Below are 115343 nucleotides of genomic sequence, written 5' to 3' on the forward strand. Positions count from 1 at the left end.
GCTCTTTTTGCAGCCTTTGTAAAACAATTAGGTGTCACCCTTTCCAAAGTTTATCTTCCTATCTGGGAACAGTACTTGTATCAATTGACTGGCTCTAATGAATACCTCAAGCCTTTTCAATCAGAACTGGAGTCAACCATACTATTCTTCCATCAAATTACAGATGAGAAAGATTTTTGTTTTCACCAACCTTGGCTTGGGGAAAGTATCCAATTAAGATCAACATTGATTCATCCCTTGAATCTTATTCAGATTGAAGCCATGAAAAGGAATGATTTACCTCTTTTAAGAAAAACAGTCACAGGCATTTCTTGTGGCATGTTGACGACAGGATGATGGGGTGAATAGAGTTATTAGTAACTACTCAGTAAACCATGTCATTTTTATTTATATTCGCTCATACTCTTATGGCAATGGGTATTATAGAACGCTACCGCTATAGTGCTGAAAGCTGGGCATCGAGGAATACTCTATTTGTATTACCGCCATTCATTAATTATATTTAGTATTTTAGGACGATGTAAATTTAATAATACGATAAATATTGCTCACTGAAAAAAGAATATTGATCGTGATAGCTCTAACCCTATTCACTTCTATCTACCCAAAAAAATTGATCTTACTTTGTAATTGTTGTATGAATTGATATTAGTCTTTAGGAGTTTATAGTGAAATTTTAAGGAGAAATAATGCATAATGGAATTAAATCAAATACATTTGGGTTTTTGGCCGCATCAGTAATACTGACTTGTACCTCTACACCGATTTTTGCAGAATGCCCGACTAATAGCCAAACTATTGGCGTGACAAAAATGAATGAACAACAATGGGAAGAAATTAATGATCATCACTCTCATCCCAAGCAAGCTATATTTTTTCATGATCATAAAAGTGGGTTAGTTAAGTTTAAAGCAGGCTATAAAAACCCCCCACATTATTATGAGAATGATCTTGCAGGCATAATAATTTCCGGGGAAATCGACTTCAAAGTAAATGGTAAAACAATAAACCTTGGTAAAGGAGACTATTTTACAATACCCGCTCGCACTTGTATTAGTTCCTTTTCAAAAAATGGCGCTACAATAGCCATGTTCGGACATAAACCTGGGTCTTATAAAAAAAATTAAATCACAATAATTTTAGATTATGCCTTGATTACACAGCAGCTGAATCAAGGCTTTCGATTGCATCATGAAGATAAATAATATCCCTTATTATGTCGTTACCCGTGTCGTGAATAGATTTTTTAAATATTAATATTATCTAATTTTTTAAATCTTCAAAATCTATTGCCAATGGTAGTTCTGCAGCAAAATCCAGATTTGATCTTTCACTCTACTCTCATGATGTTTATTTAAAAAGCCTTTTCAATCAGAACTGGAGTCAACCATCCTGTTCTTCTATCAAATAACAGGTGAGAAGATTTTTGTTTTCATCAATCCTGATTCATCCTTTAAATCTTATTCAGATTGAAGCCATGAAAAGGAATGATTTACCTCTTTTAAGAAAAACAGTCACAGGCATTTCTTGTGGCATGTTGATAACAGGATGATGGGGGGTAAACAGGGCGATTAATAAATCTAAAAATCAAAGCCAACCCCAACCCCATGTATAACAGACTAAATACAACTCTATATGATTTACAATGAATCATTTGCTGATATAATATGACCCTATTATTAACACAACACGTAGTTGTATCATGAAAACTCTTTGGCAAACAAATGCCTTTGGTGCTTTTTATACTCAGGCTCGCTTCCCGAGTCACAAGCTCATTCCTGACGCTTACCTTCCCTAAACCTTTGGTTGTACATCAACAACCCATTATTTTTTAACCCCAAATGCAAACGCTTTTCTGCATGACTTGCCACATAAGGCAATCTCTTTTTGTGCATCAGTCGTTGAGCCAAGTCCTGCAGATCATGAGTGTCAAGGCATAGTAATAAGGTAAACATCATGATTACAACAGAAATTCTATATATAAAAAATGAGTTGATTAAACGAATTAACGCTTGTTCTACTCAAGGCGACACTAGACTTGATTTATCATCGTTGGATCTCCATCGACTAAGTATTTATGGTCTGATAGAGGCGATGCAGAAAATCCCCAAAAGCATCACTACGCTTAATTTGAACGACAATGGCTTTTATCAACTAAGCGCTGAACAACTGACAGCAGTGCTGATCAGTATTCCAGAAAGCATCACCACGCTTAACTTGAGTGATAATGGCTTTTATCAACTAAGCGCTGAACATCTGGCAGCAGCGCTGACCAGCATTCCTAAAAACATCACCACACTTAATTTGAGTGATAATTACCTTTATTATCTGGGCGCTGGTGACATGGCAACGGCACTGAATGGTATTCCAGAGAGCGTCACCACGCTTAATTTAAGCTGGAATCACCTCAATAAACTAAGCATTGATGGCCTAGTAACCGTACTAACTGGACTTCCAAAGAGTATCGCCATACTTGATTTGAGATGTAATGATCTTTGTGAGCTGGGTATTGATGGCCTGGCAACCATGCTAACTGGACTCCCAAAGAGCATCGTCATACTTGATTTGAGATGTAATGACCTTTATGAGCTAGGTGCTGACGGCCTGGGTAAGGTTCTAAAAAATATTCCAAACAATGTCACTGAGCTTGATTTAAGCAGTAATGGGCTTTTTATTCTCAATGCTGTTGACCTGGCGAAAACTCTGGCGCAAATCCCTAGTCATGTAAAAACGATTCGTCTTGGCAATAATGGTCTTTTTATCAATAAAACCTCCAAACAAATAGATGTGTTTCTTGAGAATTTGGGTGAACAGAGACATCGCTTTATTTTGTCTGGCCATGGAGAGTCTCAGCTGGCAAGAGCCTTGGGATCAGTTGCCCAATTGACGCAAGGCAATTACCCAACAGACAATCCTGCATTACCCGCACTACCCGTATTACAAAGGGATGTGTCTGCTCATATTCTTTCCTTCTTGGAAACCAATCAGAAGCCTAAAAATCCAATTGGGTTTTTCGGGTCTCAACTGAAAACCACAATTGAAACGATTGAACGCATCCAGAGCAATAAAAGGACTCAAGCTGAGCCTGATGTGTCTAAAATTCCGTCTCTAAAATAAAAGGAGGCCGTGCAACACCTTAAATCATAGGCATGCACGGCTTTTGTCGAAACTAATTCAGATTATTGTTGTTATCATTATTGGGGGCGGCGTTGAAAAAAATGGTTGTACCTAATTTCTAATTTGTCCTGTCCCTCTTATAACCCATTTGTAGCTTGTTAAAGCGTCTAATCCCATGGGCCCTCGCGCATGAACTTTTTGCGTACTAATTCCAATTTCAGCCCCTAATCCGAACTCCCCACCATCTGTAAATGCAGTAGAAGCATTGGCATAGACAGCTGCAGCATCCACTTCAGTTAGAAATTTATTAATTGCAGACTCCTCTTCTGCAATAATAGCCTCACTATGATGGGAACTGAATTGTTGTATATGATCAATAGCTGCTTGTATATTGGGCACTGCTTTTATTGCTAATTTATAGTCTAGAAATTCATGACCAAAATCTTGTGGTTTTGCCTTCATTAAAAGTTGTTCAGGATAACTCTTATCTAAAGCCTGATAGGCTTCCTGGTCGGCATATATAATCACATTATTTTTAGATAATGCCTCCACAAGTTCTGGCAAGTGCTTTAAACGATCGGTATGAATAATCAAAGTATCCAATGCATTGCAAACACTTACTCTTCTGGTTTTAGCGTTGTTAATAATTTTTTTACCTTTTTCCAAATCTCCACTTTTATCAAAATAGGTATGGACAATGCCTGCCCCCGTTTCAATGACAGGTATTTTGGCATTGTCTCTGACAAAATTTATTAGATTCTGACTCCCTCTTGGAATGCATAAATCAACAAAACCTTTGGCATTTAGTAATTGAGTCATCAATGCTCTTTCTGGTGGTAATAAACAAACAAGATCTGTGTTTATATTAAAATTCTTTAATGTGTTTTTAATTAACAACACCAGATAACTATTAGTAAAATATGCTTCTTTTCCACCTTTCAAGATAGAAACGTTCCCAGATTTAAAACATAGGCTGAAGATATCGATGGTTACATTAGGTCTTGACTCATAAATGACTGCAATGACGCCTAAAGGTACTGTGATTTTCTTAATACTCAAACCACTTGGCATAGACTTTTCAAGGAGACTAACTCCTAATGGGTTAGGTAAATCAGCTACTTTTCTCACATCATTAGCCAATGACAAAATTCTCTCTTTACTTAATAATAAACGATCATATCTAGGATCTTGCTCAAGCATTAAACTTAAATCTTTTTGATTTTCTTGTATTATGTTTTCAAGGTGCTTCTCTAAATTAGCCGCTAATGTCTTCAAAACTTCTGTTCGGGTATCACTTTGTATTAAGCTAAGATCAGTAGTGGCTTTTTTAGAGGCCATTAATTGGTTAACAACATGAGTATTCATTTTGATACCTTATAGAATATGCAAATGATCGTAATGTATAAATGCTGGCTTATTTTTAAGTCTAAGATAGTCCTTTAATCTTAAAAAATCGTACCTTGCGATTCCAACTCCTATCTTTTCATTGTTAGAATTAAGGATATCAATTAAATCCCCTTTTTTGCATTCTCCACGAAAATCTTCTATCCCTATTGGTAAAATGCTCATCACACGATTACCATTTCGTAATAAAGCAATTAAATTATCATTAATTACTATAGATGGTAAGGAAGTTCTATGGCTAAAAGCAATCCACCTTTTTATGCTGGATTTTCTTTTACTCGCAAGAATTATGGTACCAACCGCTTCCCTATCCAGAATTTTTAGAACAATGGATTCTATATTTACGTTTGCGATTGCTGTATTGATACCTAAACCGGCCATTTTTCTAGCAGTATCCAGTTTGGATACCATACCACCTCGTCCTAATTTTGATTTTACAGCAGAGACAGTGGGCCAGCCTAAATTGGGGTCAATTGTATTAATTAGTTTTGCCTCAGGATCATTGGGATGGGATGTAAAAACACCATCCACATTGGTTAAGAGTATTAAATAATCAGCATTAATTTGAGCTGCAATAAGTCCTGCCAGTTCATCATTATCAGTAAACATTAATTCTTCAATGGCTACTGAATCATTTTCATTAACAATAGGGATAATATTTTGATGCTTTAGTAATTCCGTTAATAACCGGGCAATATTTAAATAATGCTGTCTAGTATGAAAGTCTTGCTTGGTAAGTAATAGCTGAGATACTAAAATATTTTCATTTTTAAACAAGCTAGAATAGAGATTCATCAGTTCGGGTTGGCCTATGGAAGCCAAGAGTTGCTTTTCTCCTACTGTATCGCCATATGTTTTTTCCAAAGAATTTTTAGCTATTTTTCGACCAGAACCAACAGCGCCAGAGCTTACTAAAATGACCTGATGCCCTTGGTTCTTTAAATAGATAATTTGATTTACAAGATTATTTAGTACGGCATATATTGGACTACCATCGGCAGATAAAATACTTTGTGTACCGACTTTTATAATAATTTTCATTTCATATTGATAAACAAGTTTTTCTTAATATTAAGAATATCAGTATGCTTGAAATTTGTCTTTCAAGTCATCACAAAGTTCTCCTAATGCTTATCCTGGTCAAAAACCATCTCTATGGATATTTACCATTTTAACTCACCTTCAAACATGACTGCGCCAGATTAAACTACAACCAAGCAGTACAATTACTTCAATTTTTTGCGTAAATAAATGCGATCGTGCCCTTCTAAATAGTTTTTAATAGTTCCCAAATGCTTATAGCCTTGTTTTAAATAAAAGCCTTCAGCCTGGAAAGAAAAAGTATCTAATGTTGACTCAGGAATCCCTCTTTTAACTGCCTCGGTTTCAACACCTCGTAAAAGTTCAGCACCGATACCCTGCCCACGATATTTTTCGCTAACCCAGAGGACATCAACATAGATTGAACTCTTATGAGCATACACAATTGCCCCACCAACAATATTATTCTCGTTATCTTTCACATAGATTGAATAACGCTCTGGCTTGGATCCTGTAAAAGGGGCATTAAAACTCACTATTCCATCACGAATCATTTTATCTTGTTGTTCTAAAAGCTTTGTATCTATAACAAGCTCTAATTGATAATTCATTTATAACTATTCCTTAAGATATTAACAGTAAATATAAGTTTGAAAATTCATATTATTGTGTCAAAAAACAATAAAAATATTCATTCAATTATGCTCAAAGGAGAGATGCTTTATATAGTCTGAAAATGTGAGATAGCTATTCCTGATGCAGTAGAGTAATCCTTGAGGTTTCTGCAAATTTGCAGAAACCTCATAATAAAATGACTTCATTGGGGATGCCTGAAGCTATAGATAGATCCACCTAAATTTTATAAAAGGTAACCATGCAGAGGGTTAAGAAACAAAGACGATTTTTATGGTGAATTAGTATTCCCTACAAGACACGCTGAAGCGTCTAAAATTTCATTGTCTATTGTTCGCTCATTTTTGTATATACCATTAGCAAATAACCCAACGCCTCCAAAAATAGAAGCTACTCCCAAACCTGTTACAACTAGTCCTACAGTACCAAAAGATGCATTATTTAGAAGAAACGCAAGGGCTACCGCAGCGTAACCAACTACTGCCAAAAAACCACCTAATACCTGCATGTTAATATTCATTGGCTCAACATTAGTTTGATTTAAAAAAGTTAAAGACTGCTTTGATACTAACGCTTCTGCTAAAGAGGGATATTTAGCTTCTAAGGTACGATAAAAATTTGCAAACTCTCCCTGTTTAATAGTTTTTCCAAATAATTTAAATGAATTTTCATAATCAACTTCAATATCCATGGGTAAATTAAGGGTTTTCTTGTAGACTTCATCCATTAAAATTATAGTTTTTGTTACGGTTAGAACCTCAACTACTGATTTAAATCGAGCATATTGACCTTTTAAAATTCCCGGGGTCATTTCTTCTACATGCATTAACTCGTGTAAAGCACAGATATATGCCGGCCGATACATTTGTCCTTCTATATGAGATTTGTCATTTGGTGTTGCTACAAGAGGATCTACGGACCATGTATTCCATTCGTTCTCCAAGTCAGATAGATAAGTTCTTGTAAAGCCAACATTATTCCAATCTACTGAATTTTCGATGGTTAACCCATGATCAGAATACTTTTTAATATATGCTGCATATATTTCTTTTGAAATTTCATCCGCTTTTTCTTTAAACGCAAGAGGTATAACGTTTAATTTCTGCTGGTCGTATACAACTTTTTGGTAATTAGCAAATATTTCCTTATGGGTATAAATCAGCTCAAGTTCTTTTACTCTAGCACCTACTACGGGTGACGATTTAGAGTATTTTCCATGAAAAGTACTCTTTGTTTCTGACTTTAATTGCATTCTACGTGCATTACATAAAACAATAGATTACGCAATTATAAATTTTGAATATTAAGGTTTTATTAAGGCAGCTTGTCCTGTGCAAAGGCCCCTAAATTCACAATCAATAAAGGTCTCTGTGAGTTCTATCGATTACATCGATTTTTTGAAGATTGTCGTTATTCTCTTGAACAGATGCTATTAGGGAAAAATACAATGGCAATGCAGTCTGAAGAAGATAAAAATTCATTTTTAACACATTGGGGATGGTCAGTCTGCCTAACAAGATAAATAAATTTGCAAGACCATAATAATTAGATGTTTTTAATTAAGTAGACTGGATCGGTATTACCTTACCAATCCAGTAATATTGTTGATATTTTCAGGAATTTAAAATATTTCTAAGCCATGCTTTTGCCTCAGGGCTAACCTTATCGTCATTTAAAGCGATTTCATATATGGCATTTTTACGTGACGTTTCCTCGCCATACATATCAACCAGCATTTCATTCCAAAGATTTAATACAATTGAGGAGGAAGTTTTCCCGACTTGCTCAAGAATCCCATAGATTCGGTCTCTCCAGTAAGCATCCATCGCTTTATCCATCCATGATACGATTTCTGGTGTTAATCCAACCTCATCAAGACCTTTCCCTTCCCCAAAGCCCTGTTCAAATTTTTTGGTTCTTAAATGAGCGTATTTTTTACCGTATACCCCATTAACCCAATCCATTATCTTCTTCCCTAGATAAACCCCTGTTTTTGAGTCAGGATCTTGCTTAAGATTATTTTTTACCTCATCCACCAACTGAGACCAATTGTTTTCCATAGCCGCTTTTTGCTCAGGCGTTGCATTGGCTTTCATTTCTTTTTCAAACTCAACGTATTGTTTTAATTCATCCGGAGTGAATATTTCTTTCACCCAGCCATGCTCAAGATGTTCTGTCATTTTATATACCTCTATCAGTTGAATAATGGTTTCCCAAGGGATAGATTGATTTTTGTCAACAGTGTCAATAATGCGCCTCAAAGTTTTAGCCCCCTCGAGTAAAGTGGATGCCTTTTGCTCTAACAGCCGGGCCTGGCTATTAAAATGGCTGAGCGCATTACTTTCTTCAGCAAGCAAGGTTTTGATTTGCGACAATTCAAAACCAAAAAACTTCAAAGCAATAATCTGTTGCAATTTCAATAAATCCTTCTCAGAGTAAACACGGTACCCATTAGCAAGTCGTAATGAAGGTTTAAGCAATCCTATGCGGTCATAGTGGTGTAACGTTTGCACCGATACACCTGTTAATTGGCTTAAATCTTTTACGTACCATTGAGTCATTGTGTTTCCCCCTTCAATACAAAGGTAAGGTATATAGCAACAATAGGGTCAAGCAGTTTTTCAAAATTTCTTGAGTAATTATTTTCCCAACTTACTAAGAGATGAATTATTAAGCAAGAAAACCTCACAAAAGCTCCTGTTTTGGAACACCATGATAACCTGATCTGTATAAATCAGTATTGTTTTTGCTAACACGCATAATACTCTCAATCTAATGTCATTTAGGGCTGATAAGGCCAGCCCTTCTATCATCTCAATCAAAGGTTTTTATTTGCATAAAATAGCATTCCTTCAATAATAAACTCGAGTAGAGCAGGATGCTGCTGCTCATAAAATTTCCTAAACTCTGGAGTCAAATATCTTTGACTTAGCCCAATATATCCTTCCTTGGTTGGATTCCACCCTACCCAGGCATGGTGTCTGTGGATAATGGCTTGCACCTCTGGAGAAGAGGGCTTCAGTTGATTATTAATAGCCGAAATCAGCAATTGATTAATCTCTTTACCTTCCTGAATAAATCGGTCTTTGTCAGCCTGAGTCCATTGATTTATTTTTTTCTTGTACTTATCCATCCAATCCTGGCTGACCACCCCTTCTTTGACTAGTTCCCTTTCGTATTGTTTCTGTCGTTGTGAATCAAAGCCATAATATAATTCTTCATTAGACATCTTATGCTTACCTCTTAAATGTTGAATGGTTTTATCAATCGTTGCAATCAGTTGATTTTTTCGATTGATATCTCTTTCCAAAATCTGTTTATGCGCCTCTAATGCTTTGATATGGTCAAAATCATCTTGCATAAGCAGTTTTTGGATATCATTCAAGGGAAATCCCAGCTCTCTGAAGAATAAAATTTGCTGTAATTTCAAGCACTGTTTTTCTTCATAATAACGATAGCTATTAGCACCTTGATAGGCTGGTTTTAATAAGCCTATTTCATCATACCAATGTAAAGTGCGTACACTCACATTCGATATTTTTGCTAATTGTTTTACCGTATAAGCCATTAAACTATCCTCTCAAATGATTCCATTTAAAGATAAGTGCTCACGTAACGTAATGGTCAAGCATTTCATCTTAATTTTTTTGTAAACCATAAAATGAAATCATCATCTAAAGGATAAACCTGACCTGGAACAGCTGGCTTATAACCATAAGTGACACCTAAACCATCCGGGATATAACCTCGGTTAATATAAAGTCGTTGAGCTTGTCCATATCCTCCATCATGGCCGCCATATAACCCCACGCCAATACCCACAACATCACTTTCGCTTGCTGCTTTTTCTTCCGCGGCCTGCAGCAAAGCAGTCCCTACTCCCTGTTTACGAAAAGAAGGCAACACATTTAAATCCATAATTTCCGGAATTTTTCGATGAGCGAACGGCCGGTATTGCGATATCCATTTTAGAGTAACATAGCCAGCAATTTCTTCTCGAAAATAAGCCAACCATACTACCCGAAGAGACTTTCGCTGTTCCTGGTAATAGGCTTCAAACAATGAAGCGGGTTTTTGCCAATTTGCTTTCTGAAATGCATCAACCAGAACAGGGATGTCGGATAACTCCTGTGTTTTAATGACAATTTCTATTTGAGTCATAATATTTTTCCTACTGCAGTATCCCGTGGATCACCTTCATAGCCATCGGGATCATCAAAAGGCATATCGATATAACCATTATTTCGATAAAATTTCAGAGCATCTGGTGACGACTCGACATGCAAACTTTGATAGCCCTGACTTTTGAGCCATTTTTCACATAATGCCAAAAAACGGGTACCATATTGATTGTTTCTTTTAAGCTCATCGATAACGATAATCCGTAATGCTGCTCTGTTATGAGACCATAATTGCAGATGAGCATAACCTGTGATTTCACTTCCTTGAAATAAAACAAAATGAACATGCGCATTATGCTCAAAAGTCCAGGTATAAGGATCAGAAAGCCCTGCTTTGTCAAAAAAATAAAATTGTCTGAAATGACGCACCTTATCCCATTCACGTGTTGTTAGTGCCTTAACCATTCTTAATCCATTAAACCCGGCTTTTTTATCAATTGTTGCAATAAAATCTTCTTTACCCAGGCAATAGGAGGTAATGTCATCCGAATATCGGCGCGCCAACTCTTGTTTTAAACGTGCATAAGCTTCTCTATCTTTCGGGTGCATTCTCATCCAATCCCTAAACTTTAAATGCCGATCTATTTCAGAGTTTCCAAGTTCAAAAATATGAGCATGATGCGTTCGTCGATTATCTCCCTTTTGGAAATAACGGCGAAAGGGAATACCGTATTCTCCTTTTGCTTCATAGCCAAGTACTCGCATGGCAGCATTAGCTCCATCTACTTTGCTAATATCTAAAACAACTGGAATCATATCGATGACTGGTTTTGCAACCAAATCAGGTACTGAAGTGGAACCAATATGATGAATTTCAATGCAGTTACTGCCTAACGCTTTTTTAATCCGCTCTGCTTCCTGTTCAAATTGCACAGGCCAATTCGAATCATAAGAAACCACTTTAATGAGACACCGCTCTTGCTTGACTGACATTACTTATTCTCCTTTTCATTCTGTTGATCTGGCAAAAAACCACCAACTTGAGCATCCCACAAGGTTTTGTACAAACCGCCACGATTCAATAGTTCGGTGTGCGTACCGTCTTCGATAATATGGCCTTTATCGAATACTAAAATTCGGTCCATATTCAGGAGGGTAGACAAGCGATGAGCAACTACCAGGGTTGTTTTTCCCTGCATTAAATCCCAGAGGCTCTCTTGAATATTGGATTCAGTAATGGAATCAAGCTGAGACGTGGCTTCATCCAGCATTAAAATCGGAGCATTTTTTAAGATGGCTCGGGCAATCGCAATGCGCTGGCGCTGACCACCTGATAGTTTAACCCCACGCTCCCCTACCAGGGTTTTATAGCCTTCTGGCAAAAGACTTATGAATTCATGAGCATGTGCTTTCCTGGAGGCTAATATAACTTCTTCATCCGTTGCATCCGTCCTGCCATAGCGTATATTGTCCATTAAGCTTCGATGAAAAAGTGTTGGATCTTGAGGAATCATGGCAATAGTTTGCCTTAAACTCTCTTGAGTAACTTCAGATAGGTTTTGACCATCAATAAGAATCTGCCCCTCCACAACCTCATAAAGTCGTAAAATCAGATTCACAAAAGTCGATTTACCACTGCCTGAATAACCTACTAAACCCACTTTTTGACCTGCTCTAATTGTTACGGATTTATTCTGGAACAGAGAATAACCTCCCTGGTAATGAAATTTCACCATGGAAAATTCAATTTGTCCTTGAGTAACGACTAATTGAGATGCATTGCTTTTATCCTTAATCTCGTGGGGTATCACCAACGCATTTAAACTTTGTTTTGCTTTGCCTAAGGCTTGGTTAAATTGATCCACTTGGTACATGGTGTACCACATCATATGTCCCAACTCCATGGAAAGTCCAAGAATTAAGGCAAAATCACCTATGCTTACAAGACCCTTGCCATATAAATGGATTAAAGTAATCGATGCAAAACCCATCATCACTGCAATCATTCCACCTTGTGCGCAACATAATAAAACAATAAACATCTCTTTTCTTTGAAAAGCCCGTTGTACCATACGAAAGAAAGCGTTCATACGTTCCACTTCGTAGATTTTTCGTGAAAAGATACGAATGTTGGATTGATTCGCCAGACTATCTACCAATTGCCCGGAAAGCTGTGATTCAGAGCTTGCATGATCATCAGACAATTGGACTAATCGTGCTGACATCCAAATACTAAATGAGGCAAAGGCAATGAACCAGAGAAATAAAATATAGAAAAATAAAACATTAACAAAATAGGCTGTAATAAATGAAACCACTAATAATGAAGCACCACGAAGAAAATCTACAGACACGCGATGTAAAATAATCTCAAGATTATCGGCAAGTGTTGTAATTTGATCAGCAATCCGTCCGGAGAGATTATCCTGAAAAAATTGCGTGCTACCCCCCAACACATACTCAAACGTTTGGCTAATAATCTGGTTTTTAATCGTGGCTTCATATTTATAGTTCAAGTACCCAAGGGTGCGCCAGGTAATATTGTCAAAAACAATAAAGTTCAACACCAATAATCCAGCAATCCAATACAAAGAAGACAGGTCCTTACTTGCTTTTGCAGCTAAAGTATTAATGAAAGATTTAACCAATAAACTATTAAACGGTCCCCAAAACCCAGCCAATAGAGCAAACAGGATAAATAACATCACTATGCTTCGATATGGTTTTAAAAAATGCCACACAAAAGAACCTAAGTGATTGGGCAAACGATTAGTCATGATGGATTACCTCTAAATAGCCATCATTGAAACCATATAATTTTCCTTGATGAATCTGATATTTGGTTTCAATGTGAATGGATTCTAAAAAGTCATGGTCATGAGAAATAACCAGCATTGCGCCTGGAAATTCACTTAGTACCTCAATGATATGAGTGCGTGTTTCCAAATCCACATTGTTAGTGATCTCATCTAAAATAAGCAGTTTAGGTGGTTGAGCCGCAATCAATGCTAAAGCAAGCCTTGCTTTTTCACCACCAGAAAGATTTTTGACCTTGATTTCAACTTCTTCGTTTTTGCGAAATAAAAAATCATTTAAATGAGCACGAATTTCTGCATAAGTTGCATGAGGCATCTTAGAGCTCATTAAATCCAGGACTGTTTCATTAAGGTTCAAATGTTGATAATGCTGATCAAGATAACCTATTGTATTGAAATTAGGTACAGCCCACTCTCCCGTCCTCTTAATTTGACTATCCCCCAAGATCGCTTTGACAAAGGTCGACTTACCTGAAGCATTGTTTCCGTGTAATGCCACTCGTTCGCAACCGCTAAGGTGAAAATGAATATCTTTAAGAATCATGCCAGACTCGTAGGCAATCGAAGCGTCTTGAATTCTGATTAAGGGTTTATAATGCTCAAGTCCCTTTAATTTAAATTTGGGCTGAATCACCTCCGTAAGGTTTAGAGAAGAAAGCTCTTCGAGCAATTGTTGTTTTTTGTGGCAAATATCACTTAATCGTTTATTGCCCGTTGTAATTGCTGAGCCGAGCTTGGTATGAGACCGAATCGTTGGCCATTTGCGTTGAGCTATCTTCTTTTCGCCCTGAACACGCGAGCGTTTATTACGCTCTTGTTCTCTCATTAAGGCAAGATGTGATTCTTTTTTCTGTTGTGCAATCCTTGATAACTCCTGCTTAATCGATGCTTTTTTGTCCTCAAGCATTTGTTGATAATCAAAATAAGCTCCTTTAAATACAATCACTTGACCTAAATCAATATGCCATAGAGTATCTGTGACTGTATTAATAAGTTCTGTATCATGAGAGGCGATGATCAACGTTCCAGGATAATACTTAAGCATGCGCATTAAAGAACGACGATTACGACTGTCCAGATGATTCGTAGGTTCATCCAACAATAAAACATTAGGCTTATCGGACAGTATCTTGCTCAATACCTGGTTTAATCGTTGACCCCCACTTAAATCAGGATAATCCTCAATCACTTGAGGTAAATAACCAAAACGAACATCACGGGGTACTTTAATTTCGCCTGCAGGAGCCAAAAAAACTCCATAAAGCATTTTGAGCAGCATCGATTTTCCTGAACCATTGCGACCAATTAGTGCAATGCGATCGCCAAAATGGATTTCACCACTAAAGTTTTGAAAACAGGATTTATGCGAAAAGTTAAGACTGATGTCTTTAAATTGAATCGGTTTATGGTTCATAATTTACTCTTAAGCATGTCTGTTAGGACAGTAAAAAACAAAAAGTCACAAATGACTTTGTTCACTTTGCCCTATAGTTGGGCGTACTTAAGATGTAATTTTCATGACGCTTTAAACCTACCTTTTAAATGATAAAATAAAAATTCTTTCCACTTTAAATTAAAATAGTTGAATATGTCAATATTATATTCGAAATTATTTTCCCTGAATTATCTTTTCCTTTTATACTCTGTATATAAATGACTTTACCTACTGGGAAATATCACTTGGAAGCGCTTCCATTATAAACCATAATAACTAGTGACAGGATAGAAAAAATCTGAATTGTTTTCAAAAAACAAGAAGGACTTATGGATAAGAACCTAAAATTAATGTTTCTGCTGTTTTATGCAATTAACCTTGTATTACTTTCAGCATGTTGTTTTGGGGAACCTAATTCAACAGAAAAACAACTTAAAATAATTATTGCAGATAAGGCATATACGCTGTCAGATCTTAAAAAACAGTTTAAAACCATACGTGTTAGCATCCCCTTTAATCCTGCTTATAATAATGTGAAAAAAGTATACTATGCTTTTGATATGAATCAGATTTTGACAAAACTGTTGGCAGTAGATTTACAAAAGAACAATGTAGACCAGGTATTATTAGCTCAAACAGCAGATAACTATATGTCTCAAACCCCCCTGTTGTATTTTACGACAAAAGGTCAGGCCTATCTTGCTTATCAAGAAGCACCTGAAACAATTTCTGACAAGAACATCACCAAGGATGGTCGTTGGAGTTATATTAATCAACACGGTAAAAAAGATAATCCTGGCCCTTTCTATATTGTCTGGGATAATACAAGCACCTACCCTGCCAGTTGGCCATACCAGGTTATTTCGATACAAATAGTGAACAAAAAGGACCTGGCTTTTTCTCGTTTCTTAAATCCTTTCCATGAATCAGAGTCTATAAAAAATGGTCATCATATTTTTAATAATATATGCTCCACATGCCACTCTCTTTTTTACAAGGGGGCTCAAGGACGCGCACCAGACTTAGGTATGGTGACGAGTTATTTAACGCCTTCAGATATCAGTAAACTTGTAAAGAATGGACGAGGATACATGCCGCCGATAGGCAAAAACCTTTTCCCGGAAGAAATTAATGATCTCATTGAATTTTTAAACTGGGTTAGCGGACAATCATCCAAACTAAAATGCGAAATTAATGACTAAGAATATAGTTCAGGACTTTGTAGCTACCATTGACAAGCAGCAACAATTCCTGAAATGTGTGTACATACAGTTCGCAGATTTAGGTAAACGGATCAGAAGAGCCCTTATCCGATAATTTTTTAGATTATTTCTCCAACTCATTAATGAGGTTAAACAATTGAATCAGAGCATCATTTTTCGCTCTAAAACTGGCAAAAGTGTTATTCTCCTTACTATCTGCAATATGCTTTGCAAAAGTAATTACACGATCATCCTTTTCAATCCAACCTACGAACCATCCATGTTGCAAAGGCAATTTTTGGCTTTTATCTTTTGTTAACTGCCGACCCGTTCCCGTTTTTCCATAAAGCTTCCACCCACCAGGCAACTCCTGGATGTACATGATGTTTTTAGTCATGGTATAAGCCTTTTGACTCACGGGTAGTTTTTTATGGATTATTTTTTGTAGAAATTGAATTTGCTCTATTGGAGAGATAGCAAGTGAACTTGAAAGCCAGGCATGGGTTAAGCCGTTATTTTGACCTCTGTCTCCCGAAACATCCTGATTACCGTAGTGAAATGCGTCGACATACCCTTTAAACCGTTTCATGCCCAATTGCCGAGTTAATGCCTGTGAATACCAAACACAGGAGTCTCTGATCCAGGTATGCGGGTTTTGAGGGTACTTCCATACATTCAGATAAAGTTCATATTCTTTTTTGTATGGCCATTCAGGATGCAACTCATCCTTTAATATTCCAGAATCAAAGCCCATGAGGCTAAGGACAATTTTAAAAGTTGATGCTGGCGAATAGCGTTGATCGCAATCATTGCCCTCACGTTTTAAAACAGTTTGATTTTCTTTTGCTAAAAAACAGGTGCCTTGAGCCCAAGTAGAAACGCAAAATAATAATCCTGTGCACAAAAATATAATTATTTTCTTCATAACAACCTCAACATTTTTGAATATATGGATATGCAAACCCATAAGCTAGTTATCGATTTGCACTGCTCAGAGCATCCATTGCGACATTTCGGAATACCGGTGCGGCCAATTCTCCTCCCGAAACTAATGTCTTTCCATTTTTACTGAAATAACCCTCTTCAATCACGACTAATACAACATAACGCGGATTATCAACTGGCACATACCCGGCAAACAAAGCAAGATATTTATCATTATTTTCAATTACAGTTCCTGTCTTACCTGCTACAGAAACACCAGGAATAACTGCGAGTTTTCCAGTGCCATTTGTAACAGCATTTTCAAGCATATGATTTATTGAGTAAGCGGTTGTTTCTGAAATAATGGCACTATTTCCTCTGTCAAATGAATGTCCTTTGTTAGCAAGAATGGCATAAGATTTTATTAGCGATTCGATTGTGACAGGGATATTCTCTCCAAGTGACGCCATTGCCAGTTGTAAATCGTCACTTTGATCCGCTTGCCACCAACTGTTCATGTCAAAACCAAATTCAGAGAGTTTTTTACGGATTACTGGTGCTCCAGCCTCTTGAGAAACCTTGATTAGGCACACATTGATAGATTTTGCGATAGCCTCTGCTAAAGAAGCCGATCCAACATTGGAGTTATAGTTAGTAAATGTTTTGTCTTCTATGTAATAAGGTGAATGACAATCATAGCTCTTTGTTTCATTGCTATTCCCTGAATTGATTGCAGCAGCTGCAATAAAAGGTTTAATGGTAGACCCAGGTGAAAAAACACGTGACTTCCAACTGTTTTGTTCTTTATTCTGGCTTGATTCAGCAAATGCAATAATATTGCCAGTATTAGGATTAGCTATCGCAATAACCCCTGATTTTGCGTGATAGCGCTTGACCGCAGCCGCAATTTCTCTCTCGGCAATGTTTTGCATTCCAGGATCCAAGTGAGAAGTATCGACAACTCTTGCCTTGGTACCGCTCAAGGTTCCAGCTGCTGAATAGGCAACACATATTGGCATTAAAATAGAAAACCCTGTAAATGCTATCCTTAATAACAAGGATTTAGGGGAGTTGGGTGGATAAGTTGATAACATTGAAATTCTCCTGATGATAAAAGTACAGTCTTCGTTTTGTTTGCCCAAAGCCATACCTACCGTGCATGCAAATTTTCGGTTAGATGACAGAGAACATTGAGATACTGTCTTTACAACATTAAACAGACAGCGGCCATAGTCATGTGCCGAAATTTTTTGGTGGCCAACCAATACTTCATCACATGAAAGTTCTTGTAAGTCTCTTAAAACACGACACCATTGAGTAACACCCCGGTTCCAGAAGAAGATAATGCGTATGATTTCGATAAAATAAGCCCATAAACAATCTCCATTACGATGATGTTGTCCTTCATGAGCAATCGCAATCCTCACATTCCTGGAAGAAGAAAGCAAAGAGACTGGTAATACAATGTAAGCTTTATTAAACAGCAATACTGAGAAAGGGATTTGGCATCGGTGAGAAACCTTAATAATTAATTTACCGGAAGTTCGGTACACAATTGCTTCAGTCAACATCAGTTTCAAGTGGCTTAAACCTGATAACAGGTGATAACCACGAAACAAGACCAACAAACAAAACACTACACAAAAAAGCTGACAATAACTTACATTGATCAATGTAAAGCTAGAAAGCGACTCATGATTGAGTTTTGAAGGTTTTTCTTTAAAGATAGGTTGTTTTACATACTCTTGCAGAGCATCAAATGATGCATAGTTTAGTCGTTCAGGTTTTTGATCAGGATCTATGCAGTGCACTGCTAATGGAGATATGATACAGCTAACTAATAAAAAACGTACTAATTTCAGTTTAAAAGACGGTCTATCCGCTAACCAATGACGCCCTATAAATAGTGAACTGATGAGAAGCAAACAATGAATACTTAATAAAATTTCTATCAATAACATTACAAAACCTCAGCCTGCTTTTCACCATCTGTTAATTTCTTAAGTGCCTCTTCAATCGCTTGAATGTCATCATGTTGTAACTTTCTGGCCATCAAAAGTCTTTGGACAAGTGCTCGGGGTTCTCCATCAAAAACATTGGCAACCATATGTTCAATACAAGTGCTTTCATACTCGGATTTTGAAACTATGGGCGTAAAAACGTGAGCATAGGAATTCTTTTGACACTCAAGAAATCCCTTTTGTTCCAGCACTTTTATTACTGTTGCTACTGTTGTATAGGCTAAAGGTCTTTCTTTAGGCAGATGTGCAACAACCTCCTTAATAGTTACCTTATTAAGGCTCCAGATAATATTCATTAACTCAAGCTCTACCTCTGTAAGAAGGCGCTCATGGATTGATGAGTTTTTTTTTGCCGACATGTTTATCTCCACTAACTTCACAAGATCTACTATTTTTATAGTAGAATCCTACTATAAAAATAGTAGAGATGGAATAGTTCTGGAAAAATACTTGGCTACTGGTGGCAATAGTTCACTAGAATCGAGCAATCGGGTTGATATTTAATATCAACCCGATTGACTTATAGAAAATATTCGCTAACTCCTGGAGAGTTAGTTCAATTTAAGCTTTTGTGACAATCCATTGACAGAGTCAGGATTTGAGACCTTAGGACTTGAACTAAAAAAACTATAAAGACCATAACCTAAACCTACAATACTGGAAGCAACAGTAGTAGCTAATGCTTCTTCAGCCAAGCTGTTTCCAGGATCATATTGACCAGATAATATGGCTATCCCCATTAAAGTTATTATCGCAGAAGAGGTACCAATGACCGATGCACCTATCTTCAAAAGAAAATTACAATTAGGAGAATCCGTATTCTTGTTTGTCAAATTGGTATCAACTTGACTAAGACCCCTTATTTCGGAAAGACTTTCAATTAATGCAACAAAGGGATCTTCATCCAAATGGCCTTTGGGGCAAGTGGCTCTAACCAATGGGGAAGAAACAAGCTTATTGGAGTGTGAAAGAATTTCACTTCTATCTCTTTTATATTGAGCATAACTTCTTTCATATTCCTCTAACTCTTTTTCTGTCTCCTCAGTTTTTAAAAGAAAATAATGCCCTTGAAGCGCATCAATGGCCACTTCAAAATCAGGCAAATCAACCTTTGGATTGACATACGCAGCTACAACTGAAGAAATGGAACGATCATATATAGTAAGTGGCTGATTAATAACCTTCATCATGGTCATAATTTCAATATAAGATAATTTAACTTGAGGTTTCGCCAAATGTTGGCAATATAATTTATACCCTTCTGCATCCCAATAATTTTTAATTGCCTCTTCATCGGAGGACGAGTCAACAAAATATTTTTCAAACGGTGAATCCCTATTGATAGAAATGCTTTCGGCGCGATTATAAAAATACTCTAGAAAAGGCTCATTCGCTTCATATAACACACCAAATTCTGTAGTTTTTAATTCTTCTTTTGGCATAAATGAGCGATACTCTTTATAATTTTTAAAGGCATTGAATACCCCTTTTTCTCCTTCCAGCATTTCTTCTTTAGCTGCTAAATTTTTAAGGAGTTGAGTTGGAAGCCATTCTCTAAACAGAAATCCTAAGATTAAGCTCTTTTCAAAAAGATAGCCTGATGATTCGTGTACGTCATTTTCCTTATCTAATAAAGAAAATAGATTCAATGACTCCGGATTATGAAAAAATTGGAATAATCGTTCTGCTTTACTATCCTTATCTAGGATTGATTTGAAGTGAAATAAATCATCAGGGAGAGGTAAATTATTAGTTAACAGGTACAGTGCAAAATTATGAAAAAAACAGTTATCAAAAGCCCCTGAAACATCAACTGCATTTTCTACTCTTTCTTGAAGTGATATTACTTTTTTATCTTTCTTTGTGTGCATAATTTAATCTATCTCTTTGTTGTTTGAAACAATTACACTGATTTTTGATTATAAAGAATCATTATTAAGCAAATATTAAGAGACAGAACTTGATAAAAGACTCAGAAAAATTCAAATTTGACACTGGATTTAACTTTTATACTAAGGTGAGTATTGGATGCATCTTGTTATCTGGAATAGATTCTTTTATATCCAACAATGATCAATAAAAATACCAGGATAAATGGTGTAACAAATAGCATCATCAAAGGCCATAGGTTAGAACCTGCATACAAAGCATAGAGCGTATATAACAGTAAAGGCAGGCTAAAAAATAAAGGGAAACACGCCAATTTTTTCCATCTCCCCGTCCAATTAAAAAGAATAAAAATTTGCAAAAGCCAATACAAAGGGATTAATAAAAAAAGGAATTGAACAAAATGGGCATCCCCCGAAGAGAGAGAAGTCTGAGAGTTAGTAAATACACTGGACTGCTGTTGTTGATTCAGTCTTTGAACCCAGGGTGCTAGTGGTTGATTGTTTTTGCTGTTTTCATTTTGCCAGACTGCTGACACAGGAGTTGATTTGGTTTGTAAAGCCCTCCAATTAGCATCATAGATTGTGACAGTAATCGAATCAATTTCTGTTGCATTATCATACGCTACCCAGGCAATAGCTTCTCCTTCACCAGGTGAGTATGCTTGTGATGGATTAAATCTTGCGTTGTCCATGATTTTTTGCCGCAGATTTTCCCCTATTGCCTGAAAACGCAAAGGTAGGTCACTCCTATATCGAATAAGCACATACAGAGCCTCATTCTGATTTAATACAACAGGAGATTTGGGACTGGTTTCTATTAACTCAACGCTCAATGCAATAGATGGAGCAGAATAGACAGCCAGCATCACTAACAAAAAAAATAGTCTCATCCTTTGAGCCAGTCTCATGAACGCATCCTTCAATTCAATAACTATCTATCAATATTATGACAGAAAATTAAGCAAAAATGATTGATCACTACAAAGACATCTTTTTATGTCTAAAAGTTATTCTAATGCTGATCTATCATAAACACCTATTTATATTGAGGCTTAATATTGAACCAATTCACGTAATACCACTGTCGCATAAGAACCAGCGGGCAAGACAAATGAAATTTCTAATGTATCCTGCTTTATTGTATATTCCATCTGTTCTACATAAAGGATATTTGCACGCCAGGCCTCTTCCAAACCATTTTTTTCCAATCCATCCAACCAGGCAGACCATTCCGCATAAACTTCATTTATTATTTGCAAGGCTTTGCCATTTACCAGATTCTTACTCTTACCGGGTAGAGGGCTCGCAGGAGAAACATCTCTTTCACTGATTCGTTCTATTAATTGCTCATCCATGCTTTTATCAGTAACAAAGATACTGTTTGATCCACCAAGCTGTATAACATCCCCCAATAAAGGCAAATTCCATGAAGATTCTTTTACACGCCGCGACAGAATCAAATTATATAACCATGCTCGAGCTGCGGAAAAGTACATCCCTTTTAAAAATTTATCTTTTATTTTGCGTCCTTGTACTAGCATTTCCTCTGCTTTTATTAAATTTCCACCATCTCGACCAAAACGCTGCTCACCGAAATAATTTGGAACCCCCTTTAATTTAACTTGTTCAATACGATGTATTAAATCCTCCTCATTAGATATATTTCTTAAAGTGATTGTAAAATGATTTCCTGATAAAAAACCTGGCTTTAGTTTTTTATTATGACGCGTGAATTCAAGTATTTTCCATCCTGGTGCTTCTAGTGTTTCTATACCCTCAATTACCTCTCCAGGTGCATGGATACTGAGCCATTGCGTTGTTAATGCCTGTTTGTCTTTTAATCCAGCGTAACTTATAAGTTTTATAGGTTTGTTAATTAGCCTGGCTAATGATTTGACAACTTCTTCAGTGGTTAATCCTCTTTTTTCAATTTTAAGAACTATGTGTTCTCCTTCGCCGCTAAACTGTCCTGCAAACAATTCATTGACTTGAAAATCTTCCGGAAACAACTTAAAGGCAGCTGTAGAATTTGGAATACCATAGGCACGTGGCCAATCTAAAGAGTACATCAAGATCTCCTTCAATAAAAAGCGCTCTAAACTAAATCGAAAAATTCACTATAATATCAAGAGATTCAGAGCATATTGGTTTAGCTGAAACATTATTTATCTTAACATCGTTTGATATGGCGACTATAAAACATTATGATGCAAGATTGCCAACAATGATTGGTTTCAATTATTGATTGACTATAATTTAAGTAAGTATTTTTTTGCTACTTCTAATCTTGGTGGTTAGAGTTTGATTTTTTATTTTCAGGCTATCAATATGATTGTAAACAGTTCATTTAGACCAGTGTGGTGGCTAAGTAACAGGCATGCGCAAACTTTATATCCTACTTTAGTAAAGAAACGGCTAAAACCACCAATTGATTTTCATGAGCGTCTGGAATTACCTGACGGTGATTTTATTGATCTGGCCTGGTCTGTTAATAACTTAAATAAAAATACACCCTTGGTCATATTACTCCATGGTTTGGGTGGAGGTATTAACTCCATTTATGTCAGTGGATTAATGCGAGCGTTTGCCAATGCTGGGTTTCGTTGTGTTTTAATGCATTTTCGCGGAGCCAGTGAAGAACCTAATCGGATTTTACGTACCTATCATTCCGGTGACACGGCTGATTTTGCTTATTTTCTTGAAATTTTGGCAAAGAGAGAACCTGCTACAAAAAAAGCCGTCGTCGGCGTATCTTTGGGTGGCAATGTTCTGCTGAAATGGTTGGGCGAAACAGCATCATCTTTATGGATAGATGCAGCTGTTGCTGTTTCAGTTCCATTTCAATTAAATTCAGTGGCTGACAGGATGAATCAGGGCTTTTCTCGCCTCTATCAAGCTTACTTATTAAGTCGACTACGCCGTATTTTTCTAAAAAAATTAAATCACTTAAATAATTCGCCATTTTCAAAAAATGACTTACTTTCCTTAAAAACCTTCTGGGATTTTGATGAGCGAATTACAGCACCGATCAATGGATTTAAAAATGCCCACGAATACTACCAAAAAGCAAGTTCCAGACAATACCTTAAAAATATCACCACACCAACTTTGATTATTCATGCACAAGATGATCCTTTCATGACACCAGACGCCATCCCAACATCGAAAGAATTATCTTCTCAAACCACTTTGGAATTAAGTGAATATGGGGGGCATGTAGGTTTTATAGCCGGTACAGGAAAAAGCTCAAGCCAACCTGCCTATTGGCTTGAACAGAGAATTCCTGAGTTTTTGTTAGATTATTTATCTTAAAAAGTCAATTGGAATATAATGTTTTAGCTGTTTTTTGATACAATCAGTCCTACTGTTGCAGCGGCTGCTAAAGCTACGATACTTAATCCAATATTTTTAATTGAGAAAAAGTTATAACGATTCGCTTTTTCTATATCTATGCTTTCCTTGGATTTATAAAAAACTGGATTATTGTAAATAACCTTACCCGCCGGTGTTACCGATTTTCCCGTTATTGCTGTTGCTTCAATTTCTGAATAACCTTCTTCCATCAATTGAACAATACTCTCATCCAATTTGTTTTTATAAGGCGTTGAAGCAGTACCTATTTTAAGAAACTTTTCATCGATCTGCCCTTCAGTTTGATTATCATTCCATGTGACTCTTTTTTTCTTATCTGATTGAATAAGTTCTTTTACTTCTTTCTCATTTTGCATGCAATCCTCTCTATGGTGAACTAAAATTTAAACAATTTTAACAAGAAATACTTAAGAAAATATGAACGCAAATGATCATTTAAAAATAGCGGGTAATTAAAAACTCAGGTGAAATAGAGTTAATTAATGGAATTCTATATTGCACTATAACTTGTTGTTTATTAAACAATTTATTTCAAATTAGTATAACCATGAATCATTGCAGAAGATTAAAGCACTTTATCAAAATATTTTATTTACAGATTTACAATGTAATTCGTCGCAGCCTTAGCGCGTTAACAATGACCGACACGGAAGAAAGTGCCATAGCTGCTGCAGCAATGACTGGATTTAAAAGCAGACCTGTTATTGGGTAGAAAATACCTGCTGCTAGCGGAACACCCAACATATTATAAATAAAAGCGAAGAAAAGATTTTGACGTATGTTATTCATTGTGTTTTCTGATAAATATCGGGCCTTGGCAATACCACGCAAATCTCCATGTAGCAAGGTAACGCCAGCGCTCTCAATAGCAACATCAGTCCCTGTACCCATAGCAATACCAACATCTGCTTTTGCCAGTGCAGGAGCATCATTTACTCCATCACCAGCCATGGCGACAATTAAACCATTTTCTTTTAATTCGCTGACAATACGACCCTTATCTTCCGGCATTATTTCTGCTATGACATTTTTTATACCCAGAGTAGCTGCCACGGCTTCTGCGGTTTTTTTGCTATCCCCAGTCAGCATGTAAATCTCAATACCCTTTTTTTGAAGTGTATGAATGGTTTCTGCGGTAGTTGATTTAATTGGATCTTCAACCACTAAAAGCGCTACTGTTTTACCGTCGACTGCCATAAACATCACAGACGAACCTTTTGCACGAAACTTATCAGCTTTTTCAAAAAGAGATGCATTGTCGCTTCCATACTCTTGCATTAATTTTGCATTACCGATGGCTACCTGATGGCCATTTACTTTACCTACTACACCCATCCCGGTAGGTGCTTCAAAGTTATGAACTGAACTGAAAGACATTTGCTTTTCTTTTGCGGCTTTGACAATGGCATTAGCCAGAGGATGTTCACTGTAATATTCCAGAGAGGCAGCCAATAGCAATGCTTGACTCTCATCCAAATCTTCGCTGGTTTCAATGTGGGTAAGTTTCGGGTGTCCTTCCGTAAGAGTACCCGTTTTATCTACGATGAGCGTATTCACCTTTTCCATGCGCTCAAGCGCCTCAGCGTTTTTGATTAGTACTCCATTTTGTGCACCTTTTCCCACACCTACCATGATAGACATTGGTGTTGCCAAACCCAGTGCACATGGGCAAGCAATAATGAGAACTGATACAGCTGCAATTAATCCATATCCAAGAGCTGGCTGCGGACCAAATAGCGCCCATACGATGAAAGATAATACTGCAATTAAGATCACTGCGGGCACAAACCATCCTGAAACAGTATCCGCCAGTCGCTGAATAGGGGCACGACTTCGTTGAGCGTCACTCACCATTTGAACAATACGTGCCAGCATGGTATCAGATCCAACATGCAATGCTTTCATAATGAAGCTGCCTGTTTGATTCATTGTGGCACCAATCACCTTATCTCCAATTTCTTTAGCAACCGGCATAGGTTCACCTGTTACCATAGACTCATCTATAAAACTATTCCCTTCTTGTATTTCACCATCCACAGGTATTTTTTCACCTGGCCGTACACGTAGCAAATCACCAACTACTACCTGATCGAGTGATATTTCCTCCTCACTACCGTCTTCCTTAATACGATGTGCATTTTCTGGTGCCAATTTCAGCAAAGCACGAATGGCACTACCCGTTTGCTCTCGTGCCTTTAATTCAAGCACTTGCCCTAGCAGTACAAGAGTAGTTATCACAGCGGCTGCTTCAAAATACACAGCAACCACTCCTTCTTGACTTCGAAACGCGGCAGGGAATAATCCTGGAAAAAGGATCGCTACCAGACTATATATCCACGCTACACCAATACCCATCGCTATCAAAGTAAACATATTTAATTGGCGTGTTTTGAGCGACTGCCAACCACGTTGGAAAAAAGGCCAACCGCTCCATAGCACTACGGGTGTTGCGAAGAGTAACTGAATCCAATTTGAAATATCTGTCGAAATAAAATGCTGGAATCCATGTCCAGTCATTTCCAAGACTACAACAGGTAAAGTCAATATCAATGCCAACCAAAATCGGTGTTTCATATCGAGGTATTCTGGATTTGCTGCCTCATCAATAGATATTGCCTCTGGTTCCAATGCCATTCCACAAAGTGGACAAATCCCTGGGGTAGCCTGGCGAACTTCGGGATGCATGGGACAAGTATAGAAGGTTGCTCCCTCTATGCTAATTTGAGGTTTGTTTGCATGACCTTTCTTATGGCAACAAGCGTGCTCATTATGAACATGGGAATGACCTTCATGGTGGTTGTGTGCCATTATTCACCTATCCGTAGTTTTATTCTGCCTGGAATTTATAACCATTTAAATTAGCTGATGATATCCTGTTGTACTGGTTTATATCTACAAGATCATAATAAATAATGCATTTTTTACCCTGTAAGAATCAGCTACTTTCAATTATAATTCATCGTTGACAGAAGAAAAATTTAGCTTGGCAATAAAAATTACGGAGATCATTGTATTGTGAAAAAAATTCTCATCACGCTAATTGGCTTTTTATTCATGAACACCTATCATCATTTGCTCTATGCCGATAATTCCCATCATCACACGGCGAAAGATCTTTCAGCATCTTCCTCTAAATTGGAGAATACACCCACAATACAATTGGAAGTCCAGAAGATAATTGATAAAAAGGATAAGAAACTGGTATTTGTCAAACTCACTGATATAAAATCGAATAAACCAATTACTTTCAATGATCTTACTGAGATACATACAAAAAAATTTCATTTACTAATCATTGATAATCATCTTATTGACTATAGTCATGTCCATCCCGCAGAAACTGCTACTCCAGGGATTTATCAATTTGAATGGCAACCCAATTTCAAGAATGCCACCTATCGGGCATGGGCTGATCTATTACCAACCAATACCAATAAACAGGAGTATGCCACTGCTGATCTAACATCTCCCCAGACAGTAAGAAGAACAATGAATCCTGTACCTCATCGAACAGTATTAGAGAGTACAGTGAATGGATATCAATTCAAATTAACTTTCAATAAAATGCCTCTACTAGCAGGTAAACCTGCGATGGGTGAAATCGATGTGACTGATTCTAAAGGGCATCCAGTCCGTACACTAGAACCAATTATGGGGGCCTATGCACACATTGTCGGCTTTAATGAAGATTTTAAAACCGTTATCCATGTCCACCCCATGGGCAAAGAGCCTGCAAATAGCACTGAACGTGGAGGACCTCAATTACAGTTCCATATTGAACCCAGCAAAGCAGGTTTCATTAAAATGTTTGCCCAGGTGCAAATTGATGGGAAAGTACTCTACGTACCGTTTGCATTTACAGTGAAAAATGCCTAATGATGAACTTAAGAGAGTTGTCGTTTACATAAGCGGATATTATTATAAGTTTCTAGTGTATGTTGTGCAGAGCAAACCAGTTCTTTGTACCCACTCATTCGGTTTTAGGGCAGTATAGTGAGCGAACTCTTCTGCGTTTCACACCAGCTTTACTTTTATCATAGAGCTCCCAATTCCATTGAGGTAATTCGCAATTTTTATAGATAAAAAGTTGATTCAAATGTTCAATGAATTGATTTTTATTGCTTATTTCGGGTGATATCTGAATTGTAAATTGGGTTAATGTCTGCTGGCAAATTAAATAATCTTCAAAACTTACACCACTGCTAATCATATGCTGTCGAATAACATCTGCAAAAATGGGAACTATTTCTTGCCCTCTTTTCCCATAACAAACATCACCTAAACGGCCTTCAATATTCTTTAACTCAGTAAATACACCATTCGATCTTTCAGTCACCAAAACATCATCAAGACGATAACGAACAATTGGCTGAGTATATCTATATAAGTCGGTAATAATTGGTACGAACCGCTCTTCGTCCAACCATTCCTTTTCAATAATAAGAAACTCTTCATTCATTAATAAACGGTTTGTTTTACGTTCACTAATCGCCAGAAAACCCTCTGTACATTGATAAATTTGCGATATAGTACAACCAAATGCTTTGGTTAAAGTCTCTTCTTCCTCTGGTTCCAATACTTCTGCCACAGAAAATATTTTTTTTGGTGTAATTTTTAAAATATCTTGATAACAAGCAAGCATTAAAAGCACACTGGCTGGAGCTGAAATAATAGTCGGTTGAATGGCATTTAATCTCTGGATATGAGTATCAAAATCAGCAAAAAGATCAAAAAAATAGAATTGTATTGTTCTGCTTTTATTTAAAGTGGTATACAACTGGTTATTTGCTCTTAGAAAAAAAGCAATTCGTTCTCGCGAACGCAAACCGTTTGGCATAGCCTTGGCAAGGATTATTCCGGCCCATGCATCACGTTCCTGTTCACTTACTAAAAACAAGCCTCTGCTCCCTGAAGTCCCTGAAGATAAACCAACAGCAATATTATTTATCATTGGGGAAAAATCACGTGTATGCTCAGCACGTAAAGCAATTTCCAATGCCTCAGTTTTTTTGACATTTACTGTATTAACATCATCAAAGTGTTCCATCATGATTTTTTTATTAACAATTGGCCATTGTTCCAAAGGAGTTTTTAGATAATCTCTGTAGAATGCGGATTGATGCAAACAATTTTTTATAAGTTTTTTAAATTGTTTTTCCTGATGAGTCTTTAATTTTTCCGGGGTAGTAATAGTTTTATTAAGATAAAGTGTATTAAAATAATGAAATAAAATACGTGCTAACATAATGGGTTCCCAATTCTCGAGCGCAATTGTTGGCAGTGAGAAGGAATAATTTCAATAGCCTTGTTTCTCTGATACAGTTCGTGCAATTTTTGAATTGTCTTTAAATAGGCACGCTTGTCATGATGAATCAAATAGGTCAAAGCGCTCGGATAAATGAGTTCTTTAAAAGTTTCCTGGTGCCAGCAACTGTCCGCAACCAGGAAAATATCGCCAGGCGCTTTAAAATATAAGCCGATTTGTCCTTTAGCGTGTCCCGGTAAAGGAATGGCAATCAATGAGTTGTCACCCAATACATCAAAACCATCAGAAAAAGGTAAAAGATGCTCGTCAAGTTGGATTGTTTTTTGAAGTGGTAATAAACGCTCAAAGAAATCTTCAGGTAGCAGTCCAGGTAAAAAACCTTTCAATAACGCTTTTAACCCCTTTGTATGCTGAATATCGTCTATCGCATCAGAATGACATATAAAATGAGCATTAGGAAAATCGCATAATCCTCCAATGTGATCAGCATGAAAATGCGAAATCACAATATAATTGATATCTTCGGGTTTTATATGAATTTCTAGCAACTGTTCTTTTAAGGATTTTACAAGTGTCATAGGAGTTAAATGACGATATATAGAGGCTGGAAATTTTTGGGTTAAGCAGGTAAAACGGTCAGAATATCCTGTGTCAAATAAAATATATCCGTGGCTTGGGTGTTTTATAAGAGCACAGAAGGATGGATATTCACGCTGTCTGATTTTCCCATTTTTTAAAGTCATGCGTTCGCAATGTCTGCAATAGCCAGCTTCAAATAACTGATACTCTATATTCATGAACAATACCATTCAGCAAATTTCATTATACCCTCATCAATGCTATAAATTGGCTTATACTTTAAATCTTTTTTTGCCTCTTCAATATTTAATGTTTGTCCAAAAGCCAACACTCCGACACCATACTCTGTAATCTTTGGTTCTGTTTTCAGATAAAGCACCCGATGCAAAAACTCAAGAAACTTTGCAACAAATCTTGCATGATTATAAGGAATACTTCTGGTTTTTAATGGTTTATTAAGAGCAGAAAACATCCTTGAAATAATATCAATAAAAGTCCGAGGTTCATCATTGGTGATATTATATTTTTTCCCTGAATAGCATGTACCTGCCAAAGCAGCCAAAATCAGGCTTTCCACTACATTCTCTACAAAAGTAATATCAATCAAATGATTACCTGAACCAATGATTGGAAGCACCCCTTGGCGCTCTGCTTTCAATAAACGGGGGAAAATAGCGCGATCATATGGTCCAAAAATTCCTCTGGGTCGTAAGGTAATCACATCCAGATCATGTTCCAGTTGAGCTTTATCCACGATGGATTCAGCAATTAATTTGGTTTGCACATAATAATTGACTGGTTTTGCTGGTAAAGGAATATTTTCTTTAATATTGTGCTTCTCGGTAAAATCAAAATAAATACTAGGAGTGGAGACATAAACAAGTCGAGCCTGACTGGGAGTTGCCTGAACGACATTGTGAGTCCCTATGACATTAGCCTGATAAAAATCTTTATATTTTCCCCAGGGACTTGATAAAGCTGCGCAATGAAATATGAAATCCGCATTTTGACTTATCAAAGACAAAGACTCCAGATCCTTTAAATCGAGTGGAACAAATGTTGCTCCCATTTGGCTTATTATTTCACCCAACTGCAAATTGCGTCCTAATGCAATGACTGCATGGCCTTCCTTAATCAAGCGTCTTGTAAGATTTAAACCTAAACATCCTGTAGCGCCGGTTACAACTGAAATCATACTAATACTCCAGTATCATTCCAGCAGCTGACAATCCAGCGCCAGTACCTAATAAATAAACCAACTGCCCACGTTCTAAATTATGATTATGGATCAAATGACACAATGCAGAAGGCAGAGAAGCAGCCATTTGATTGCCATGCGTCGTGTAAATATCAACAAATTTTTCACCAGGGATGCCAAGCTTTTTACGTATATGATGCATGGCAAGCAAGCTGGCTTGATGTGGGACAACCCAATCAACATCATTTAGAGTTATACTAGCTTTAGCAAATAACTCCTCTTGCATAGGCCCAATCATTTGGCTAGCCAGTTTGAATACACGCTTCCCATCCATTTTAAATAAACCGTATTTCTTATCGTACTCACTCGCAGGCGGCATGAATGTTCCTCCAGCCTGGACCTGGCAAAAGGCAGCACCAAAACTGTATGTTTTCATATGAGCAGCAAGAATACGACTGGAATCATTGCTTCTTTCAACAATACAAGCAGCTGCCCCGTCACCAAAAATCGTACAGGTTTCCAAGTCGCTCCAATCCAGGCCAAATGAAGGGATATCACTTGATACAATAAGTATACGATTAAATCTGCCCCCTGAGAGCATATATGATGCCGCATCGAGTGCGGTGAGAAAACTAAGACAGGTACTGTTAATATCAAAACAGGCGATTCCTGAATTATCTAATCCCAATTGTTTTTGAACCAGAACCGCCGTACATGGTATAGGTTGCTCTCCGGCTCCACAAGCCCCAATAATGGCATCAATTTCAGCTAAAGTAATTCCTGCCTGTTCCACAGCGTGTAATGCAGCTTGACTTGCCATATAGGAAGTTGTTTCACTGACTCTGGCAAAATGCCTGGAAACTAATCCGGACTTCTTCTGAACACTGCCCTCAGGAAGATTGAGTTTTTTATCCAGATCAGATGAAAACACTATGTTTGCGGGTAAATATTTTCCCATTCCGATGATTTTTGCTGACGACATAGAACTGGCTTGTTAAAGGATGGAGCAATTATTGTACTATAAGGCTCATTATAGTCAAAGAGAACTTTTTAAAGGTTGGTTGGTAAATAATTGCCGTGTATTTGTATAAATGATAATCTATCTAATCTTATATGTTATCTAAAATATGCATGAAAATCCTGACTGTACTGGACAGCTATCCTCCCGACTTAAATGGTGGTGCTTATTTTACTCACCGTTTGGCAAAATTCTTACAAGACAAAGGGCATGAAGTTCTTGTCATATGTCCTTCTCGAAGCCTGAAGCAAGGTTATACAAGCTATGAAGGAGTCAATCTCTATGGAGTACGATCATGGCCAGCCCTTGGTTACAAAAACTTTCGTGTTTGCTGGCCTTTCTTCATCAAGAAGGGTATTTTAAAAGCAATAACAGACTTTAATCCCGATGTTGTTCATTTGCAGGGAAAATTTTTCTTGGGTGGAATTTGCTATCGAGCCTGTCGTAAAAAGGGTATCCCGTTAATGGCTACTAATCATTTTATGCCAGAAAACTTTTTTCATTATACTTACCTTCCCAAGTATTTTGAAAAATGGTTTCATCGCACCACATGGAATATTGTGATTGACATGCTAAATCATGTAAGGATAGTTACTACCCCTACCCACACCGCAGCTAACTTACTTAAAGAAGTACACGTACAAAAAGAAATTCATGTTGTTTCTTGTGGAGTGGATCTACAAAAATTTCAACCAAAACAAAATGCCAATCTCATTAGACAACGTTATAAAATCCCTGATAAGCCAATTCTATTGTATGCCGGTCGTTTGGATAAAGAAAAAAATTTATCAATAGCCATAAAAGCATTTTATAAAGCAAGACAATCCATTGATGCTCATTTTGTTTTAACCGGTCGTGGCGCAGAATTACAAAGATTAAAAAAACTGGTTCAGACACTGAATCTCACTGAGCATGTCACTTTTACAGGATATCTATCAGACGCGGAATATCCACTGGTATATAGTTTAGCAAATTGTTTTGTAAACCCGGGAACTGCTGAATTACAAAGTATTGTTGCCTTGGAAGCGATTGCTTCCGGATTGCCGCTTTTGGCTGCAAAAGCAATGGCTTTGCCTGAACTTGTTAAAGAAGGAGTAAATGGTTATCTCTTTGACCCTAATGACGTTGAGACATTGTCTTGTTATATGGTCAAGATTCTTAGTGATCGGACTTTCAGTGAACAAATGGGAAGGGAGAGCAGAAAATTATCTCAAGAGCATGATATCAAACGAACTATCGAACAATATGAGACACTCTATCAATCGATGGTGAGTTTATGAAGGCAGTCGCAAATCGCTACCATGCTCTTTGTCAGGAAAAAGTATTCATAAGAAGTCTGCTTAGTGGCTTTTTTTTGCTTTTTATAAGTTTTCTCATTATGAATTTTGCAGGAAAATATGCTTCACTTATGGCCGGTAATCCGGTAAATGATTTAATTCTTGATAATTTACCTCTACGTGATGTAACTGTTTTTCATGTTAATGCAGCTATTATCTTTTGGACAATTTTTACTATTTATACCCTGTTAAATCCAGCCTTCATTCCTTTTATCACTAAAAGCGCCGCGCTGTTTATATTGATACGTTGTGCCTTTATTAGTATGACCCATCTCGGTGCACCTCCTAATCAGCTGTCTATTCCAGATAATTTTTCATCTCTTGTTTTATTTGATGGAGATTTATTTTTTTCCGGACATGTCGGAGGCCCTTTTTTAATAATGCTTATCTTTTGGAATAAGACAACATTACGTTATATTTGCCTTGCTGCTGCAGTTTTTTTCGCTTATACGGTGCTGATTGGTCATATTCATTATAGTATTGATGTCTTTGCAGCTCCATTTATTACTTATGGAATATTTCATATAAGCCAATTCCTGTTTGCATCAGATTATCAACGACTAAAATCAGAACTTACCTCATCAACTGCGAATTGATAACAGTGACACCATATCGCAAGATTAGTCCATATGATAAAATAATTAAGTCAATATTTGGCGGCGACAATCAATTTCAGCTTATACCTATTCAAATAATTTCAGTAATATTTCAGCAGGATGAGAAGCATTTAACCCGGTTAATCGTTTGACTTGTGCTCGACATGAATAGCCATCGACTAAAGTATTTGATAAACCAGTACTCGCTTCAAAATAACTCTTCCACGATAAAGCAAACAAACTATGGGAATTGGATTGATGGATTGCCTCATGTCCATAGGCTCCAGCCATACCACAACACCCTGTTTTTTCAGCACTTAGAGCCAAGCCAAAAAATTCAAAGACTTTTTGCCACTGCATTAAAGCTTCGCTGCAGTTTGCCTGCTCTGTACAATGACTTAACAACAGATACTGATTTGGTGTTTCATCGTTTTTTATTGGTAACCCCTTGATTTTTTCAGCAGCAAGTATTTCAGAGAGCCATTCTTGAATTAACAGGATTTTACTATTGTAGTTTTCGTGCAAATATTCAGAATATTCATATCGATAGGTTAATACCATGGCAGGATCAAGTCCTACCATGGTCAATCCATGATCTGATATCTTTTGAAGCATTAAAGCATTTTTTCTGGCAATTTTTGTAAATGACCCAAGCATTCCATTGACATGCAGAGTTTTACCATTTTCAAACCAAGGTAATACATAAACATGGAACCCCAGTTTTTTTATTAACTGACATGTTTTAATCACAAGTTCAGCCTCATAAAAACTGGTCACCCAGTCTTGTATATAAATTACAGTTTTCTCTGGAGCAGGCAAATTCTTTAAATCCAGCCATGGAATATCATTTGCTTTTAAGAGTGATTTAAGATTCGGACTACTAAACAAGGGAAGATCAACCAACCCAGCGTATTTATACAAAAAATATTTCACTAATTTATTTGAGAAACAGAAATTAGTTAATTTTGGAAACAGGCTTTGAAAATAACCAATGCGTTCGCTGTAAGCAATAAGGTAATCTTTTATTGAGCGAGAATAACGCGTGTGATAGGTTTGCAAAAACTTTGCTTTAAACGAAGGAACATTGATATTAACCGGGCATTGTGAACGGCATGCTTGACATCCCAGGCATCCTTCTAATGCGGTATAAACGTCATGGGAAAAATCATATTGACCGTGATTCTTTTTGTAAGTATTTATTTGCTTTTTCAAAGGCCATGATAATTCACGCTCTCCTTTCAAGACACTTAATTGTCTTAGCCATTCCCTAACCAAACTGGCTCTTCCTTTCGGAGAATGAATTCTATCCCTGGTTATTTTGTAAGAAGGACACATCACATCCTGAAATTTATAATCAAAACAAGCTCCATTTCCATTACAGTTTAAGGGTAATTGATAAGAGTCTCTGTGCTGGTAATTAATTTGATTATCCACAGACGCTCTGGTCTTTTCCGAACGGACGCTGGCAAGTGAATCATGGCTACTTAAGGGAATAGCAATTTTCCCAGGATTTAATTGATTGTAAGGATCACAGCTGGATTTAATTTTCCTGAGTTCATTGTAGAGTTCCTCTCCAAAAAACATAGGCACAAATTCACTTCGAAATCCTTTACCATGTTCGCCCCACAATACACCACCGTATTTATGGGCAAGTTGCGCTACTTTTTCTATTATTGCGTAATAGATTTCCCTATCTTTCGCATCCATCAGATTAAATTCAGGGCGAACGTGTAAACAGCCTACGTCAATATGACCAAACATCCCGTAACTAATCCCATGAGAATCAAGTAAGGCACGAAATTCCTTGACGTAGTCAGCCAAACGCTCAGGAGGAACCACAGTATCTTCAACCCCTGACATGGGTTTCTTAGCACCCTTTACTTTACCTAAAAGTCCTACACTGCGTTTTCTAAGCTCCCAAAGATTGATAATATCCTCATGATTAGTGATAAAGTGAAAATCAGTACCTTTTAAATTGTTCTTCAATAATTGCGCATGTTGTGATAGTACTTTTTTATCGTTTGCCACAAACTCAATTAAATTGATTGCATCGACTGGGGCGTTGCTTCCAGAGCAAAGAAAGGATTTCAGAGAATGATAAATAATATCTGTCTTGGCCAGGTTTAAAATCGTTCCATCCATTGTTTCAATGGCTTCTGGGTCAAATGCCACCAAATGCTTTGCATGTTCAAGAGCATCGCTAAATGAAGGATACAAAACGACAAACAGACATTTGTATTTGGGTATATTCGTTAATTTTAATTTGATTTTAGTGACATAGGCTAAAGTGCCTTCAGAACCAGCCAGAATGTAATTGGCATTGAATCGCTTTTCATCATCCGAATAAATTTTCGCCAAATTATAGCCAGTGACAAACCGATGCAATTTAGGTAATTGCCTGTCAATCGCCCCTCGATGTTCCTGGGCAGTCTTATCCAATTGCTTATAAAACTGCCCTACCTGCCCCGGTAATTTTTTCATATTATCAAGAAGACTGATATCTATCTCTTTACTGGTATGGACTTCTCCTCCAAGATATACTGCTGTCAACGCAAGTACGTGTTGACTGGTTTTTCCATACAATCTTGAGCCTTTGCCGCTGGCATCTGTATTGACCATACCTCCAATGGTAGCGCGATTACTCGGAGATAAAGAGGGCGCAAAAAATTTGTTATAAGGCTTCAGGTATTCATTTAATTGATCAAGAACTACTCCAGGCTGGACCAAAACCCAGTCTTCATCCGGATTTATCTCCACAATATGATTCATGAAACGAGAACAATCGATGATTATTCCAGCATTTAATGATTGGCCATTAGTCCCGGTGCCGCCCCCCCTGGGTATGAAAGTTAAATCACGAAATTGTTCATTGCTGGCTAATTTAAAAATATGAGATACATCATTTTCAGTTTTAGGAAAAATGATGGCTTCAGGAAGAATTTGATAAATACTATTATCTGTCGATAAAACAATTCGGCTACTTAAAGCTTCATCAATCTCACCATGAAACCCAGGTATTTTTTCAAGTTGCTGCAAGAATAACCTGATTTTTCTGGATGTTGCAGTGGAAGAAGTTAAACGCGGGATCATCATTTTGCCTGGCTTTTCCTCCATTAATCTTCTCATTATAGACTACCAGATAATTAGGACTAAATCATAAAGACGACGATCATCCAATCAGAAAAAATAGTCTTTTTAGTCTAAATTAAAGAAGTACAGATACCTTTTTAAAGGACTAAAACAATATGAATAAAATAATAGACGAATCTCTGACTGAAGAACAAAAATACATGGTTCAAGTATGGGAAAAGCATACCCATTATGAATTTGATACTAAAAATGTTGAAGATACTATGCGAACCATGGAAGACAATCCTTATGTCAATAACATACCGACCATGGCAGGAGGATTTGGAAAACAAGAAGTCAAACAGTTTTACAGCCAATTATTTATACCCCAAAAACCTGATGATACTGAGGTTGAACTGATCTCCAGAACAGTAGGTTCTTATCAAATTGTAGATGAGCTCATTTTTAAATTTACCCATAACATCAGGATGGACTGGATATTAAATGGAGTTGAGCCTACTGGAAAACGAGTAGAAATCCCTCTAGTTGCAATTGTCAGATTTCATAACAGAAAAATCTTGAGTGAACATATTTATTGGGATCAGGCATCCGTTCTTGTACAAATCGGTTTACTCAATTCAGATAAACTACCTGTTCATGGAATAGAAACTACCTATAAGATAAGGGAACTGAAATCACACAGTCTCATTAAGTAAGAAAAAAGCCCTTACTTCTGACTATAATTATTTTAAAGAATATAGGGATCATTATGATAAAAGATTATCTTATAGAAACCATGAATCAGGATGAAGTGAATCTGGCTATCACCTGGGCTGCCCGAGAAGGATGGAATCCAGGAATTCATGATGCGGTATGCTTTTATCAAACTGATCCTCATGGTTTTTTTGCAGGTAAACTGAATGGAAAAACGATAGCCATTGGTTCTGCTGTTATCTATGATGAATTTTTTGCTTTTTGCGGTTTCTATATTGTTGATAAACCGTATAGGAATCAAGATTATGGCTTGGAATTAACTAAAGCCAGATTAGCCTATATTGGAAACAGGAATGCAGGCATTGATGGTGTCATAAACATGCTGGACAAATATGCTCGCATTGGTTATCAATTAGCACATAATAACGCCAGATATTGTCTTAATAAGATAATAAAACCAGTATCATCTGATCCTCATATTGTTCCATTGAATCAAATTGACTTTTCGCAGTTATCACTCTATGACCGCTTACACTTTCCAGCACCTCGTCCGCAATTTTTAAAATGTTGGATAAATCAGCCGGAAAGCTTGGCTCTGGCTTATTTGATTAATAGCCAAATTAAGGGTTATGGTGTTATCAGGACCTGTCAAAAAGGATTTAAAATTGGACCATTATTTGCGGATAATCCCGAAATTGCGCGTTATCTTTTCACTAATTTAGTCCAATATGCTAAGGGACAAGTGGTATACCTGGATATTCCAGAGAATAATCCTTTAGCAATTGAACTGGTCCGTCAATATCAAATGGAAAAGGTGTTCGCTACAGCACGTATGTATTTAAAAGGAGAGCCTCTGCTGAAAAAAGAAAATATTTATGGAATCACCACTTTTGAATTAGGATAACCCCATGACCCGAGATCTCACTGGATATGGGCCAGAACAAATTAATTTAACCTGGCCAAATAAGGCTAAAATCGCGATTAATTTTGTTATTAATTACGAAGAAGGAGCAGAGTTAACTCCACTGAATGGGGACACAAAGGCCGAATTTTATGGGAGTGATTTTCCCTTCAGTCCTAAAGGGAATGCAGAAAGGAATTATAGTATCGAATCTTTTTATGAATACGGAAGTCGAGTTGGAATTTGGCGTTTAATCCGTCTTTTTGATAAACATTCCATCCCGGTGACTTTTTTCATAACAGGTTATGCCTTAATATTAAATCCTGAATTCTCCAGCTATCTTGCAAGTCATAATCATGAGGTTGCTGGGCATGGATGGCGATGGATAGATTATTCGAAAGAAAGTAAGGCAACGGAAAAAAAACACATCTCTCGCTGTATTGATGCCTTGCAGGAACTCACTGGACAAAGACCATTGGGCTGGTACACTGGACGAAGAAGCCCATTTACCCGCGATCTGCTAATTCAAATTGGTGGCTTCGTTTATGATTCAGATAGTTATGCCGATGAACTCCCCTATTTCATTAACAAGCATCTTGTAATTCCTTATTCATTAGACTGTAATGATTTTCGTTTCACAATTTCTCCCGGGTTTGTCACGGCGCAGGATTTCTATCAACGCCTGAAAAACACTTTTGATTATCTTTACCAAGAAAATCGACTGTCTATCATGACTATTGGTCTGCACCCACGATTAAGCGGCAAACCAGATCGTTGTCATGCTCTTAATGAGTTTCTAATCTATATTTTACAGTTTCAAAATATATGGATAACAAAGAGAATAGATATTGCTCTGTATTGGTTAACCAAACACACCTAGATTTAAAAGTACTGATTCTCCGATTTTATTAATTTCTGTACTGTTTCCTCAAAAGAGCTTAAAATCCATATCCCAGGATTTTTATAATTCCCCCTATTATAAATTACAGATCACTGATATGAATCACTTGCTGGATTTATCCATTCTTAAAAAAAACCGCGACTTTACCTTGCTTTATTTGGGTCAATTTATTTCATTCATAGGCACAATGATTACCAGTGTAGCCTTGCCCTATCAAATTTATCATTTGACTGAATCAACAATGATGGTGGGATTACTCAGCTTGGTACAACTGCTGCCTCTTCTGATTACCGCTTTGCTTGGCGGGGTTTTTGCTGATCGATATAATCGACGCGGATTACTAATCATTAGTGAATTATTACTTGCTGTTGGTTGTCTTTTTCTGGCATTCAACTCCAAATTGGCTAATCCAAGTGTGAGCTTAATCTTTATAATAGCATCACTAATGTCTGCAATTACTGGTTTGCATAGACCGGCTTTTGACAGCGTTATACAACAAATCGTGAAACCTGAGGATTACAAGAAAGTAGGCGCGCTTGGTAGTTTCAAGTTCAGTTTTTGTATGATTATTGGACCAGCCGCTGCCGGTCTGATTATTGCGCAATATGGTATTGTAATAACCTATATCATTGATTTATTAACTTTTATCATTTCACTACTCAATCTGAGTCTGATGCACACCATACCCAAGCCTAGAGTCAAAGAACACCCGTCCATTATAGTTTCTTTGAAAGAGGGTATAGGCTTTGCTTTTAACAGACAAGAACTGATGGGTAGTTATTTCGTTGATTTCTTTGCGATGGTTTTTGCTATGCCAAACGCATTGTTGCCTGCTATCTCACAACAATTTGGAGGGGCTAAAACACTAGGTCTGCTTTATGCAGCACCAGCTATAGGGTCGCTGATTATTTCTTTTGTTAGTGGCTGGACCGCAAAAATTACTCATGATGGAAAAGCCATTGCTATTGCTGCCGCTTTATGGGGAGCGGCCATTATCGGATTTGGACTCACCACTTCTTTGTGGCTGTCTCTCTTTTTTCTTGCTCTTGCGGGAGCATTTGATGCCATTAGCGGTATTTTCAGAAGCAGCTTATGGAATCATACTATTCCTCAAGAATTGAGAGGTCGCCTGTCTGGAATTGAAATGATTAGTTATTTAAGTGGCCCAAGATTGGGTGATACCCGAGCAGGCTTTGCTGCAGCAGTTTTGGGGATACCTGCTGCATTAATATCTGGTGGTATTTTATGTATTATAGGAGTAAGTATCTGCTGCTATACTATGCCTAAGTTTTGGAATTATCAGTCAAAGTAATGTATCCCATTCCTAATCCCCAATAATAGAGGCTTTTTTATGTTGTTGCTTGGTAGTCTCATCCAAACTGGCCGCTTCCGTTAATGCGGCTACATTTTCCTTGGTAAAAAATCCATCAAAATTGTGACATCTCTCAACGTATTCCGTGATTAATATGGAATAAACAGAATGCTTGGAGAAAATTTGCTTTAAATCAGGTGAATCCTCGCAAGCGCCAAATACTTTGGCTAAAAATTCAATATTTAATTGATCTCGGAGAGTTTCAACAACAAAATCAATGTTCTTTTTACCAGAAGAGTGATCACCGTCTTTTACTTCATAAGCGATGTGGTGCATTCTTCTACCGTAATTACGCACAAAGGTTTCTGTGGGCATAGGGAGATTTTCAAAGGAATTCACCATAAACGGGGTGTTATTAGCAGTAAACACTTTTGCCGGCGACTTGATGTCATGTCCATGTGGATTTCTATTTACATTCGTAGAAGAGTTCATATCATAGATATTATAGGCACCCCAAAAATAATATTTGGATAAGCATAAAAACTCTAAAATAGCATCCTCACGCTCACCAGCCAGGATTCGAGTAGCCATGTGGTCAATGCCTTTAATCAAATCCTTGATCCCATTATCACGGCTTTCCTGATCTTTTGCATCCAGCATTGCTTCTTGTTCTTTGGTTAAATAAAACCGTTGGCCCAATTCCAGGCAGTCAAAATCATAAATAGTATCATCAGTATACCCTACACAGTTGTAGGTGAAATCCGATAACCTGGTAAAATGAATGTGTTTATTGCAATAGAATTTGTTCTCAGTCATATCCGGATTATGAAAATTAAAATCATGGGAAACTAATAGATTACGCGTCTCATCCTTATCCTTGCATTTATAAATCTCGCCCACATACCGAGCATTGAATTTAGCTCTTGAATTGGGATACATTTTATTTAATCTTGTGATATCGTCTTTAAAATTAGGATCCAGAGGCTCAAGCACCAGAAAAGCGGGTGAATTTTTGGTATTGAGCAAACAATAAATTTTATGCGTGTCGCTAATATAACTTCGAGAATATCGATAAGGTGTCATTGAATACAATTCTTTAATATATGGAATAGCATCCCCAGTTTGCACTTGAACAACGACCCCACACATATCGCCATATAAATCCTCAAGTCCGGATGACAAACGTCTTTCATAAATCTTTGTTTTATATTCATTAAAATAATCTGAATTGACTTTATCCCCTTTGGGATGGTATTCAATTGGATTAATCATCATGCTCTCCCCAAATTGCTTCCCAATACATAATATTTTAAGTATATACCTAGCAATGAATTTTTATTTAAATTAATAATTTCATAACAAAAAGCGGGTATAATGATTAGTTTTGACTCCTTGCCTATTTTCTAATGGAAGCTTTAATTGTATCAGTTGGTGTTATTACTCTTGCAGAAATTGGCGATAAAACACAATTACTCGCATTTCTTCTGGCAGCACAGTTTAAAAAGCCATTGCCAATTATTCTGGGGATATTGGCTGCTACTTTGATAAATCATTCTTTAGCTGGACTGATCGGGATCTGGATTACCACTTTATTAAAACCGAATGTATTGCGTTGGATACTTGGCATATCGTTTATCCTTATGGCCATATGGACTCTGATACCAGATGAAATTGAACAAGATGAGAAAAAAATATCCAAATACCTTGGTGTTTTCGGAGCAACATTTATCACTTTCTTCTTATCAGAAACTGGAGATAAAACGCAAATTGCAACCATTGCTTTGACGGCGCATTATGGCTCTCCAATCCTGGTCATAACAGGCTCAACTCTTGGGATGTTGCTCGCTGATTTACCAGCTGTTTATTTTGGAAATTTATTTTCCCATAAAATTCCTATGAAAGTAATTCATGCTGTAGCCGCATGCGCTTTTTTAATTATTGGACTTATTACTATCTTGTTTTGACAGACAAAGCAGGATTTCTATTTAACATAAGTATTTAACCAGTTGGTGTATCTTTTTAATCTGTCTATGATAAAGCTTGGCTTCTCCAAAGTATGATATTCATTGGGATAAATAACTAACTGTGTTGGCACATCTAACGATTTCAAAGCTTGGTATAATTGTTCTGAGCCAACACAGGGAACATTAAAATCCAACCCACTACACAAAAATAATGTAGGTGTTTTTATATTATTCGCTTTAAGAAAAGGATAACTTAATTTTAAATATAATTCAGGATTGGTCCATGGTTTTCCTAATTCCAACTCGTATTCTGGAGTGTACTGATCGACACCATAACCAGATAAAATATTTGCTGCTCCAGCACCAGATATAGCAGCCTTGAAACGATTATCTGTGGCTATGACATAATTGGTTAATATTCCTCCATAGCTCCACCCTCCTATAGCCAAACGATTTGGATCAACCATACCCTTCCCTGTTACATAATCAACAGAAGCCAAAATATCTTTTACATCCAAATTACCCCAATCCGCAAAGATTGCTTTGGCATAATTAAAACCTCTCCCTGAACTGCCTCTTGGATTAGGAGCAATAACAGCATAATTATTAGCTGCCAGCCACTGCATATCAAAGTTAAATTCATGACTAAATTGATACACTGGCCCCCCATGCAGATAGACAAAACCAGGGAATAAAATACCTGGTTGGTATCCAGCTGGCTTCATGAATAATCCATCCACTCTTGTCCCATCAAAACTGGTAGACTCTATGTCTTCTGCGGATTGAAATTGAACTTCATCCAAAAGCTTTTTATTGTGTTGAGTTAAAGGGATTAATCCAGAATTCAAAATAAATAATTCAGCAGGATGTGTATCATCAGTTGTTAACAATACAATCTTTCCTTTAGCTAGCGAATAATCCATGTCATAGCGCAAGCCACTAGTCAATTGTTTTACCTGTCCGGAATGACTATCGATCTGGTTCAAATAGGTGTTTCTGCTTTCTTCTATTAATGCATAAATAAATTTGCCATCTTGAGACCATTTTGGTTTGTAATACCAATTATCCTTGGGCGCAATGATTTGCTCATTTTTATTATTGATATCAACAACTACCAATTGATTGGGTGAATAATAAATCCATTGATGCTCATTACTGCGAAGATAAGCTATTTTTGAACTATCCGGACTCCATGAAAGATTTGATTCATAATCCGGATTCATATCACTACCCGGGAAACGAGTTAATTGCCACTCCCTGGATCCAGATTTGGGTTCTATCAAGTAAATATCATAATTAAAATGTCTATCAGAATCTTTCCCGCGCTTTGTGACAAAGGCTATATATTTTCCATCCGGTGACCAGGCTGGTAAATATTCATCATGATCTCCATTAGTCAGTTGAGAGATAACCTTGTTCTTAAGTTCAACCAGATATAAATGCTCTCTCCCCTTGCCAAGATAACCACTTCCATCAACCTTAAATTGATATCTATCTACAACTATAGGCTGATCTTCTTCATTAGATGGATCATTTTTCTGGGCTATAAATGCAATTCTTTTAGAATCTGGGGACCATGTAAAATCGCTCACTTCGCCATCAATATGAGTTACTTGATGTTCTTTATCATCCTGGGCAGATGCTATCCAAATTTGTGTCGTACCCTCTTTTCCGCTATCGGATAAATAAGCTAACCATTTACCATTAGGGCTCCATTTTGGTAACGAGCTTGATGAATCCTCTGCAAATGTAATCCGTTGACTGGATTTACTAGCCACTGATACTTTCCATACCTCAGTCGTAGAAATGTTATCTTTAGCATTTAATTGGGATACTGTATAGGCAACCCATTTTCCATCAGGTGACAAGTCTGGCTCGCTGATATCTTGTATACGATAAAGATCATCAAGCTCTGGTAAGCGCTTCGCGGCCCATCCGTCAAGATTGATGATAAGACAAATAATTAGCCCTATACATGCCCCCTTCATGACAATCATCCTTATTATTTTGAAAAACCAGAGATTTATAGTGTCTTAAAAGTATAGAATAAATTTGTTATATATGATTTTTCCCGCAATCCAGCGAATAAATTTTGAGTGGAATAAGTACAGTCTGGTGCTATTAGTTTAGAATCGTAGCTGAAATTTTTCAGAAATAAAAAGATCCCCGTCTGTTCAACGAGGATCATTAAATGGTTTTTAATTAATTTCTGGTATACTTTTTACAGCATGATCCGCCGCTGTTCTTTGAACAAACTCTCTAAAGAAAGTCTGTGCGCTCTTACCTGATCGATTATGCAATGAATTCCAATCTGAATTATGACCATTAGCATATTGTATATCAGTCTCCATTTTTCTATCGCTTTTGATTTTTTCCCTGGCTTGAACTAAAGCCTCTCTTGCATTAGCCAACCCTGGTTTCGCAAGAGGATCAGCTTTTCGAATGATATCATCTAAATTTACAATTTCTTCATCAATCTCCGCCTTTTTCTTGCGTCGCTCGGAAGTAAGTTCTTTATGGATAGATGCATAATGTGGAATCACAGCATCATCGATACGCTCGCCCCTTATCTCTTTTCTTGACCTAACCACTATATATTCTTTATATGCTTCTGGAATACTCTTGAATGCACTGCCTGCATCAATTTCCCATTTAGCTAAAGCAACACCTAATTTAATGAAGGGCTTAGCCAACCATCCAAGTATTGTCCCTCCAATGCTGTCTTTATGACCTATTGCTTGACCAATTTCATCACGCTCTAGACGCATATGACCTACCAGGAAATTAGTAATGGTGGAGAAAGAACGGCTATTAAATAGATTAATAGGTTGTCCTAGTTGGTGGAAATGTTGTGCTACTAAGGAAGCTACACCTGCACCAAGAGAATGACCTTTCAAGGTAATATTTTGTGGTGAAACACCTTGATCTAATAATCTTTGTACTTGAGCAATACCATCTGCAACTAAATCCTCACTTGATTTAGCTTTGCCTGTACTTTGACCAACACCACGAAGGTTGAAACCAACAACATTGGCTTTAAGTGCCTTCGCATCTTCTTTTATATCATCAATGATATGTTCATAACACATACCATTGCCTACCAAATTGATAATGTACTTTTGGTATTTAGGATCAATACTTTCTTGTGACCTATGTCTTACTTCGAATGTATCTAAACGTGCTCCATCGTGAGTAATGACCTCATGTTTCTCACAAATCAGACCGTCTTCATTATAATTACTTACAGTATCATCACTAACAGCTAAATCATCAAAATTTTCATTTTGTGCCGGTAGAACTAAACTACTAACCCATTCACCAAGCAGTTTATTTGCACCGATTTTTATTAAATCCCACAGTAAAACAGGGGGAAAAACAGTTCGAATTGCAATAAATTTAAACCATTCCCAACCACTATATCTAGGTTTTGGTGCATTATAAATTTTAGCCATGAGTTCAATCCTATTAATATTTTCTGCGCATATTATATACAATAAATATTAATGGAATCTTATATTTGATATTGTAAATTTAAAAAATTGTCTTAATTTGAGAAGTAAAAAGTGTACGCTCTATATTCTATCATTATGCTAATTAGGCTCATGAATTTGACCCAATCGAAGACGCTGCGATGCTATCGCCAACACAACATTTTTCTTCTGTATTGGCCTTCATTCAACTAAGAAATAATATAAAGATTGATAGTTTGGCTCTATGATTGAATAATGTTGTTTTCTGTCTAAAAGAATTTTAAGTTGTTTCGGGACAGGAATTTCTTTTTTCAAGAGAGGTTCTAATACCTCCGCAAATTTGGCTGGGTGTGCTGGTGCCACAATAACACAAGGTTTGTCCTGATTAATTGAGCTTAGTCGATGATAAGCTGTTGCGGTATGAGGGCAAATTATATAATGATATTCATTGTAACAATGCATGATAGCTTGCTTAATTTGCTCATCACTAACAGACTCCGCATTCATCTGCTTTTTACATTCAGAATAACTATTAAATAAAATGAATAAACGCTCCAAATTACTTGGGTCACCTACATCCATCGCTGTTGCCAAAGTTTTAATAACCGATTTGGATTGAAAAACTCCAGTTAATAAAAATTCACTCAGTGCACTATTGATATTGTTAGCTATTAAAATTTGATCTATCGGAAAACCCAGCATTTTTGCCCAATGGCACGCTGTAACATTACCCAGGTTTCCACTTGGAACTATAAAATTGACAGAATAATTATGTCTTAATGCCAATTGAATGCTGGTAAAAGCATAGAAAATAACTTGTGGCAATAATCTGGCTATATTCATGCTATTGGCTGTGGTCAATATTCCTTTGTATTCGCTTTTGGCAAATGCCAGCTTAGCCAGCTGTTGACATTGATCAAAGCTGCCATTAACGGCCAATGCGCGAATATTCTCCCCCCAGCAAGTAATCTGCATTTGTTGCCTGAAACTGATTTTATCTTTGGGAAATAAAATTATTCCCTTCAGCTCCTTTTTTCCACGCAAAGCATAAGCTATTGCAGCGCCAGTATCACCTGATGTTGTGGCCAGAACTTTGGCATTCTTATCTTGTATTAGGCGCAATAAACATTCACTGAAAAATTGAGCTCCTAAATCTTTACATGACAGGGTTGGACCATGAAATAACTCCAATACATAATTTTTCTTAAATAGATGATGTAACGGAAAGGAGAATGTAAGGAATTTTTGAAAAAAAGCATTATTTACATCAATTTTACTATCAGAAAAAAAAGGTGAGAGTAAATTAACAGAAAAGTCGATTAAATTGCCGTATTCATAAAATTTTTTTATTGTTAAATCCGGAAACCTGTCAGGCACAAACAACCCTCCATCTGCTGCAATGCCTGATAATATCGCTTCATCTATTGTAGAAACGCATTGTCCTCTGGTACTCCTCATTTTAATTTTCATCTGCTGTCTTTGCACCCTCTGATGAAATATTGGTGAAAGCCATGTTTGAGTTAATCTAATTTAAAGCATAATTGAAGTTTAGCTTGTTTTTTAGAAATTTATTAAGATTAGCGTAGGGTTGCATCAGGAAAAACGCCAATTCAAACCCAATTTGAATTGTTCCAAAATTGGATGTTTAGCGATTCTGGTCGTTTGATACCTATGATTGTTAGAATCCTTGCCCTGTGTATTAAAGATAAAATCTTGCAAACGATTCCAATCCCACTCTACACGGCAACGCCAATTTTTGGTTAACTCCAACTCCAAGCCTGTACCTAATTGGACTCCATTCTTTTTTTGGGTATTTGAAAATCGTCCACTAAATGAGCCTACAGGGCCACTCTGAGTGATACTTCCGCCTAGATTAATATCACTGATAATCCAGCCTACCCGTCCATATACGACTCCCACAGAAGGCAAATAATAACCAGGGTGTATAGCCAGACCGGTCTGCCATTTTTGTTTGAATGAACCCTTTAATATTCTTGAATAAAGTTCATTAGCATCAAAAAAGTAGATTTTTCCTTCGTTGGAACTACGATTAAAAAAGCCCTCTAAACCAAGATAATAATGTGTCAGGAAAAACTTTTCATAGCCTAAATAAATTTCTCCCCCAACTCCCGTTCCATTCCAGTCAAAATGGTCAAAGTCAGTAAAATTGAGCTCTTGACTGGTTTCATTCCTTTTAAAATTGTAATAGGCTGTGTCTCTAATCACTGAAAAACCTAAATACGTATTGGGTCTTAGAAAAAGGTTTAGCGGTGTTTTTTCAGCTGCTAAAACAAATAAAGGAGTAAAACTGAAAAGTAAAAACAACAATATGGATTGAACAGGAAAACATAAATACACGAATAAATCCTTTTACTAAAGTGAAAATATATCCATTACCTTCTATGACATGTCTCTATTTTGCATCAGCGATAAAAATACTAATTGTACTTATCCTATGGACAAAACTCTATATTTTTGTGAAAAAACCTGGCCAATGCATGATGCCAGTTAGTTCCTTAAAGTTTGAAATAATTAAAATTATTTAACATACCTCTACGTATTAGTAATTACCTGTTAGCCTTGAAATTATTTTTTTCGTGCTGCGGTTATTTTAAAACGAACGATTACTTCATCTTGTATTTCATCAGTACTCGCCCATTCACCTTGACCTACCCCAAACGTACTGCGTTTGATTGTTGAACTTCCTTCAACTAAAACTTGATCACTGGAAACTTGCTCCACAACAAATTTTAGAGTCACTGGGGCTGATTTATCTCGAACAGTTAGAATCCCTTCTGCCTCATAAGTTTTATCATCCAATTGATTAAATTTCGTTGCTTTAAATTCTGCGTTAGGAAATGATTTGACATTAAACCAGTCAGGGGAGGCTAACGTTGTCACGATGTCCTCAAAAGGCGCTGCAATCGAATTCATATCAATAGTAATATGAATTGATCCTGCTTTGTAGTTAGATGGGTCTGCGAAAATTTGACCAGTAAATGTCTTAAATCGTCCTGTAACCGGAGCACCATTTTGAGTGCCAGTAAAAGTAATCTCACTTTGTGCTGGTATAATTTCCCATTGCGGTAGATTATTGGCGTGAATAAATGTGCACATAAAAAATATCAATACCCAAAAGGGGAATTTAAAATAGATATTCACTATAACATTCTCCGTAATATATCATCCTTGTTAATAAAATGATGTTTTAATGCCGCTGCAGTATGCAGGATTATGGCTGCAATTAAAGCATATCCCAACCATTCATGAATCCATTGAAATAAAATTCTGTTACTTTCATCTGGAGACACAAGGTTAGGCAATACAAATAATCCAAAAAAAGAAGCGGGTAATCCGGCGGCTGAGGTGATTAGCCATCCACTGATGGGCATAGCAAACATGAAAAAATAAAATGCCCAATGCATACTGCGAGCTGCAATTTTCTCTAACAGGGGAATAGCCAATTCCGGTAATTGATTAGTCAAACGCCAAATCAATCTAAAAAAAGCTAAGAACAACACGAGAAATCCATACTCCTTATGCCAGCCATATAATTTTAATTTCTCAAGACTAATAGGGATTCTCACCATATACAAACCAACCCCCAATAGTCCAATAATTAAAACAGCCATAATCCAATGGAAAAAAATCGTAACCAGGCCAAATTTGGTTGAAGTATTCCTTATCTGCATAAATTATCCATATTTTTTATCGAGATAAGCTTCTGCTTCTATTTCTATTTCGACATCATCCCCTACTTCTGGTATTAAAGCTTTTATTCCATAATCAGAGCGTTTTAATGAAGTGGTAGCGCTAAACCCAACTGTTTCTCTGTCATTTAATAAATTAATTCCTGCTTTATTGAATACTACGTCCAATATGACAGGCTTTGTAACGCCATGTAAAGTAAGCATTCCATATACTTTTGCTTTATTTTTGCCTGTTATCTCCACCTTATCACTAACAAAGGTTGCTGTAGGAAACTGTTTGGTATCAAAGAACAATTTACCTTTCAAATGCTTATCGAGCTCAGGTATACCTGTAACGATGTCATCGATCTTGATAGTCACATTCACTTTGCTCTGCTGCGGCTTATCCTTATCAAGGACAAGCTGGCCATTGGCATACCATTTTCCAGCTTGAGTTGAAAAGCCCAAATGCTTTACCTTCCATAACACATAAGTATGTTGATTATCTAAAGTCAAGGTTTGTGGTTCTGCATAAATATCAGTAGAAAATACAAAAACAGCCAATATTGCAAAAATAAAATGTCTGTAATTCCTTTTCATTTTCAATTCCTAAAATAGATTAAATTATGATTTAGCTTTATCCAATGAACCGCCAACAATTTTGTCACAAATCCCTTTAGGCAATAAAATAAAAGCATCCTTTTGGTTATCTTTAGTAGAAGAGCCGGCGCAATCAGAGGTCGCCGTTGAACAATCATTCATGCCCTTTTTAACTATGCCATAGCATTTCTCAGTACTCGAATCCTCAGCCATCGCAGTATTCGATGCAATAAGAATTAAAAAGGCACTAACAGTGGATTGTATCAATTTCTCCTTCAATGACATAGATAATCTCCTTATTATAGTCAATTGAAACTTAATGTCAGAATAACAACAATAAAAACATAGTAAACTTATTTAATGAATAAATGAATGCAAATAATCATATGCTTTTTTAGCATACTCCAAAGGATGAGCTTTTGTCGGATCCTGCTCTGCCTCCACTATCATCCACCCTTTAAAATGATGTTTTTGAAGTCCTGCCCATATAGGAATAAAATCAATTGCCCCATCACCAGGCACAGTAAATACCCCAGCTCTTACAGCGTCCATGAAACTGAGTTTTTCCCTTTCAACTCGTCTCAAAACCTCGGTGCGAATGTCTTTCAGATGAACATACAAAATACGATCACCGTACTTATCTATCAAATTAACCGGATCTATTCCTGAAAAAGCAGCATGGCCAGTATCCAATAATAGAGAAACCAATTTTGGACTGGTATTGGTCATTAAAAAATCAATGTCTTTCTCCCAAAATACCCCAGTCCCTGCATGGTAATGATAAACAATCGTCATATTGAAGTCGTAAGCAATTCGACCTAATGTATGCAGTCCTTGAATCAATAAACTCCATTGCTCTTCATTAAATTGCGGGATATGAGTGCTTAATATCGGTAAATCAGTGCCTTGAATAGCGTGCCCACATTCACAAACATTAACAAATGATGCGCCCAATGCGCGCATAAAACTTAAATGTTCAAGAAATCTTGATATGGTTTTTTCATAGGCATTAGGCTCAGTAAAATAAGTGCTAAACCATGAACTCGATAATTGTAAATCTCGTTGCTCCAAAGCAGCTTTTAAAGTTCTTGCATCGCGCGGGTATTTATTTCCCAGCTCAGTGCCAGAATAGCCTGCCAAAGCCATTTCACTAATGCATTGCTCAAAACTAATGTTTTTACCTAAATTCGGGTCGTCATCATTGCACCAATTAATTGGTGCGATACCAAGTTGAATACTCATCATCAATCCCTTTTTTTAATATTGTCTAACTGTTTCAATTTGCTCTTGCATCATTTGATAAGCTTTACTCACTGACTCTGATTGAGATACCTCAGCAACTCCCACCCGCCACCAGGTCTTATATCCTTGACTCATAGACTTGGGTAATATGGGCAGAACAATAACAGTACTTTTTTCCTGTTTTTTTGCCGAGTCTAAAGCTGACCGGAATTGCTCATAGGATTTGGCAAAATAAGTAGTGGCTCCCAATCCTTCTGCGTATTTGCAAAAATCGATGGGTAGATAATCGCCATTTAAAGTATTAGTAGTTGGCTCTCTGTAACGAAATTCATTACCAAAGCCCATACTACCATTACCCTCCTGTAAATTTCTAATGCACTGAAACCCATGATTATCAAAAATGAGAATTGTAATTTTTTTGCATTCCTGAATAGCAGTTAAAAGCTCCGAATGCATCATGACAAAACTGCCATCGCCAACTAAAACGTAGACTTCTCCTTCTTGGTTTTCTTTTGCAATACGTACCCCAAGCCCAGCTGCAACCTCATATCCCATGCAGGAATAAGCGTACTCCAAATGATAATCTTTTGCCTTTTTGGATTGCCAAAGTCGATGCAAATCACCTGGCAAACTCCCCGCGGCACTGATTATCACATCTTCTTCAGTCACATACTGATTGAGTAGCCCCAAAATAGTAGTTTGATGTAATCCCGCCTGCTCTGCAGAATAAGACTGAGTTAATTTATCCAACTCTTGAGACCATTCGTTTTGATAATGTCGTATTAATTGTTGGTAAGAGAGAGAGGTTTGATAACCTTCAAGGCCTTCCCCCAATTGCTGCAAACCAGTTTTTGCATCTCCTTTTAGCATAATTGCATTCATTTTCATGGCATCAAGACGCGATACATTAAGATGAATGATTTGGCATTCCTGATTTTTAAAAGCCCATTTGGAGGCTGTCGTAAAATCCTGTAATCGAGATCCGATAACCAAAATAACGTCAGCCTGAGCTACCAGAGAATTTGCCGCTTCAGATCCAGTAACTCCTACACCACCAACATTCATGGGGTGTTTCGCTGCCAGGCTACTTTTGCCTGCTTGAGTTTCAGCTACAGGAATACAATGTTTTAATGCAAACTCTGATAAAGTCTCCGAAGCCAGGGAATAATGCACACCACCGCCTGCAATAATTAATGGTTGCTTAGCCTTTCTAAGAAGCTGAATAGCCTCTGCCAACATGGCATCGCTAATCCTTTCTCTCTCAATACGCCATAAGCGTTTTTTAAAAAAGGAATCCTCATATTCATAAGCTTCAGACTGTACATCTTGGGGTAAACACAATGTTACGGCGCCTGTTTCAACTGGATCAGTTAATACTCTCATTGCCTGCATACACGCCGTCATTAACTGTTCAGGCCTGGTTATTCTGTCCCAATACTTACTGACTGGTTTAAAGCAATCATTAACGGATATGGTGTAATCATATGGAACCTCCAGTTGTTGGAGAACCGGATCGGGTTGCCTGCAACTGAATACATCGCCTGGCAACAATAACAATGGAATTCTGTTGGTTGTCGCTGTCGCCGCTGCAGTAATCATATTAGTAGCGCCAGGACCAATTGATGAAGTACAAGCCATGATCCCTAACCGGTTTTTTTGTTTGGCATAGGCCGTTGCTGCGTGGGCCATTCCTTGCTCATTATGTCCCTGATAATAAATTAAACCCTGAGCATCGTATTCCAATGCTTCACCCAATCCGGTTACATTACCATGGCCAAATATTCCAAACACACCATTGATGAAACGGTATTCTTTATTGTCCAGTGTGACATATTGATTGGCTAAAAATCTTAATAAGGCCTGAGCCGTAGTTAATTTAATTTTCATTTATTGAACTCTCCAAATCATGCTGCAGATAAGGATTACTGCTGTTTTAGTTGCCATGCTCTTAAATTAGCTTTGTTTGTCCTTGCCCATTCATGGTCTTTTGTGAAGGTAGGTATCGTATAGGCGTTATTATTTAAATGCCGGATAAACCACAGTGTATAAAGCGCGTAACCCGGAGCTGTGCAATGAGCATGTTCCTGACCATTGGCAATTTGGTAAGTATCATAGTGCTCAATTCGCATGACCTCTTTACCATTTTCGCCAAAAGCAAAGCCTTGGGGCTCTGAAAATCTATAATGGTAAATTTCAGGTTGGTCGTGGTAATGTGAGGGATAACTTGACCATCGCCCTTGAAACGTAATAATTTCTCCAACCACCAAATTAGACTCAGGTCTGTTTCGTTTATCAAATACCGTTCTGACAAGCCGATACGAAGTATTTTCAAGAATTCCTTCTCCCCTATTATCTAATTCAAGCATATTGTCTGCATCAAATAAAACTGGAGAAAATAATTCTTCATTTTCTGTTTCCATTAATAAAATTTCACAGTCAGTCAGAGCGATTACTGAACTGACCTCATCTTTTGAGCAATGCAAGACATAGGGTGATTGTGAAAAATAATCTGTACGCTCAACCTCCTGGTTATAAGAGCCGTATTTGAAAACAACCTTTCCTGTCATTAAGAGGGCGGCAAATTCATAACTCGAGTTAAATTGATGGCTTTGCCCCTTGTTTAATTTAAGAGAACTAAAACTCATTTCTGTAGGCGAGTCTTGCATCTTTACAATTGAATTTAAACCATCGGCAAATCCACATGGATTTTTAATAAGCAACTGTGTCTGTTGATTTTTACTTAACTTCTCATGCAGCTGTGTTATCCTGGAGCTACTCCATATTTCAGGATCATGATCATATTCTTGAATAAAATAGTCCAATTCTTCTTTGTATGGAATCGCAGGAGCGCAACCATGACGAGTCACCACCAAGGCACCACAAGCATTAGCATAGGTTACTGCTTGCTCCCATGACTTTCCTTGCAGCAAACCCGCTAAAAGCCCAGACATAAAACCATCACCGGCTCCCAAAACATTTAATACTTCAACAGGAAAAGATTTTGCTTGTAATAGACCTTTGTCTGCTCCAAAATGGACACAGGCGCCCTTCTCTCCTAATTTAACAACTATTGGTGCATCGGTTCGTTGCCTGATATTGATTAATGAGGCTTTAATATCATTCGAACCGCCTGCAATACATATTTCCTCTTCAGTCCCGACAATCAAATCGCATAAAGGCAAAACTTGTTGATACACATGACTCACATATTCATTCTGACAATAACGGCTTTCCCCATTACCAACCGCTGTTAATCGCCAAAGAACCGGTCTATAATCGAGATCAAAAACTATTGCCGTTTCTGCTTTTCTGGCTAAATGAACTACTTCCAGCGTGGTATTTTTCATTAACTCAGTGGATAAACCAGTACCTGTTATCAATAAAGCCTTTGCATTTTTTAAAGCAGAAAAGCTAATTTGTTCTGCTTTAATTTGCATATCTGCGCAATCGTTTCGATAAAAAAGCAGAGGAAAATTGGATGGAGGCTTAATACCCAAAAGTACAAGGCCAGTTAAATGGTTATCTGTTTCAGACAATAACTCAATATTAACCCCCTCACGTTCCAATTCTTCTTTAAGAAACTTACCCAGCTCATCTGAGCCAACACAGGAAAACATCTGGCTTTTTAAGCCTAATCGGGCAGCTCCAACAGCAATATTCCCTGCACACCCTCCCAAATATTTTTTAAAGCTTGCAACATCCTTCAAATCCAATCCTATTTGCTCTGCGTAGAGATCAACCGCTACACGTCCCATACAAATCAAATCGACTGCTCTGTTCTCATCAAAATAAAATCCGGGAAATTGTTTCATGGCAACCTCAATTCAATACCACAGGGAGACGAGCTTCTAAAGATTGTTTCGCGGCTTTTGCAATGCGCAAGGCTTGCAATCCATCCAATCCTGAAACGGGACTTGTCTGATTATCATTCCAGGCACTATAAAACGCATTCAGTTCTGCCAGATAGGCTTGATGATAGCGCTCAAGGAAAAAATATTGAGGTTTAGCGCTATCCGTTGCATTAGCCGAGTATAGAGATACCGTATGTTCTAACTGATTTTCAGCCAATAACATACCGCCTGAACCGAATACTTCTACCCTTTGATCATACCCATAGATTGCCTGACGGCTATTATCTATAACACCAAATGCTCCATTAGCGAACCGTAGTTGGATTATTGCTGTATCTACGTCATCGAACTGCTCAAAATCAGGATTAATTAGAACAGCTCCTGTTGCATAAACCTCTACAACCTCGGATTGCATTAAAAAACGAGCCATATCAAAATCATGAATAGACATGTCCATGAATATCCCACCCGATGTCGCGCAATACTCTTTGGATGGACAAGCCGGATCACGAGAAGTAATTCGAAGAATATGGGGAGTACCAATTTCACCAAACTGTACTCTTTTCTGAATGTTGGCAAAACTTGGGTCAAATCGACGATTGAACCCAAGTTGTAATAAAGTATTATTATTTTTGATTATGTGTAGTGTTTTTTCTATCTCTTCTTCATTCAAACCAATCGGTTTTTCACAAAAAATTGCTTTACCATGAAGACTCGCCATGATAATTTGCTCGAGGTGCAGATAAGACGGTGAGGCGATCAAAACGGCATCTAAATCAGGGTGGCAAAGCACATCCTCTGAATGAGTAGATGCGATTGCAATCCCTAACTTCTGTGCCCAAGTCCTATCGATCTGAGGATCGGCTATAGCCACTAATTCAAATTGTGGCAAATGAAACAGAATATTTTCCGCATGCAGTCTACCAATTCTTCCAGCTCCTACTATCCCAATTCGACATGTTTTCTTTTTCATAATTAGTCCATAATTAAATCAAATTTTCTTGTTTTTATATTTTTCGATACTGGCTGACCTATATCTCTTACTTTATTTCCAGCGTTTAAATTTTCTTCCAGTTTTTCCAAAGACACTGATGTGGTTTCCGGGACAAAGTAATAAATAAACCAGCATGCCAGCAGGCAAAAGCTGGCAAACATGGCAAAGGTAAATACTTGACCCGATAATTGATAAATGGGAAGAAACGAAAGTGATACTACAAAATTAGCGCCCCATTGAAACACTGTAGCAATACTCATTGCCAAACCACGCACCGATAAAGGATATATTTCAGATATTAACACCCAGAACAGAGAGCCCAGGCTAATACAATATCCCATTACATAAAATGATAATCCGCCTAAAATCGAGAATTTATTGATAAGTATAGAATTGCTGGCTAGGAAGCTAACAAAATATAAGCTAATTGATGCGATCAAAGTACCACTGATTAACAAAAATCTTCTGCCTAATTTATCAACATAAAAAAGAGTGACTACTGTAAAGATAAAGTTGACCAGACCCAAAAAAAAGGTGGCGAGAATTGCATTTTTTACTGGGAAAAAACCAAACGACTCAAATATAACCGGTCCATAATACATCAAGGCATTGATTCCGGAAAATTGCTGGAACAGGCCTAAACCAACACCCACCAATAGAACAAAAATAATCGGTTTCTTAAATATCCGGGTATAACCTAGCGCAGTATTGTCTATGTTACTACTTATTTCAGCCAATTCCTGCTGAACATTATACCCGGCTGGTCTAATTTGTTTTAAGGCCTTTAAAGTAGCATCAGCTCCGTATTTCATCATTATCCAGCGGGGTGAATGAGGGACAAAATACATTCCTGCAAATAAGACGAGTGCAGGCAGGCTCCCTATCCAAAATAAATATCTCCAACTCATTAATGAATAGTCATGAAGAAGATAACCAATCAAATAGGCGACAGCCTGGCCAAACGTAATTGTTAATCCATTAATCAATACTAAAGTTCCTCTTTGATAGGGTGGCGCGATTTCAGCAATAAATAAAGGAGCAATGTAAGACGCAATACCTATACAAATACCAATGATAAATCGGCCAATTAATATGGAAACTAACCCAGGAGCCAAAGCACACAAACAGCTCCCTAGAATAAAGCCCAAAGCGACTATTTTTAATAAAGATCGCCTGCTTAATTTATCTGCGACAAGACCACTTATAGGTATTCCCAGTATGCATCCCAGTAAACTGCTACTGACAACTTGTGCCCATTGCCAATCTGTTAGTCCCAACTGAGCGATGACCTGATCTTTCACATCAGCAATGACGCTGGAATCAAATCCGAATAAAAATCCACCAAATCCGGCAATTACCGCAATCAGGAATACAAATGCATTCATTCCTTTGTTCATATAACTATCTGTCCCTAATGAAAATCCTGTTCGTGCATGATGTTATCACGGCCAGGTTGCAAGAAAAATATCAAAGTGTAAATTATTGAAGATAAAATAATACTTTACCCCAATAATAGATTTTACTGATTAAACAGACATTTTTGGGTGGGAAGAGGACACGCGTAGCCAATGTTCCAATTTGAATAACAATAAGTTGTTAATTCGTGCAACAATACTGCGACACAATATGTCACGTAAATTCTTGTTGCATTGCAATCACAAGTTGCAAAAATTAATTATATTCGAGATACAGCGGTTTCTAAAGGTATCGTTGTCCATTAGTAAATTATCAGTTAAAGTTAATTTGGTATTTTTTGCAAAATAGTGGGAAAAGGCAAGGACTCTAAAATCCCGCCTATCTGTCGTTTGAACGCAAGAATAATTATAGCCACTGTAATTATGGACGCATATTTCCATCATCGTACTCCTCATCTATTTCATTAGAAGTATGAAACGGAGCCGATACCTGAAAAGATTCTTGTGGTCTATAATTAAAAAACCCCATCCCTGAAGCAGTGACAGCTACAGGTGTTTGAGCTTCATATAAGGGAGAGAATTGAACTTGCGCAGAGCTGGGTTTATTTTGTAAGTATCTTATATGTTGCGTTAGCTCCTGAACAATTTGCAGATCACTTGCTTTGGGTGATTTGATTGTATTCAGAATTTTAATGGCTTGTTGATAGGTAGCTATTGCATCTGAAAATTTTTGATTTTGTATATAAGATTTGGCTAAATTTAGAACTTGCATTGCCATGCCACGATAAGCGCTATCACTAGGTGTTACATTTACAAAAACCGGATTAAAAGCGACTTGCTCAGCCCCGGAGACTGGTTTAGAAGTTGAGGGATCTGCTGACAAAGACAATTGCGATAACATATTTTCCAAACTACGATCAATTTGTTGTATTTCACTAATGGATACATTTTCAAACTGCTCAAAAAACGCTTGCTCTTGTTGTCTTGCAACTTGCCCCTCGCCAAGCAGATATTCATGATTCATAAATTTAGCAGAGTTTAAATAAGACTTTGTTGATAATTTTTTTTCATAAAAAACATGAAATTGTTTAAAATTAGCAACTGGATCCCCAATTTGTTGTTCTTCAAATGTTTTATTTTGAATCAATCCAAATGCTTTTAGTGCATTAGCCATTGCCTCATCCCCAGCAGCTTGATTCATCAGCTCATAGCACGCGTCAGATAAATCAATATATAACTCAGTTAGAAGTCGATAAGAGTCATCATTTAACAGAGTTTCGATGAGGTGATTTATTGCTGCTTCATAATGTCTACCAGCGCTTAAATAATCTCTTCTATTAAAATACAGGGTCGCCAGATCATAATGTACATTAACTATTGCATTAATATCCTCAGGAATTTTATTGGAAATTTGTAAAAATAGATCAATTGCCTTGAGATACTCGGTAATTGCCTCTTTTATGAAATATCTCTTTTCAAGGTCTTTGGCAGATACGATTTTCTGTCTGGCATGTATTCTCTTTACTTCATCCATCATTGACTCCTTTAATGCGAATTCAGATCCATATAAAAGACAACTTATTGAAAAATAATCCAGCCCCCTTAAAATAGGAATTTTTTACTGCCTAAAATTAAAAAAGAATTCGTTGTGAACTGGAAAGTTGCATTAATATCATTATCTCTTTTTATCTGCAATCAGTATCGAAGTCACGTAAATTGCTGTATTTAATTTACGAGACCTATAACAGGACAAACCACTCCAACCTCTTTAAAAGCATTAATGACATCCTGCTTATTATATTGTCTATCAATTGCCGCTTGAATAACCCCACAAGCGGCTGCTTCAAATGAAGTCCCTGATGTCCAATATTTTATATTGGCGTCCACCATCACTTGAAATGCTTTTTTCACTGACCAATTGGGTTCATGAGCTAAAAGATAAAAAGCCTTGTTAAAGATCCCACTGGTCAGATGAACATCCAAATCATCATGATAATCATCAAAATGGTCAATGGAATGGCCATCTTTCGTTGGGTAATCCATGTAACGAATTGGCTCACCACTGATAGTTGCCTCACGCCCTATGGACCAATCGTCACCATCCCAATACCATGGAAAATCTTTACGTAAGTAATCCTGCATAGCAATAGATGCCATATCTGAGAACGCTTCATTGATCCCACCGGATTGCCCATTATAGACCAGGTTGGAATGCAATCTGGTAAAATTATGAGACAACTCATGAGATAAAGTGCTCTGCGCTGGTGCTGTTAATTGAGTATCACCATCGCCAATCACAATTTGTTGATGCATTAAATACAATCCTTTTATTTTAATAGAAGGCACCGCAAAGGCATTATCAAAATTTTTAATATGAGTATAGGCTCGCAAAGGCAAATCGTCACCTAAAGGTTTTTCCACTCCATAATACTCTTTATACATTTCCAGTGTTACCCCGGCAAAATACATAGCATCATTGACTGCAGAAAAACTGTAATTTGCAGGTGATGTGTCTCCATCATTAATATTGATATATTGTGATTCTTTACTGCAGGGATAGGAAAAAGCCGGTATATTTTTATAGATTTCCACAATGCTTAGAACCGGGAAGGATCTTTTGTCCAAATCAGTGTGCGCAGCATTAATAACCCTTACCTCAGGGCTTTCCACAACACAATTTTTTCCTTTGACTGTTACCTCAAATTTGCCAAGAGAAGGAATGTCCTTCATTGAATCGCCATGCTGAAACAAGCCTGATCGATAGGGAAGGATGAATACATTTCCACCCAAGCCCTGGCCAATTTTCTTATGGGTTAAATCATCCCAACCTTTCAATATCAAACCAGAATTGGCATCGACAATATAATTGGGAGCAGAGACAAAATGCAATGGATCATTCGTGTACATCGACAAATGGTAGGCAAGATGTGCTTTTTTATGTGAATCCAAGTAAATGATTTTTTTAATATCTTTGTAAATGATCGAATTGTTATTATGCTTTATTATCTGGCTTTCAATATCACTGGCACTGAACTTCCCATCAGTCTGATGAATTTCTTTTTCAATTTCAGACACATCAACACCAGTCAGAAAAGCTTTTGACTTGCTCGCCTTATGGAGGATCAGTTCATGGCCCCAAACAGGAATATTTCTATAATAAATTTGATAGCGAATATCATTAGAATCATGATTCCCTTCATGATCAACAGGGCTCAACTGATAATTTAAAGACGTCATTTTCTGAGTAATTGATATAAATCCTTTTTTATCATGCAAGATACTAACATTGTATTTTTTTAAATTGTTATCACTCGCTTCCCAAATAAGATTTTCTGAAGCGGCTTGCAGATTAACATTTGCCATAGAAACAACTAAAAATGAAACTATCCGTGTTTTCATATTTTTTCCCTGTCTTTGACTATTGTTGTGTCTTTCAGCGTTTACCGATGTTCGCTGACGCCTGATATGTGATCGCATACTGCATCAGCCATAGCAGAGGCGGCTTGACTGCTTTCCCTGAACCAAAGTTCAGGTTCTATCATTTCTAACTCACTCAAACACAATTTATTGTTGTTATCCCACATGACATCAACACGTGCATACACGGGTAACTCATCACATTGAGCTATGACATTCTCAACAAATTCCTTTTCTTCTTGAGATGCCTCATAAGGATGCACAGTTCCACCGAAATCATCCTGTACTCTAAAGTCACCTGACTTTGCTTTTTTTAATATGGAATGGCTATACTTGCCACCAAATACCATAAAAGATACTTCTCCTTTACTTACAATCTGCTCTTGAAACTCCTGCAATAACATTGATTCATTGCTAATCAATGATTCAAATATATTTTGATATTGGTCTGCAGAATCCTGATCAAACAAATAAGTATGGCGTGCACCACCTGCGATTGCAGGCTTTAATATGGCTTTCTTCCATCCTGATTCCTTCATTAACTGGCTTAAGATACTTAACTTCCCTTTTTTTAAAAATAAAGTAGGAGGAATATTAATTCCTTTTTGCTGTATATCACTCAAATAATGTTTATCAATATTCCATTGAATAATAGAAATCGGATTTATAAACTGAATGCTTTTTGAGCAATTATTAAGCCAGTGATGAAACTCGTTATACCGATGAAAATAATCCCAAGTGGCGCGAAATAAAGCATATCGAGTCTCCGACCAATTATATTCTCGATTGTCCCAATGAGTTCGTTTAACCTTTAATCCTTTTTGCTCCAGAGCTTCAGTTAAGAGTCGATCTTCGGTGAGCACATTTTGAATATAGAGAGTAATATCAGTCGGGTCTATAAAATCCTTCTGTGTCAACAAGACAATATCACACTGGTTAAGGGTCATGATAGAAACAATCCGTATCAAATGATACAAGAATACTTATCTTTTTAAATGAAATCTATATATCCTTATCGCAAATCAATTGAATCAAATTAACAATCATTGCATTTTGAAGGCTCATTGTTTAATCTCTGGCTGTATGTTTATCAAATCACTTATTTAAGGACATGATGAATGTTTAAAAATGCCATAGTAAGGACTCCATCTTCTACAATGATCAATGGTCTAACTACATCAACCGAATTGGGGAAACCCAATTATGAGCTTGCATTAATACAGCACCAAAGCTACACCAATGCACTATCAAAATGTGGCCTTGAAGTGACTGTACTTCCAGCCCTTGAACAATTCCCTGACGCCTGTTTTGTAGAGGACGTGGCATTATTAACTGAACAATTTGCTGTCTTGACAAACCCTGGAGCAGAGTCCAGGCGAGATGAAGTTCAGGAAATTGAATCAAGTATTCAAGCATTTTTTAAAAACAGGATCTTTAGAATAAATCCTCCAGGCAGACTGGAAGCTGGGGATGTACTTAGAATAGACAATCATTTTTTTATTGGCCTCTCGGAGCGAACTAATAAAGAAGGAGCCGAGCAGTTAATTTATTTGCTTAATCAGCATAGCTACACCGCTTCTGTGATTCAGCTAAAAAAATTTCTACATCTTAAAACAGGAGTGAGTTACCTGAATAATGACTATGTATTGGTTAGCGGAGAATTAATTAATCATCAAGCGTTTAATCATTTAAAACAAATAGTAGTGAGTTCTGAAGAATCCTATGCGGCGAATTGTATTATGATTAATGAGACTGTGTTATTACCCATGGGTTATCCGAAAATAACCCATCGTTTGTCTGAATTGGGATTTACAATTATTGAATTGGATGTGAGTGAATTTAGAAAGATAGATGGTGGTTTAAGCTGCTTGTCTTTGAGATTTTAATGAAAAGACGCTTGTCTGTTTTAAGCCTTACCTTAATCACTGTTTGCTCGGTTGATAGTATTAGAAACCTGCCAGCAGCCGCTTTAGCCGGGAACCAGCTGACTCATTACTTTGCATTAGCCTTGCTCTTCTTTCTTCTTCCTTGCGCTATTGTTGCTGTTTGGTTCTCCAGGCAATCAGAACAAGGTGTGTATGGGTGGGTAAAACAAGGATTAGGAAATCATTGGGCCTTCATAGCCATTTGGTTTCAGTGTATTCAAAATGTTTTAATTTATCCTACCTTATTGAGTTTTATTGCTGGTACTCTGCTCTACACCATCTCACCTGATTTAATTCAAAACAAAAGTTTACTGTTTTTAATTATTATTTTTTTGATTTGGAGTTTAACCTGGATAAATTTAAAAGGAATTCATCTCTCAAGTCGTTTTAACTCCTATTGCTCCATAACGGGATTAATTCTACCTTTTATTATTATCCTGTTAATGGGATTATACTGGTGGATTACCCAAATCAAACCAGATACCACCATTCTGCCGCAAGCCGAATCGTATTCCTGGACTTCACTGACTGCAATTATCCTGTCATTTTGCGGTATTGAACTAGCGGCAGTACATGCAGGGGAAAGTGAGCAAGGCGCATTCCCTAAAGCCATTGCAATTTCAGTTATTATCATCTTTCTGACAATGTTATTTGGTTCGATCGTATTGGCTATGATCATTCCCCCCAAGCAATTAAGTTTTATCAGCAGCATTCCCCAGCTCATACAATTATTTTTTAATAAAATAGGCTATGGATATTTTGCTTTCATTATTAATGGGTTAATTGCAATAGGCTGTATAGGTGCTGCCAATAACTGGCTCATTGCCCCTATAAAAGGACTGGAATTTGCAATAAAGGAAGGATTTTTAAATAAACAACTCAATCAAGTGAACAAAAATAACGCACCTGTCAGGCTATTAGTCTCACAAGCCATCTGTGTATCCATTATCAGCGCTTTATTTCTTATCGTACCATCAATCAATGCATCTTATTGGATCATGTTGAATGCAGCCACACAAATCAATTTATTAATGTATCTCTTGCTCTTTATCAGCGCTATCAAAATAGTGTCCTCAAAATTCGTTATGAGTAAGTTAAATATAATCATTTCTGCTTACCTCGGATTGGCAGGTACTGGTGTTGCCTTGATTGTAAGCCTAACCCCACCACCATCGCTCGCCATTAGCTCCAAAATAATTTATGCACTGTTTGGAGGAGTTTTTCTGATCGTAATGACTTTAATTCCCCTTTGGTCAAAATCTAAAGTCCTTACATGAAAAGTAACAACCAATCCTGATTTGCAAACTCAAACACAAGTTTCATACTCTCAGCTATAATTGAGATATTAATCATTAGTTATTGTAAAATCAGGTGAAATTTAGCAGAAATTCAGTACTCATCGGAGATGATGATGAAATTGACAAGGAATATGATTGCTCAGGCTGTTCAGGCCAAAATAATTACAGAGGAACAGGCCAATAACCTCATTGAATTCATAAAAAACCTCCCCGAACAAACTCCAGGGTTTAACTTAACCAATGTCCTTTATTATTTTGGAGGACTTATAGCGATTGGCGCAATGACTTTGTTTATGAATCTTGGATGGGAACTGTTTGGAGGTTGGGGTATTTTCTATTTGTCAGTTTGTTATGCCATACTCGGACTAAGTCTTTGCAGTCAATTCAGTAAGAAAGGATATATCATTCCTGCCGGCATTTGCGCTACTTTTGTCATTTGCCTTACTCCTTTGGCAATCTATGGCTTACAAAAAGGAATAGGCTGGTGGCCAGATGACACTGTTTATCATGACTATCATGTTTATATCAAATGGCATTGGATCTTCATGGAGTTGGGTACATTGATGGTTGGCATTATCTTGGCCTGGATATATCGGTACCCTTTTATGATTATGCCAATTGCAGTCACACTTTGGTATATGTCCATGGATATAGCAGCCATGATAGGGAACGGTCAATTTGATTTTGAGCTAAGGGCAATGGTTTCGATGTACTTTGGCTTAATTACCGTATTGATTGCCTTTTGGGTGGATGTTCGATCCAGTCAATCAGCAGACTATTCTTTCTGGCTGTATATATTCGGTGTAATGGCTTTTTGGTTCGGTTTAAGTTGCCAATCCTCTGACAGTGAAATATCCAAATTTATCTATATGTGCATTAACCTGTTCATGATTCTGATAGGAGTCATTTTAAACAGGAAGGTATTTGTTATTTTTGGTGCATTAGGATGTTCTTATTACTTAGGGCATCTGGCATTCCAGGTGTTTAAATTCAGTATGCTTTTCCCTGTCGCTTTGACTGCTATAGGCTTTGGCATCATTTATTTGGGGATAATCTGGCAAAGAAATGAAGCCAAACTAACCAAAGAACTCCGATCCATACTTCCCAAACCATTAAGAGATTTATTGGAAGCAAGAGACAACATGGATTAAGGAAAGATATTTTTTTAATGAAGAGATTAGATTTTTCGTAAATACTGAATCAGATAAATTTGCAGGTAACTCTTTACTTTCAAGTACCCGAAGTAGAAGATAGATGAGTTCATCATTATTTTCTTTCAAAAGGACTTGAGGAGTAATTATGTTAACTTTATCACTCGCCAAATGTATCAATGCGACAAAGAATGGGGCATTCAGCGTCAAAGATTTGGATCTATCAGCCCCTCTCTCTTACGAAGACATATTATTTTTAGCTGAATATCTAAAAATCACGCCAGTTACTGAACTTGATTTGTCAATGACCATCACCAAAGAAAATTCAAAAGCGCTAGAGGATTTAAGCCAGGTCATTGCTAAAAATTCACTGCTACAAAAACTGACATTTGAGGCGACTCTCAATTTCGATTTTTACTTTAAACACAACTTGCCAATTGGTTGGTTAGATTTTATAGATGATCATCGGTTAAAAAAAATAGCAACGCCTGTCCATGAGGCATTGGTTAACATGCTAAAAAACAAACCAGCTCTAGACAAGTTAACTATAGACTTTTTAGCGATGGAAACTCCTCTTGACAATAAACATATCAACCTGCTAACTAGATCTATCAATAAAATTCCGCTTAGTTATTTAAATTTAGGCTTATCAGTGACCAAAGAGGCGCAAATACCCCTATTTAAGTCGAAAGAACCAAATCAATCTCTCGAATTTCTAATCCTTCGTGGTTTTAATTCAGGCAGAAGTATATTGAAATATTTAGCTCAAACATCAGTCTTAAAAATGTTGGCGATTGATGACATGCAATTCGAAGAACATGATTTTAAGCTGCTGGGTGCTATTATGAAATCCAACACTTCACTGAATACCTTGATTCTTGGTAAAACCAATCTTGGACAAATCAATTCACCAGATGTTCTTAACTGGCTCAGTGCATGCCCCAGCCTGAACAGTCTTATACTTATTGACAATAATCTAAGCCGGCTTAATGTGGACGGTTTATGCAAATTATTAGTGAATAATCCCCATTTAAAAAAACTGGATTTGTCCAGGAATGCTTATATGGGCGACGACGCGATAAAAATTGCCAAATCGTTAACTTTCAATACTCATATTGCAACATTGGTGCTGGATGATAACTATATTGAAAGTGAGGGGCTACAAGCCATCATCGATCTGGTAAAAAATAATAAAAATATAAGATCTCTATCCATTTCAAACACCTGTCGATATACACCTTCTAACGAAATAATTCACAGTCTATGTGATTTATTGCAAGATCCTGGATGTCAATTAAAAGAACTAAAATTTAACCAGGATATTACTTTGGCACAGTACCTTATGCTGCAACATGCTCTGAACTCTAACAAAACACTACAATACATTGATTTCAATTTTCGAAATCAGAATATTCTTGAGGCAATTCTTGGGAAAAATAATAATGAGTTTTCAAGTGACAATCCTAAAGAAGAAAAAGCCCCAAATACTTTGAATACGGATCCGACTAGCAAAAGTGCTCCATTATTTTTTATTTCCCCAAAGAGTCGGCACGAAGAGAATAAAAATGAACTTTCTTCTTTACCGAGTTATAGTGTCCATCTCCATTAGGGACAACATACATTACACTCAATTATAATTTCTCACTGGCGATGTACACAGTTGGTGCTGAGCAATCTGCGAGGCCCAACCTACCTCTTTATATTCGAATAAATACATTACGTTTATATAAAATCAAAACAACTAGAAAATTCAGGAAAAGAAAACAGATAGAATACAGCAATGCCGCATTGTGATTACTGAATCCTCCAAAAAAATAATCTTTAAGATAGGATATCAATGCCATTTTAGAGCCATCAGGTGTTGTTATTTTAAAAGCATATTGTAGTTTTAAAAGAATGACATGGAATACAAAAGCAAATAATGCATTCATGCCAAATATTTTAAAAAAAACCGACCATTTTTTAATATCTAATCCATCAATCAGCAAATAACACAAAGCAAAGATGAGCAGAGCCAGACCACTGCTCCAGAGTACATAGGAACTGGTCCATAAATTTTTATTGATAGGAAAACTCATATTCCACAACCAACCCAATAACAAAAATAGCAAACCAGCTGCTCCCAATAGATAAAATTTCTTCAGTTGACTGTATGGATTGATTAGTAAACTACCAGCCAGCACGCCTGATAAAGTAGTAGCTATTGATGTAAAAGTGCTTAAAAAACCCTCAGGATCATACGTTTTTTCATATAAATGGGAGGCTGAAAAAAATAACTGGTCAAAGTATGAAACCCAACTTCCGTCTTTGGTTAATTGATTTGCTCCATATCTTGGGACAGGTACCTGAGTCATAATAATCCAATATCCTAATAAAAGAACAAGAAAAATAAAAAATTGAGTTCTAATTGAGGTATTTAGATAAATAAAAGTGGAAATTAAATAGCAAACAGCAATTCGCTGTAGAATGCCATATATTCTTATACTATCAAATTCAACAGGATAGGGAAAAACATTCAAAAACAATCCTAAAAGAAATAAAATAATACTTCTCTCTATGATGGCAGAATATAATGAGAAATTGGATTTTTGTTCCCTTTGGTTTTTCAGGCTAATTACGCTGGTTAAACCGACGATAAACAAGAAAAATGGGAAAACCAAATCTGCCAAAGAGCAACCATCCCAATCCGCATGCTCTAGAATCGGGTAAGGGTCGATAGCTGCCTGACCATTAACCAAAATCATCAATACAATAGTCATCCCACGAAATACATCAAGAGATAAAAGACGTTGGGGTTTTAATGTAACTGTAGTCATGCGCTCTTTAAAATTGATTTATAAAAAACTGATCCCTATTATCTTACCATGAGTGACGGATTGTAATATCAAAACTAAAATTAAATTTCTAAAATCTATATGAAAATCTCTTTTAAACTTGTATGTTAGACAAGATTGACTTAACTTGAAGTTAAACTAATGTTTGGTAAAAAAGAACGTACATTATTATTTGCAAATAATTTGTGGTACTTGTCAGAAGGAATGTTGGGCCCTCTCTTTGGTATTTTTTGCCAAAGATTCAACTCGTCTCCCTTAGACATATCATGGGTATGGTCCTTGTATTTAATTTCAGTTGGAATTGTGGTGATTGGCTTGGGTTATATTTCTGATTTTATTCATAAGGAAAAATTACTGGTTGCCGGGTACGCTCTCCAAACCATATTGACCTTTTGTTACATCTTCATAACAAGCAAAAAACAACTGGCTTTATTACAAATTGGCCTTGGAATATCAGGTGGACTCTCTACTACAACCTGGTATGCTCTGTATGCCCGCTATGAAGATAAAACACATGAAGGACTCACCTGGGGTTTGGCAAATGGCTTATCAAGCATTTACACTGGTATCGCCTTGTTATGTGGTGGTCTAATTCTTGCGAATGCATCATTTGATGTTTTGTTTATCATCATGGGGTGTATTCAATTTCTAGCTACTATTTATGTCAGTAAGCTTGTATTTATTGAACGCCCCAAAATTATCAGGCGTTTTAGAAATCCTGGCTTGGCTAAAAATTAATTTAAAAATCTTAAAACCCATGTTGAAATCTCAAATCATCTGGACATTTTTTAATGTAAATTGAGGCTACATTCATCAAAAAAAACTGGAATCCAAATAACTTGTCTGCTAATGTCCGCATTTATTCAAATGCTATCACGTATTAAATTATTATAAGGATATGATTATGTTTGAGTCTTTTCGAAAATGTTTATCTGCCATTTCAATGCGAGCCCCTTATTCCTCTTCAACGGGACATCGTAACGCGCAGCGCACTAGTGCCGCGTCCGAAGTATTGGGCACAACACTTGAAACATTTGATCCGGCAGCATCAATTCCCACAAAACTTGCTCAAACTTTAATCTCAATTTATTCCCTGTTCAGATTTGATACTCATGTTTCTGAAAAACTGATTCATTTTTTGCAAGGTAGCCTAGCTGCAACACAAATGGGCCTTGGTATTGCTTTACTTTTTACTGGAACAGAGTGTGAAGAATATACGGATGCTGATCTATGCAAGGCAATATTTTTATTACAATTACTGTACCGTGGAACTCTTTTGGTTGGCTGGGCTCCCAGCGAGTTTTCCAAGGATCCTTATGTTGAGCCTAAAGTTGCATCAGAAGACAAGTCTGACGCTGATGTTGATGCTGAATCTGAAGAAGAGAATGAAGAGGAACAGCCAAGAAACTCAATTTCAGTTTAATTTTAAATCCCTTGCTCCGATTGGAACAAGGGATAGCCTATAGCTATAGATAGTCAAATATAATTCAACTAACCATCTGAATAATAATATCCCGCGCATCAGATAAACCCCGGTCATCTACCACCCTTACCACATATTTACCAGGCTTTGCTTGCCAGAGATAAGGTTGCTCTGATTTTGTTTTAGCTACAAAACTTTCATTGATAAACCAGTATAAATGTGCAATTCCAGCATCTGTAACTGCAGTTAATGGGATTATCTTGTTTGATTGGGTATTAGCATGGACAATATAACTTACCCCAGCTTGGGGCGAGGTAATTTGAGGGCTGATACCACCATTGCCCGACAAAGCACAATCCGGCTCAAAAAATGGCGGGGTATGACGTTGAATCCCTGCCTTCCTGAATATTCTTAATAAATCAGAAGGCCAAAACTCATATACTTCAAAACGAGTGTTTTCATCAATGTGACAAGTACGAAGTCCTGTTTTACCGTTAACTGCCACCTCTCTAAAAATGGTATCCGTTTTAATGGGTGATTTACCTGGAATAAACCAGGTCCATTCTGTATCCGTACAATATCGACCAGGAAGCATACCTGAGGCTTTGCATACTTCTATTTTTTCCAAATGCATGTGTTCAGGGTATTTTTCAACTCGAGCTATTGGTCCTCTTTCATGTTTTATTGCATCAATCAATTCAAAAAATAAAGGCGCAGCAATTTCTTTACCTATAAAAGCCGGATTTGCCTGATTATCAAAATTACCTATCCAAACCGCCAATACATAAGGGCCCAAAATTCCAACTGTCCAGGCATCCCTGTATCCCGAGGAAGTGCCTGTTTTCCAGGCAATTGGTAATTGTAAACTGCTATTATTATTCGACTCTTTCCCTGGAGTGTTTTTTAACATATCAAAAATTAAAAAACTTGCCTCGGCGCTAAGCAAGCGATGACCTTCTTTTCTGAGCGCTGCTTTTAATGAATTGACTGGATACCAAACTCCATCATTAATCAGCATAGCATATAAGCCAACCAATTCTTTCATAGTGAGTTCAACACCACCTAAATTAAGAGACAAACCATAATAGGATTCCGATCGCAACTGAGTTACATGCGCCTGTTCCAGTAACTTATGTAATGTTGGATTAGTTAATTGATTGGAAAGCTCGATGGCCGGAATGTTACGACTAAGTACCAAAGCATCTTTTGCTTTGATGGGCCCCATAAAATCATAATCAAAGTTTTCCGGATTATAACCATTAAAACTCTGTGGTACATCCTTTAAAACCGTATTGGGGTGAATTAAACCTTGATCGAGTGCCAATCCATAAATAAATGGCTTTAATGTAGAACCAGGTGATCTTTTGGTTTCTACACCATTGATCTGCCCACCTATGTTGTTATTAAAAAAATCAGCAGACCCCATCAACGCCTTAATACTCATAGTACGACTATCGACAAGTAATACCGCCGCGTTGTGAACACCAAACATTTTTTTTCTTGCCAAATACTGTCTTGTAATTCGCTCCACAACTAATTGAAGCCTGTAATCCAAAGTTGTTGAAATACTTTGTGATAAACCAGGATTTTCTTTCAATACCATGTTTACAAAATGAGGAGCAAGGAAAGGTAGGTTTTGATTGGTTTGCATGACTAAAGGCAGCCCAAACAGAGATTGTTTCTCCTTATCTTCTGGATGCTGCTTCAACCATCTGACAAATAAACGATTTCTTATTTTCTTTAATTCACTGTTTTTTGATGTTCTTTTTACCGGATTTTGCGGGATAATGCTTAAAGTTAATGCCTCTGGTAAACCAAGCTTTCTAACAGGCTTATTAAAATAAATTAAGCTCGCTGCCCCTGCTCCTTCTATATTCCCACCATAGGGCGCCAAATTGAAATAAGCCTCAAGAATTTTATCCTTATCATAATGACGCTCTATTTGTAATGCTCTAATAATTTGCCATAATTTTCCGGAAATTGTCTTGGAGTTAATTCCAAAACGAATTCGCGCCACCTGCATTGTGATTGTTGAAGCGCCAATTCTGCGAGACTTGACCACATAAGTTTGCCAAATGGCTTTCATCATGGAAAAAGGGTTCACTCCTTTATGCCAGCGAAAATACTGATCTTCCTGTAAAAGGGTGGCTTCAATTAACTCCTTAGGTATTTGAGATAACGGAATATACAGCCTGTATTTGTCATCTTCACTTAAAATTAATCGTAATAATTGTTGATTTTCATCATAAACCGCTTTAGAAAAATTGAATTCTTCCAATAAAGAAGGTTTGGGAGAAAAAAATAATAATAAAAACCCACTGACAAATAGCGCGACCAGGATTATGCTAAGATATTTTATTGCTTTTCTCATTGCCCACAGCAGGGATGATATAAAGGTTAAATTATATTCAAATTAATATTTAAATGCATTAGAATTGGCAAAGGATAGACTAATAATTATAAATTAAATAATTTATTGCGGTGGGTGTATGCTTTACCGCACCCTCATTACAGATCTTAAAAATTAACTTAGACCAACCAGGACCCCATATCACTATGAACAAAAACCCATTCTCCTTAATTATGAATGTATTGTGTTCAATATTTTCAACCCTATTCGGTAAAATAAAATGGAGTAGTCCGAGCTGGTTAGTTTATTTAAAACATAAATCAAAAAATTCCCCCCAAATATTTTGGGGAACAACTCTATTATTTATCGTGCTATTAGGCGCAGGCACTTATGGTGCTTATTGGTATAATAATTTGCCAAAACCAATTTATATTACCGCTTCCATCACAATACCAGATATCACACCTAATGAGGAAAACCTTGTTCCAAATAATCTCATTATTGATTTTGGCATTAGAAATAATGAATTTATCCCACAATCAGTTGCCCCCATTAATTTAATTGGTAAAGAAATTGATGAAGGGATAGAAATGAACCCGCAAATTGCTGGCAAATGGAGTTGGAATAGCGATAGCCAATTAATTTTTATTCCCGCTGAAGATTGGCCTGCGGGACAAAAGTATACTATTCATTTTGCAAAAAATTTCTTTGCACCCAATGCTAATATTGAAAGTTATGATTTATCCTTTACAACAAAACCCTTTCAGGCCTCAATCAGCGAGTTCAAATTTTACCAGGATCCTGTCAACGCAGAAACAAGGCACGCTGTAGCAACCATAGAGTTCAACTATCCTGTAAACCCCAAGAGCCTTGAAAAAAATACTTCTGTTGTATTCCAAACCATTAAAAATGGAAAAGCGGATCTCACTGCGGAATCCGTTTCTTTTTCTTATACTTATGATAATAATAAGCGAACTGCCTATCTTCATTCAGCAAATATCAAAATAGAAGATGTATCGCGTTATTTACTTTTAACTTTGAATAAAAATGTCAGCTCTTCAACTGATTCAGCAATTCTTGGACAGGCAATTAGCAAAAATTTGTTGATACCCGATGCAAGTAACTTTCTAAAAGTAGTTTCAACATCAGCTAATATAGTCCGTAATGATAAAGACAGGCCCGAGCAGGTACTTAGTATTGAAACCAGTCTTGGTGTTGATGAAAATGACTTTAATAAATCCATACACGTCTATTTGCTGCCTCAAAACTATCCTGCCACCGCCGCGGAACCAGAAAAATCTAATTACGAATGGCGAAATCCGGGTGAAGTAACGAATAATATTCTGTCTCTGTCGACTCCATTACCTAAAGAGGTAATTCCTTCTGAGCAAAATTACACTACTTTACATAGCTTCAAATTTAAAGCACAAACTCCCCGATACCTTTACATCAAGATTGATAAAGGAATGAAAGGTTTTGGTGGTTTTAAATTAAGTAATGATTACGCTGCTATTGTGCCTGTACCAGAATACCCCAAAGAAATCAGTTTCTTGCATAAAGGCTCTCTATTGGCACTGAGTGGTGAGAAAAAACTATCAGTCCTCATACGAGGAGTACCCGCAGTTAAGTATGAATTTGCTCGTGTATTACCTGATAATGTCAATCAACTGGTTACTCAAACACAAGGCGATTTCAGCAACCCTTATTTTATTAATCCCTCCTTTAATCAACAAAACATCAGTCAAATTTTCTCGGAAATCCAACAGTACGACTCCAGCGATTTAACCAGACAGCAATATACATCCCTTGATCTGGGTAAATATTTAGCATCCGAAGCCAATGCCTCAGGACCACAGGGATTGTTCTTATTACAGGCAACAGGTTGGGATGTAACCAATCAATACGCTCTGGATGTTAAGACCAGTCGTCTGATATTGATTACTGATCTGGGGATGTTGGTAAAAGACAATAATGATGGGAGTCATGATGTATTTATTAACTCCATTACACAAGGACTCCCGGTTGCAGGGGCAACAGTTACCATTTTAGGTAAAAATGGCTTGCCTATTTTATCTCGTGTTACTGATGAACAAGGACGGGCAAATTTTCCTACTTTGAAAGATTTTATTGAAGATAGGGAGCCAACCGTGTATTTGGCAAACCTGAATAATGATGTGTCTTTCATTCCATTCAATAATTACAACAGACAATTAAATTTTTCAAAATTTGATATTGGAGGAATCTATACCAATGATCAGGATTTGCAGAACTTAACTGCTTATTTATTTTCTGATAGAGGAATATATAGGCCTGGAGACACAGTACATGTTGGAATGATTGTAAAACGAGCCTTTGCAGAACCACAACCTTCTGGTCTGCCATTACAAGTCACTGTAGTAGATGCGAGGGGAACCACCATTAAAGACCAAAAAGTGACATTAAATGACACTGGCTACATGGAGCTTGATTTTACTACCACTACCAATTCCCCCACTGGTCAGTATATGGTTTATTTATACCTGGTAAAAGATAATCATCCGCAAAGTCTTCTCGGCTCAACCAGTGTTCGTATTTCTGAATTCCAACCAGACAGAATGCGCATTACTTCCAGCTTTGAACCTAAACCCTTTGATGGCTGGAGCTCACCCTCCGACCTGAAAGCCAAGGTAGAACTTTGGAACTTGTATGGTGCCCCTGCTGTCAATAGAAGGGTAAGTGGCAAAATTTTATTAACTCCTCAACGAGTGCAATTTGACAACTATCCTGATTATATTTTTGCAGATCCATTATATGACCCGAAAAAACCACCTAAAGTTTTTACAGACAATCTGGCAGAAGCAACAACCAACGAGAATGGACAGACTGAATTTAACCTGAATCTCGAACGTTTTGAAAAAGCAACTTATCAATTAACCTTTTTTGCTGAAGGCTTTGAGGCTGGTAGTGGCAGAAGTGTTACCACACAAACTAAAACGTTGGTCAGCCCTTTACCCTATTTCATTGGCTATAAAGCGGATGGTGATTTGCATTTTATTAAACAGAACAGTGTCAGGAATGTTAACTATATTGCAATTAATCTGCAGTTAGGTAAAGAAGAAGTAAAAAATTTAAAGATACAATTAATTTCCCTGCGCCCTGTCACCACTCTGGTTAAAAAAGCCGACGGCACTTATCAATATCAATCCACAATTCAATCTACAGTCATCAATACCAATCCATTCGAAATTAAAGAATCTGGCATTAGCTATCCCTTGCCAACGAATACTATTGGTGATTACTCCCTCAACGTCTTAGATAAAGATGATAGTGTTCTTAGCCAGCTGCAATTTAGCATAGTTGGTACCAGCCAGGCTCCTCTCGCTAAAAATGCGGAGTTATCCATCAAGCTCAATAAAGAGGAGTATCAAGCCAATGAAGATATAGAAATCCAAGTCACAGCTCCTTATACTGGCTCAGGCTTAATCACTATTGAAAGGGATAAAGTCTATGCTGTGCAATGGTTTAAAACGGAAGCCACAAATTCTGTACAAACCATACGCATACCTGCTGATTTCCAGGGTAATGGATATGTGAATGTAGCGTTTATTCGTGATTGGGAATCTCCTGAACTCTTCATTAGCCCATTAAGTTATAGTGTTGCTCCATTTAATGTGAACCATGATAAGCACGATATAAAAATCGGACTAAAAGTACCTGAATTAGCCCGTCCTGGGGAATCTCTTACGATTGATTACCACACAGACAAACCCGGTAAAATCATCGTATTTGCAGTGGATGAAGGAATATTACAGGTTGCCAATTATGCTACACCCGATCCGCTCAGTTTCTTTTTCCAGAAACGAGCTTTAGAAGTATTAACCCAACAGACGGTTGATCAAATCTTGCCTAAGTTTATCCAGGATAGAGAAATATCTGCTGTTGGAGGTGATGAAGGTGAAGCGGCTTTGGCCAGTCGTCTCAATCCATTTAAGAGAAAGACTGACTTACCAGTTGTTTACTGGTCCGGTATTCTTGACACCGACAGTACTGATAGGCAATTAACCTACCAAATACCGGATTATTTTAATGGGGCTATCCGAGTAATCGCTGTGGCAGTTGCTAATGACTCTGTGGGAACTCGCGAAGTTTCAGCAGAAGTTCGTGGTGATTTTATTATTAGTCCCAATGTACCTACTTTTGTTGCACCCGGAGATGAATTTGAAATATCCGCCAGCGTTGCAAATAATATTAAAAATTCAGGAGAACACGCTCAAGTTGAAGTAGAACTTACCGCATCACCAGAGATTGAGGTAATCGGTAGTGCAAAAGAGTCACTGGAAATCAGCGAAGGCAATGAACAAACTGTGTATTTTAAATTGCGCGCCAAATCTCAGTTGGGATCTGCTAGCATTGCTATCACTGCCAAATCAGGAGATAAATCGAGCAAGATGGATAGCATGCTTAGTGTCAGGCCTGCCAATCCCTTCACAACCTATATTAACAGTGGCAAATCACAAGATTCTCAAAAATCATTAGAAGTTATCCAGACATTGTATCCGGAGCATCGTAAGGTAGAAGCTACTATATCTACCAGCCCATTAGTTCTAATCTTTGGATTACAAAGATATTTGGATAATTTCCCGTATGGTTGTACAGAGCAATTGACAAGCAAGGCCTTGCCCTGGCTGGTTATGAACAGTTTACCCTGGTTCAATTCGGAAAGTGGCCCAATTCATGAAAAAATTAACACCACAATTCAAATGTTAAGTCAAAGACAAATGTCTAATGGTGGGTTTAGCTATTGGCCTGGTCTAAATGACAACTCAGGAAATAGTTTTGCATCAGTTTATGCCATGCATTTCTTAACTGAAGCAAGAACACAAGGATTCAATGTCCCTGGAGAGATGTTCTACAATGGCATTAATTATCTTAAAGAGTTGGCTAGCCGCAATCCTACGGATGCGGACACAGCAAGAATTCAAGCTTATGCCATCTATATTTTAACCCGTAATGAATTAGTCACTACAAATTATTTAGCCAATTTACAATTGTATTTACAGCACGATACTTCGAAAAACTGGCTAAAAGACATCACAGCAGTTTATATTGCAGCCACCTATCAATTATTAAAAAGTTATAATGAAGCAAATCAATTGATTGCCCAATATCAACCACCAACAAATAATGCATTTACAACTGATTTTTATGATCGCAATATCGCAGATGCACAATATCTCTATCTTGTTGCAAAACATTTTCCTAATTTACTGCCTCAAGTAAGCGACAATATACTGATGAATTTGGTACAAGCGATAAATAACGATGAAATCAATACAGTCTTATCAGGTTTTTCCAGCCTGGCTTTGGGTGCTTACCCACAAAATGAATCAACAGAGCTATCTGATAAGCTGTCCATGACTGAAGTGTTGGCAAACAATCAGCAGAGAAACATCCCAACTGATCAAAATAATTATCAAAAATTAAATATTGATGAAACAGTCAAAACAATCCGCTTTAATAATCCTGACAAACAAACATTCTTTTACCAACTTGTTCAATCAGGGTTTGATAAAGTAATCCCGACAGAACCTTTAAAACAAGGTATAGAAATTTTCAGAGAATATCGGGATGAGAAAGGCAATGTCATTGATTCAGCGACTTTGGGTGAAGAAATTGAAGTACACCTGCAAGTCCGGTCATTAGATAATAATTATCTGAGCAATATTGCCATTGAGGATCTCTTGCCAGGCGGATTTGAGGTCGTTAGAGATTCAGTAAAAACGGATAATATGGATTATGCTGATGCCCGGGAAGACAGGGTTAACTTCTTCGGCTGGGTAGATTTAACTGCAAAAGAGTTAGTTTATAAAATAAAAGCAACTAACGTTGGTAAATACATAGTTCCGTCACCCTATGCAGAAGCAATGTATAACCCAAATACGAAGGCAAGAGGTTCTGCATCAGTCATTACAGTGTCCAGAGAAAAAGATTAATTGCTGGCAAGCAAAGTCAAGAGTTAAAATCTGACTTTGCTTGCTAAAAAACACCTATTAATTGCCCTCATATTTACTCATTCCGACAACGGTCATGTGAGTTGCTTCAAAATTAAATCCTCTGGATTTCAAGCATGAGAACCACGTTTTGATTTTCCAGCATTTGGTATAATGTAAGAGCGGATAGATTCCTCAGCTCCTGCGCGGGAATGACTTAAGTTTTGCATTATATAATCAAAGTATGATTTTGCCCTGTCGCAGAGAGGACAAAGACTAATAAAATGAATATTGTTGCTGGACACTTTCCAACTCTCGTTGTTTCAATTCCATCTCCTGTTTACTTAAATCTAACTGCTGTTCAAGCTGTAAAGACTTTAGCCTGAGAGCAATAAGCTCCTTAAAAAACAACCAATCATTTTTATAATCTAAATAGCGAAGATTACGATAAGCTTCACTTTGGCTAAATTGATTATCAATCATATCTGGTAACTGATTAGCATCATCCAAAGCATTGCTAATACCACAACCTAATAAAAAATTAGCAGGCATCAAAGCATCTCCAACCAAGCAAAAAACACCGCTCTTAGGAAGAAGCAAAGCGAATTTATCAGCAATTTCAATATCTGTTTTAAAAACAGAAGCTAAAGCAGGGGGGCTCGTCTTAAAATTCGTATTGTTAAATAATAATTGTAATACCAAGTCAAACCATTGTTTTAACTCTTTTTTATTATTATCCTTGAGAATGGATTCAGGAATTTCTCCAGTGAGGTAAAGATCTCCACTCCTTTTTGAATATTTCAAATAAATTAAAGGTGGATAATCATGCGTCCAGCCCATAGCCTTTAACGGAGCAATCTTATCTAAAGAGATGAAGCTGGTTCCCTCAATAGGACTTAACACCGGATTAGCTATCATCGCCAAAGGCGGATTATTGATCGTCAAATACATCACACCAAAAGCATTATGATCAGGATTATCTAACTTTTCATAACCAATCGCGAACTCTGGATTTTGCGTATTCCACAACTGAGCAAATGATTTTGATGTTTTTCCGGATGCGTCAACTAGCAAATCAAAACTGTGATTTTGTATGCTACCATCATTATCCAAGGTTAACTCCTGATTCTCAGCATCAACCTTGACAATTTGCGTGTCTCCCAAGTGAAAAATGAGCTGCTGCTCTGCATTATTGAATTTAACAGTATAAGGATCTTCTTCGTCCTGAAAAGTAAAACCACCTTGGGCATAAATATATTTCAACTTATTATACTGATAACGCTGTAGCTCTGCGATAGGAATTACAGTGCGCTCTTTTTCAATTAATTCAAAGAAAGCTAAATCCAATTGATCTTCTGCACTTAATTTCAAGCTGGATTCATCCATGGGACGGATTAATTTACAGATAAAGTTATCTTTGAATTCCAGGGAATACCCTTTGCTTGCCAGTTGACTTAGAGCAAAAAAACCTCTGATGGTATCATCCTGCAAGAACACCCCTTGTTTGCGACTAAAAACATCATCTTCAGATCGGCAGTCAATTAATTCAACGGAATACCCTTTAGCTAATAATGCAAGTGCACTGGCCAAGCCAGCCGGCCCCATGCCAATGATATATGCTTTCTTTCCCATAAGTTGGACCCTACTACTTAAATAAATGACGTATTTTAGCATCTAATTGTTAAGAAATTATTAGGAGGGTATTTCTGGGGTTCCAACCTGGAACCCCAGGCTTATGTCCCCAAATCAAAACGAATTACATCCATGATACCTTTTTGACAAATATCGCAAAATGATGCGTGGGACTCCATAACACAATTCAAGCCTGGTTTGTGACTTGCGCCTTGATAAGATGGTGAATCTCCATAGCCACCTCGATATGCTCCATATTGAGGTGGCGTTGGATGCCAATCACTATAAGGAGTAGGAATAGAAATTTGTGGATTCACTAACTCATTCCATTTTAATCCCGAATAGCCTGGAATAGTTAGAAAAGTGATGTTTTGTGACCAGGGCTCCTCCATTTCCGGAGCAAACTCCAATTCAGTCCGCCCACCTCCTTCATATTCTTCATTGAGTCCCAAAAAATGTCCCAATTCATGTATCAGAATATAGGTAAAATAGGTTGAATTATCAGCAGGTATTGCCGTATGTGATTTGTAATTACCTACTCCCCAGTATTGACTGTTATTAACCAAGACTATTGGATAATCGTAAGGAGCTGACGCCAATCCCTGGCGGAATTTGTTCTCTCGTGTAGGGTAAACAATATGATACCAACGTCCAAAATTATTCCAGTAGGGATAATATAAACCTAAAAATGAATCAAACTCTGGTACAGGCAGACCCAGATCTTCAGCCACTCCCAAACGCTTAGGTGATGGATTAAATACCCCATAAAAATCCATATACTCTAAGCCAGGAAACTGTTGACTTTGTAACGCCTGTACAGTTTTAATGGCTCGTTTCCAAAATTTCGCTTTTTCATTTTGAGCATACCCTTCAGCATAAATATTCACTCTTAAAGAGGGAATTTTCACAGCAGGCAATAATTGCCTCACTTCCAAATCATTGAAATGACGACTCTCTCTTGTTAGTTCACTAACAATGATGTTTTTCTCTACAACTTTTTCCATAAAACCTGTTTGAGGATTTTCAGCATAAAGTTCAAAAACCATATCATGGGACGGAACGGGGAAACGCAAATTAATAGCTCGTGCCAGTTTACGATATTCCTTACCTGTACCAATTGCATCAAAATATACTGCTTCACCACCAACTCTGTTTTTCAAAACACCTAGATAACTCCCCCATTGGGGTTTATGGATACTTCGTGATAATAATGCTGGTGTTCCTGAGGGTTCTATTATTAGCATACCAATCTGATAGGAATCGGTTTCCTCAATCCAATCGGTTTGAATCCGTAACACATCAATCCCTGTGTTTTCCCGGACTATCTTTAAAGAATCGGGATTGACTTGATGGAATTTTAAATTTGGATAGTGACTGTCTCTGGGTACTTTATAACGGTCCCAATACGGATTGGCGCATGCCAGATGAGAAATTAAAAAAATAGAGCAAATGATAAAAAATCTTATCATGGGTATGACCTCCTTGTATTCCAGAACTATTGTTCCATGCTAATTTATAGATTTTCCTCCAATCATTAAGTTCAGCTAATAAACTTAATGAGTGACTCTTTTTATCCATTGAACTTCATATTTTGTGAAAAGCATTGATTTTGAGTATCGAAGCGAGGACAGCACACTTGGAAGCGCCTGCCGCAACGAAGCACAGAAAATCATGATTTATAGGGCAAAAAAAAGACCTATCCATGGAGGATTATCACCTAATAAAACAGATGGTTCAAAACCTAATGATTCGATTCTAACCCACTCTTTATCCAAATACTTCAATTGATCATTTAATGCTTTGTTATCCGTTTTATTAGTCGCATCAAAGCAACGATCAAAAGGATCATAGGTATAAGGATTACAAACTACTGCCTCCATGTTATCCATTATCCCAATTTTGTTGTACCAATCATCAATCAACATTGGGCCGTCTGGTTTTGCAGCCGGATCGAGCACATAAATGGTACCCATGTAGTTGACAACAGTTGACACATGATACCACCAACTTACTGCTCCCTCAGAGGAGTATGGGGTTTGCATTTCCAAATCGCCAAAAGCAAAAATTTTTGCGGGAATAATAAAATGTTCGCTATCCAGTTTAATTCGGGACAATGCCGCTCTGGCAAAACAACCATCATCAGGATAAAGCCAACTAATTCTTCTTTGAAAATCAGGCTTATCAGGTGAATATAAAAAACGAGTATCTCGTATGAGATTAAACATAGTCATCAGTTCGTCATAACTGCTAACCTTCGGCACGGTGGAGTAATCTATTTTCTGTAAAGAGACTTTTTTTGAAAAAGGGGTGCCTCTGGCAATTAACATCTTAAGTTCATTTTTTGGTTTGCTATTTATGGCACGCTCCACTGCGTCCTGAAAAGATTCTCCTGGAAGCCGTTTTTGTGAGACAGTTGCGTTTACCAAGCTGCAAAAAATTAAAAACGGAAATAATGACAAAATAATAGCTATTTTTTTCATAGCAATCCTTGAGTATTTATAATATTGGTTGATATTTTATCCAATATTTGTCGTCCTTGACATTCTTTATAATTAGCATGAACTGGTTGAAAAGACTAGTCTATTAGTCATATGAACTATCAGTAGTCAAAAGATAATATATCAAAAACATAATGACTTATGTCTTTTATCAGGGTAGACATTCAAAATGTCTAATTTAATTGATAACAAGTTTCTCATAATAATAATCTATAATTCAGATATATATCAATTTATAGATTAGAGGCTAGTCATGGCTAGTGATAACCCTTTTTCAGGCTTAAGAGAAAGAATGTTAGATCTCTATCATAAAACAGAAATGAACCAGTTCCGTGAACCTGTATTTAGCGAACACTTCAAGGGCGCTACGCTTAATGGTAGTGTTATTTATCGAGCTAGTTTAAAATTTCAATCGGATACAATCTTAGAAGACCAGCGCGCACATTTACAAGGTTTATTTTTAGCTTATTTAGAAGATCAAGCATCCAGCATTTATAAAGAATACTTTGATAAAAAATTTGGCTCAGGACCTAATACCACCACCCACTCCTTGCTTGATCAATTTGAATCAAAAAACGATGCTAGCCTTGAAAAAATTCGATCGGTTTTGGATAAATGTATAACAGAAAACAAAGAAGAGGATTATTGGTTTACTAATGCTGTAAGAGGAATCCTTCTAACTAACGCTTTTGCTATTTCCGAAAGCTCAAGTGAATCCTACCAATCAGAATTAGAACAGAGAATCAGCAAACTAATTCCACCTCCTGGCAATACAAATGAGGAAGAACAACAAAAGATTTACAGCCCGTAGTTGTTAGATGAAATAGGTATGATCTAGAAAATACTCATATTAACCAAAACTTACTATCTTATCGTTTAGTATGGCCGAGCAGTATTCAGAATTCCCTACTTGTTATACGGTCTTTGTAATTAATTATATTGCAGAGTGTTCGATTTATCAAAATAATACCCTGTCGCCAAGTTGAAACAACTTTTATTATAGTACTTATTTATTTTTTGTTTTCTACCGTTATTGTGGGGTGAATTTGCTGATCATCGTGTGTTATGCCTTCAGTATCATTAGTACCCTTTTCAATTAAAGTGGTATCTTCTCCAGACATTTTTGCTATCTTGGCAATGCTCATTTTGCTTGACTGTTTTTTGCTAAACATGCCATAAGGGTTTGCTGAATGCACAGGGAAATTTGTTTTAATCGAATCATCAACATGTATCCGTTTGCCCTCAATGCAAGACATCACCGTATGATAAGCCATATTAAAATCAGGATTATTTGTATGCCAATTATATTGCTTATCTTTACCGTCATTGTAATAAGTATATTCAGGAATTACTCGTTTTTGGAAATTACAGGCTATTTGATGAATATCATCTCTTGTTAACTCAACCTTTTGGGTCGGATCCAGATTAACGATCGCAATATCAGTATCAGAACTTAAGCCTAGGCCATTCTTACGTACTACAGCAAGTAACCCTGGTTTTGACTGGATTGGGATGACTTCACTCCAAAACCCCATATTGGAACTTGGCAATGAGCTTAATATGCTATTGATTTCAAACATAAATTTTCTCATATCATGCTGACCATTCCAACCATTTTGAGGTGTTCTGGGGGCGGGATTAAAATTTTCGTCTGAAAACCCAATCGTTATATTTTTTTGGGATAGTCTTTCTTGAAATGCTTTACAAACAACTTCATCACCACAATTAATTTGATTTTGCAAAGTCTCCAGATATGGAACTAATAATCGCCCTTGCGATTGTTTATCATGCTGTAAATTGTTATAGATGATCCCAGCTTTTTCTTTTTGGATATTCTCTATAGCCATCTCAGTTAATACTTCCATAGCTACTTTGTTGTCGGGATGTATTTTATCAAAGATTGTATGAGTGCGTTGTGCATAATAGGTTTGCTCCAGAGCATGAACCCTTCTGAATACTGGTTTTGCCAGTAAATCACCCGTTTCATCGCCTGACAAGGCATACCACCCACCGCTTGATGTTAAAGCACAGAAAGCCAGTTTTTCACGCATCCTTGTCTCTACTTCTTTGATTGTTGATTGATTGCCGCTTAGAATCTCGTTTTGAATGTCTTTCACAAAAGAATAGCGAAGGACTGACTCTAAAGCTTCGTCATAATCATAGCTTCTTTCATGCTTAAATTTTTCTTGCACACCGTGCAAAGTATGATGATCTGCCAAACGATGTTCTGCCATTTCTTCCAATATCGTCATGGCTAGGGAATTGTGATCGTGATTACCGGAGAAAGCAATACACCCACCTTTGGCATGAGGATGCAATTTCTTTTGTTTATCCAGGAATACTACTTGAGCCTTAACCCCCTCCTCCTCTTTACACCACCCTGGTAAACCACCGTAATCATCTCTTTGTGCGTAATAGGTACCGCGAGTGATATGCGTTGGTCCTTTTTCTGGCAGCAGCAAACCATCAACCACATCGGTGAGCTTCTGACTCCCACTGAAAAGAAGTTCATCCAATATAACGGGTTTAGGTTTATTAAACTGCTCCGCAAGATCATAAATATAAGCATAAATTTGTTTACGTAATTCCGGGTTTAAATAGCCTACAGCATCAATGCGAACACCCTCAAATCCATAATCAATCATGTACTTATAAATATAAGGCTTCCAAAATTGTTCAATAATTTCATCTCGGATTTGAGGGTCACTGTAGTCAAACGCGATAGCATCCTTAAAATCAGGATGGACATCCTTTTGAAACCATTCAGGATGTTCTTTTCTGTGCCGTGAATCGGCGGCAACGTGATTTAAAACCAAATCAAACATTGGTACCAAACCATGATTTCGGGCTTCTGATGTGAACCTCTGCATTGCTTGCATATCGAGTTTCTTTTTCAACTCAGGATCAACATTGGAGGGTGCTGGGTTAAAATAAGGACTTATCAAATCACAATCCGTCATAGCATATAGACTTCTTGTGACTTCATTATAAGCTCTGACACCAATCGTCTTATCTCGCTTAAATAAACCTTGAACATCTCCTGCTTTTTGTACAGGGTTTAGCCAGACAGCATTAAATCCCATGGCCTGTAGTTCAGGTAAATAGGCTGTCATCTCCTCTATACTTCCAAATTGAGTCGGAAACATGTTATAACAACGTAAAATCCCATTCCCATCGAGGATTACGCTTTCTTCACGGTCTGTTTTATTGACTATCTCCAATTTTGATTCTGTCATAATAATATGCTCATATGATGGCCTTTCAGATAAAATATAGTACATATATCCAGATTATTCCTCTTATGCTTAAACAATTGAGCAAATAATCTATTGGTCTAATTGATAGGGACAGTTATCTTGTATTTTTTTATTTCTGAATGTTAATGAATCGATTAACTTGATATTAATAGTTTTTAAATAAATCAAATTGTGTTAAAATATTGCCGTTATTATATCACCAATTATTAATACTTCTTGGTGCCAAGCTTGAGCTTTAATCACCAAGGTGTCTTGAGCTTAAAAATTTTGCGGAGGATTTATGGGTGGCTCCTATAATGATTGGCTGAAATCGTCATATAGCGAATTAAAGAAAATCAACATCATCGAAAATCTGATAAAGGAAAACAATCTTGCCAAAGCAAAAATGCTTTTAAATAATCTCGATCTCACTACCCTCATCAAATACACCGAATTAAGTAAAACAATTACAGACTTTTGCGAAAAACCAGAGCAAAATGATATTTGGCGGACTCATCTGCAAAGTTTTAACGAAGATGATTTTTCATTTGAAGAATACTTACCCGTCACTTTATCCCAATTAGTTAAAGGCATCTACTTTTACGGACAAGCAGCTGAGCGCCGGGAAGTAGAAGGTAAAGCATTTGGGGATAATGAGCTGGAATTTCTTAGAAAGAGCGCTCATCACCATTGTTTTTATGCTTATAATTCATTATCAACCTGGGCTTATGAAAAATACAAAATGGGTTTGAATGATTATTCCTTATTAACCTTGCACTATGCTCAAAAAGCCAGCCAATATCATTGGACTCCAGGATATTTATTATTTTATAAAACTTATTTAAATTTAGCCATCTTATCAAATTCCCCTTCTTTACCTTACCAGGAAGCATTAGAGGCGCTCTTGATTGCCCGCAAATTAGCTGAACATCCTTATTCTATAAGCGCTATCAATAATGCCTACTTTGGGAAAGGCCTGATTCATGGGAACAAGACACAATTTGAATCTTGGGATAAAGCAATATCAGAAACTATTGTCAAAGGCAAAATACCCTCTGCTCTAATTAATAAAATTTATGATAAAGCATCTGAAAAAGCCAAACAGATACTGGATGAATTCACACATGAAGTAAAAGATAAACCAGAAGAAGAAAAATTGGAAAATGAAGCAGCTTCTACTTTGTCTATTTGACGCTATAATAGCAAGCGATTCGACTGATAAAAGTGGAGTTGTAACTGAACAATACTATTTTTTCTCAGTTTTATAGTTTAATAATTTTCTATGGTGACAGATTCTATGGGATATCATTTTTTAATGGAAGGAAATGGCATTATTGCATGCTATGACATGTACCCAACTCAGTTCCATTCTATTAAGGATATGATTGATTATTTGCCTGTCTTAAAACAGATGGGGTTTAATGCCTTATGGATTAACCCCATGCAAATGCCTGGCGACATTAGCTGTTTTTTTAAAACGGATAAAAATAATGGTGTAAAAACAGGAAACGAGGTCACCAGAAGCTTGTATGCCATGAGTCATCCGCTGCTGTTCAATCCACTATTTAGTTTAGGATCTCCTGTCGACTCCATAGAGACAATCCAACGATTAAACGCAGAAGCTTTGCAGTTATTCACCCAAAACGCAAGGAACCTCGGAATAGTCCCGATGTTTGATCTGGTTTTAAATCATGTCGCCATTGACTCTCCCTTGTGTCAGGATAAGCCTCATTGGTTTAAAGGGGTTCATGAAGACTTTAAAGACGTACGCGGCTTCAATTACGATGATGAAAGCATAAGAAAAGAAATCATAACGGAATTTTGGCAGCCTTATATCAGACGTTATATGATCGAGTATGGTTTTGATGGGGTTCGTGTAGATGCTGTAGGTTATGTACATCCTGAGGTAAGGCGTGAAATATATGCCTATATCCACTCCCTTGCCGCAGAACACGGTAAACCAAAGCCGGTTATCCTTGATGAGGCTTTATTTAGTAAACGCCCGCTTGCAGATGAAGTAAATTATTTAAAACTTCCTGGCATAGGCCCAACTCACATCACTACAGAAGCTTATAATGCTGAATTTGATCTTGCTAGTACTGGCTTGCCCTATGAAATAACATTGGAAGAGCAATTAAAAGCAAGTGTTGTCTTCCAACAAAAAGATGGCGCAATGCGTGAAAACACGAAGGGAGGCTGCATTAATTTTTGTGGGAATCATGACTATCGCTCATTGGCTATGACTATTTTATTTCAAATGGCCAAAAAAAGACTGACATCTGATTCTTTCTATAATGACTTAATGTCTTCTTATCAAGAATTGTACTTTAAATTTAATACCGAGCAAGAAAAACCACATGAGCTCAAAGAGCCTTTGAAAACAACCTTGCTTTACTCTTATGTTGATCAAATCAAAAAAGAGTTAGAAGATAATAAGGATGCAACAGCGCAAGAATTTAAAACTCTGGTATTGGAAAAACTGGCTTTATCCGCTCTTACAGGCAGCGGCGGATGGTTTTTATTATCTGGTGATGAAACATGTGACATCACAGCAAAAACAGTATTTCAGAGAAAAGGAGCTGTTGACAAATCTTATTATCCTCAACGTGAACATCGTATTTTTAGTGAGAAACCAATTATTGCTCACAAAATACTAGAAAAAATGGCAGAAGATAATTTCTTCATAGAAAATGCGGAAAATAAGTGGATGTTGGAACTATACCGAAGTGCATCAAGCTTTCCTGAAATGCAAAAACGCCTTTTGGTATCCCACATTGATAATATTAAACACCAAATAAATGCCGGTATCGATCATGTGCAAGAAAAATTTGCCAGGCTGCTTGCCATTGAAGAATTAAATATAGAGTTCACACCTCAAGATTTTTTAGCGAAACCAAGAACCCATGAAAATGGATGGCTTGGATTACAGAATAATTTTGTATTTATCAGACAACTCAATGCGTTATTAAAAAACCTGCCCGCATCCCTTCCTGGATTTTCCAGTGAGTTGGTTCGACTCCCTGAGAAACCACATCTCATCATTGTAGTAAGAAAAAATGGTAATGAATTAAATGCACCAATTGATATAGTTGTTGTTAACCTTGATCAGGAAAAACGAGAAACCTTAACCAAAGTAGATGTTCAATTAATCGCCAAAAACTATTGCAGCCAATATTTTTCTAAAAATAATCCAAGTGTTTGCAATAACTTATGGGAAAAACTCTATTTATCTGTTTTAAAATCTGCTGCAAACAATAGAGTTCACACAGATACCAGCATTAAACTCGAAGGAACCCATTTGTTTGAGTTTAAAGAAACATCGATAAATACTTTCTTTACAATTGAAAAAGAAAAAATTCATTCTCATAGAAATGATGAACATATCGCTTTGAATGAAAATGTAATCTTGCGTTAGAAACCTTTCAAAGCAATCAGGTTAATTGCATCTACCAATGCAATTCCTTCCAACTGCTGAACTCTTGCTTTTAGCGTTTGAGGGGTATCTCCTTCCAAAACAGGGCATTTTTTTTGCAAAATGAGAGGGCCAGCGTCTACTTCTTCTGTTACATAATGGATAGTGCATCCTGTTTCCATAAGACCGGAATCAAGAACAGCTTGATGTACGTCCATATCCATTTTTCCTGCAAACGCCGGCAATAAAGAGGGGTGAACATTGATCACACGATTATTCCATTTATTTACAAAATCAGCCGACAAAATTCTCATGTATCCAATCAAAACAACCAAATCTACCTGATGGCTGATTAGTATGTCACTTACTTTTTTATCAAAATCAATTCGGTTTAATCCCTCAGGATTAACAAATTGTGTATTCAAACCCAACAATTTGGCTCTTTCCAGAATAATAGCACCGGGTTTATTACTAATAACAACGTCTATCGTTGCCTTAAGAGTTCCCTCATTAATTGCATCAACAAGTGCCAACATGTTTGTTCCACGAGTTGATCCTAATATTCCTAAACGAATCATAAAGCACGTAACCTACGCATTGCTTCAACGCGAGTATTAATTAAAGGTAATGTGCCAATATCTTTTCTGTGAAACAGAGGCCCTTTTATATTTTTTATTTGTTGTTCAGCAATTTCCTCTGCCTCACTGATAGTATTCGCTATGCCGACATAGGCGGCTGTCCGCGAACCAGTAGCGTAGAGCTTGCTATCCTTAAGATCCACCGCAGCCAAATATAGAGTATCTTTAGGTTCGACTGCAGAAATATCGATTTCAACATCGCGCAATGGATTATCAGGATAACCATCAGGGACAGCGTATTTACAAACTGTGGCTTGATTCAAAAAGTGAACAGATTCTTTTTGTAAATTGCCATTGGCCATCGCAATACATAATTTGACAAAATCAGACTCCAACAAACTAAGTACATTAAGAGCTTCAGGATCTCCAAAGCGAGCATTAAACTCAATCACATACACTCCATGTGCAGTAACCATAAATCCACCATACAGTATTCCTATGTATTTATCAGACATTTCCGTCATGAGTGCATTGATTACTGATTGATTAATTTCAAAAGCAGCACGAACATCTTCTGGAGACAAAAATGGCAAGCTGTGATCTGCTGCTGAATAACTCCCCATACCACCGGTATTAGGACCCTCATCATGCTCATAAGCTCGTTTATGATCTTGCACAATAGGCATTGGAACTAATGAGATACCGTCAGAAAAACACATAAATGAAAACTCTTGACCTATTAATTTTTCTTCAATGACTAAAGACTGATTATGATCAAAAATTTCTACACAATAGTTCAAAGCCTCTTCAAATGACAACAGATGTTCCCCTGCTACTTTTACACCCTTGCCCGCCATTAAGCCATTCGCCTTAACAACGTAATTATTTTCACCTAACTCTAATAAAAACTCTCTTATACCTTCTAAATTGGTAAATACTTTATATTTAGGCAAACCTGGAATTCCATATTTTTCCATCAACTCCCTGGCGAATGCTTTGCTGGTTTCAATTTGGGCCAAATTTTTCCTGGGTCCTATAACAGGAATTCCACAATCCCACAAAGCATCGGCTACAGCATGTTCCAATGGAGCTTCTGGGCCAATAATAGCCAAATTAATTTCCCACTCCCTTGCTTTCTGATTAACTTGCTCAGGAACAGTAATATCACCTACCCAATAATCTGAAGTGAGATTTTGGATACCAGGATTGCGAGTTGTTCCAAAGCAATAAATCTTTGGCTTATTCTCTGATTTACTCAACGCTGTAGCTATTGCATGTTCACGCGCACCAGAACCAACAATAAGAATATTGATCAAGACATCTCTCCTATCTCTGTTTCTTGGTCATTTTCAGTTAATCTTTTTTTCTCCAATAATTTAATTTTGTCTTCAGTAATTTGTCCACAAATGTATTTGCCATCCATACAAGCCATACAAGGCTTAGTCATATCATATTTCCCCCTGCGAGACACCGCCTCTATAAGACTTTCTTGAGTTTGGTATAATAATTTATCCACCCCTAGAAATTGACGGATTTCCTCTTCCGTTTTATGGGCTGCGATCAATTTTTTACGTGATGGGATATCAATACCATAGAAACAAGGGTTTTTAATCGGTGGACAAGTTGATACAAAATATATTTCTGATGCGCCATATTCTCGTATCATTCTGACTATTTCACGGGATGTAGTTCCCCTTACTATACTGTCATCAACAATCAATACCTTTTTTTTATTAATTTCTGTTTTTTGAGGAGTTAACTTATAACGAACCTGTCTTGCTCGCGATTCTTGATTAGGCATGATAAACGTACGCCCAATAAAAGGATTTTTATATAAACCTTCGGAGTACCGTATTCCCAGTTCATTTGCAAAAGCTAATGCTGCAGTATTCGCTGTTGAGGGAGCGGGGATCACCACATCAGGGAGGGTATCCGGAAACCTCTCTTTCCAACTTTTAGCCAAGTTTTGACCCATACGTAATCTGGCTCGATAAACGCTTACATCGTCTAATGTGGCATCTGGTCTGGCGAAGTACACGTATTCAAATATGCATGGGGTAAATTCTTTTGCTGAAAGCACTTTTCTGTACAATTGACCTTGACTATTCACATAAGCAACTTCACCTGGCAATAAATCCCCCTTAGGCTCAAAACCTAGAGCATAAAAAGGAGTAGTTTCTGAAGCAAAAATGTAATCTTTACTACCATCTTCATGTATTCGTTCACCCCAAACCAAAGGGCGGATACCATGCGGATCTCTGAATGCCACCAGACCTTTACCAATGACTAAACTAACAACAGAATAGGAACCTTGAACTCGTTGATGTATTTCGTGAACTGCCGAACATAACAACTGAAAGAATTGTTCTTCATCATGATCAGAATAAGACCCCTTGGCTAAGTAGTCTGCCAGAAGTAATAAAAGGGCCTCAGAATCAAGAGTAGAGTTTAAATGCCTGTGTTGTTTCCCGCATAAATCATCAACCAACTCCCCATAATTCACTAAATTTCCATTATGAGCCAGAGCTATCCCGCGAGGGCTTCCTATCCAAAGAGGCTGAACATCCGCTTCACTATAACCTCCAGCTGTGGGATAACGTACATGAGCAATACCGATATTTCCCTTCAGTTTAAGAATATCTTCGGAAAAAATAGACTCTCTGATCAATCCAAGTCCATGTTTGAAGTAAAATCGATCATCTCCGGTTAAAATACCGGAAGCATCTTGTCCTCGGTGTTGTAAATGAATCAAGCTATCATAAAGCTCAGCAGCGACGGGTTCATGACTGTAAATTCCTACAATGCCACACATAAGTCTTTCCCCCGGCTAAAATTTATCCTAACCAACGTTGTATATTATGCAAAATCCTGTCATTGACTGGCCCAGGATTACTGTCATACACAAATGATTCGCCTGTAATCATTTCATATAATTGAATATATCTTGATGCTAAAGTAACAATTAACTCCTGTGGTGCTTGAGGTAATACTTCATCATTATAAGGATCACAGTGCTCAACAAACCACAGGCGTAAAAATTCTTTATCTATATTCTCAGGTTCTTTACCCGCATCAAATCGCTCTTGATAGCTGTTAAATAACCAATAACGGCTGGAATCTGGAGTATGAATTTCATCTACTAAAATAATTCTTCCTTCCGCATCACGGCCAAATTCATATTTGGTATCCACCAAAATCAAACCATGCCGCTGTGCTACTTCCATTCCATGTTGAAATAACCTTAAAGCATAACCGCTGGCTTCATCCCAGTCTTCCTGAGTCATCCAGCCTTCTGCGACAATTTCATGTGGGCTAATCGGCCTGTCATGGACAGCCTCTTTAGTAGTAGGGGTTATCACTGGGCTCTCAAGTTTTTGATTTTTTCTTAATCCATCAGGAAACCTTGTACCACAGTAATCACGAACTCCTTTTTGGTATTGCGTCCATAAAGAAGTACTGGTACTCCCCGAGATATATCCACGAACAACAAATTCAATAGGAAAAATTGTGCATTTTTTGGCTATCGCCACATTGGGATCAGGTACAGCAATTAAATGGTTAGGTACAATCGATTGAGTGTTTTTAAACCACCAGACTGAAGTCAAATTCAATACTTGCCCTTTATAAGGTACAGCAGCAAGAAATCGATCAAAAGCACTTTGTCTATCTGTAGTTACCAAAATCAACTTATCGCCAAGATCATAGGTATCCCTTACTTTCCCCTTGTACTTCTTGCCGAAAGGTAAAGAGGTTTCGGTTAAGCAAAAAGGCAACGCAGCAAGAAGAGCTTCTTGACTAAGGGCATTGATATTCATAGCAGATATGAGCATTAGGGTTAAAGATAATATTAGTAGCTAAAATGGATTCTGCCAATTCATGTATTTTAACATTTCCACTGCTAAATATCCACAAAACACCATGGTCTATGGCATTAACACCATCAATCGAAAAATGATCCCGCAGCATTTGCAACTTTTGTTGCCCTATCATATCGTCTTTCGATTTAACCAAAAAAGCCTTGGTTTCTGATGAAAATATTTGCTCAGGAGCTATCAAATATTCTTTGCGATCATTATATAAAACCCCTGTTTGCTTTATTTTTTCAATTATTTCAGGAGAATTTGCATCGATATGCCAATACATCATACGATTAACCGTGACTGGTATACCTAACTGTCTTAGCGTATTTTGCACTGTCAAAGCAGCATTATCTGTAATAATTAATTTGACAAACAACTCTTGGGCATTGTCTTTTTTGTCATAAGGAAATATTTTAATTGGCTCTGGTTGATAGGATAGTGTTTGCTGCTTGAATTGTTTTTTCTCCTTAATATACTCCTTCATTGAATGAAATATAGGATCTCCCGCAAAAGTGCGTTCGGGGTGAGGCATTATGGCCATAACATTACCCGCTTTATTAATAATAGCTGCAATATTCCGTAGAGACCCATTTGGATTTACGGGGAAATTATCATCTCTGTTACCCTGTTCATCACAATACTGAAACGCATTTAAACCTTCCTCTTCAATTTCTTGCAATAATTTCATAGGCATTACAAAACGCCCTTCAGCATGGGCAGCAGGAATTGATAATACAGAATCTTTTGATAAATAACTGGTGAATGCATTTTCCCTCACCCTATCACCAGTTCGCATATGAATCCAGCTGTTATAAAATCCTGTCCCTAAAATTTTTCCATCCAGAATTCGCTTATTCTCAGTCAGAGCCATACCAATTTGATAATTTTTTAAACCAGGAACCAAACCTGTTTCAACAAGGATCTGTGCTCCATTGCAAATACCAAGAACAGGTTTTCCCAATTCACTCTGTAATTTTATTTCTTTCATGACCGGATCAAGTGCTGCAATAATTCCTGCTCTTGATCTATCCTCATAGGAAAAACCACCAACAATAATATAACCATCCATTTCTCGCAGTTTTTCTGATGAATCATTCCACAAAAACTCAACTGGAGTCATACCCGCTCTTTGCACCGCAAGCATTGTTTCACGTTCGCAATTGGAGCCTGGAAACTGAACAACTGCAATCTTCATCACAATAATCTCACTTCTGGTTTTCCTGATACGACTTGCCCTACTTCATAAACAGGGAAATTGGGGAATGTTTTTAGTGCTGCATAAATTTCAGAAACAGCATCAGGTGAAACCATCATTACCAGTCCTATTCCCATATTAAAAGTACGATACATTTCCTGATCATCAAGTTTTCCCAACTCTCTTAGTACATTAAAGATCGGCAATACCGGACAGGAATTCTTATTTATTTCAACGGAACAATGATTAGGTAATATTCGCGGGATATTTTCCAGAACGCCTCCGCCAGTGATATGAGCCATTCCCTTGATAGGGATTTTTTTATTTAGCAAGTGTAGAACAGGATTTGTATAATTGATATGAGGTAACAGTAAAGCTTCACCAACTGTGACATCCAACTCAGCAATTTTGGATTCTACAGTATACCCCCCTAATTCAAACAAGAGCTTTCTGGCTAATGAGTATCCATTAGTATGTAAACCGCTGGAAGGAAATGCCAGTACCAAATCTCCTGGAGTAATATCTTTTCCTAATATGGCTTCATCCTTTTCCACTACCCCAGTAATAATACCTACCAAATCATGCTCTCCTTTCAGATAGGTATCGGGCATTTCAGCTGTCTCCCCACCAACCAGGGAAATATTATTTTCGAGACAAGCTTGCGTCATGCCAATAATGATCTCTTCAATATATTCAGGCTTCAAGCGATCAGTTGCTATATAATCTAAAAGTGTTAATGGCCTTGCACCCAACACAATAATATCGTTGGTGGTTGCACTGACCAAATCGATTCCGATTGTATCAAATTTTTGCATCATCCTAGCAACTATGGTCTTCGTACCTACGCCATCAATGCTTTGAACCATGACAGGGTGTTTGAATTTTTCCATAAAAGGCTTCAAATCATACATTGCACCAAAACTACCGATTCCTGTCAGAACTTGAGGCGAAAATGTTTTTTCAACATTACGTTTAATGCGTGCGACAGCTTCATTACCTGCCTCAATATCGACACCCGCTGATTTGTAATTGACAGTAGACATTATAATAGCCTCGCTCTTAAGCCATTTTCCCAAGCCTGTTTCGCTTCTTTGACAGGCAAACTGATAACAGAATTCATCTGTAAAACTGGCTGTTCTGTAGTATGTCCGATAACCATGTAAGGGACTTGATATTGAGTAACCAGTTTATCAAAAGCGGCTTTATTTTGTTTATCGATTTCAAGAATAAAACCGCCTGTCTCTCCAAATAAAAGTTTGTCAGCAGATAATTCTGCATTAATTTGTACAGCGACCCCCATGGAGTTCTTAAAACTCATCTCAGCAAGAGCAACAGCAACCCCTCCCTCTGAGATATCATGGGCGGCGTTAATCAACCCATGCTGAATTGCCGCTGAAACAGCATGGATTTCTCTATTTAACAAACTTAAATCCGGTTTTGGAACATGAGAGCCCAATTCATTATGAAGCTGGTAATAAACACTACCACCACATTCGTCTTTACGCTCTCCAATCAATATCAATAAACTATCACTTTTCTTAAAATCAAAGGTAATAGCAAAATCAATATCTGGAAGTGTTCCCAGACAACTAATCATGGGGCTGGGAGGAATAGCTCCTTTCACTGATTCATTATACAATGAAACATTGCCGGCAATGACAGGCAATGTCGCTTGAGGATTATCTTTAAGATGAATAGCAGCACAGGCATCAACAATGCCTCGCACAGAGTCAACAAACTCGCGCATTTGTTCTGGCTTCTCTGGATTACCAAAACACAAACAATCTGTTATTGCGACTGGAGTAGCTCCAACCGCAGTGATATTCCGTACCGATTCGACAACCGCGTTAACAGCTCCCCAATAGGCATCAATTTTGTTATAGCGGGGATTTTGATCTAAAGACAAGGCAATGCCCGTTTTACGAATTTCCTCAGGATACTTTGTTTCATTAAATGGTTGTAATACTCCAGCATCAGCCCATCCTGCTTGTATGAAGGTACGGCCTTGCACTTGTTTATCATACATTTCAAAAATAGGCTGCCTACTCGCCACATTCTCATGAGCCAATAACTGCAATAAAATTTGATTATAATCATCTGGTTGGGGAAAAGAAGGTTCTGTCATTTGCTTCTGCAAAGAGGAATATGGCCTGTTATAAACAATGCCTTTCGTAACATCAGGGACTTTAGCCCTCACAAGTTCACGCCCCTGGTAATTCACTACGTATAATCCATCGGTACGAATTTTGCCGATTACTGCAGCGCAGGCTCCTTCAGAAACCTGTGGTAACGCGAAGGTTTCATTATAATGTTTCAGAATAGTATCTATTAAATCAGGAGGAACAACCCACATAAAGCGTTCCTGAGTTTCAGAGCACAAAATGACTGAAGGCATTAATCCTGGCATTCCCGTGGGCACTTTGTCCAAATCAATTTCGGCACCATAAGAGCCACCGGCTTCAGCCAACTCAATACTTGCGCAAGCCACACCACCTGCTCCTAAATCTTTAAAGCCCACCCTGTCAATTAAATTCTTTTCTCTGAGTAGTTGAAATAATGAATAATTGGCTTTAAGGAGATGTCTCTGTAAAAAAGCATTGGGTTCTTGAACGGCTCCCTTATTCTTTTCCTGCGAATCTTCTTCTAATACTGTCGAGGCAAAACTGGCACCACCAAACCCACTATTATCAGTTGGCTTACCAACTAAAATAAAAACATAATTCTCAGCGTCGGGTGGAGCATAAGAATGAATAATATGATCCTCTCTTACTATCCCCAGCGTGACTACAGTAACCAAACAATTTTCATTGTAGGCCGGATCATAGTACACATCACCAGCTATATTCGGTATTCCCAAAGGATTGCCATACCCTGCAATACCTGAAACGACACCCTCCTGTATCCAGTGAGTACGTGCACGCGTGATATCCCCAAAACGCAAACTGTCTGCTACTGCAATAACTTCCCCACCCATACAACAGACATCGCGGACATTACCACCTACTCCGGTAGCTGCACCTTCATAGGGAACAATTTGAGAGGGGTGATTGTGTGATTCATGACTGACAATAACACCATATCTATAACCATTTTTATCTTGGGCTACAGACACAATACCTGCATCTTCCTTGGCGCCCAGTATAACGTGAGGGCCGGAGGTATTGAATTGCTTTAGATGAATACGACTGCTTTTATAAGAGCAATGTTCCGACCCTTGAATAGACCAAAGTACGCACTCCGAAATGGTTGGGGGTCTTTTAAGAAACTCATTCTGTATAGTCAATGCCTCATCTACAGAAAGATTTAAATTATAATCGCACAGTAATTTTTCAATTTCTTCGCGATTCAAAGAAGAAAAATCAAGGGTTTCAGTAAGATTTTGCATGAATCTCTATACCAGATAGAATTAATCTCTGATTGATCAGTAAAGCACTAATCTCTCCCCAAAGCAGTAGATATTGTATATTTTTACACAGGGTATAAGCAATGAAAAACCAATAATTAAGATAAATTAAGTTGTGGTTCTAATTTTGGAATTTAACTTATTATCCACTCAATTTGTTTTTTCAAATCAATATTTATCTCAGAAAGTTCTTCTAACTCATGGTTAGTGTACGGGTTATCATTTGGGCTGTTCAGTTGATGAAGCTCAATACGTCTATCTCGTTCCTGGTGCAACCAGGTAATCTGGGGAGAAAATAAATGAAGCATACCCTCCACCCACTGATCCAATACTTGCCAATAAGGATCGTCAATTAATGTCATCTTGTAAGATTTCAGGAAATATGGAATATGCTCTGCACTATACCAAATTTCTGAAGTCACCCAACGGTTGACAGTAAATAATCGTATCGGTTGTCCAAACTGATTCATGCCAATTGCGACAAGGTGAGTCATGGGATTATCTATGTATTTGTCCCAATCCTCTAAAGGAGCAGGTTTAATACGCTTGGGGATATGTTTATATCGCAAAAAACAATGAAAATGACCATGCTCATTACTTTCAAAATTTTCTCTATGGCAATGATAAAAATATTGCGATCCAGTACTGCGATCAATCCTGTCTCCTTTCGGATAGTGACTCATACGTTCATGCTTTCGCTTTTTTCTAAGCGTATAGTGCAGAATATTTTTACCTTTACTGGATATCATTTTCTGTTGGGCTTCAAGAACTTGTGAAGCATAACCAAGAAATTTCTTTTTATACCAGCTGGACAATATGGGTAAGTTAAAATCTGATTGACTAGTCATAATTACTTAAAAAATAAAACGTAATAAAAAGAGGTAGTTAGCACTACCTCTTTATAGAAAATATTACTTATTAATCACCACTGCAACCACCGCAGCCACCACAACCGCCACAACCTTTGCAACCTTTGCAACCGTTGCAGCCCTTGCAACCTTTACAACCTGTACAGCCAGAAGTTGTTGTAGTTGAAGTATCATCAGCATAAGCTACGGAAACCATAGGTGCTGTTGATAAAGCAGCTAACAGAGTGGCTACTGCCATTGTTGATTTTTTCATAGTATTACTTCCTTGATAGTTAATGGATTTTTTATTTACCCATTAAGATATTAGCAAACAAATCAAAAATTTTCTTCTTTTTTCACAAAAATAAATTGATTATTTTTTAATAAATCTGATTTTTTATGTATCTAAAAACACGGGGTTGATAAATTATTGTTAATACAAGCAACTCCAAGAGCAATGAACCAAATTCATTGTTTATAGTATTTTGGGTACGGTTCAAATTTGATTTATTCATCAGATTCTAACCATACCCTAATTGTTAAGAGCAAAATTCCGTATCAATTTGTCTATTATTTCAAGTCAAATGGTGTGCTTGCTCAAGCAATTGAAGCATTTTTGATAGCGAAATCAAACCAACCGAAGTCATTTGCGTGATTGGCTCTCCCGATGCATTAAAAAATATCATCGTTGGCGTTCCATAAATACCAAACGCTTTTTTTATAGCATCAACCTCTGCATTCTTGTTACTGATATCCACTTTAATGCTAATCCAATCAGACATGGCCTTTTGAATTTCTGGTTGATTGAATACTTTACTATCCATTTCCTGACAATCACTGCACCAATCCGCTGAAAAATCAAGGAATACTGCTTTTTTAGTATTTTTAGCCTGTTCCAATTGCAGTTGAAGAGCGCTTAAGGTATTAATCTTGATAAATGGATTATTTTCTAAAGATCCTTGTTTTACTTTTACTGAGGGTATTGTTGTGTTGTACAAAATAATACCTCCTGAAATCAAAGCAAGAATACCTAATCCCTGAATCAGATAACCACGCCAATTGTTTTGAGATTTTAAAGCGCCTAAACTGATACTGGCGACAATAAGTAATCCAGCCCATAAAATGTGCGTAATGGTCTGATTGAGAATCCGGGATAGCATCCATATGGCAATTCCCAGCATGATAAAACCAAACAATTGTTTTATTTTAAGCATCCAGGAACCCGCTTTTGGAAGTAAGGTACCATAACCCGCACCAACAATAAGCAGAGGAACACCCATTCCCAGTGCCATAACAAATAAAATCAATCCACCCATTATGATCTGGCCATTTTGACCAATATAACTTAAAACGCCAATTAAAGGAGCGGTAACACAAGGTGAAACAATTAAAGTGGATAAAATTCCCATTATTCCTACAGAAAGATAACTTCTCTGTTTTCCCAATTGATTGGTTTTATTTAACCGATTTCCAAGGTTTGCAGGAAGTTTCAATTCAAAAAAGCCGAACATTGAAAGAGCCATGGCTACAAATACAATGCTGAATAAAGTGATCACTACTGGGCGTTGCATTACAGTTTGGACTGTACTTCCCATATACCCTGCGAGCATACCTGCTCCAGCATAGGTAACAGCCATTCCAGTCACATAACTCAATGATAACTTAAAGGCCTTTCCTGTAGAAATAGAATCTTGTCCTACAATAATTCCTGATAAGATAGGAACCATAGGTAGAATACAGGGCGTAAAAGCTAACAAAACACCTAATCCGAAAAAAGCGCTCAAATAAACAAAAGCACTATTCCCTGTAATAAAATGCATTACAGTATCCGGGTTAGAACTTTCAAAACCCGGGGTATATGACCACACCACCTGAGTAAAAAATATCAGTAATAAAAACTTGATCGAATCAATTAATTTTCTCATTTTAATATCCCAATAAATAATAAATAGCAAAGGTAGATACTTTTACCAAAAAACGAGTAATCTACACTCGACCTCTTGTATAACCAGCCATTTTTACTTGACGCCAAGAAGTCTACTGAGAAAGATGACAAATTTACTCTAGTGGGAAATAGGTGGTTTAAAAATTGAGGATGTGGGTGATTTATATTTTGATTGAACAACTAAAAAATAAAGAATAAATGTCAGCAACGATAGGATATTAACGAGAGACAATTCCTCTTCAGAAATAATATAATACGCATTGGACAAGCAAGAATTCATCAATGCCGTCCGCTGAGGGCATTCCGTTATAGTATGGATATACTGAGCATTACCCTGAATCTGTTGATTATTGTTATGAAACACTGCTGGTTTTACCATTAACAAAACCATGCTGCATAGTATCAGGTAATGAATTACTCTGTGTTTAACTTTCATAGAGGTTATAGTATCTTTTTAAGAGACTTCTGTACAGTAGCTGCTAACTATCAACACCAACTTAGGGCTATTTTATAACATTATCAATAAGTTGCTTTAACTTAGCTCCTTCCTGGATAAAAATAAAATAAATCTATCTAATAAACGGGTGGTAAAGAATCGTTTTAAGCCAATTAAAAAATAAGCTGGAAAAGTTACTGGATACTTGGGTTTTGGTTTCCTGGATTCCACGGCATGGACCAATTTTTTTATCACCGCATCAGTATCTTGGGTGAAAAACGAGTCTGCCTTCTTCTGTTTAAAATTACTCAGCATGGTTCTGTATTGATTCTTGAAATAGCTTTTTTCCATTGGTATTTGTTGTAAAGAGAAATCCACCGCATTATCACGAAATCGACTGTTTATAGGACCAGGTTCTATTGTTATGACATTAATACCTGAACCAGACAACTCCAGTCGAAGTGTGTCACTTAATCCCTCCAATGCATACTTGGAAGCATTATAAGCGCCTCGAAATGGCATGCTAACTACTCCAAGTATAGAGCTGATATTGATTATACGCCCTTGACCTTGTTCTCTCATAACAGGAATAACCAAATTGGTCAAATCTTGTAAACCAAATACATTCGTTTCAAATTGTTGGCGAAGAATATCCCGAGAAATATCCTCAAGAGCACCTACCTGGCCATACCCTGCATTGTTAATCAATACATCCAGGTGACCCGATGTCATAATTAACAATTGCGCAAATGCACTTTGGATTGAAATGGGGTTACTTACATCCAACAAGAGAGCCTCAACTCCTTTATTTAGCAATTTTTCGACATCCTCTGTTTTTCTACAAGAAGCAATCACTCTATGCCCTCTTTTTTTCAAAGCAAAAACTGCATCAAAACCTATGCCACTGGAACATCCTGTGATCAAAATCACTTTTGCATTCATCGCTATGCCCTATACCAAATTTTTATCTATCGTACTAATCTCTGTATCTAATTACTACTGCTATAAAAACTCACTTTGTATGATGTTAAGTAAAATATGAGTGACTATGAAAACTATAAGAACTGATTGAAATATTATTAGACTATAATTTCAATATTATCTGTGAAAAAGGAATTTATCATGAAAGTGGTAAGTATTAAGGTCCCGAGGTCATTCGCTACTCTTAACTTAACTTTTCTATTGTTCATTACTGTATCATTTAACAATGTAGCAAATGCTAACAATACTAACACTGCTCCGTATCTTTCAGGGAATACTCAACTTGCTTATTTCATTGGGGTTCACAGCTACCCTGGTAACTACTACTGGCGCGGCCCTGTATATTACAAAAACGCTTATTGGACAAAATGGAAATATATTGGCTATGGTTGCCAGAAAAGCTGCTTAATAGACCGATGGAGTGGTCGAGTCATTCGCTGTGCCAAACGTTGTTTTTAACTGACTTTCATATAAGAGGAGCTTGTATATTGCATTTAGTTAGTTTCCCTAAGCTCCCTTACTAAAAACATTTTTTAACGAAGATATTGGTGAGAGCTGTGAGCCATGATAAAAAATTCAACTGATGAAGTAGCGTTAATACAATCCTCTTATCTATTGTTCAAACAACTTGGTGTGAACATCTCTTCCCAGTAACTGGAAGAGGATTTCCCATGTCTATTCCAAAAATGGGGAAGCAATTTACTTTTGTACAAACTTGAAGAACTTGGAGCCCTGTCTGCTGTTGATTCTGGTAGCTGAGATCGGTTGACTGTGGCAACAGACTGCCTATTAAATCTGTACTTGATAATACTATAGGTCTTTTCGAGACTCTCTGGGAGCATTCTTGGCGTTGTTTTTTGTTCTTTAGCTATCAATCCTACCAAATTAGTGCGTTGCTCAAGTTGGTTTCGCATAGTAACTTGTACTTGTTTTAATTGTCTTCCAGTGCATCGAACCTCTTCCATCAGCTGTATCAGATGTCCTCTACGCTCCATCATCTTTTTTGGTATTTGTTTATTATTTTTCAATAACTTAGAAATAACATCAATCATTTCTGGAGTGACCTCACTTCTTAAATGATTAAGTTTTTTATTCAGATGTTTTAATTGCTTTTTTAAAAGAACTTCTTTGTCCTTTAAAGATTCAAGCGATTCATCCAAGGCTCCAATGGCATGATAGGTAAAAAATAAAGGAGTAAAATCGCTCTCACTCTGATGTGTATTCATAAAATGGCGCAAAGCACCATGGTTCCCTATTGGTGAGCTTAATTGACAGAGTTGATTATAATTAGTTCTTACGCTTACAGGTAAGCCATCGATTAACTGTTTGTCTGCAATTAATTGCAAATTAACAAATACTAAAAGAAAGCCTTCATAACAGTGATGTCTTAACAGTAAATCTGATATATTTATCCAGCGTCTGAAAGCATTTAATTGGGCATCAGGACAAGATTTATGCTGTTGAATGTCATTTTTAAGAAAAAACTCCAGCTCTTGTCTTAGCTTGAAATAGCTTTGTTGTCTCGAATTCGATTTTTCTTTTCGTTCAAATCCTGAAATATCATTAAAATCATCCAGAGTAAACTGTTTCAATTGCTCTCTTAATTTAATATCAATCAGTAATGCGTAATCTGAGGCAATTTTGGACTCTATAAAACTATACATTAATTGATTTTTCCTGCTGTGAGCTATTGATTTTTGAAATTTTCTATCAGCAATCAACTTGTCAAACCGTTCTGATGCCAAAGGTTTTTGCCAAAAAAACTTATTGTCCTTTGTCGTCAGACAGGAACGAAAATAATTATGGGTCACTGTTGTAAACTCCTTACCAACAATTCATTTGTTAAACTAAGCAAAGTAGTCGACTAGTCCTTTGGGTAGATGCTTAGTTAATGAAGTGATTTTATTTTTATCTTCTGCTGATTGGATAAGATCTATTTCACCATGATGGTTTTTCTGCGAATCTTGGCGTGAATTTGTATTGGTTCCAATATGCACTTCAGATAAGTTTATACCTTGCTGAGCCATCATCTCTCTTAATCTGGGGAGCGCTTGGTCAACAATTTCTTTTACATAAACACTGTGAGTAGATATGTTAACAGAGGCATTATCCTTTACAACTTTTACATTAATTTCCAAAGGCCCTAATTCTTCAGGATGAATTTTAATTAAGGCACTTTTTACATCCTGATGACCAAGCCAAACAATATGTTCGGATAATTGATCTGACCACTGTGAATGGTTTACATGAATTGGAATTAAAAAATTTTTAGGTACGTAATAATTGGAAACAACTGGAGGTTGAATATCTGAACCAGGTTTTTGGTCCATTTGAAAGGAACTACCAGGTATTGCAGTACCCACTTTAGCTGCCTCTATTTCAGATTTTATTACTTCAGTTCCAAACTCAGCATTCGCTTTAATCTCTTCTAAAGGCAGGAAAGAATCTCCCCCTTTAATTAATTGATGATTTTTCAATAAATCATTCTCCAGTTGATTTATTGCCCCATTTTGGTGTGAATTAATATTATTCTCATCATAATCTGCTGTTGGAACATCCAGTTTCAGCTTGCCAGATTCAATAGGTGTTATTTCTGAGCCCACAATCTTGTAAGTCTTATCTGTCTGATTTTCAAGTTTAACTATTGGTGGTTGGAAATTTTCAGAGTTAATCCATGTTAGAGCCACATTTTTTTCTAATGTTGATTCAAACTGCCCTTCATACTGATTGCCTGTTATTTCATTAATATCAGGTAAATCAACATCATACCGCAATTGATCATCCAATGATTTTTTTTGCTCATTGTGTCCTTGAATTTGCTCATCGGATTTTACCTCATGAAATTGCAAATTTTGTAAAACATCATTATCTGCTGAATTTTGATGCTCACACTCATATATTGTATCCGTATTATTTATTGATAACATTTCAGCCATTAGCAATATAAAAGATTCAGGAGTTAATAAATCACTGTCACTCTCAGAATCTTCATGAACATTAATCAATTGCTCGGGTTTTAGATCGTTTTGAACTGTTGAAGGGGTATCCGGTAAGATGGATGAATTGAGTATAAGGTTTTTCAGATCAAGCATATCACACTCCCTGTGTTATGTTTAACATATAGCAAAACTTATACCATCTGCAAGCTTACTGAAAAAATAATTAAGGGACAGTTAAAAAATATTGCATGCATGTAAAACCTCTTAATACTTACTATAACCCCTAAAAAAATAATGCTAGTTTTTTGACATATTTTATAGGGAGAGAAATTTATTATGTATCACTATTTATTCAGCCACAATAAATCTCAGGAATCTATAGATGGCTTGATTGAACAAGTAAAACAATTGCTAAATCATGTGGAAATGAAACAAAAGGCGTATTTTTTAAATTTATTGACTATCCGTGTTAGCGAATTTCAAAACGAACTTGAATCAGAGACTTCAAATACTTTTAATAAGCAACAGATACTTATCCAGTATGAAAAGTTTGCGAAAACCTTACTCATTTGCATAAAGCAACCTGAACGAACATCCTCTGCGATACATAATTACCATAAAGGGTTTTATTATCCTGTTGCTATTCACGATAAAATTAAACCCGATCCCACTATAGAACATGTGGCTATAGCAACCGTTGGAGTCAGCCTAGCTTTGCTTTTAAGTTCAATCCCAACATTCATTTTTAACCCCCTCCTTGGTGTTATTATGGTATCACTCGCAGTGACGCTGCTGTTACCAAGTGGGTTTTGTCTGCTAATCCCAGACTCCCCAGATACAACAAGAAAAAAAGAAGAAGAAAAAAGGATTTTTGTAGAAGGTGCAAAACTCATCAATCCTGATGCTCCGGTTGAAGAGTTTGATAAACAATCTTACTTCTCTGCATCGTTAATTAAAGCATGATTTTATTGATACTGAATGAAAACTTCCTGAAATTGAGCTATTATTCCTAGAGATTATTAATAATAATATTTTGATTTTGGGAGTACTTTATGAAAGTCGGTCAAGACAGTCTATCAACAAAATCCCAGTTAACAGTTGATGGAAAAACCTATAATTACTACAGTTTGAAAGAAGCTGAAAATAAACATTTTAAAGGAATTAATCGCCTGCCTTATTCCTTGAAAGTACTTCTTGAGAATTTATTACGTTTTGAGGACGGCAATACAGTAACAACCAAAGATATCAAGGCAATTGCTGACTGGCTCCATAATAAAACATCCCAGCATGAAATAGCGTTTAGACCGACAAGAGTACTAATGCAAGACTTCACAGGTGTTCCCGCAGTGGTAGATTTGGCTGCCATGCGTACTGCCATAGTAAAAATGGGAGGAAATGCAGACAAAATTTCTCCTCTTTCACCGGTCGATTTGGTTATAGACCATTCAGTCATGGTCGATAAATTCGCTTCAGCTGATTCCCTTGAAGTAAATACCAAAATCGAGATAGAAAGAAATAAAGAGCGCTATGAGTTTTTACGCTGGGGACAAAAGGCTTTTTCTAACTTTCAGGTCGTACCACCCGGAACAGGAATTTGTCATCAGGTCAATCTGGAATATTTGGGAAAAACTGTGTGGAATAGTGAAAATGATGGCCAGTTGTATGCCTATCCAGACACTTTGGTCGGCACAGACTCTCACACTACTATGATTAATGGACTAGGTGTCCTGGGCTGGGGAGTCGGTGGTATAGAGGCAGAAGCAGCGATGCTGGGGCAACCTGTATCCATGCTCATCCCTGAAGTAATCGGTTTTAAATTATCAGGTAAACTTAAAGAAGGAATTACTGCAACTGATTTGGTCCTTACCGTCACTCAGATGCTACGAAAAAAAGGTGTTGTTGGTAAATTCGTTGAATTTTATGGTCCTGGACTTAATGATTTACCTTTGGCAGACCGAGCTACAATTTCCAATATGGCCCCCGAGTACGGCGCAACTTGTGGCTTCTTTCCAGTGGACAAGGAAACAATAAAGTACTTGGAATTGACTGGTCGTGACAAACATACCATTGCCCTTGTTGAAGCTTATGCAAAAGCACAAGGTATGTGGTATGACAAAGACAATGAAGAACCCATATTTACTGACTCTTTACATCTTGATTTAGACAGCGTTGAACCTTCTCTGGCTGGTCCTAAGCGCCCCCAGGATAAAGTTAATCTCAGTTCATTACCTGTTGAGTTCAATAATTTTTTAATTGAAGTTGGAAAAGAAAAAGAAAAAGAAAAAACCTTTGCTGTTAAAAACAAAGATTTTCAAATGAAACATGGTCATGTAGTCATAGCTGCGATAACCAGCTGTACTAATACCTCTAATCCAAGTGTACTGATGGCAGCAGGGCTGGTAGCAAAAAAAGCGATTGAAAAAGGATTACAGCGTAAACCATGGGTTAAATCTTCATTGGCACCTGGTTCTAAAGTAGTTACAGACTATTTAAGGCATGCCGGCCTGCAAACTTATCTGGATCAATTAGGCTTTAATTTGGTTGGTTACGGTTGTACCACTTGTATAGGTAATTCAGGTCCTTTGCCTGATGATATTTCCCATTGTGTTTCAGAGCATGATCTTGTTGTTTCATCCGTTCTATCTGGTAATAGAAATTTCGAAGGGCGTGTTCACCCTCAAGTCAGAGCCAACTGGCTAGCCTCTCCCCCATTGGTAGTCGCTTATGCTTTATGTGGGACAACTTGCAGTGACTTAAGCAGGGAACCCATTGGGCAAGACAAAGAAGGAAATGATGTTTATCTCAAGGATATCTGGCCATCTAATAAAGAGATTGCTGCGGAAGTGGCTAAAGTAAGCGGTACCATGTTCCGTAAAGAATATGCTGAAGTATTTAAAGGTGATGCTCATTGGCAAGCCATTCAAACAAGCTCAGGACAAACTTATGAATGGAATCCTGATTCTACGTACATTCAACACCCTCCATTTTTTGAAAACTTAAGTCTGAAACCAGAACCAATCAACCCCATCAAGCAGGCTTATATTTTAGCTTTATTCGGCGATTCAATTACAACGGATCATATTTCACCTGCCGGTTCAATCAAAGCCAGCTCTCCAGCAGGCTTGTATTTAAAATCCAAAGGGGTAGACGAGAAAGATTTTAACTCCTATGGTTCACGTCGCGGTAACCACGAGGTCATGATGCGAGGCACTTTTGCCAATATACGCATTCGTAATGAAATGACGCCTGGACAAGAAGGTGGTGTCACTCGTTATGTTCCTACCGGAGAAACCATGTCGATTTATGATGCAGCTATGCGTTATCAGGAAAATCAACAAGACTTGGTTATCATCGCTGGTAAAGAATATGGAACAGGCTCTTCTCGCGATTGGGCAGCAAAAGGCACTAATTTGCTTGGAGTTAAGGCAGTGATTACGGAAAGCTTTGAGCGCATCCATCGTTCCAATTTAATTGGCATGGGTATATTGCCATTGCAATTCAAAGATGGAATGACACGTAAAACATTAAAATTGGATGGCAGTGAGCGCATCAGTATTGAAATCTCTGATAAATTAACCCCGGGCGCGATGGTACCTGTAACCATAGAAAGGCAAGATGGGGGCGTTGAGAAGATAGAAACTCTTTGTAGAATTGATACTGCTGACGAGCTCGAATATTATAAAAATGGCGGAATACTTCAGTATGTATTGCGCAAAATAAGCTCTTAACAATTGGGCACATTACGTGCCCTTCTCCCTTAGAGTGTTGGGTTCACAAAATATCTAGAGACGCATGAACACTGCATCACTAGGCAGCTGAAATTAGAATATCAATAAAAATTGATACCATAATCAGGAGAAACCCAACAACTTATAAATATTCAACAGTAATTAAACTGTACAGCCAAACTTTTCTTTACTCTGTTAACTTATCATAATACCATTTATACCCCATTCAATACCCGGGTTTATTGCACTCATAAAGGATAAATAATGAATCATTCGAAAAAGGTTCTGAACGTTTTTTCTTTAGTTATGATCAACGTCATTGCTGTAGATAGTTTACGGACCTTGCCTATCAGCGCAAAACTTGGATTTTCTCTGGTCTTTTATTATATTTTTGCAGCCCTTACCTTTTTTATTCCGGTAGCATTGGTTGCTGCGGAGCTCGCTACTGCCTACCCTAATACCGGTGGAATTTATGTCTGGGTTAGAGAAGCATTCGGGAGACGGGCAGGATTTATCACCATTTGGCTGCAATGGATATATAATGTGGTTTGGTATCCAACCATGTTAGCTTTTATCGCCGCCACTTTATCCTATTTAATCGCTCCCCATTTAGGAAATAACAAATTTTATTTATTAGGCACAGCACTTACTTTGTTTTGGGTATTTACTTTTTTAAATTGCTTTGGCATGAAACTATCCAGTATTGTAAGCATAATCGGCGCCTCCATAGGCACATTATTGCCTATGATAGTGATTATTGTTCTGGGTGCAGTTTGGATATTTCAAGGCAGACCTGTAGCAGTCAATTACCCCACAACATGGCTACCTGATTTTAGTTCATTAGGAAATCTGTCTTTATTTTCAGCGGTTTTATTTGGCCTGATAGGAATGGAAATGTCTGCTGTTCATGCTGAAGAAGTAAAAAACCCGCAAAGAGATTATCCAAAAGCCCTTTTTTATTCGGCCCTTTTAATTATATCCACCTTATCATTAGGTTCTTTGGCGATTGTTATTGTAGTACCAAACGATAGTTTAAGCGTTGTTTCAGGTCTTGTTGATGCTTATGCCATATTCTTTAATTCCTATAATATGCCATGGATGACATCAGTGATTGCCGTATTAATTATTTTAGGAGGCCTCAGTGGCGTATCAGCCTGGATAATAGGCCCAACCAAGGGATTACTAGTATCCGCACGCGATGGTTCTTTACCTGCGCTGTTTTCCCGTGTCAATAAATACGGCTCGCCGGTAGCAATACTGCTCACTCAAGGAGTTATATTTACTGTATTAAGCACAGTCTTTATTTTACTTGATTCAATTAATGCTGCGTACTGGGTGTTAAGCGATTTAAGTGCTCAAATGGCATTGTTGGTGTACATCATGATGTTTGCTGCAGCAATTAAATTGCGCTACAGTAAGCCCGAACAGCCACGTGGCTATACTATTCCTGGTGGCAATCTGGTAATGTCTTTTATCTCTGGAATTGGGATTATCTGCTGCATAGCCGCTATGATTGTCGGATTTATACCCCCCTCACAAATCCCTATAAAGAATGTTTTTCTTTTTGAGTGCTTTCTAATTGGCGGTCTCATTCTATTTGTTTTCATTCCCTGGTTATTTGCTAAAAAGCACGACGAGCAATTATGTAGTGAAGAGTAGTTGAGCAAGAAATTAAAGCCCACAAAAAAATTTGCTGGGCTTTTTAAGATTATTCTTAAGAGTAATTAATAATACTAACCTTCTTCCGGAATAGACATTAAACTGGCATTACCACCTGCAGCAGTTGTATCAACTGTATAGGTACGCTCATGGCAAAGGCGAATCAAATAGTTAGGACCTCCAGCTTTGGGGCCTGTGCCAGACAACCCTTCACCACCAAACGGTTGCAGGCCTACTACTGCTCCAATCATATTGCGATTTACATAACAGTTCCCTGCGTGAACCCTTTGCCTAATGTATTCAACAGTTTCATTAATTCGGCTATGTATTCCCAGTGTTAAGCCATAGCCAGTTTGATTGATTTGATTAATTACCTTATCCAGATCTTTTCTCTTAAACTGAATCACATGCAAAATTGGCCCAAATACTTCTTTTTCCAAAGCGCTGATATTATCAATTGCAATGGCTGTTGGTGGCATGAAATATCCTGATGAAACGTCATCACTAACGGAGCATTGATATAATATTTCATGATGTTTTTTCATGTTTTCGACATGATTTTTCAATATAGATAATGCTTCCTTGTCTATAACAGGACCTACATCAGTTGATAGCCATTGAGGATCACCTACCACTAACTCAGCCATCGCGCCTTTTAACAGCTCTACAGTTCTTGGATACACTTCTTCTTGCACATACAATACTCTAAGAGCTGAGCATCGCTGTCCTGCACTGCCAAAGGCCGAAGTGACAGCATCAACCACCACTTGTTCCAATAATGCTGAAGAATCGACAATCATTGCATTTTGACCGCCCGTTTCTGCAATTAAAGGAATGATTTCGCCACCTCGAGTAGCTAACGTCCGATTAATCAAATTCGCCGTGTCAGTCGAGCCTGTAAACAGAACTGCTTTAATTCGTTTATCTGCGACTAAAGCGGCCCCTATGGTCTCGCCAGCGCCTGGAATTAATTGAATTGCTCCTTCAGGAATACCAGCTTGATGCATTAATTTCACAGCGTAGGCTGCAATTAATGGAGTTTGTTCAGCCGGTTTAGCAATCACACAATTGCCTGTAACTAGTCCAGCTACGACTTGTCCCGTAAATATGGCCAAGGGAAAATTCCAGGGACTAATACACAATATTGTCCCGCGAGGATGTAAACTTAATTCATTTAATTCCCCCGTGTATCCATTAAAGCGTTGAGGACTACCCATAAGCTCTTGGGCTTTCTTGGCATAGTATCGACAAAAATCAATAGCCTCTCTTACTTCAGCAATTCCATCACTCCAGGTTTTACCAGCTTCCCGACAAGTTAATACCATGAGTTCTGCCATATTGGCCTGTAGTAAATCTGCAAATCGGTTTAGACAAGAAGCACGTTCTTCTACCGATTTCTTACTCCATGGTTCAAAAGCCAATTTTGCTTGATTTAATGCCGCCTCAACATCATCAAGAGTTGCTTGCTGCACAGATCCAATAGCATATGCCGGCTGCTGGGGAGACATAACCGTTTGCAGTAAGTCCCTGGATAATTTCCGACCGGAAATCATAGGACTTGCCTGCCATTCTTTTGTTTGAATTTTTGCCAGTTCCTGCTGCAATAAAGCGCGTTCAAGTCGATTTGTAAAGTCAAAACCTTTAGAGTTTTTCCGTACAGGTAAAAAGATATCCTCTGGCAATGGTATATTTTTGTTTATTTTATTAAATAACGATTTTGCTTTAATCACGGGATCTTCTACCAACTCGCTAATAGGTGCCTTATCATCCACTATGCGATTGACAAAAGAAGAGTTTGCTCCATTTTCCAGTAATCGTCGGACTAAATACGGTAATAAATCCTCATGGCTACCAACTGGTGCATAAATACGGCATGGAATACCATAACAATTAGCAGGAACAATCTGCTCATAAAGCTCATTACCCATGCCATGCAGACATTGAAATTCAAAATCTCTATAATCCCCTACCACATTCAGAATCATTGCCACAGAATAAGCATTATGAGTTGCAAATTGTGGATAAATAGCATCGGTCATAGTCAGGATTTTTTTTGCGCAAGCCTGAAATGACACATCAGTAAACACTTTACGGGTAAAAACCGGGTATTCAGAAAAACCTTGCATTTGCGTTTTTTTGATTTCGCTATCCCAATAGGCTCCTTTAATCAATCTGACCATAATACGCCGCTGCTTACTTCTTGCCAGAGCAGCAACCCAATCCAGGACATAAAACGCTCTTTTTTGATAGGATTGAACGGCCAAACCAAACCCATTCCATCCCTGTAAACTCTCATCATTAAACACTTTCTCTATCACATCAAGCGAAAGATCCAAACGCTCTGACTCTTCAGCATCAATTGTTAAAGCAATGCCATAGTCCTTTGCTAAACGCGACAAGGCCAATAGTTTGGGAGGTAATTCTGCCATGACACGCTCATGCTGAAATTCACTATATCGTGGGTGTAAGGCAGAAAGTTTGATGGAAATACCAGGGCGTCTGTATACGTCTGAATGTTTATCCGCTTTCTCTCCAATTGAAATGATTGCTTCCTTATAGGCTTCAAAATATCTTGCGGCATCTGCAGATGTTAAAGCAGCCTCACCCAGCATATCGTAAGAATATCTGTATCCCCTATCTTCCTTTTTCTTCGCTCGAGCTAAGGCTTCATTAATGGTACGTCCCATCACAAATTGCTTGCTCATAATTCGCATGGCTTTATCAACAGCTTTTCTGACAACAGCCTCACTACTTCGATTAACCAATTTTAGTAACGCTTTGGTTAGTGTATTTTCAGCTTTTTCAGGAGTTAAAACTTTACCAGTTAACATTAATGCCCAAGTAGTGGCATTTACAAAAAAAGATTCACTCTGTCCACGATGGGCTCCCCAATCACCGCCAGCCAATTTATCTTTAATCAAATTATCTATGGTGGCATTATCGGGAACGCGCAATAACGCTTCCGCCAGACACATTAAGGCAATTCCCTCATCGCTTGATAAGGCATACTCTGTTAAAAAAGAATCTATTCCGGTGCTTTTCCTTCTCTCGCTGCGAACTGATTCAACCAATTTTGTAGCACTGGTTTTAATCGCGATCATTTGCTGAGGTTCAAGCGCTGCTTTTTCACTCAGTTCTGTAATTAAAGAAAGCTCATCCATACGATAAGCTTTATTAATAGCTGCTCTTAATCCTTCCGGTAAATGAATGGACTGCTTTTCCAGCATAATGTTCTCCAAAACTAAAGTGATAATTGTAAAAAATCAGTATTAAATTTTTACCATATACGACAAAAATTAAATTCATTATTCTCACGATGAAGAAATCCAATCATGATATCTTACACCAGCTTATTTGCCATGCCCTATCTCTACGAAAAGGCAATATTTTGGATAAAATCATAGTATCGAGTAATGAGTTGGGCTATACAAAACCAATGCATCAGCACCCATTTTGTGGCATATTATATGACGACAATCCTATTCGATAAAGTAAAAACGTGCTTTTTAATCCATAAAAACTGAATTAATTTTACTTATTTTGATCTAGTTTTAATCTAAAAGATCACTGTTTAACCATAAGAATTGTATTAATTTTGTGCTTAATTTTTATTATTTAACCAAACGTCTGTTCCAACCAACAGTTAACCCCATGATATGATTAATATTTTCACCCAATGGATAACTTAAGCTCTTATAAATTTACAATTAACTTATTTGTTAATATAATCACCATCTTTTGTAATAACCAATAATGGTGATTTAACAAGAAGAAAGGAGCAGTATGAATACATTATTTACTCTAATCTCAACTGTATTACTAACAAGCAACATCACATCCAGCACCCCATTATTTGCCAAGCCTGGAACAGACATTAACACCCAGGTGCAACATCTTAGCCACAAGGCCCCACAATTAAACAAAAAAGTTTTAAAACTTGCCTTGACAGCCTATAAAAATGCGAGCAAGAGAGGGGCAGTTAAAAAACCCGTTCTTACCGTGATTGATTATTCCTTACCTTCCAATAAACAACGTATGTGGGTATTCGATCTTCGTAACGAACGCCTATTATACAATACTTACGTAGCCCATGGTAAAAATTCTGGAGTCAATGTTGCCAGGAGTTTTTCTAATAGAGAGTCCAGCAAACAATCCAGCTTAGGTACCTATATCACCAAAAACACCTACATCGGACACAAAGGCTATTCCTTGAATCTCCAAGGTTTGGATAGAGGGTTTAATGATAATGCATACAATAGGCGTGTTGTGATACATGGCGCGTGGTATGTTGAACCTGACTTTATCAAAAAAGCTGGCCGTGCTGGTTTATCCTGGGGCTGTCCGGCTATAGCACAAACCTTAGCAAAACCCGTGATCAATACCATTAAAAACGGTTCGGTTGTTTTTGCTTATTACCCCGATAAGAAGTTTTTATCTAACTCAGGATATCTGGTAGCATAAATAAGTAAGCCAGGGACTCAGCCCTGGCTTTTCGCAGTCATCCGTATAAGAACTTACGTTCTTATTGTCATCCT

The 115343-nt window shown here is 37.3% G+C and carries 87 protein-coding genes (1 of these 87 only partly in view); 27 read left to right on the forward strand and 60 right to left on the reverse strand.

Features of this window, described 5'->3' with window-relative positions; translation table 11 throughout:
- The 3 genes from OQJ02_RS07540 to OQJ02_RS07550 form a co-directional block, all read left to right on the forward strand.
- Window positions 1-336: the 3' end of a phosphoenolpyruvate carboxylase gene (locus OQJ02_RS07540; protein WP_265718596.1), read on the forward strand. The gene continues 1980 nt to the left of window position 1, outside the view; only the last 336 of its 2316 coding nucleotides appear in the window; its start codon lies off the left edge, out of view; its stop codon occupies window positions 334-336.
- A gap of 353 nt (window positions 337-689) precedes the next feature.
- On the forward strand, window positions 690-1127 hold the full coding sequence (locus OQJ02_RS07545; protein ID WP_265718597.1) for a cupin domain-containing protein: 438 nt from the start codon (window positions 690-692) through the stop codon (window positions 1125-1127).
- An 829-nt stretch (window positions 1128-1956) separates the two neighbouring features.
- Complete coding sequence (locus OQJ02_RS07550; RefSeq protein ID WP_265718598.1) at window positions 1957-3117, forward strand: hypothetical protein; 1161 nt, start codon at window positions 1957-1959, stop codon at window positions 3115-3117.
- A 111-nt stretch (window positions 3118-3228) separates the two neighbouring features.
- On the opposite strand, the gene OQJ02_RS07555 is transcribed toward OQJ02_RS07550, so the two are convergent.
- The 10 genes from OQJ02_RS07555 to OQJ02_RS07600 form a co-directional block, all read right to left on the reverse strand.
- Window positions 3229-4482, reverse strand: coding sequence for a glutamate-5-semialdehyde dehydrogenase (locus OQJ02_RS07555; RefSeq protein WP_265718599.1), 1254 nt, complete (start codon window positions 4480-4482; stop codon window positions 3229-3231).
- Window positions 4483-4491: 9 nt separating this feature from the next.
- The gene (gene proB, locus OQJ02_RS07560; protein WP_265718600.1) at window positions 4492-5562 is read right to left on the reverse strand and encodes a glutamate 5-kinase; all 1071 of its coding nucleotides are present in this window, start codon (window positions 5560-5562) and stop codon (window positions 4492-4494) included.
- Between the two features lie 185 nt (window positions 5563-5747).
- On the reverse strand, window positions 5748-6173 hold the full coding sequence (locus OQJ02_RS07565; protein ID WP_265718601.1) for a GNAT family N-acetyltransferase: 426 nt from the start codon (window positions 6171-6173) through the stop codon (window positions 5748-5750).
- 293 nt (window positions 6174-6466) lie between these two features.
- Window positions 6467-7447: a hypothetical protein gene (locus OQJ02_RS07570; protein WP_265718602.1), complete on the reverse strand. Its 981-nt coding sequence runs from the start codon at window positions 7445-7447 to the stop codon at window positions 6467-6469.
- Window positions 7448-7808: 361 nt separating this feature from the next.
- The gene (locus OQJ02_RS07575) at window positions 7809-8756 is read right to left on the reverse strand and encodes a MerR family transcriptional regulator (protein WP_265718603.1); all 948 of its coding nucleotides are present in this window, start codon (window positions 8754-8756) and stop codon (window positions 7809-7811) included.
- 257 nt (window positions 8757-9013) lie between these two features.
- Entirely contained in the window at window positions 9014-9763 is a 750-nt protein-coding gene (locus OQJ02_RS07580) for a MerR family transcriptional regulator (protein WP_265718604.1), read from the reverse strand.
- A 65-nt stretch (window positions 9764-9828) separates the two neighbouring features.
- A complete protein-coding gene (locus OQJ02_RS07585) occupies window positions 9829-10356 on the reverse strand; it encodes a GNAT family N-acetyltransferase (protein ID WP_265718605.1) in 528 nt (175 codons plus the stop codon).
- Window positions 10353-11309 carry a GNAT family N-acetyltransferase gene (locus tag OQJ02_RS07590; RefSeq protein ID WP_265718606.1) on the reverse strand — a complete coding sequence of 319 codons (957 nt, stop codon included), beginning with the start codon at window positions 11307-11309 and terminating at the stop codon, window positions 10353-10355. Before OQJ02_RS07590 ends, OQJ02_RS07585 begins: the two co-directional genes overlap by 4 nt.
- Window positions 11309-13093 carry an ABC transporter ATP-binding protein gene (locus OQJ02_RS07595; RefSeq protein WP_265718607.1) on the reverse strand — a complete coding sequence of 595 codons (1785 nt, stop codon included), beginning with the start codon at window positions 13091-13093 and terminating at the stop codon, window positions 11309-11311. The genes OQJ02_RS07590 and OQJ02_RS07595 overlap by 1 nt, the downstream gene beginning before the upstream one ends.
- Window positions 13086-14546, reverse strand: a complete 1461-nt coding sequence (locus tag OQJ02_RS07600) for an ATP-binding cassette domain-containing protein (protein WP_265718608.1) — start codon at window positions 14544-14546, stop codon at window positions 13086-13088. The genes OQJ02_RS07595 and OQJ02_RS07600 overlap by 8 nt, the downstream gene beginning before the upstream one ends.
- A 350-nt stretch (window positions 14547-14896) precedes the next feature.
- Here OQJ02_RS07600 and OQJ02_RS07605 point away from each other — a divergent pair, with 350 nt between their 5' ends.
- Window positions 14897-15769: a c-type cytochrome gene (locus OQJ02_RS07605; RefSeq protein WP_265718609.1), complete on the forward strand. Its 873-nt coding sequence runs from the start codon at window positions 14897-14899 to the stop codon at window positions 15767-15769.
- Window positions 15770-15893: 124 nt separating this feature from the next.
- Here the strand turns inward: OQJ02_RS07605 and blaOXA are convergent, their stop codons facing one another.
- The 6 genes from blaOXA to truD all read right to left on the reverse strand — a co-directional run bounded on the left by blaOXA (window position 15894) and on the right by truD (window position 22672).
- On the reverse strand, window positions 15894-16694 hold the full coding sequence (gene blaOXA, locus OQJ02_RS07610) for a class D beta-lactamase (RefSeq protein ID WP_265718610.1): 801 nt from the start codon (window positions 16692-16694) through the stop codon (window positions 15894-15896).
- A gap of 49 nt (window positions 16695-16743) precedes the next feature.
- The gene (locus OQJ02_RS07615; RefSeq protein WP_265718611.1) at window positions 16744-18654 is read right to left on the reverse strand and encodes a M56 family metallopeptidase; all 1911 of its coding nucleotides are present in this window, start codon (window positions 18652-18654) and stop codon (window positions 16744-16746) included.
- Entirely contained in the window at window positions 18654-19073 is a 420-nt protein-coding gene (locus tag OQJ02_RS07620) for a BlaI/MecI/CopY family transcriptional regulator (protein WP_265718612.1), read from the reverse strand. Before OQJ02_RS07620 ends, OQJ02_RS07615 begins: the two co-directional genes overlap by 1 nt.
- A 192-nt stretch (window positions 19074-19265) precedes the next feature.
- Entirely contained in the window at window positions 19266-20585 is a 1320-nt protein-coding gene (locus tag OQJ02_RS07625) for a type IV secretion protein Dot (RefSeq protein ID WP_265718613.1), read from the reverse strand.
- Window positions 20586-20752: 167 nt separating this feature from the next.
- Window positions 20753-21511: a hypothetical protein gene (locus tag OQJ02_RS07630; protein ID WP_265718614.1), complete on the reverse strand. Its 759-nt coding sequence runs from the start codon at window positions 21509-21511 to the stop codon at window positions 20753-20755.
- A 144-nt stretch (window positions 21512-21655) separates the two neighbouring features.
- Window positions 21656-22672 carry a tRNA pseudouridine(13) synthase TruD gene (truD, locus tag OQJ02_RS07635; RefSeq protein ID WP_265718615.1) on the reverse strand — a complete coding sequence of 339 codons (1017 nt, stop codon included), beginning with the start codon at window positions 22670-22672 and terminating at the stop codon, window positions 21656-21658.
- A 259-nt stretch (window positions 22673-22931) separates the two neighbouring features.
- On the opposite strand from truD, the gene OQJ02_RS07640 reads away from it, so the two are divergent.
- Window positions 22932-23915 carry a hydrolase gene (locus tag OQJ02_RS07640; protein ID WP_265718616.1) on the forward strand — a complete coding sequence of 328 codons (984 nt, stop codon included), beginning with the start codon at window positions 22932-22934 and terminating at the stop codon, window positions 23913-23915.
- Between the two features lie 23 nt (window positions 23916-23938).
- Here OQJ02_RS07640 and lem12 read toward each other — a convergent pair whose 3' ends face one another.
- On the reverse strand, window positions 23939-24331 hold the full coding sequence (gene lem12, locus OQJ02_RS07645; protein WP_265718617.1) for a Dot/Icm T4SS effector Lem12: 393 nt from the start codon (window positions 24329-24331) through the stop codon (window positions 23939-23941).
- A gap of 244 nt (window positions 24332-24575) precedes the next feature.
- Window positions 24576-26783: a copper-transporting P-type ATPase gene (locus OQJ02_RS07650; protein ID WP_265718618.1), complete on the reverse strand. Its 2208-nt coding sequence runs from the start codon at window positions 26781-26783 to the stop codon at window positions 24576-24578.
- Between the two features lie 207 nt (window positions 26784-26990).
- Between OQJ02_RS07650 and OQJ02_RS07655 the strand changes: the two genes are divergently transcribed.
- Window positions 26991-27851: a hypothetical protein gene (locus tag OQJ02_RS07655; RefSeq protein WP_265718619.1), complete on the forward strand. Its 861-nt coding sequence runs from the start codon at window positions 26991-26993 to the stop codon at window positions 27849-27851.
- Window positions 27852-27945: 94 nt separating this feature from the next.
- Here the strand turns inward: OQJ02_RS07655 and OQJ02_RS07660 are convergent, their stop codons facing one another.
- The 4 genes from OQJ02_RS07660 to OQJ02_RS07675 are packed head-to-tail and all read right to left on the reverse strand — an operon-like array spanning window position 27946 to window position 32000.
- Window positions 27946-29220: a F390 synthetase-related protein gene (locus OQJ02_RS07660; protein ID WP_265718620.1), complete on the reverse strand. Its 1275-nt coding sequence runs from the start codon at window positions 29218-29220 to the stop codon at window positions 27946-27948.
- Window positions 29214-30050 carry an MBL fold metallo-hydrolase gene (locus OQJ02_RS07665; protein WP_265718621.1) on the reverse strand — a complete coding sequence of 279 codons (837 nt, stop codon included), beginning with the start codon at window positions 30048-30050 and terminating at the stop codon, window positions 29214-29216. Before OQJ02_RS07665 ends, OQJ02_RS07660 begins: the two co-directional genes overlap by 7 nt.
- The gene (locus OQJ02_RS07670) at window positions 30035-31015 is read right to left on the reverse strand and encodes an NAD-dependent epimerase/dehydratase family protein (protein ID WP_265718622.1); all 981 of its coding nucleotides are present in this window, start codon (window positions 31013-31015) and stop codon (window positions 30035-30037) included. The genes OQJ02_RS07665 and OQJ02_RS07670 overlap by 16 nt, the downstream gene beginning before the upstream one ends.
- Before the next feature lies 1 nt (window position 31016).
- A complete protein-coding gene (locus OQJ02_RS07675; protein ID WP_265718623.1) occupies window positions 31017-32000 on the reverse strand; it encodes a beta-ketoacyl-ACP synthase III in 984 nt (327 codons plus the stop codon).
- 149 nt (window positions 32001-32149) lie between these two features.
- Here OQJ02_RS07675 and OQJ02_RS07680 point away from each other — a divergent pair, with 149 nt between their 5' ends.
- On the forward strand, window positions 32150-33316 hold the full coding sequence (locus OQJ02_RS07680) for a glycosyltransferase family 4 protein (RefSeq protein ID WP_265718624.1): 1167 nt from the start codon (window positions 32150-32152) through the stop codon (window positions 33314-33316).
- Window positions 33313-33969, forward strand: coding sequence for a phosphatase PAP2-related protein (locus tag OQJ02_RS07685; protein WP_265718625.1), 657 nt, complete (start codon window positions 33313-33315; stop codon window positions 33967-33969). Before OQJ02_RS07680 ends, OQJ02_RS07685 begins: the two co-directional genes overlap by 4 nt.
- 87 nt (window positions 33970-34056) lie before the next feature.
- Here the strand turns inward: OQJ02_RS07685 and OQJ02_RS07690 are convergent, their stop codons facing one another.
- Complete coding sequence (locus OQJ02_RS07690) at window positions 34057-37095, reverse strand: FAD-binding and (Fe-S)-binding domain-containing protein (protein WP_265718626.1); 3039 nt, start codon at window positions 37093-37095, stop codon at window positions 34057-34059.
- Window positions 37096-37214: 119 nt separating this feature from the next.
- Here OQJ02_RS07690 and OQJ02_RS07695 point away from each other — a divergent pair, with 119 nt between their 5' ends.
- From OQJ02_RS07695 to OQJ02_RS07710, 4 genes are all read left to right on the forward strand, one after another.
- Complete coding sequence (locus OQJ02_RS07695) at window positions 37215-37754, forward strand: hypothetical protein (protein ID WP_265718627.1); 540 nt, start codon at window positions 37215-37217, stop codon at window positions 37752-37754.
- Between the two features lie 53 nt (window positions 37755-37807).
- Window positions 37808-38656, forward strand: a complete 849-nt coding sequence (locus tag OQJ02_RS07700; protein ID WP_265718628.1) for a GNAT family N-acetyltransferase — start codon at window positions 37808-37810, stop codon at window positions 38654-38656.
- Between the two features lie 4 nt (window positions 38657-38660).
- The gene (locus tag OQJ02_RS07705) at window positions 38661-39533 is read left to right on the forward strand and encodes a polysaccharide deacetylase family protein (protein WP_265718629.1); all 873 of its coding nucleotides are present in this window, start codon (window positions 38661-38663) and stop codon (window positions 39531-39533) included.
- Between the two features lie 118 nt (window positions 39534-39651).
- Window positions 39652-40866: an MFS transporter gene (locus tag OQJ02_RS07710; RefSeq protein WP_265718630.1), complete on the forward strand. Its 1215-nt coding sequence runs from the start codon at window positions 39652-39654 to the stop codon at window positions 40864-40866.
- A gap of 12 nt (window positions 40867-40878) precedes the next feature.
- On the opposite strand, the gene OQJ02_RS07715 is transcribed toward OQJ02_RS07710, so the two are convergent.
- A complete protein-coding gene (locus OQJ02_RS07715; protein WP_322783405.1) occupies window positions 40879-42138 on the reverse strand; it encodes a lpg1639 family Dot/Icm T4SS effector in 1260 nt (419 codons plus the stop codon).
- 134 nt (window positions 42139-42272) lie between these two features.
- Here OQJ02_RS07715 and OQJ02_RS07720 point away from each other — a divergent pair, with 134 nt between their 5' ends.
- A complete protein-coding gene (locus OQJ02_RS07720) occupies window positions 42273-42830 on the forward strand; it encodes a TMEM165/GDT1 family protein (protein WP_265718631.1) in 558 nt (185 codons plus the stop codon).
- 17 nt (window positions 42831-42847) lie between these two features.
- Here OQJ02_RS07720 and OQJ02_RS07725 read toward each other — a convergent pair whose 3' ends face one another.
- The 16 genes from OQJ02_RS07725 to OQJ02_RS07800 all read right to left on the reverse strand — a co-directional run bounded on the left by OQJ02_RS07725 (window position 42848) and on the right by OQJ02_RS07800 (window position 62455).
- Window positions 42848-44818 carry a S9 family peptidase gene (locus OQJ02_RS07725; protein ID WP_265718632.1) on the reverse strand — a complete coding sequence of 657 codons (1971 nt, stop codon included), beginning with the start codon at window positions 44816-44818 and terminating at the stop codon, window positions 42848-42850.
- A gap of 210 nt (window positions 44819-45028) precedes the next feature.
- A complete protein-coding gene (gene sidB / locus OQJ02_RS07730; RefSeq protein ID WP_265718633.1) occupies window positions 45029-46282 on the reverse strand; it encodes a Dot/Icm T4SS effector SidB in 1254 nt (417 codons plus the stop codon).
- Between the two features lie 219 nt (window positions 46283-46501).
- Window positions 46502-47770 (reverse strand): threonine synthase, encoded by a 1269-nt coding sequence (thrC, locus tag OQJ02_RS07735; RefSeq protein WP_265718634.1) that lies wholly within the window; start codon window positions 47768-47770, stop codon window positions 46502-46504.
- 123 nt (window positions 47771-47893) lie between these two features.
- Window positions 47894-48658: an outer membrane protein gene (locus tag OQJ02_RS07740; RefSeq protein ID WP_265718635.1), complete on the reverse strand. Its 765-nt coding sequence runs from the start codon at window positions 48656-48658 to the stop codon at window positions 47894-47896.
- A 228-nt stretch (window positions 48659-48886) separates the two neighbouring features.
- On the reverse strand, window positions 48887-49417 hold the full coding sequence (locus tag OQJ02_RS07745; protein ID WP_265718636.1) for a YceI family protein: 531 nt from the start codon (window positions 49415-49417) through the stop codon (window positions 48887-48889).
- A 44-nt stretch (window positions 49418-49461) separates the two neighbouring features.
- Window positions 49462-49992: a cytochrome b gene (locus OQJ02_RS07750; RefSeq protein WP_028379050.1), complete on the reverse strand. Its 531-nt coding sequence runs from the start codon at window positions 49990-49992 to the stop codon at window positions 49462-49464.
- A gap of 3 nt (window positions 49993-49995) precedes the next feature.
- Complete coding sequence (locus OQJ02_RS07755; protein WP_265718637.1) at window positions 49996-50589, reverse strand: YceI family protein; 594 nt, start codon at window positions 50587-50589, stop codon at window positions 49996-49998.
- Window positions 50590-50613: 24 nt separating this feature from the next.
- The gene (locus OQJ02_RS07760; RefSeq protein ID WP_265718638.1) at window positions 50614-50874 is read right to left on the reverse strand and encodes a DUF2282 domain-containing protein; all 261 of its coding nucleotides are present in this window, start codon (window positions 50872-50874) and stop codon (window positions 50614-50616) included.
- Window positions 50875-50946: 72 nt separating this feature from the next.
- Window positions 50947-51831 (reverse strand): myo-inosose-2 dehydratase, encoded by an 885-nt coding sequence (gene iolE, locus OQJ02_RS07765; RefSeq protein ID WP_265718639.1) that lies wholly within the window; start codon window positions 51829-51831, stop codon window positions 50947-50949.
- A gap of 15 nt (window positions 51832-51846) precedes the next feature.
- Window positions 51847-53718, reverse strand: coding sequence for a 3D-(3,5/4)-trihydroxycyclohexane-1,2-dione acylhydrolase (decyclizing) (gene iolD / locus OQJ02_RS07770; protein WP_265718640.1), 1872 nt, complete (start codon window positions 53716-53718; stop codon window positions 51847-51849).
- Window positions 53719-53753: 35 nt separating this feature from the next.
- Complete coding sequence (gene iolC, locus OQJ02_RS07775) at window positions 53754-55643, reverse strand: 5-dehydro-2-deoxygluconokinase (protein WP_265718641.1); 1890 nt, start codon at window positions 55641-55643, stop codon at window positions 53754-53756.
- Window positions 55644-55650: 7 nt separating this feature from the next.
- Window positions 55651-56655 (reverse strand): inositol 2-dehydrogenase, encoded by a 1005-nt coding sequence (gene iolG, locus OQJ02_RS07780; protein ID WP_265718642.1) that lies wholly within the window; start codon window positions 56653-56655, stop codon window positions 55651-55653.
- A 2-nt stretch (window positions 56656-56657) separates the two neighbouring features.
- On the reverse strand, window positions 56658-58073 hold the full coding sequence (locus OQJ02_RS07785) for a sugar porter family MFS transporter (protein WP_265718643.1): 1416 nt from the start codon (window positions 58071-58073) through the stop codon (window positions 56658-56660).
- A 439-nt stretch (window positions 58074-58512) separates the two neighbouring features.
- The gene (locus tag OQJ02_RS07790) at window positions 58513-59628 is read right to left on the reverse strand and encodes a tetratricopeptide repeat protein (protein WP_265718644.1); all 1116 of its coding nucleotides are present in this window, start codon (window positions 59626-59628) and stop codon (window positions 58513-58515) included.
- 188 nt (window positions 59629-59816) lie between these two features.
- Complete coding sequence (locus tag OQJ02_RS07795; protein WP_265718645.1) at window positions 59817-61490, reverse strand: M4 family metallopeptidase; 1674 nt, start codon at window positions 61488-61490, stop codon at window positions 59817-59819.
- A gap of 41 nt (window positions 61491-61531) precedes the next feature.
- Entirely contained in the window at window positions 61532-62455 is a 924-nt protein-coding gene (locus tag OQJ02_RS07800) for an ATP-grasp domain-containing protein (protein WP_265718646.1), read from the reverse strand.
- Between the two features lie 171 nt (window positions 62456-62626).
- On the opposite strand from OQJ02_RS07800, the gene OQJ02_RS07805 reads away from it, so the two are divergent.
- From OQJ02_RS07805 to OQJ02_RS07820, 4 genes are all read left to right on the forward strand, one after another.
- Window positions 62627-63394: a dimethylarginine dimethylaminohydrolase family protein gene (locus tag OQJ02_RS07805; protein WP_265718647.1), complete on the forward strand. Its 768-nt coding sequence runs from the start codon at window positions 62627-62629 to the stop codon at window positions 63392-63394.
- Entirely contained in the window at window positions 63394-64710 is a 1317-nt protein-coding gene (locus OQJ02_RS07810) for an APC family permease (protein WP_265718648.1), read from the forward strand. Before OQJ02_RS07805 ends, OQJ02_RS07810 begins: the two co-directional genes overlap by 1 nt.
- Before the next feature lie 134 nt (window positions 64711-64844).
- The gene (locus tag OQJ02_RS07815; protein WP_265718649.1) at window positions 64845-65882 is read left to right on the forward strand and encodes a DUF2157 domain-containing protein; all 1038 of its coding nucleotides are present in this window, start codon (window positions 64845-64847) and stop codon (window positions 65880-65882) included.
- A 148-nt stretch (window positions 65883-66030) separates the two neighbouring features.
- Window positions 66031-67491: a type IV secretion protein Dot gene (locus OQJ02_RS07820; protein ID WP_265718650.1), complete on the forward strand. Its 1461-nt coding sequence runs from the start codon at window positions 66031-66033 to the stop codon at window positions 67489-67491.
- Between the two features lie 88 nt (window positions 67492-67579).
- Here the strand turns inward: OQJ02_RS07820 and OQJ02_RS07825 are convergent, their stop codons facing one another.
- The gene (locus OQJ02_RS07825; protein WP_265718651.1) at window positions 67580-68698 is read right to left on the reverse strand and encodes an acyltransferase family protein; all 1119 of its coding nucleotides are present in this window, start codon (window positions 68696-68698) and stop codon (window positions 67580-67582) included.
- A gap of 159 nt (window positions 68699-68857) precedes the next feature.
- Between OQJ02_RS07825 and OQJ02_RS07830 the strand changes: the two genes are divergently transcribed.
- Both OQJ02_RS07830 and OQJ02_RS07835 read left to right on the forward strand, forming a co-directional pair.
- Window positions 68858-69454, forward strand: coding sequence for an MFS transporter (locus OQJ02_RS07830; protein WP_265718652.1), 597 nt, complete (start codon window positions 68858-68860; stop codon window positions 69452-69454).
- Window positions 69455-69620: 166 nt separating this feature from the next.
- The gene (locus tag OQJ02_RS07835) at window positions 69621-70139 is read left to right on the forward strand and encodes a hypothetical protein (protein WP_265718653.1); all 519 of its coding nucleotides are present in this window, start codon (window positions 69621-69623) and stop codon (window positions 70137-70139) included.
- Window positions 70140-70203: 64 nt separating this feature from the next.
- Here OQJ02_RS07835 and pbpC read toward each other — a convergent pair whose 3' ends face one another.
- Window positions 70204-72510, reverse strand: coding sequence for a penicillin-binding protein 1C (gene pbpC, locus OQJ02_RS07840; RefSeq protein WP_265718654.1), 2307 nt, complete (start codon window positions 72508-72510; stop codon window positions 70204-70206).
- 185 nt (window positions 72511-72695) lie between these two features.
- Between pbpC and OQJ02_RS07845 the strand changes: the two genes are divergently transcribed.
- On the forward strand, window positions 72696-78461 hold the full coding sequence (locus tag OQJ02_RS07845; RefSeq protein WP_265718655.1) for an alpha-2-macroglobulin: 5766 nt from the start codon (window positions 72696-72698) through the stop codon (window positions 78459-78461).
- Window positions 78462-78734: 273 nt separating this feature from the next.
- On the opposite strand, the gene OQJ02_RS07850 is transcribed toward OQJ02_RS07845, so the two are convergent.
- The 3 genes from OQJ02_RS07850 to OQJ02_RS07860 form a co-directional block, all read right to left on the reverse strand.
- Complete coding sequence (locus OQJ02_RS07850; RefSeq protein WP_265718656.1) at window positions 78735-80132, reverse strand: hypothetical protein; 1398 nt, start codon at window positions 80130-80132, stop codon at window positions 78735-78737.
- A 59-nt stretch (window positions 80133-80191) separates the two neighbouring features.
- Complete coding sequence (locus OQJ02_RS07855; RefSeq protein ID WP_265719808.1) at window positions 80192-81583, reverse strand: M64 family metallopeptidase; 1392 nt, start codon at window positions 81581-81583, stop codon at window positions 80192-80194.
- Window positions 81584-81766: 183 nt separating this feature from the next.
- On the reverse strand, window positions 81767-82570 hold the full coding sequence (locus OQJ02_RS07860; RefSeq protein WP_265718657.1) for a protein-glutamine glutaminase family protein: 804 nt from the start codon (window positions 82568-82570) through the stop codon (window positions 81767-81769).
- A 271-nt stretch (window positions 82571-82841) separates the two neighbouring features.
- Here OQJ02_RS07860 and OQJ02_RS07865 point away from each other — a divergent pair, with 271 nt between their 5' ends.
- On the forward strand, window positions 82842-83399 hold the full coding sequence (locus tag OQJ02_RS07865; RefSeq protein WP_265718658.1) for a hypothetical protein: 558 nt from the start codon (window positions 82842-82844) through the stop codon (window positions 83397-83399).
- Between the two features lie 199 nt (window positions 83400-83598).
- Here the strand turns inward: OQJ02_RS07865 and OQJ02_RS07870 are convergent, their stop codons facing one another.
- The gene (locus tag OQJ02_RS07870) at window positions 83599-85824 is read right to left on the reverse strand and encodes an alpha-amylase (protein WP_265718659.1); all 2226 of its coding nucleotides are present in this window, start codon (window positions 85822-85824) and stop codon (window positions 83599-83601) included.
- Between the two features lie 301 nt (window positions 85825-86125).
- Between OQJ02_RS07870 and OQJ02_RS07875 the strand changes: the two genes are divergently transcribed.
- The gene (locus OQJ02_RS07875) at window positions 86126-87016 is read left to right on the forward strand and encodes a DUF5630 domain-containing protein (RefSeq protein WP_265718660.1); all 891 of its coding nucleotides are present in this window, start codon (window positions 86126-86128) and stop codon (window positions 87014-87016) included.
- Between the two features lie 105 nt (window positions 87017-87121).
- The gene (locus OQJ02_RS07880) at window positions 87122-89239 is read left to right on the forward strand and encodes an alpha-amylase family protein (protein ID WP_265718661.1); all 2118 of its coding nucleotides are present in this window, start codon (window positions 87122-87124) and stop codon (window positions 89237-89239) included.
- Here the strand turns inward: OQJ02_RS07880 and purN are convergent.
- From purN to OQJ02_RS07945, 13 genes are all read right to left on the reverse strand, one after another.
- Window positions 89236-89814 (reverse strand): phosphoribosylglycinamide formyltransferase, encoded by a 579-nt coding sequence (gene purN / locus OQJ02_RS07885; protein ID WP_265718662.1) that lies wholly within the window; start codon window positions 89812-89814, stop codon window positions 89236-89238. The genes OQJ02_RS07880 and purN overlap by 4 nt on opposite strands.
- Window positions 89811-91130, reverse strand: a complete 1320-nt coding sequence (gene purD, locus OQJ02_RS07890) for a phosphoribosylamine--glycine ligase (RefSeq protein WP_265718663.1) — start codon at window positions 91128-91130, stop codon at window positions 89811-89813. The genes purN and purD overlap by 4 nt, the downstream gene beginning before the upstream one ends.
- A complete protein-coding gene (gene purF, locus OQJ02_RS07895; protein WP_265718664.1) occupies window positions 91127-92626 on the reverse strand; it encodes an amidophosphoribosyltransferase in 1500 nt (499 codons plus the stop codon). Before purF ends, purD begins: the two co-directional genes overlap by 4 nt.
- A 22-nt stretch (window positions 92627-92648) precedes the next feature.
- Window positions 92649-93629: a phosphoribosylaminoimidazolesuccinocarboxamide synthase gene (locus OQJ02_RS07900; RefSeq protein ID WP_265718665.1), complete on the reverse strand. Its 981-nt coding sequence runs from the start codon at window positions 93627-93629 to the stop codon at window positions 92649-92651.
- Window positions 93610-94869: a phosphoribosylformylglycinamidine synthase I gene (gene purQ, locus OQJ02_RS07905; RefSeq protein ID WP_265719809.1), complete on the reverse strand. Its 1260-nt coding sequence runs from the start codon at window positions 94867-94869 to the stop codon at window positions 93610-93612. Before purQ ends, OQJ02_RS07900 begins: the two co-directional genes overlap by 20 nt.
- A complete protein-coding gene (gene purM, locus OQJ02_RS07910) occupies window positions 94869-95912 on the reverse strand; it encodes a phosphoribosylformylglycinamidine cyclo-ligase (protein ID WP_265718666.1) in 1044 nt (347 codons plus the stop codon). The genes purQ and purM overlap by 1 nt, the downstream gene beginning before the upstream one ends.
- The gene (gene purL / locus OQJ02_RS07915; RefSeq protein ID WP_265718667.1) at window positions 95912-98254 is read right to left on the reverse strand and encodes a phosphoribosylformylglycinamidine synthase subunit PurL; all 2343 of its coding nucleotides are present in this window, start codon (window positions 98252-98254) and stop codon (window positions 95912-95914) included. Before purL ends, purM begins: the two co-directional genes overlap by 1 nt.
- Window positions 98255-98406: 152 nt before the next feature.
- Window positions 98407-99120, reverse strand: a complete 714-nt coding sequence (locus OQJ02_RS07920; protein ID WP_265718668.1) for a DUF6969 family protein — start codon at window positions 99118-99120, stop codon at window positions 98407-98409.
- A 70-nt stretch (window positions 99121-99190) separates the two neighbouring features.
- Window positions 99191-99394, reverse strand: a complete 204-nt coding sequence (locus tag OQJ02_RS07925; protein WP_106225367.1) for a hypothetical protein — start codon at window positions 99392-99394, stop codon at window positions 99191-99193.
- A 301-nt stretch (window positions 99395-99695) separates the two neighbouring features.
- Window positions 99696-101045, reverse strand: a complete 1350-nt coding sequence (dsbD, locus tag OQJ02_RS07930; RefSeq protein WP_265718669.1) for a protein-disulfide reductase DsbD — start codon at window positions 101043-101045, stop codon at window positions 99696-99698.
- Window positions 101046-101597: 552 nt separating this feature from the next.
- On the reverse strand, window positions 101598-102449 hold the full coding sequence (locus OQJ02_RS07935) for an SDR family NAD(P)-dependent oxidoreductase (protein ID WP_265719810.1): 852 nt from the start codon (window positions 102447-102449) through the stop codon (window positions 101598-101600).
- A gap of 641 nt (window positions 102450-103090) precedes the next feature.
- On the reverse strand, window positions 103091-104293 hold the full coding sequence (locus tag OQJ02_RS07940) for a hypothetical protein (protein ID WP_265718670.1): 1203 nt from the start codon (window positions 104291-104293) through the stop codon (window positions 103091-103093).
- A gap of 36 nt (window positions 104294-104329) precedes the next feature.
- A complete protein-coding gene (locus OQJ02_RS07945) occupies window positions 104330-105574 on the reverse strand; it encodes a flagellar hook-length control protein FliK (RefSeq protein ID WP_265718671.1) in 1245 nt (414 codons plus the stop codon).
- Between the two features lie 183 nt (window positions 105575-105757).
- Between OQJ02_RS07945 and OQJ02_RS07950 the strand changes: the two genes are divergently transcribed.
- From OQJ02_RS07950 to OQJ02_RS07960, 3 genes are all read left to right on the forward strand, one after another.
- Window positions 105758-106384: a hypothetical protein gene (locus OQJ02_RS07950; protein ID WP_265718672.1), complete on the forward strand. Its 627-nt coding sequence runs from the start codon at window positions 105758-105760 to the stop codon at window positions 106382-106384.
- Window positions 106385-106473: 89 nt separating this feature from the next.
- The gene (gene acnA / locus OQJ02_RS07955) at window positions 106474-109149 is read left to right on the forward strand and encodes an aconitate hydratase AcnA (protein ID WP_265718673.1); all 2676 of its coding nucleotides are present in this window, start codon (window positions 106474-106476) and stop codon (window positions 109147-109149) included.
- Window positions 109150-109413: 264 nt separating this feature from the next.
- Window positions 109414-110808: an APC family permease gene (locus OQJ02_RS07960; RefSeq protein WP_265718674.1), complete on the forward strand. Its 1395-nt coding sequence runs from the start codon at window positions 109414-109416 to the stop codon at window positions 110806-110808.
- A gap of 74 nt (window positions 110809-110882) precedes the next feature.
- On the opposite strand, the gene putA is transcribed toward OQJ02_RS07960, so the two are convergent.
- The gene (gene putA, locus OQJ02_RS07965) at window positions 110883-114035 is read right to left on the reverse strand and encodes a bifunctional proline dehydrogenase/L-glutamate gamma-semialdehyde dehydrogenase PutA (protein ID WP_265718675.1); all 3153 of its coding nucleotides are present in this window, start codon (window positions 114033-114035) and stop codon (window positions 110883-110885) included.
- 556 nt (window positions 114036-114591) lie between these two features.
- Between putA and OQJ02_RS07970 the strand changes: the two genes are divergently transcribed.
- Complete coding sequence (locus OQJ02_RS07970; RefSeq protein WP_027221882.1) at window positions 114592-115269, forward strand: murein L,D-transpeptidase catalytic domain family protein; 678 nt, start codon at window positions 114592-114594, stop codon at window positions 115267-115269.
- Window positions 115270-115343: the final 74 nt, after the last annotated feature.

Origin of the sequence: Legionella sp. PATHC032, from assembly GCF_026191185.1 — a bacterium.
Lineage (GTDB): Bacteria > Pseudomonadota > Gammaproteobacteria > Legionellales > Legionellaceae > Legionella.

Excerpts from the sequence above, each read along its gene's own strand:
- OQJ02_RS07605 (WP_265718609.1), top strand. The coding sequence starts at position 14,897 with ATGGATAAGAACCTAAAATTAATGTTTCTGCTGTTTTATGCAATTAAC.
- OQJ02_RS07815 (WP_265718649.1), top strand. The coding sequence starts at position 64,845 with ATGAAATTGACAAGGAATATGATTGCTCAGGCTGTTCAGGCCAAAATA.
- OQJ02_RS07810 (WP_265718648.1), top strand. The coding sequence starts at position 63,394 with ATGAAAAGACGCTTGTCTGTTTTAAGCCTTACCTTAATCACTGTTTGC.
- OQJ02_RS07835 (WP_265718653.1), top strand. The coding sequence starts at position 69,621 with ATGTTTGAGTCTTTTCGAAAATGTTTATCTGCCATTTCAATGCGAGCC.
- OQJ02_RS07555 (WP_265718599.1), bottom strand. The coding sequence starts at position 4,482 with ATGAATACTCATGTTGTTAACCAATTAATGGCCTCTAAAAAAGCCACT.
- OQJ02_RS07860 (WP_265718657.1), bottom strand. The coding sequence starts at position 82,570 with ATGAAAAAAATAGCTATTATTTTGTCATTATTTCCGTTTTTAATTTTT.
- OQJ02_RS07920 (WP_265718668.1), bottom strand. The coding sequence starts at position 99,120 with ATGACTAGTCAATCAGATTTTAACTTACCCATATTGTCCAGCTGGTAT.
- pbpC (WP_265718654.1), bottom strand. The coding sequence starts at position 72,510 with ATGAGAAAAGCAATAAAATATCTTAGCATAATCCTGGTCGCGCTATTT.
- OQJ02_RS07700 (WP_265718628.1), top strand. The coding sequence starts at position 37,808 with ATGATAAAAGATTATCTTATAGAAACCATGAATCAGGATGAAGTGAAT.
- purN (WP_265718662.1), bottom strand. The coding sequence starts at position 89,814 with ATGATTCGTTTAGGAATATTAGGATCAACTCGTGGAACAAACATGTTG.
- iolD (WP_265718640.1), bottom strand. The coding sequence starts at position 53,718 with ATGAAAATTAAATTAACTACGGCTCAGGCCTTATTAAGATTTTTAGCC.
- OQJ02_RS07825 (WP_265718651.1), bottom strand. The coding sequence starts at position 68,698 with ATGACTACAGTTACATTAAAACCCCAACGTCTTTTATCTCTTGATGTA.
- OQJ02_RS07950 (WP_265718672.1), top strand. The coding sequence starts at position 105,758 with ATGTATCACTATTTATTCAGCCACAATAAATCTCAGGAATCTATAGAT.
- OQJ02_RS07600 (WP_265718608.1), bottom strand. The coding sequence starts at position 14,546 with ATGAACCATAAACCGATTCAATTTAAAGACATCAGTCTTAACTTTTCG.
- OQJ02_RS07690 (WP_265718626.1), bottom strand. The coding sequence starts at position 37,095 with ATGAGAAGATTAATGGAGGAAAAGCCAGGCAAAATGATGATCCCGCGT.
- iolG (WP_265718642.1), bottom strand. The coding sequence starts at position 56,655 with ATGAAAAAGAAAACATGTCGAATTGGGATAGTAGGAGCTGGAAGAATT.
- OQJ02_RS07785 (WP_265718643.1), bottom strand. The coding sequence starts at position 58,073 with ATGAACAAAGGAATGAATGCATTTGTATTCCTGATTGCGGTAATTGCC.
- OQJ02_RS07545 (WP_265718597.1), top strand. The coding sequence starts at position 690 with ATGCATAATGGAATTAAATCAAATACATTTGGGTTTTTGGCCGCATCA.
- OQJ02_RS07685 (WP_265718625.1), top strand. The coding sequence starts at position 33,313 with ATGAAGGCAGTCGCAAATCGCTACCATGCTCTTTGTCAGGAAAAAGTA.
- OQJ02_RS07970 (WP_027221882.1), top strand. The coding sequence starts at position 114,592 with ATGAATACATTATTTACTCTAATCTCAACTGTATTACTAACAAGCAAC.
- OQJ02_RS07900 (WP_265718665.1), bottom strand. The coding sequence starts at position 93,629 with ATGAATATCAATGCCCTTAGTCAAGAAGCTCTTCTTGCTGCGTTGCCT.
- OQJ02_RS07650 (WP_265718618.1), bottom strand. The coding sequence starts at position 26,783 with ATGGCACACAACCACCATGAAGGTCATTCCCATGTTCATAATGAGCAC.
- OQJ02_RS07795 (WP_265718645.1), bottom strand. The coding sequence starts at position 61,490 with ATGAAAACACGGATAGTTTCATTTTTAGTTGTTTCTATGGCAAATGTT.
- OQJ02_RS07665 (WP_265718621.1), bottom strand. The coding sequence starts at position 30,050 with ATGGTATTGTTCATGAATATAGAGTATCAGTTATTTGAAGCTGGCTAT.
- purQ (WP_265719809.1), bottom strand. The coding sequence starts at position 94,869 with ATGAAGATTGCAGTTGTTCAGTTTCCAGGCTCCAATTGCGAACGTGAA.
- proB (WP_265718600.1), bottom strand. The coding sequence starts at position 5,562 with ATGAAAATTATTATAAAAGTCGGTACACAAAGTATTTTATCTGCCGAT.
- OQJ02_RS07715 (WP_322783405.1), bottom strand. The coding sequence starts at position 42,138 with ATGATTAATCCAATTGAATACCATCCCAAAGGGGATAAAGTCAATTCA.
- OQJ02_RS07960 (WP_265718674.1), top strand. The coding sequence starts at position 109,414 with ATGAATCATTCGAAAAAGGTTCTGAACGTTTTTTCTTTAGTTATGATC.
- acnA (WP_265718673.1), top strand. The coding sequence starts at position 106,474 with ATGAAAGTCGGTCAAGACAGTCTATCAACAAAATCCCAGTTAACAGTT.
- OQJ02_RS07790 (WP_265718644.1), bottom strand. The coding sequence starts at position 59,628 with ATGATGGATGAAGTAAAGAGAATACATGCCAGACAGAAAATCGTATCT.
- OQJ02_RS07880 (WP_265718661.1), top strand. The coding sequence starts at position 87,122 with ATGGGATATCATTTTTTAATGGAAGGAAATGGCATTATTGCATGCTAT.
- OQJ02_RS07875 (WP_265718660.1), top strand. The coding sequence starts at position 86,126 with ATGGGTGGCTCCTATAATGATTGGCTGAAATCGTCATATAGCGAATTA.
- OQJ02_RS07865 (WP_265718658.1), top strand. The coding sequence starts at position 82,842 with ATGGCTAGTGATAACCCTTTTTCAGGCTTAAGAGAAAGAATGTTAGAT.
- OQJ02_RS07820 (WP_265718650.1), top strand. The coding sequence starts at position 66,031 with ATGTTAACTTTATCACTCGCCAAATGTATCAATGCGACAAAGAATGGG.
- putA (WP_265718675.1), bottom strand. The coding sequence starts at position 114,035 with ATGCTGGAAAAGCAGTCCATTCATTTACCGGAAGGATTAAGAGCAGCT.
- sidB (WP_265718633.1), bottom strand. The coding sequence starts at position 46,282 with ATGGCTAAAATTTATAATGCACCAAAACCTAGATATAGTGGTTGGGAA.
- OQJ02_RS07760 (WP_265718638.1), bottom strand. The coding sequence starts at position 50,874 with ATGTCATTGAAGGAGAAATTGATACAATCCACTGTTAGTGCCTTTTTA.
- OQJ02_RS07720 (WP_265718631.1), top strand. The coding sequence starts at position 42,273 with ATGGAAGCTTTAATTGTATCAGTTGGTGTTATTACTCTTGCAGAAATT.
- OQJ02_RS07620 (WP_265718612.1), bottom strand. The coding sequence starts at position 19,073 with ATGTCGGCAAAAAAAAACTCATCAATCCATGAGCGCCTTCTTACAGAG.
- OQJ02_RS07945 (WP_265718671.1), bottom strand. The coding sequence starts at position 105,574 with ATGCTTGATCTGAAAAACCTTATACTCAATTCATCCATCTTACCGGAT.
- OQJ02_RS07585 (WP_265718605.1), bottom strand. The coding sequence starts at position 10,356 with ATGACTCAAATAGAAATTGTCATTAAAACACAGGAGTTATCCGACATC.
- OQJ02_RS07625 (WP_265718613.1), bottom strand. The coding sequence starts at position 20,585 with ATGCACACAAAGAAAGATAAAAAAGTAATATCACTTCAAGAAAGAGTA.
- OQJ02_RS07845 (WP_265718655.1), top strand. The coding sequence starts at position 72,696 with ATGAACAAAAACCCATTCTCCTTAATTATGAATGTATTGTGTTCAATA.
- OQJ02_RS07870 (WP_265718659.1), bottom strand. The coding sequence starts at position 85,824 with ATGACAGAATCAAAATTGGAGATAGTCAATAAAACAGACCGTGAAGAA.
- iolC (WP_265718641.1), bottom strand. The coding sequence starts at position 55,643 with ATGAAACAATTTCCCGGATTTTATTTTGATGAGAACAGAGCAGTCGAT.
- OQJ02_RS07830 (WP_265718652.1), top strand. The coding sequence starts at position 68,858 with ATGTTTGGTAAAAAAGAACGTACATTATTATTTGCAAATAATTTGTGG.
- OQJ02_RS07570 (WP_265718602.1), bottom strand. The coding sequence starts at position 7,447 with ATGCAATTAAAGTCAGAAACAAAGAGTACTTTTCATGGAAAATACTCT.
- OQJ02_RS07615 (WP_265718611.1), bottom strand. The coding sequence starts at position 18,654 with ATGTTATTGATAGAAATTTTATTAAGTATTCATTGTTTGCTTCTCATC.
- blaOXA (WP_265718610.1), bottom strand. The coding sequence starts at position 16,694 with ATGAAGAAAATAATTATATTTTTGTGCACAGGATTATTATTTTGCGTT.
- OQJ02_RS07680 (WP_265718624.1), top strand. The coding sequence starts at position 32,150 with ATGAAAATCCTGACTGTACTGGACAGCTATCCTCCCGACTTAAATGGT.
- dsbD (WP_265718669.1), bottom strand. The coding sequence starts at position 101,045 with ATGAGAAAATTAATTGATTCGATCAAGTTTTTATTACTGATATTTTTT.
- OQJ02_RS07800 (WP_265718646.1), bottom strand. The coding sequence starts at position 62,455 with ATGACCCTTAACCAGTGTGATATTGTCTTGTTGACACAGAAGGATTTT.
- OQJ02_RS07675 (WP_265718623.1), bottom strand. The coding sequence starts at position 32,000 with ATGTCGTCAGCAAAAATCATCGGAATGGGAAAATATTTACCCGCAAAC.
- OQJ02_RS07755 (WP_265718637.1), bottom strand. The coding sequence starts at position 50,589 with ATGAAAAGGAATTACAGACATTTTATTTTTGCAATATTGGCTGTTTTT.
- OQJ02_RS07630 (WP_265718614.1), bottom strand. The coding sequence starts at position 21,511 with ATGAGACTGGCTCAAAGGATGAGACTATTTTTTTTGTTAGTGATGCTG.
- truD (WP_265718615.1), bottom strand. The coding sequence starts at position 22,672 with ATGTACTCTTTAGATTGGCCACGTGCCTATGGTATTCCAAATTCTACA.
- purM (WP_265718666.1), bottom strand. The coding sequence starts at position 95,912 with ATGTCTACTGTCAATTACAAATCAGCGGGTGTCGATATTGAGGCAGGT.
- OQJ02_RS07550 (WP_265718598.1), top strand. The coding sequence starts at position 1,957 with ATGATTACAACAGAAATTCTATATATAAAAAATGAGTTGATTAAACGA.
- purL (WP_265718667.1), bottom strand. The coding sequence starts at position 98,254 with ATGCAAAATCTTACTGAAACCCTTGATTTTTCTTCTTTGAATCGCGAA.
- OQJ02_RS07670 (WP_265718622.1), bottom strand. The coding sequence starts at position 31,015 with ATGATTTCAGTTGTAACCGGCGCTACAGGATGTTTAGGTTTAAATCTT.
- OQJ02_RS07580 (WP_265718604.1), bottom strand. The coding sequence starts at position 9,763 with ATGGCTTATACGGTAAAACAATTAGCAAAAATATCGAATGTGAGTGTA.
- purF (WP_265718664.1), bottom strand. The coding sequence starts at position 92,626 with ATGTGTGGCATTGTAGGAATTTACAGTCATGAACCCGTCGCTGCTGAG.
- OQJ02_RS07805 (WP_265718647.1), top strand. The coding sequence starts at position 62,627 with ATGTTTAAAAATGCCATAGTAAGGACTCCATCTTCTACAATGATCAAT.
- lem12 (WP_265718617.1), bottom strand. The coding sequence starts at position 24,331 with ATGCAAAATGAGAAAGAAGTAAAAGAACTTATTCAATCAGATAAGAAA.
- OQJ02_RS07660 (WP_265718620.1), bottom strand. The coding sequence starts at position 29,220 with ATGTTAGCACGTATTTTATTTCATTATTTTAATACACTTTATCTTAAT.
- OQJ02_RS07575 (WP_265718603.1), bottom strand. The coding sequence starts at position 8,756 with ATGACTCAATGGTACGTAAAAGATTTAAGCCAATTAACAGGTGTATCG.
- OQJ02_RS07595 (WP_265718607.1), bottom strand. The coding sequence starts at position 13,093 with ATGACTAATCGTTTGCCCAATCACTTAGGTTCTTTTGTGTGGCATTTT.
- OQJ02_RS07925 (WP_106225367.1), bottom strand. The coding sequence starts at position 99,394 with ATGAAAAAATCAACAATGGCAGTAGCCACTCTGTTAGCTGCTTTATCA.
- OQJ02_RS07850 (WP_265718656.1), bottom strand. The coding sequence starts at position 80,132 with ATGCTAAAATACGTCATTTATTTAAGTAGTAGGGTCCAACTTATGGGA.
- OQJ02_RS07565 (WP_265718601.1), bottom strand. The coding sequence starts at position 6,173 with ATGAATTATCAATTAGAGCTTGTTATAGATACAAAGCTTTTAGAACAA.
- OQJ02_RS07695 (WP_265718627.1), top strand. The coding sequence starts at position 37,215 with ATGAATAAAATAATAGACGAATCTCTGACTGAAGAACAAAAATACATG.
- OQJ02_RS07705 (WP_265718629.1), top strand. The coding sequence starts at position 38,661 with ATGACCCGAGATCTCACTGGATATGGGCCAGAACAAATTAATTTAACC.
- OQJ02_RS07710 (WP_265718630.1), top strand. The coding sequence starts at position 39,652 with ATGAATCACTTGCTGGATTTATCCATTCTTAAAAAAAACCGCGACTTT.
- OQJ02_RS07750 (WP_028379050.1), bottom strand. The coding sequence starts at position 49,992 with ATGCAGATAAGGAATACTTCAACCAAATTTGGCCTGGTTACGATTTTT.
- OQJ02_RS07640 (WP_265718616.1), top strand. The coding sequence starts at position 22,932 with ATGATTGTAAACAGTTCATTTAGACCAGTGTGGTGGCTAAGTAACAGG.
- iolE (WP_265718639.1), bottom strand. The coding sequence starts at position 51,831 with ATGAGTATTCAACTTGGTATCGCACCAATTAATTGGTGCAATGATGAC.
- OQJ02_RS07590 (WP_265718606.1), bottom strand. The coding sequence starts at position 11,309 with ATGTCAGTCAAGCAAGAGCGGTGTCTCATTAAAGTGGTTTCTTATGAT.
- thrC (WP_265718634.1), bottom strand. The coding sequence starts at position 47,770 with ATGAAAATTAAAATGAGGAGTACCAGAGGACAATGCGTTTCTACAATA.
- OQJ02_RS07725 (WP_265718632.1), bottom strand. The coding sequence starts at position 44,818 with ATGAAGGGGGCATGTATAGGGCTAATTATTTGTCTTATCATCAATCTT.
- OQJ02_RS07745 (WP_265718636.1), bottom strand. The coding sequence starts at position 49,417 with ATGTGCACATTTATTCACGCCAATAATCTACCGCAATGGGAAATTATA.